A 112,456-nucleotide genomic window follows, 5' to 3' on the forward strand; every position below is an offset into this window, starting at 1 on the left:
CCCCGCCCCGTCCCCTTCCCCCCCCCCCCCCCCCCCCCTCCGCCCCCCCCCCCCCCCCCCCCCCCCCCCCCCCCCCCGCCGGCGTCATGCGAGCCGGGCGGTGAGGTCGGCGAGCAGCTCGGCCTCGGACGGGGTCGGATAGAAGTGGCCGCCCGGGAACCGGCGGTGCTCGAAGCCGCCGGGGACGGTCAGTTCGGACCACGCGCGGACACCGTCCGGCGGGCAGTCGGGGTCGCTCTCCCCCGCGTACGCGGTGATGGGCGCGCGCAGGGGTTTCGGCTGCCGTGGGCGGTACGTCTCGATGAGCCGGTAGTCGGCGCGCAGCGCCGGGAGGGTCAGCTCGCGCAGCTCCGGGTCGTCGTAGGCCTCCGCCCCGGGCCCGCCCAGCTGCCGGACGTCCGCGATCAGTGCCTCGTCGTCGCGGGTGTGCAGGTCGGTGGGCGCGGCGCGGTGCGGGGCGACGCGGCCGGAGACCAGCAGGCGGGTGGGCGTACGGCCGCGGCCGTCGAGCCGCAGGGCGACCTCGTAGGCCACCGCCGAGCCCATGCTGTGGCCGAACAGTGCCACCGGCCGGTCGAGGTACGGTTCCAGGGCGGTGTGGATCTCGTCCGCGAGGGTCGGCAGGTCGGGGGCGAAGGGCTCCAGGAGCCGGTTCTGCCGTCCCGGGTAGCGGACCGCCAGGAGCTCAACGTCGGCGGGCAGCAGTGCGGGCCAGCTGTCGAAGAAGTTGACGGTGCCGCCGGCGTGCGGGAAGCAGACCAGTCGGAGCCTCGGCTGCTGTGCGCGCCGATGCACACGGAACCAGGCGCCGGCCTCGCTCCGGGCTGGTGCCGGCCGGGTGACCGGGTGTCCCACGGCTACCACCGGCCGCGTGACGGTGTGGAGTTGAGCTTGGCGCTGAACGCCGCGAGGAAGGCCGGGAGCTTGTCCACCATGGACTTGGGGACCGGGGTGGTCTGGACGGTGTCCCGTGCCACGTCCTGGAAGACGAGCGTGTAGGCGCCGTTCTCCTCGACGAGTTCGGCGGCGTAGAGCAGTGTTTCCATCGAGGTTTCCATCGGGGGCTCCTAGGCTTGGGTGTCGTTGAGCCAGGCGTTCCACGCCTTGGTGGCCCGCTGCTCGTCGGCGTCCTCGGCGAACAGGTGGTGGCCCAGCCAGACCGGCCAGTTCCAGGTGCTGCCGTTGAAGAACCGGTACAGCGCGTCCGGGCCGCGCAGGCCGACGAAGTCGGGGCTGAGCCAGTCCACGACGACCGCCTCCGGGCCGCCGTCCGGACCGGGGACGTGGAGTTCGAGCTCGTCGCCGACGGCCGCGTCGTCGACGAGGCCGAGGCGTCGACGCAGGGCGTCGAAGTCGGCCGGGTCGGTGGTGGGTTCGGGGCGCTGGGCCTTGACGTAGACGGCGGGGCGGCCGCCGAAGTGCCGCAGGTACTCGGCGAGGCCGTGCTGGTAGAAGTGGACGTGCTTCTCGGCCGCGTCCGCCTTGGTGTCCCAGATCTCGTCCCAGACGCCCTCGTGCACCCAGTGGATTCCCATGCGCAGGTGGCTCGTTCCGCTGTCCGCCGGCTCGATCCGGTAGCTGAGCGTGTTGGAGAACTCGTCGCCCAGGGTCGCCCGGACGGCGAAGTGGCTCGGCGGCTCCCACGCCACGACGGTGCTGTCGGACCGGGTGACCTTTCCGCCGACGCGCGGCTCGACCTCCATGGGGTACAGCCAGCCCAGGTTGCCGGCGCCGGTGGCGACCGCGGCCCAGACCTGTTCGGGCGCCGCGGGTAGGTCCTGTTCCTTGCGAACCTCGAACTCTCGGGTCATGGTCGGTTCTCCTTCGTCGTCGTTCAGGTGTCAGTAGGTGAGCGGGAGGGCGCTCAGCCGCCGTTGCAAGGGGTTGGGGCGCCATTCGAGGGCCGCGCCGCCGGCTGCTTCGTCGGCCAGTCTCAGCTGCGGGAGCCGGCGGACCAGCGTGCCGACGGCCACCTCCACGATCTGACGCAGGTCCTGCCCGTCGTGGCCGAAGGTCACGTGCAGCACGTCCATCTCGTCGACGACCCGGCGCAACGCGGCCTCGACGAGCTCCGCGTCGACCGGTCCGTGGATCTCCAGGTAATCGCCGATGCGGTAGGCGTCGAGTGCCGTCCGCGCGTGCTGCTCGGCGAGCCAGATCTCGCGCTGTGCCGCGGTCAGGGGAAGGACGTCGCCGTCGAGACGGGACATGGGGGTACCTCCAGAAGTGTGGGCGCGGGCGCGCAGGGCACGCCGGGCCCCGCCGGCCGCGGTGACGTCACGCGGCCGGCGGGCGGGTGCTGCTGCGGTGCTCAGGCGGCGAGTTCGCCGGCCTGGAGCTGCCAGAGGGATGCGTAGAGTCCGTGCCGGGCGAGGAGTTCGTCGTGGGTGCCCTGCTCGGCCACGACGCCGCCCTTGTCCATGACGTAGATCCGGTCCGCGTGGCGGACGGTGGAGAGCCGGTGGGCGATCACGATCATGGTCCGATCGGTGGCGAACCTCCGGAGCGTCCGCTGGATGGCGGCCTCGGTCTCGTTGTCCACCGCGGAGGTGGCCTCGTCGAGGATCACGACGGGCGCGTCCTTCAGGATCGCCCGGGCCAGGGCGATCCGCTGCCGCTGGCCGCCCGAGAGTGCGGTGCCGCGTTCACCGATCACCGTGTCGTAGCCGTCCGGCAGCGTCGCGATGAAGGTGTGCGCCTCGGCCATCATGGCCGCGTCGACCACGGCCGCGTCCGGGGCCCCGAAGCTGCCGTAACGGATGTTGTCGGCGATGCTGCCGTCGAAGAGGAACGGGTCCTGGGCGACGAACCCGATCGCGTGGCGCAGGTCCCGGCGCGGCAGGTCGCGCACGTCGCGCCCGTCGAGCAGCACGCTGCCGGACTCCGCGTCCTGGAAGCGCATCAGCAGCTTGGCGACGGTCGTCTTGCCGGAGCCGGTGGCGCCGACGAGGGCGGTGACCCGGCCTGCGGGAATGGTCAGTGAGACGTCCTCCAGCACCGGCGGGCGGCCGGGGTAGGCGAAGGTCACGTCGTCGAGGACGATCTCGCCCCGCACCTTCGCGGTGTCGAGCGGTCCGTCGGTGCCTTCGGTCTCGACGGGCAGTGCCCGCAGGTGGTGGACCCGGTTGAAGGCGGCGAGCGTGCGCTGGTACTGGTCGACGATGCCGCCGAGCCGGTTCATCCGCAGCAGCACCATCTGGGGCAGCCCGATCAGCGGGCTGAACACCTCGAACGGCAGGCTGCCGTTGAGCACCGACCGACCGCCGATCAGCAGGGTGCCGGCCATCGAGCTGGTCGTGCAGACCCTGACGGTCTCGGCGTGGCGGATCGTGCTCCGGTCGGTCTGCTCGTTGCTCTCCTGGGCCTGCGCGCTCAACTGGTCGATGCGCTCGGCTTCGTAGTCCTCGGTGCAGAAGCTCTTGACGGTGGCGCCGGCCTCCAGCGTGTTCACCAGCTGGCTGTGCAGCCTGGCCCGGCGCTCACCGGAGACGGCGTAGTCGGCCGTGACCTTGTCCTGGTAACGGAGCGACAGCCAGGCGATGACCGGAATGGGCAGGAAGGCGATCCAGGCGATCTGCGGTGCCAGCAGGAGGAACAACGGCACCAGGATGGCCAGGCTGGCGCCCAGCTGCAGCACGTCGTTGGCCGAGGTGGCGAAGAAGGTGCCCAGCTGGCGGACGTCGTCGGTGAGCACCCCGGCGATCCGGGTGGTCCGCTCGCCTTCCAGGTGCTGCACGTGCTCGTACGTGCGGCCCCGCCAGTCGTGCTCGATGTCCTGGCCGAGCTGGCGCCACTGGAGGTTCGAGGAGTAGGAAAGGCCCGCGACGGCGGCGCAGGCGACGGTCACCAGCCCTGCCAGGCCCAAGAGTTGGGCGGACGCGGTGGTCAGGCCGAAGCGGATCAGCGGCGCGGCCTCGCCCTTGATGAGGACCAGTGCCGTCCAGCCGAGGAAGGTGCCGAGCGCCATCTCCGCGATCTGGCAGGCGACCGACAGGGCGGAGGCACGGTAGAGCCGTCGGCGGTGCGGTCCGACGATCTCCAGCAGGGGGTGCCGCTCGGCCGCGGTCCCGGGCAGGCCCTCGGTCGCGTCGGCCGATCTGTGCCAAGCCTTCCGAAGGACGGCTCCGGTCGCCGCCACCACGCCGCCCAGCGCGACCAGTTGCCTGCTGAGCGCCGACCCGCGGATCAGGGCGATCCCGGCCGCCACGCCGCCCCCGACAGCCAGCACAGGGCGTACGACGGCACCGCGGTCGGCGCGCGGAGCCGGTTCGGCGGCAGACCGGGCCGGCACGGGACGGGTGGCTCGGGCCGCACCCTCCACGACCAGGGCGACGGCCCTGCGGACGATCCGGTCGACGTCCGCGGCGCTCACGCGCGCATCGTGCCGGACGAGGACTCCGCCGGTGACCGGGTTGGCCTGCGCCTGGGTGATCCCGGGGATCCGCCGCAGGGCCGCGGCGAGGACTTCGGCCGCCCGGGGCCGCCCGAGAACAGGTTTGACGTTCCAGCGCTGACGGCCCGGAATGACCGATCGCAGACGCACTTCCAGATCCACGGAGTGATTCCCGGCTGCGGCACCCAGCAGAGAAGGCATGTGTACGATCACCTGTTGTGCGAGGTCGCGAAAACCGCCACGGGCGTGACGCATTCTGCGACGGAGTGGAATTCTGAAGGAGGAAGGAGATGCGGCCGACGGGCCTGCGGTCGACCGCCGCCCGGGCGCACATCCGAGCTCGGCCCGAATGTGCGCCCAGGGCGGGCCAGGGCCGCCGGACAGGCCGTCAGTTCACCTTGCCGGCGCCGGCGGTCGCACGGATCTTCGGGGACCTCGCCTCGCCCTCGGTCCGATCGGCGGATTCGCCGTTCCCGGCGACGGCACCCTGGCCGTCGCCTGAACGGACTCCGACGTCACCGGCGGCGACCTGCGCCGCCACCACGTCGGCGGCGACCTCGGCCGCGAGGTCGTGGATGTTCTCTCCGGCCTCGTGGGCCGCCTTCTTCACCTCAAGCACGATGCCGACGGAGGTCTTGACGACACCGAGCATCAGTGGCTTGAGGAGACGTTTGGCGAGTGGCGCGACGACGAGGCCGACCAGGAAGGGCGGTACTAGGGGCGGCATGATGCTCCATCCTCTCTACGTATACGCATGACAGGGGACCCGGGCACTGCAGACACCGAAGCAGCGCACAGCCGGGCGGACGAAGGAACCCACTTCCGGAATTCGACATCCAACCTACCGAGCCGAATTCGTCACAGTGGAGCCCATCGCCCGCTCTTCCGCCACCGTAGTCCAGCCATGTACATCGAGGCCAAACAGTTCCGGCGGGTTTCACTCATGCGAGTGCTCTTGAACGATCCGAGTGGCACGAAGCGCAGTACGCCTACTCACCAGGTGAGCATATTGTCCGACTTCAATGATTAATTGGAATTGCCGAGTTCTCGTCCCACCCGCCCGCGCAGGGCGGGGAACGGCAGCCCGCCTCCTCCCAGCACCGCTTCGTGGAAGGCCCGCACGTCGAAGCCGGCGGCCAAGCGAGCCTCGGCCTCGGCCCGCAGCCGGGTGAACTCCAGGTAGCCCGCCCGGTAGGAGAGCGCCTGCCCGGGCAGGTCGGTCGCGTAGCGCAGCAGGTCCGAGGTGATCTGGCCGTCCGCCTCGGTGGAGTTCGCGCGCATGTAGTCCCGGGCCTCCTCCAGGTCCATCGTCCCGAGATTGAGCCCGGTGTCGACGACGAGGCGCTGCGCGGTGAACCGCTCCTGGGCCAGCCGCCCGTAGGCGTCCCACGGATCGTCGTAGAGGCCCATCTCCCAGCCGAGGCCGGCGGCGTACTCGGCCCAGCCCTCGTTGAACGCACCGAACTCGGCCACCTCGCGGCGCAGTTGCGGCAGCGCGCGGTTCTCCGTCTGCCGGGCGAGGTGGAAGTGGTGCCCCGGCGCCAGCTCGTGGTGGATCAGGGACGCCGAGCCCAGGAGCGAGCGCCGATCCACGTCCGAACCGTTGTAGCGGTAGCGCCCGACCGGGACGTCCGGAGTCGGCTGCTCGTAGTACCCGAAGGTCATCCCCGCCTCCAGCGCCGGATCCAGCCGCGCCAGTCCGTACGGTGCGGCCGGGAGGACGGCGAACCAGCGCGGCAGCAGCGGGGCGAGCCGGTCGAGGTAGCCGCGGTAGCGGTCCTCGACCTCCTCGGGGGTCCGGGCGTACAGACGGGGCTCGGTGCGCAGCCGCTCGTGGAACTCGGCCTCGGGGCCCGGAAACCCGAGGGCCGTACGGACCTCCCGCATCCGCTCGGCGAGTTCCCGGCACTGCTCGCGGCCGAGCTCGTGGAGCCGCTCGGGCGGCGTGTCGCCCCCACTGTGAGTCCGGACGAACTCCCGGTACGCCTCCTCGCCGCCCTCGTACTGCGCCCAGCCGACGGCCCGCGGCGCCTCGCGCAGGTAGGCCGGGTCGTCGAGGACGGCGAGCAGGCCGTCGAAGGCCGGTGCCAGCTCGACCTCCACCAGCCGATGCGCCCCGTCGCGGAGCCGTCCGCGGTCGGCGCGGCCCAGTCCGCCGAGTCGGTCGTCGCCCACCTCCACCCGGCGCGCCACGGACGCCCGCAGGCCCACGACGGTGGCGCGCGCCCCGGCCAGGGCCGGGGCCGGCACCCGGAAACCGCGTCCAGCCTGCTCCGCCGCCTTGTCGGCGATCGAACCGACCACCCGGGCCAGCTCGTGCAGCAGCGACAAGTACCGCTCGACGTCCGGTCGTTCGGCGAAGCGGAATGGGCACAGGACCGCGTCGACGTACTGCGACAACGGGAAGAGCCGGTACGTCGTGGCCGCCGGCGTCAGCCAGTAGCAGCGGTGGGACCGCAGCTCCTGCTCGGCCAGCCCCGCGAGGAACGCGGCGGTGTCGGCGTCGAGTCCGGACGACGCCACACCGTCGAGTGCCCGGACCCGCCCGAGGACGCCCTCCGCGAACCGCGCCCGCTCCTCGGCCTCGGCGGGCGACGCCCCGGGGAGCGTCTCCACCGGGAGGCCCTGGCGCACTCTCAGCAGTGGATCCCGCTCCAGCAGGAATTCCCAGTACCGATCGGCCAGTCGACCGATCTCCTCACCCGACTCGTTCGTCCTCGTCCTCATGCGGCCAGTGTGGCGATGGCCCGGCCGCCCGGTAGCCCGGTCCGCGGAACCGCCGCCGTACTATCCCTCGAACGGGTGAGACGAACCCGGTCGCCCGGGGCCGCGCGAACGGCTCCCGGACGCCTCCACATGCGGCTTTTGCTGTTCGAACAGACTTGCCACACAAGTCAGTTGACTCGTCAGCGGGACGACTCGGTGGCACCATGGCGCCCATGCCCCGTCGCACCCTGCCGACCGCCCGTGCGCTCGCCGCCGCCGTCGCGGTCGCCGCGGTGGCCGGCTGCGGGGGCGCCGCCCGGTCCTCGACGAGCACTCCGCTCGTCGAGCACGGGACCGTCCGGATCGCCGCGGCCAGTGAGACGCCGAGCTTCGACCCGTACTCGACCTTCGGCGCCGCCCAGGCCGGCTACGCCTACGACTCGCTGGTCAACCTCGCCCCCGACGGCACCGTGGTCTCCGGCCTGGCCTCCTCCTGGCAGGCCACCACCACCACGGCCACCTTCACTCTGCGCCCCGGCATCACCTGCTCCGACGGCACCCCCCTCACCGCCTCGGCGGTGGCCCGGGCACTGACGTACGCGGGCGACCCGGTCAACCAGCTCGCCGGCGCCCAGACCGTCCTGCCCGGCGTCCCCTTCACCGTGACCGCCGACGACCCGACCGGCACCGTGTCGGCCGGCACCGCCGCGCCCTTCCCCTTCCTCACCCGCACCCTCGGCCTGCTGCCGATCGTCTGCCCCGCCGGCCTCGACCGGCCGCAGTCACTCGACCGGGCCACCCACGGCACCGGCCCGTACGTCCTGAGCCGCTACTCCCCCGGCGGCCCGTACGAGTTCACCGTCCGCGAGGGCTACACCTGGGGCCCGGCCGGCGCGACCACCGCGGAGCCCGGCCTGCCGGCCCGCCTCGTCATCTCGGTGGTGCCCCAGGCCTCCACCACCGCGAACCTGCTGCTCACCGGGGGCGTCGACATCGCGGACGTGAACGGGCCGGACCGCGCCCGGCTCACCGGCCACGGCCTGTCCACCACCGACGTGGCGACCGTCGTCGGGATGACCTTCTTCAACCAGCGCCCCGGCCGGCCGCTGGCCGACCCGGCACTGCGGCGGGCCCTGGTGTCCGCGCTCGACCGCCAGGGCCTCGCCAACGTCGCCGTCGGCGGCACCGGTCGTCCCGCCACCGACTTCGGCGCCGAGGGCGCCGTCTGCCACGCCGACCTCGCGGCCGCGAACCTGCCGACGCAGGACGCCGCCGGGGCCCTGCGCGCCGCCGGCTGGGCCCGTGGCCCGGACGGCCGGTTGACCAAGGACGGCACGCCGCTCCGGCTGCGCCTGATCACCAGCCCGGACCTCGGGCCGACGCTGCCGCCCGCCGCCGAGCTGATGGCCCGGACCTGGACGGCGCTCGGCGCGGACGTCAAGCTGGTCACCGAGAGCCTCCCCGCGCTCGTCAACGCCATGTACCAGACCGGTGACTTCGACGTCGTGGTCGGCACCTCACCGGGCTTCGCCCTGCCGGTCGGCTTCATCCCGTTCTTCTCCGGCCCCACACCCGCCCAGGGCCTCAACTTCGCGGGCGTCGCCAACCCCGAGTACGACGCCCTGGTCGCCGAGGCCCTCCGGCAGCCGGACACCGAAGGCTGCGGCACCTGGAACCGGGCCGCCGCCGCCCTCTTCCGCTCGGTCGACGCCCTGCCGATCGCGGACGGCCGCAGCACCGTGTACGGCCGGAGCACCACCTTCGCCACCACCTTCGGCGGCCGGCTCGTCCCCACCAGCATCCGCCTCCACCAGTGACCGGGGGCCCACCGTGTCCTTGCACCCTCTGCTGCGGAACCCCTGGACGGCGTTCCTCGGCCGCCGCACCGCCCGGCTGCTCCTCTCCCTCGGGGTCGTGCTCACCGCGTCGTTCGCGATGATCCGGCTCGTCCCCGGCGACCCGGTCCGCGCCGCGCTCGGCGTCGACGCCGCCCCCGCCCTGGTGGCCGCGCGCCGACACCAACTCGGGCTCGACACGCCGTTCCTGTCCCAGTACCGGGACTACCTGAGCGGCCTCGCGCACGGCGATCTCGGCACCTCGCTGGTCACCGGGACCCCGGTCGCCGAGCTGGTCCGCACCCGGCTGCCGGCCACCCTGGAGATCGCCGGCCTGGCCTTCCTCGTCACCCTCGCCGTCGCCCTGCCCTGCGGACTGCTCGCCGCCGTCCGCACCCGCGACGGCCGCCACCCGCGCAGCGAGCTGGCGTTCACGGCACTGACCTCCGGGCTGGCCGGCGTGCCGGACTTCGTCCTGGCCGCCGGGCTCACCGCACTCCTGGCCGTCGGCCTCCAGCTGTTCCCGGTGGCCGGCTCGGCAGGCGTCGAGTCCTTCGTCCTGCCGGTCCTCGCGCTCTCCCTCGCGCCCACGGCCGTCCTGGTGCGCATCGTCCGGGTGGAGGCGCTGAAGGTGCTGTCCGAGGACTACCTGCGCACCGCCCGGAGCAAACGGCTGTCCCCCGCCCGCCGCTACCTGCTGCACGCGGCGCCGAACATGGCGACCGCCACGCTGACCGTCGCCGGAAGCCTGCTGCCCGCCTTGATCGCCGGCACGGTGCTGGTCGAGAAGGTGTTCGCCTGGCCCGGCATCGGCTCGGCGCTGGCACAGTCGGTGGTCTCCCAGGACTACCCGGTGGTCCAGGCGATGGTGCTGATCCTGGGCACGACCGTGCTGCTCGCCGGCCTCCTGGTCGACGTGCTGCTGGCTCTGCTGGACCCGCGCTCGGCGATCAGGGAGAGCTGAAGATCCGATGTCCCTTCCCCTCAGGTACCCGCGCTCGCCCATGGCCTGGGCCGCGGCGGCCATGCTGGCGTCCCTGGTCGTGCTCGCACTGGCCGGCCCGCTCCTCTGGGGAGCGGCGGCCGACCTCCCCGACCCCTCGGCGGTGCTGCAAGGCCCGTCCGCAGCACACCCGTTCGGCACCGACAGCCTCGGACGGGACGTGCTCGCCCGCGTCCTGACGGCCACCCGGCCCTCCCTGTTGCTCGCGCTGGCCGCGGTCCTGCTCGGCGCGACCGGGGGCATCCTCCTCGGCGCGTCCACCGCCGTGGTCGGCCTCCGCACCCGCCGACTGCTCGCCGGGCTGATCACCGTCCTGCTCGCCTTCCCCGCAATCCTGGTCGCGATGTTCCTCGCGGTCGTGTTCGGCGCGGGCGCCGGCGGGGCGGTGCTCGCCCTGGCCGTCGCCGGTGTGCCCGGTTTCGCCCGGCTCGCCCAGACGCTCGCCGCCGCCGTCGCGGGCACCGACCACCTGGCCGCGGCCCGGGTCCTCGGCCTGCGCCGGCACCGGCTGCTGTGGCGGCACGTCCTGCCCAACATCGCCGAACCCCTGCTGCTGAGCACCACCACGGCCGCGGGCACGGCCCTCGTCGCGCTCGCCGGGCTGAGCTTCCTCGGCCTGGGCGTCCAACCGCCCGGCTACGACTGGGGGCAGCTGCTCAACCAGGGACTCGACCGCATCTACGCCGAGCCGCTGCCCGCCCTCGCACCCGGCCTGGCCGTCCTCTACGCGGCGGTGACGTTCCAGCTGCTCGGCGAGGTCCTGGCCGGAGGCGTCGCCCGGCGCAGCCCGGCACCCCGTACGCCCGCCGCGCCGACCGCCACGCCGACCGCCACGAGCGGGCCCGCCGCGGAGGGTCTCGTCCTCCAGGTCGAGGACCTCACCGTCGAACTCCCCACCCCGGACGGTGTGATCCGACCGGTGCGCGGCGTGAACCTGTCCCTGCGGCCCGGTGAGATCGTCGGACTCGTCGGCGAATCCGGCTCCGGAAAGTCGCTCACCGCGCTCGCCGTCGCCGACCTGCTCCCGGACCGGGCCCGGATCTCCCGGCGGACCCTCCGCCTGCTCGTCGCCGACCTCGCCGCCATGACGCCGAAGGAGCGCGAACACCACCTCGCGACCGGCCTGGCGATGATCTTCCAGAACCCGGCCTCGGCGCTCAACCCGTCGCTGCGCATCGCCACCCAGCTCACCGAGACCGTCCGCACCCATCGCGGCGCGAGCCGCGCCCAGGCGTTGGCGGAGGCCTCCGACGCCCTGCGCCGGGTCGCCCTCCCTCCGGCCGTGCTGCGGGCACGCCCCCACCAGCTCTCCGGCGGCCAGCGCCAGCGGGTGATGATCGCCGCCGCTCTGATGGTGCGGCCCGGCCTGATCATCGCCGACGAGCCGACCACCGCGCTCGACGTCACCGTGCAACGGCAGATCACCCGGCTGCTGTCCGAGATCCGGCGGGACACCTCCGCCGCCGTCCTGTTCATCAGCCACGACGTCGCGCTGGTGGGCGAGTTCTGCGACCGCGTGCTGGTGATGTACGCGGGGTCCATCGTCGAGACCCTGCCCGCCGACCGACTCTCGACCGGCACCCGGCACCCCTACACCCGGGCCCTGATCGAGTCGGTACCGGACCTCACCGCGGACCGCGACCGGCCCCTGCCGACGGTGGAGGGCACACTGCCCGAGCCGCTCGCGCCCGCCCCGGGCTGCCCGTTCGAGCCCCGCTGCCCACGCCGCCGGGAGCACTGCGCCGAGGAGGCGCCGCCGCTGGAGGACCTCGACGCAGTCCACCGGGTGGCCTGCTGGCACCCGGTGGCGGCGGAGGTGGTCGTGTCATGACCGCCCTTCAGCTCACCGACCTCACCGTCCGCCACCCCGGCCCGCGCGGCCCCGTCGCCGCCGTGGACGGGGTCTCGCTGGAAATCCCGGCCGGCACCACGCTCGGGCTGGTGGGCGAGTCCGGCTCCGGGAAGTCGAGCCTGGCCCGCGCGATCGTCGGCCTCACACCCGTGCACGGGGGCCGGATCCTGCTCGACGGCCGGGAGGTGCGGGCCCGCACCGTCGGTGACCGGCGCCGGCTCGGCCGCCTGGTCCAGATCGTCCTCCAGGACCCGGACACCGCGCTGGATCCCCGGATGACCGTCCGCCAGACGCTGGGCGAAGCGGCAACCGCGTTCCACCGGCTCGACCGGCGGGCCCGTGCCGAGCGGGTCACCGCCCTGCTCGAACTCGTCGGCCTGAACGCCCGGTTCGCGGACCGCCTGCCTCGGCAACTGTCCGGCGGCCAGCGCCAGCGGGTCGCCGTCGCCCGTGCCCTGGCCGTCGAGCCCGGACTGCTGATCGCCGACGAGATCACCTCGGCGCTCGACGTCTCGGTGCAGGCCTCCGTCCTCAACACGATCCGCGGCCTCCAGCGGCGGCTCGGCCTGTCCATGCTCTTCATCGGCCACAACCTGCCCGCGGTCTGCTACGTCTCCGACGCGGTGGCGGTCATGCGGCACGGTCGGATCGTCGAGACCGCCCCCACCGAGGCCCTGCTGCGCGATCCACGGCACCCGTACACCCGGACGCTGCTCGCCTCCGTGCCCAGTCTGCGCACCTCCGTGCCCGGTCTGCGCACCTCCCTGCCCCGCCTGCGCACCTCCCTGCCGGATGAGAGGCCGTCATGACCACCAGCCGACCGGACGCGGTCGTCGTCGGAGCCGGGGTGATCGGCGCCGCCGTGGCCCTCGAACTCGCCCGCACCGGGCGGCAGGTGGTCGCCGTGGACAAGGCGGGCGCCGCCGGCCACGGCTCCACCAGCGCCTCCAGTGCGATCATCCGGTTCAACTACTCCACCTTCGACGGCGTGGCCACCGCCTGGGAGGCCCAGCACCTCTGGACGTCCTGGCCCGACCACCTGCGGCTCACCGGCCGCCGCCCGCTCGCGGCCTTCCACCGCAGCGGGGCCGTGCTGCTCGACTCCCCCGCCGTCGCACCGTCGGCGGTCACCGCCCTGTTCGACCGCGTGGGCGTCCCGTACGAACGGTGGGACGCCCCGACGCTGCGCCGGCGCCTCCCCGGGATCGACCCCGGGCGGTACTGGCCGCCGAAGCCGGTGGACGACGACGCCTTCTTCGACGCACCGACCGGCGAGCTCGGCGCCCTCTTCACCCCGGACGCAGGGTTCGTCGACGACCCGCAGCTCGCCGCCCAGAACCTCGCCGACGCGGCGGGTGAGCTGGGCGCGAGCTTCCTGTTCCACCACACCGTGGTGGCCGTCGACCGGCACGCGGACCGGGTGGCGGGAATCCGGCTGGCCGACGGAACGCGAATCGCCACGCCGGTCGTGGTCAACGCCGCCGGCCCGTGGTCGGGAGGCCTCAACCGGCTGTCCGGCGTCGGCAGCGACTTCACGATCAGCGTGCGCCCGCTGCGCGAGGAGGTCCACCAGGTCGTTGCGCCGAGCGGCCACACCACCGGTCCCGGACTCGGCCCCGTCGTCGCCGACCTCGACCTCGGCACCTACCTGCGAGCGGCCTCCGGCGGCCACCTCCTGGTCGGCGGCACCGAGCCGCCCTGCGACCTGCCGGAGTGGATCGACGACCCGGACGAAGCCGACCCCCGCCCCACCGCCCACCGCTTCCGGACCCAGGTCACCCGGGCAGCCCGCCGCTTCCCGGAGATCGGCGTCCCGAACCGGCCCCTCGGGGTCGCGGGCGTGTACGACGTCGCCGACGACTGGACCCCGATCTACGACCGCACCGCCCTCGGCGGCTACTACGTCGCCATGGGCACCAGCGGCAACCAGTTCAAGAACGCCCCGCTGGTGGGCCGCTTCCTCGCCACCCTCGTCGACCTGGTCGAAGCCGGCCACGACCACGACGAGGACCCGGTCCGCTACCGCTGCGAGCACACCGGCAACGTCGTGGACCTGGGCGCCTTCTCCCGCCGGCGCCCGGCCCGGGCCGGCTCCGCCCGCACGGTCATGGGCTGAACGTGCGCAGCTCCCGCACCAGATCCGCGACCACCCCGACCACGAACCCGGGCGCCTCGGTCGGGAAGGCATGGCCGGTGCCCGCCGGCGTGTACACCAGCCGCGACGCCGTCGACGCCGCCAGGTACCGGGTCCTCGTCCGAAGGTAGAACCGGGCGATCCGCTCGGCCTCGGCCGTGTCCCGGGCGGCGGCCAGCACCGTCTCGCCGCCCGTGAGGTCGCGGGGTATCACCAGCACCAGCGGCAGGTCGCCGAGGTCCCCGTCATAGACCACGGTCTCCCAGCCCACCCCCGCCAGGCCGGCAGGCGAGAGCTCCGCGAAGATCGACGCGGCCGCGCAGTACTGGCCGGTCCGGCCGCCGCGGCCCCGGTGAGCGCCGAAGAGATGCCGCACCGCCGTCCGCAGGAACGCCCCGCGCATGCCCGCGACCAGCCGGTTGGGCGGCGCGAACGCGATGACCTCCAGGGGCGTCGGATCCAGCAGCACGAGTCCGGCCACCAGGTCCGGCCGCCGCCTGGCGGCATTCGCGACCAGCAGCCCGCCGAAGGAATGGCCGACGAACACGTACGGAGCCCGCTCCCCCGCCGCCGCCAGCGCAGCCACGAGTTCCTCCGCCTCGGCCGCCGTCGTCCTCGGGAAGGGCCCGACATCACTCCAGCCCGAGCCGAACCGGTCGACCAGCACCGAGCGGGTCCGCGCCGCCGTCATCACGTGCAGGTGCCGGAAGTCCTCGCCGGGGGCGTGTCCCCCCGGCAGCCAGACGACCGTCGGGCCGTCCCCGGCGTCCCCCGCCGCGAGGACGTGCATCCGGTGGCCTCCCACGTCGACCAGCTTCCCCGGCACCGGCCGCGCCCGCGCCCCGTGGGCCACCAGCACCAGGTGCCGCACCGCTCCGGCTGCCAACACGGCACCGACAGTCACAGTCGCCCACCCGAGTGCCACCGTCCAGGCGCTCTCCAGCGCCACGAGGCCGACACCCACCGCCGTCACCAGCAGCGCAACCGGCAGTCCCAGCCAGTCCCGGCTCAGCAGAGCGAGCCAGGCGTTCGCGACCCGTCCGTCCCCGCGCATCGGCCCTCCGCGGCAGCAACATCCAAAACCGGTGCCCGCACTCCTTTCCTACCCCCATGCTCGTACCCGCACCCGACATCCGCTCGCGAACACAGCGCACGGCCGAGGACCCCGGCCAACGACGGACTCCCGGCCAGGCCGCCGCGCGGCGCGAGGACCTTGCCCGCCCCCGGCCTGCGATGGGTGCTGAACACCGGTCCTCGCGTACGGCCCATGCGCCGGCCGGGCAGATGTCGCCGCATCAGTGATTCGAGGCCGGAAGCACGCGCAGGGCGCGGCCGCATCCGTCCGGCTGGATGGAGACAGGGCCGCCCCCAGGAGTCGGTCGCGGAATGCGGAAGCGCTGTTCACTGGCGCGCCCCGCGGGCGCTGCGCATCGCCAGACCTGAACCTGGTGCACGCCCACCTGGACACCATGGCCGACCGCTTCCGCGTCAACGCCACACAGCTCGCCGGCGCCGACAGCCCGTTCCCGTCCGAGACCACCGAGTGCACAGCTGAGACCCTGCAACACCTCGGTGCCGAGCTGGCACGGAAGAGGTGACGGGTATGTCGAGGACACCCTGGCGATGGCGGCTCGGGTCCCCGTCAGACCAGCCGCACGAAAGCATTGACCTCCCGCCGCCTGCGCCCGCGGCCGCCTACCCCCTGGTGGGCGATGCGGCCTCGGAGGTTCCCCTGCCTCGGCCACGACGCAGCCGACATTGGGCAGTTCGTGAAATCAGGCCCTCAGCTTCGCAGCTGGCGGGCTGACCAACGGCCCGTGCCGCATCGTGCGGCGCCGCTTCGAGCGCAGCCGCGGCCTCGCCGACGAAGTGTGGTTGCAGTCGGCGGTCCTCCACGGCCACGAGTTCACCGCGGAGCGTCCGATCTCCCAGGCGATGCAGGCGTTCCTCCAGCACCGTAAGGTCGGCCCAGCCCGGTGGGGAGGCAATGCGGGCTGAGAGCTCAGCCATCGGGGACTCGGCGAGGTGCAGCACCAGGACCGGCCAGTAAACATCCTCCCTTGCTGTCTCGGCCTGGAGCTTGGCACGAAGGTCGGCCTGCCCACCAAGTTCGGCCTCGCGCATCACCGCGCGGGTGACTGGATCGACGCCACGGTGGCCGAGCGGAGGGGGAGCCGCAGGGCGGCAGCGTCCGCGAAGGCGGGATCACGCTCATGTGGAGGCAAGCTGCAGAGCGGGTCCAGTCCCTCGCCCGGATCATCCGACTGGCTACTGTGCGAACAGCTGCTTGCCATGCCGGTCAGACCTGACCTCCCATCAGCTCAGGTCAGCAAAAGTCAGCATCAGTCCAGGGTGATCGACTGGGCGTGGTGGAACACGTTCTTCTCGTCCCAGCTCTTCTTCACCCTCTGCAGTCGGCTGTAGTTCTGCTTGTAGTACAGCCGCTGATAGGCCGGGTTCGCCTGGCCGGCCACGCCGAGGTCGGTGTCGGGGTAGTTCACGTAGGCACCGTCGGTATCGGTGTCGATCTCGGGGATGCCTCCGGTGGCCTTGTACACCGCCCGGTAGAGACCGCGCAGGTAGTCGAGGTGAGCGGCGTCCTGGGCGGGGTCGGTCCAGTACGTCTGGTACTGGAGCTTCATGATCGAGTCACGCTGGGGGATGGCATCCTCGGTGGGCTTGCGCTCATTGATCCTGCAACCGTAGGAATCGACCTGGACCAGCGTCTGCGTGAGGTCGACGCCCTGGACGTCCTTGGTCAGCCACTCCCAGAAGCTCTCGACCTGCGCGGGGGTGAACGCCCGGCGGTGGTAGGCCGACTTGTACTTGCCCCGCTGGTTGTCCCCCGAGGGGTTGAGCGTCATGGTGGCCTGGAACCACGGCATTTGGCGGCGCTTGTCCGGATACGGAAGGAACAGCCCGCCGACGCTGTTGGTCTGGACGGTCGCCTTGGTTTTCATCCCGTCCTCCATCGCGGTCAGGAATTGCTCCAGCGGCGCGGGATCGTCCTCGTCCCACTGGCTGAGCAGGACGACGTTCCCGTTCGTCCGGTGGGTGAGTTTGAGGATGGCGAACAATCCCCGGTAGACCGACTCGCCCCTTCCGCTGTGCTCGGCGAAGAAGGCGCCGAAGTTGTCCACCAGCCGATGGAAGTCGGCCGGCCGCTTGACCAGCTCGTCCCATGGCCAGGCGACGCTGCTCAACCAGACCCTCGGCGGTGGCTTCGGGAGCTCATGGTGGAAGTGGTAACGCAGCACCACACCGAAGTTCCCCCCGCCACCGCCGGTGTGCGCCCAGAAGAGGTCCCGCTCCGCCGAGTCCTTCGGGTCGTTGCGGTGGGCTCTGGTCACCTCCACCTTGCCGCCGCGGACGGTGACGATGTCGACCTGCACCAGGTGATCGACGGTCAGCCCGTGCCGCCGGGAGAGCAGCCCGTACCCGCCGCCGCAGATATGCCCACCGGCCCCGACCGAGTAGCACGAGCCGGCCGGCAGCGTGACGCCGTACTTGCGGAAGAGTGTGGTGTAGACGTCCCAGTTGGTGGCGCCGCCCTCCACGCAGTACGTGGACGCGCCGTACTTGTCCGTCGCCGCACGGACACCGCGCAGGGTGCTGAGGTCGAGGATGACGCCGTTGTCGTTGTCGACGAAGCCCTCGTAACAGTGCCCGCCGCCCCGGATCGTCGGCCGCACCCCCTTGTCGACCGCCGTCTTCAGCGCCGCCACGGCGTCGGCCTCGTTGCCCACCAGCCGAACATAGGCCGGTGTGCTGCTCCACCGCTGGTTGAAGCCCTGACTGAGCGTCTGGTACCGGGGGTCGTCCGGGAGCACCGACTGCCCCTCGGGCAGCTCGGCGGGCTCGGCGGCCGCCGGGCCGGCGCCGGCCGCCAGGCCGAGGGAAGCCGCGGACACCCCGGCGGCGGCCATTCCGGCGGTACCCAGAAGTCCACGTCGGGAGAATTCTTGACGCATGACAGGACCCACTTTCTCGACTCTGAGAAGCTGGCAGCCGCACGCTAGCACATACGTTTGCCTCCGTGAATCCCTATACGAATTAATGTGACTGTACGTCCTTTTCGTGGGATCCCTGGGAGCCTGTGATCCAACCGCAGTGTCAGTGGCGTCGGTTAATGTCCCGTCACCTGCTCGGAATCCCCCGGGCGAGGTCGAACACCAGGAGCGGGAGAGCGCCGTGCGAAACCAGAAGACCGGCTCGCAGGCCGCCCACCGAAGCCACCGGCCGCCGCCGGTCACACCCCGGCTCGCGCTACTCCGCGATCGGCTTGGAGAGGTCGTCCTCGGCGAGCACCTGGTAGACGGCGTTCAGGGTGGGCGGGCCGACCAGGTCCTTGATCCGCTCGAAGCGGCGCTCCTCCACCGGGGCGAGTCGCTCCATCCACTCCTGGATGGACTCGGGCCCGTGATCGCCCTCGATGATCGCGATGGTGACGATCTTCTGCGGGTCCTCCACATCGGCGGCGGTGATCACCCTGGTCCGCGGGTCGCCCGGGACGACCTCGTCCGGGATCCAGCTCTTGCGGAACTCCCCGTAGTCGACCCCGTCGTTGAGCCTGCGCACCATGACACTGACGAGCTGCATGACGTCCTCCCCGAAACATTGTCTTGCAGTGCAAGAACCTGATGTCCGCTATTGTTTTCTTACATCGCAAGACATGTCAAGCCGCAGCATGGAGGAGCAGTCGATGGCGAGCGGACGCGGGCGCCCGAGGACGGGCCTGACCAGGGAGAAGGTCATCGACGCGGCCCTGGCCTTCGTCGACGGGCACGGGCTCGCCGCCCTCTCCAACCGCAAGCTCGGCGCGGCGCTCGGCGTCGAGGGCATGACGCTCTACTACTACGTGCCCAGCAAGGCGGCCCTGCTCGACGGCATGGTGGAGCGCCTGCTGGAGCTGTCCGCCGGCGACCTCTTCACCGACCCCGCCGGCCGGCCGTGGACGACGGTGGTGGGCGACTTCGCCGTCGCCCTGCGCCGGATCCTGCTCGACCACCCGGCGATGCCCACCGTCCTGGCCACCCGCCCGGCCGCCACCCCGGCAGCACTGCACCTGCTGGAACGCGGCATCGGCGCGCTGCGCGCCGACGGAGTTCCGCTCGCGGACGCCCTGGACGTCCTCAACACCGTGGTGTCGTTCACGCTCGGCCACACCCTCGCCGAGGTCGGCGAGACCCCCCACCACGAGGGGACGGAGCCCGACCCGGAGCAGTTCCGGTCACTGGACCCGGCGGTGTTCCCGCAGTTGGCCGAAGCCTTCGGCACCGGCGCCGGCCTGGACTCCGAGCAGCGCTTCCACCGCACGCTGCGCATCCTGCTCGCGGGGTTCGCCGCCGAGATCGAGAAAGGCACGGGGGTCGAGAATGGCACCGGACCTGCGGGAGACACCGGGACCGACGATGGCGCGAAGCCGCGAGGCTAGTTGCCGAGGCCCTTCCGTCCACACCTTCGCCGACGCCGTTCCTTGCCCCGGGGGAGCTCGCGGTCGGCATCGGATGCGCGCAGTACGCGGTCGGCGGGGCCGGCTCCGCGCGCGGGGGAAGTGCGGGGTGCGGCGGCCGAAGGCTGTGGGACGTCCTTGGTTCGAGCTCACCTCGTTGATCTGTGCGTCGGAACGGGGCCAGGGGTCAGAGCCCGGTCGGGACTGCCCGGTCGAGGAGGCCTCCGACCCGGTCCGCGACGATCCCGGGCTGCTCGGCCTGGATGAAGTGACCCGAGCCGACCTCTTCGAACTGACCGTCCGGCAGCGACTCGGCCCAACGCCGCTGGTGCTCGGCCATGACGGCGTGGTGCTCTTCCCGGCCCCGCGCGGGGCGGGTTGCCGAGAGCAGGACCGTCGGACACGCCGGAAGGGCGGGCGGCTCGGCGCGGAACCGGGGGATGGCCTCGGCCACGGCCCTGAACTCCTTCCTCGTCTGCGCGATGCCGGCCGGAACGAAGTCCTCGGCGAGCATGGCCGCGTAGGTGTCCGCCGGGAAGACACGGCGGACGTTCCCGCTCGCCAGTCGGGCCAGCGGGCGGAACCGGACCAGCGCCTGCGTCACACCCAGCGCACGGTCGACCTTGGCGGCCGTCCGGTCGAAGGTGTCGTAGACGGGCGCGGTCTCCGGGGTCGGGTCGAGCAGCAGCAGCCCCCGCAGCCTCGGCCCCAGACTCTCCGCGGCCCGGCGCGCGACCAGCCCGCCCATGCTGTGCGCGACAAGTACCGGCCGGGCGGGACCCGGCAGCACCGCATCGACCAGCGCGACCAGGTCGGCCGCCATGTCGTCGATCCCCAACTGCTCCGTGGTCCGGCCGCTGCGCCCGAACCCGGCGCGGTCGTAGGCCACCAGCCGCGCCCGGTCGGCCAGCAACGGCAGCACCGCGTCCCAGCACGTCCGCCCCATCCCCTGGCCGGCCTCGAACACGACCCAATCGGTGCCCCGGCCCGACTCCTCCAGGTGGACGGACCGCCCGTTCAGGGCCACCGCCCGCCCCGTCCCCTGCCTCATGCTCGCCCCCGGAGAACGCAACGATTTCATTTTCGATAACGGTATCACTTGTGAAATAGTGACGGCGTGGATACCGCCGATCTGCTTCTCCATCCGGTCCGCCTACGCGTGGTGCACGCCCTGGCCGGCGGGCGCGAGCTCACCACGGGCGAGCTGTGCACCCGGATGCCCGAGGTGTCGCGGGTGACCGTCTACCGGCACGTCGCCCTGCTGGCAGAGGCCGACTTCCTCGAAGTGGCCGGGGAACACCGCGTGCGCGGCGCCGTCGAGCGTCGGTACCGGCTGCGCCGGAACCGCCCTTCGATCGACGGTGACGCCGCCGCGGCCATGTCCCTGGACGACCACCGCCGCGGCTTCGCGGCCGCCATGGTCACCCTGATCGCCGAGTTCAACGCCTACCTCGACCGCGACGGCGCGAACCCGACCGCCGACTACGTCTCCTACCGCCAGGGCACGTTCTGGCTCAGCCCCGAGGAACTCGGCGAGCTGATGGGGGAATTGGTCGCGGTTCTGCGGCCTCGCCTCGGCAATCAACCGGGGGCGGGCCGCAGGCCGTACCTCCTCAGCCCCGTCCTCTTCCCCACCGACTCGTCTCCCGAGGCCCCCACGGAGCCCCCCTCCGAGCAGCCACCGTCGCCCTGACGGCAGATCATCGAGGCAACGCGGGGCGCCGTGCGGAGTCGGTTGGGTCGGCGATGAGCGGCGGACCGCAGCGGGATCGAGGGTGAGACCGTGCTGCCGTCGCCGATCCATCGCATGACCTCGGGGTCGGCATCCACCGCGGTCAGGGCCGGCACGCCCTCCTCGCGCCGGCGGCGCAGGACCAGGGCAAGGGGTCTCAAGCGCGACCGTCCGAACAGGGCGGCTCGGATGCCGGCTCCCCACCGGCCCCGCGCGGCGCGATCGACCGCCGACCCGGCCGCGCCGCCGGGTCAGCCGGCCGCGCGCTCCGGCCCGCGCAGGGCTGCCGCGACCAGGCCTTGGATCTCGTCCGCCCGCACCGCCCCGCCGCTGACCAGCCGGTCGAAGACCAGGCCGTCCACGCAGGCCAGCAGTGTGAGGGTGCGTTCCTCCGGGTCGGCCACGCCCTGGGCGGCGATGAATGTGCGGACGGCCGCGCGGCCCGCGTTCTCGCGCGGGACGAGGATCTCGCGCAGTTCGGGATCGCGCACGCTCTCCACCGCGCAGGCGTAACGCGCGAGCGAGCGCCGCCGCCCTTCGCCCGTCAGCCTGCGCTCCGCCAGTAGGGCGATGCCCTCGGCCAGCTCGGCGGCCGAGCGCGGCACCGGGACCTGCTCGCCCATCACCTGGAGCTCACTCTGGTCCAGCTCGACCAGGCGCCGGACCAGTGCGGTGAGCAGCGCCTGTCGCGTCCGCAGGTACGCCGACGTCGTGCCGACCGGCAGCCCGGCCGCCGCGTCCACCGCTCGATGGGTCAGCCCGCGCACGCCCGCGTCGGCGAGGACGCCGATCGCCGCGTCCGCCAGCAGGGTGCGCCGGTCGGCCCCGCGCGCTGCCGGACCGCGCCCGGCCGCCCCGGGCGTTGCCGCCCCGCTCGCTGTGCGCCCACCTGGCCGATACCCGTCCTGCCCACGCTCGTCCGACTGTTCCTGCTTGCCCGCCTCAGCTTCCCGCATCCCCCCTTTCTACACCCGTAGTAAGTGCGAGTACTCTCCCTCTACAGATGTAGAAGGTCAGCGCGAACGACAGGGAAGGACCGGGCATGAGCAGCAACAGCGCGGTGGTGGTCGGGGGCGGCATCGGCGGACTTGCGGCCGCGATCGGGCTCCGGCTGGCGGGGTGGGACGTCACGGTGGTCGAGCGGGCAGCGGTGCCGGACGACGCGGGCGCCGGGATCTCGCTGGCCGCCAACGGCCTGCGGGCTCTCACCGCTCTCGGCGTCGGCGAGGCGGTGGAGGCCGCCTCGCGCCGCCAGTACACCGGTGGCACCCGCACTCCGAGCGGCCGCCGGCTGGCCCTGATGGACGGCATGGCACTGGAGCGCGAGCTGGGCGCGCCGATCATCGGCATCCCGCGCGCGGCGCTGCACCGGATCCTCCGGGAGGCGCTGCCGGCCGAGTCGCTGGTGATCGGCGCGGAGGTGACGGCGGTCGAGGCGGCGAAGTCGGCAGGGACGGCGACGGGCACCACCCTGCCCTCGCGGGTCCGGGTCGAGTACGGCGACACCGCGCTCGACGCCGACCTGGTGGTCGCGGCCGACGGGATCGGCAGCCGACTGCGCCGCCGGCTCTTCCCCGGCCACCCCGGCCCGGTCTACAGCGGTTCGACGGTGCTGCGGGCGATCACCGAGCGGCCCGTCGAGGGGGCGGCCAACGGATCGATCGCCGACTTCGAGCTGACCTGGGGCCACGGCGCGGAGTTCGGCCACATCGCCTTCCCGGACGGCCGGGCCGAGTGGCACGCGGTGCTCAACGCCCCGGCCGGGGTGCGCTACCCGGACCCTTTGGCCGAGGTCCGCCGTCGCTTCGCCGGCTGGCACGACCCAATCCCCGCACTGCTGGCCGCGACCCGCCCGGAGGCCGTCCTGCATCATGACGTCAACGAACTGGTCGCGCCGCTTCCCTCGTACACGGCGGGCCGGGTCGCGCTGCTCGGCGACGCGGCCCACGCCATGACCCCCCATCTGGGCCAGGGGGCCTGCCAGGCCCTGGAGGACGCGGTGACCCTGGCCGCCGCGATCGGCTCGGAGCCCGGCGTCGAGGCGGCTCTCGCCCGGTACGACGCCGAGCGGCGCCCGCGGAGCCAGACGGTCGCCCGCGACGCGCGGCGAGCCGGCCGGATGGGACAACAGCTCGCCCACCCGCTGGCCGTCGCCGCCCGCAACACGGCGATCCGCCTGACCCCGCCCGGTGCGGTGATCCGCACCGTGCTCCGCCACGCCGACTGGACCCCGCCGCAGATCACCGCCGCAACCGCCCGGACCTGACCGGCCTCGCTCCGCACCCCGCGGCAGGCCCGACTCCAGGGCCCGTCGCGGGGCCGCCACAGGGCAGCCACGGGCCCGCGACCACGTCCGGCACACTCGACCGCGGGCGTCCGCCACCCCCACCACGCCCCCACCGCGGCGTTCGCCACCCGAAGAGAGCACCTTCCGGTGTGGCGTGGGTCACGGCCCGCAAAAACTGCTGATGGTCCGTCAAACTGACTGACAGTTCGTCACAATCGACTCACAGCAGCTCAGTTATTGGCTGACTTATAGTCAGATTCGGCCAGTTGAACGCTAGTTGAGTGGAGTGTCGGGCAGTACGCCGTTCATCACCCGGGGCTACCATCGGTCGGGTTGTCCGCTCCGGCCCCGGAGTGGGGTCACCCGATCAGGCGTGTGCTCCCACCGCCCCCAAGGGTCGAGCGCCGGTCGGGACAGGGGCGAGGACGAGGAGCGCACGGGCTGCCATGACTGCTGAACCGAGCCACACCGAGCACACCCGGCACGCCCTACAGGCCCCCGCCCCCGGCGAGACGGCCGCCCCCGAGCAGGCCCCACAAACCCCGCAGCGCCCGCAAGCCCCGCAGGACCCGCAGACCTCGCAGGCCCAGGCCCTCTTCCCCGGGCGCCCGGCCCCCGCCCCGCGCACCCTGGTCGATCTCCTGGACGCCACCGTCCGCGCCCACCCCAACGAACCGGCCCTGGACGACGGCCGGACCGTGCTCGGCTACCGGGCACTCGCCGCCGAGGTCGAGCAGCTGCGCCGCCGGCTGGCCGCCGCCGGGATCGGCACGGGCGACCGGGTCGGCATCCGCGTCCCCTCCGGCACCAACGACCTCTACGTCTCGATCCTCGCCGTGCTCGCCGCCGGAGCCGCCTACGTCCCGGTGGACGCCGAGGACCCCGACGAGCGCGCGCAGCTGGTCTTCGAGGAGGCCGCCGTCGCCGCCGTGCTCGGCGCGGAGCGCGCCCTGACCCTCACCGGCGCGCCGCGGGAGGCCGCCGCCCCGGTCCGTCCGACCCCCGCCGACGACGCGTGGATCATCTTCACCTCGGGCTCCACCGGCCGCCCCAAGGGCGTCGCCGTCACTCACCGCAACGCCGCCGCCTTCGTCGACGCCGAGGCCGCGCTCTTCCTCCAGGACGAGCCGATCGGCCCGGGCGACCGCGTGATGGCCGGCCTCTCCGTCGCCTTCGACGCCTCCTGCGAGGAGATGTGGCTGGCCTGGCGCTACGGTGCCTGCCTGGTGCCCGTCCCGCGCTCGCAGGTCCGCAGCGGCGCCGACCTCGGGCCGTGGCTGGCCGAGCAGGAGATCACCGTGGTCTCCACCGTTCCCACGCTGGCCGCGCTCTGGCCGGCCGAGGCGCTGAACGAGGTCCGGCTGCTGATCTTCGGCGGCGAGGCCTGCCCGCCCGAACTGGTGCAGCGGCTGGTCACCGAGGGCCGCGAGGTCTGGAACACCTACGGGCCCACCGAGGCGACCGTGGTGGCCTGCGCGGCGCTGCTGACCGGGGACGGCCCGGTCCGGATCGGCCTGCCACTGGACGGCTGGGACCTCGCCGTGGTGGACGAGGCCGGCGAGCCGGTCGCCCCGGGCGGCACCGGACAGCTGGTGATCGGCGGCGTCGGCCTGGCCCGCTACCTGGACCCGGCCAAGGACGCCGAGAAGTACGCACCGCTGCCCTCCCTCGGCTGGGAGCGCGCCTACCGCAGCGGCGACCTCGTCCAGGCCGACCCGGCCGGCCTGCTCTTCCTCGGCCGCGCCGACGAGCAGATCAAGCTCGGCGGCCGCCGGATCGAACTCGGCGAGGTCGACGCCGCCCTGCAGGCCCTCCCGGGCGTGGCCGGGGCGGCCGCCGCCGTCCGCACCGCACGCGGCGGCAACCAGCTGCTGGTCGGCTACCTGGTGACCAAGGACGGCTGGGACCGCGAGCAGGCCGTCGAGCGGCTCCGCGCCGAGCTGCCCGCCGCCCTGGTGCCGCTGCTCGCACCGGTCGACTCGCTGCCCACCCGCACCTCCGGCAAGGTCGACCGCAACGCGCTGCCCTGGCCGCTGCCCGACCTGGAGACGGCCGGGCCCACCGAACAGCTCTACGGCACCGAGGCCTGGCTCGCCGAACAGTGGACCGAGATCCTCGGCGTGCCGGTGAGCGGCCCCCGCGAGGACTTCTTCGCCATCGGCGGCGGCAGCCTGGCCGCCGCCCGGCTCACCACCCTGCTGCGCACCCGCTACCCCAGCGCCGCCGTGCTGGACATCTACCAGCAGCCGACGCTGCGCAAGCTCGCCCGTCACCTGGAACGCGGTGCGTCCGACGGGGGCGAGGCCCGCACGGTCGCGCTGGTGCCGACCCGGGCCATGCTGCTTCAGCTGCTCCTGTTGATCCCGCTCTTCACCGTGGTCGGGGTGCGCTGGACGGTCGCGCTGCTGGCACTCGGCAACGCGCTCACCTGGCTCGGCGACTACCCGTGGGCGCCGACCGCCTCCTGGTGGGCGGTCGGCGTGGGCGCGCTGGCGCTCTACACCCCGGCGGGCCGGCTGGCCGTCGCGGCGGGCGGCGCCCGGCTGCTCCTGCGCGGCCTGCGCCCGGGCCGCTACCCGCGTGGCGGCTCCACGCATCTGCGGCTCTGGACGGCCGAGCGGCTCGCCGAGGTGACCGGCGCGACGGCGCTCTCCGGGGCGTGGCTGGTCCGCTACGCGCGGGCGCTCGGCGCCAAGGTCGGCCCGGAGGTGGACCTGCACTCGCTGCCGCCGATCACCGGGATGCTCAGGCTCGGCCGGGGCTGCGCGGTGGAGGCCGAGGTCGACCTCTGCGGCTACTGGCTGGACGGTGACCGGCTGGAGGTCGGCCAGGTCAAGGTCGGCCCGGGCGCCGTGGTCGGGACGCGCTCCACGCTGCTGCCCGGCGCCAAGGTCGGCAAGGGGGCTCAGGTGGTGGCCGGCTCCAGCGTCACCGGCCAGGTGCCGACCGGCCAGCGCTGGGGCGGCGCGCCCGCCGTCAAGCTGGGCCGCGCCGAACGCGCCTGGCCCAAGGAGCGGCCGGTGCGCCAGGCCCGCTGGGCCGCGCTGTACGGGGCCAGCGGCACGGCGCTCAGCCTGCTCCCGGTCCTGCCGGCGCTCGCCGGGCTGGCGGTGCTCGCCCGCTTCGTCCACCCCGGCACGGGCCTCGGCACCGCGCTCGGCGGCGCCCTGGTCGGCCTGCTGCCGGCCACCCTCGCCTACGGGCTGGTGTACGCGGCGCAGCTCGTCGCGACCGTGCGGCTGCTCAGCATCGGACTGGCGCCGGGGGTGTACCCGCTGCACGGGCGGGTCGGCTGGCAGGCGTGGACGGTCACCCAGCTGATGGACCAGGCGCGCGAGATTCTCTTCCCGCTGTACGCGGGTCTGGTGACGCCGCTCTGGCTGCGGGCGCTCGGGATGAAGGTCGGCCGCGGCGCCGAGGTGTCGACGGTGCTGGCACTGCCCAGCCTGACCACGGTCGGGGACGGCGCGTTCCTGGCGGACGACACCCTGATCGCCCCGTACGAGCTGGGCGGCGGCTGGGTGCGGCTCGGCGAGGCGAAGGTCGGCGAGCGGGCGTTCCTCGGCAACTCGGGGATGACCGCACCGGGCCGGTCGGTCCCCAAGCGGGGGCTGGTGGGCGTGCTGTCCGCGACTCCGGCGAAGGCCAAGAAGGGCAGCTCGTACCTGGGTATGCCGCCCATGCGGCTGCCGCGTTCGGCCGACCAGGCGGACCAGAGCCTGACCTACGAGCCGCCGGCCCGGCTGCTCTGGGCCCGCGGGCTGGTCGAAGTGGCCCGGCTGCTGCCGGTGCTGGCCTCCGGGGCGCTCGGCGCGCTGACGCTGGCGGCGCTCTCCTGGCTGGCGGCCGGCCGGTCGCCGGTGGCGGCGGCGCTGCTGTCCGGCGTGGTGCTGCTGACGGCGGGCGGGGCGGCCTGCCTGGTCGCGGTGGCGGCGAAGTGGCTGCTGGTCGGGCGGTTCCGGGCGGTGGAGCACCCGCTGTGGAGCGGTTTCGTCTGGCGCAACGAGCTGGCCGACACCTTCGTCGAGGTGCTCGCGGTGCCGTGGCTGGTGGGCGCGGTGCCGGGCACCCCGGTGCTGAACCTCTGGCTGCGGGCGCTCGGGGCGGACGTCGGGCGGGGCGTCTGGTGCGAGAGCTACTGGCTGCCGGAGGCGGACCTGGTCACCCTCGGGGACGGGGTGACCATCAACCGGGGCTGTGTGGTGCAGACCCACCTCTTCCATGACCGGATCATGCGGATGGATACTGTCATCCTCCGCGAGGGCGCCACCCTGGGCCCGGGCGGCATCGTGCTGCCCGGCAGTACGGTGGGCGCGCGCAGCACGCTGGGCCCGGCCTCGCTGGTGATGCGCGCCGAGTCCGTGCCCGCGGACACGCGGTGGCTGGGCAACCCGATCGAGGCGTGGCAGACCACCTCGTGACCGGCCCCGTCCCGCCCGTACCCACGGCACCGACATCACCCACATCCCGCACGGACGCGTCCCCGTCCCCCAGCTCGCAGGGAGCGCACGACCCGGTGAAATCCCGCCCGGTGAACCACCAGCACGCCCCGGCGGCCCCCACCGCCGCGCCCGACCCGTACTTCCCGAACAGCGGGGACCCGCGGTACAAGGTCCACCGCTACGAACTCGCGCTGGACTACCGGCCCGCTCCCAACCGGCTCGGCGGCACCGCCCGGCTGAGCGCCGTCGCCAGACTGGCACTGACGGAGTTCGCGCTGGACCTCGCCGAGTTCCGGATCGGCCGGGTGCTGGTGGACGGCAAGGCCGCCCGCTACACCCACCGGGCCGGCAAGCTGCGGGTGCGCCCGGCCAAGGCGCTCGCGGCGGGGGCCGCGTTCACCGTCGAGGTGCACTACACCGGGAACCCCCGACCGGTGCGCAGCCCGTGGGGCGGCCTCGGCTGGGAGGAACTCACCGACGGCGCCCTGGTCGCCAGCCAGCCGATCGGCGCGCCCTCCTGGTACCCGTGCAACGACCGGCCGGCCGACAAGGCGACGTACCAGATAGCGGTCACGACACCGTCCCCGTACACGGTGGTGGTCGGCGGCCGGCTGCTCACCCGTACCACCCGGGCGTCCAGCACGACGTGGGTGTACGAGCAGTCCGCGCCGACCTCGACGTACCTGGTCACCGTCTCGATCGGCCACTACCTGCCGGTGGCGCTCGCCGAGCGCCCGGCTGTCCGGCAGACCGGCTACGTGCCGGAGCGGGTGGCGGCCGAGTTCGCCACCGACTTCGGCCGGCAGCCGCAGATGATGGCGTACTTCGAGGACGTCTTCGGCCCGTACCCGTTCGGCGAGTACGCGGTCGTGGTGACCGACGAGGAGTTGGACGTCCCGGTGGAGGCGCAGGGCGTCGCCACCTTCGGCACCAACCACCTCGGCGGCGGCTGGGAGCGCGAGCGGCTGATCGCCCACGAGCTGGCCCACCAGTGGTTCGGCAACAGCGTGTCGATCGCCGACTGGAGCCACATCTGGCTCAACGAGGGCCTGGCCAAGTACGCGGAGTGGCTCTGGTCCGAGCACACCGGCGGCCCGGCCGCCGCCACCCACGCCGCGGCCGCGCACACCCTGCTGGCCGGCCTGCCACAGGACCTCCGGCTCGGTGACCCGGGCCGGAAGCTGATGTTCGACGACCGGCTGTACCAGCGCGGCGGCCTCACCGTCCACGCCCTCCGGGTCGCTCTGGGTGACGCCCTCTTCTTCCAGATGCTCAAGGACTGGGCCACCATCAACCGCCATGGCGTCGTCACCACCGCCGACTTCACGGCGCACGCCCGCCGGTACGCGCAGGGACGACCGCTGGAGGGCCTGTTCGACGCCTGGCTGCAGCGGGGGGCGCTACCCCCGGCATCCGCCTGACCGGCCGGTTCCTCTCGTCGGGGCCTGTTCGGCGGAGACCGCTCACCCGCTACCATTCGCCGCATCAGAAACGTACATCCGTACGATGGTGCGGGCCGGTCGGCGGGGCGGAGCCCTTCCGCCGGCACGCGGAACCGACGACGAAGGGGGCAGCAGGGATGCCGGAAGGCGGGAACGGCGGCTCGGGCGGGATCAGCGTCAACACGGGGGACCTGCGCAAGTCCGCAGGGCACTGCCGTGAGATATCGCTGGCCGTCCAGGGCGGATCGAAGCATCCGGAGGCACCCAGCCAGCAGGCGGGCGCCCAGTTGCAGCACCAGAACTTCGAACTCGGCGTGGCACTTCAGGCGGCGGTCTCGCGCTGGTCCAGGCAGACCGTCTCGGTCGTCCAGGCGGTCGACCTCACCGGCCGCAACCTCGACGAGAGCGCCGCCGGTCACAGTGCGACCGAGAACGGGATCGCGCAGCAGATGCAGGGCATGGGATCGCAGTTCCACTGACCGCCCACGACGGGCGGGATCGCAACACAGCACGGGGATGAGCATGCTGACATACGAACAAGTGCTGGCCGCACCTCTCAGCGACCTGAAGGAGGCGGCCGACCAGTGGTCGAAGGCCGCCCGGGCGATGGGGGAACAGCAGGGCAAGTACCGCGACCAGGTGATCGTTCCGACCCACGCCAGCTGGAGCGGCGCCGACGCGGACGCGGCGCAGACCTTCATGGCGAAGGTGTCGAAGGAGCTGTACGACGCCATGACCGAGGCGGACGCCATCCACGGCGTCCTGCTGGACGCCCACACGGCCATCTCCGCCGCCCGCAAGGAACTGCTCCGGCTGGCCGAGCAGGAGGCGCCGCGGCTGAATCTGGTGGTCGGCGCGGGCGGGAAGGCGATGCCCGCCCAGTGCCTGGCCGAGCCGGATCCGGAGCAGGACGCCCGGGACAAGAAGAACATCGAGGAGCTGGAGCGGGCCATCGTCAACGCCCGCGCGGCCGCGCACGAGGCGGACCGCGCGGCGGCCTGGGCGCTGGGGCGCAACACCGGCACCAGTGACCGGGAGTTCAACCCGGGCGGGTACAACACGCTCGACAAGGCCGAGGCAGGGCTGGGCGAGGCCCACTTCACCGATGCCTCGAACTTCATCTTCGACGAGATGAAGACCAACATCGACTCCGCGCAGGTCGCCGAAATCCGGCGGAACATGGAGCAGAGCGAGAGCCCCTGGGCGATCGTCAACCCGATTCCGGGCTCGGTCGCCGGGCCTCGTGCGGTGGGGCTGGCGATCTGGTACGAGCAGGTCAAGACCGGTGGTCCGTGGGATCACAAGCCGATCCTGGAGAAGCGTTACGACCTCCAGTCGTCGAACGACTTCTACTTCAAGGTCCCCGACCGGGACGTCGAGGTCTCGTACGACATCTACTCCAACATCCACTACGGGTACGTCGGGAGGTCGGCCGGGATCAGCCGGCTGGAGCTCGTCGAGGCCGCCAACGCCGGTACCGGCGGCACCGGCACCAACGACCCGGGTGACGACATGTCGATGAAGATCGGCATGGACCTGTACGAGAAGTACGGCCCGAACATGACGAAGGAGCAGATGGACGCGGCGGTGCTGCAGCTGATCGACGAGATGGAGGCCAAGCGGCGGGCCGGTGACACGAGCGTCACCCAGGTCCGCCCGGCCCGGTAGCGGGCCGGCTTCCTGCCCGGCGCCCGACCCACCGGCTGACACCCCGCCCGGCCCGGTCCTCGTCCGCGAGGCCCCGCCGCACGGGGTGTCGGCTGGTGAGGCCGACCGCGACGGCGGCGAACCGCCGGTCGTTCACCACCGAAGTCGCTCAGCCCGCCGGGGGTATCGCCTCGGCGGCTGTGCGGCAGGCGTGGAGCAGGTGCTCGTCGTCGTGGATGACGTGGCTGCTGCCGAAGCCGGCGTTGTGGCGGCGGATGGCGGCCAGTTCGGTGCGGACGAGTGGCAGGGCGGGGGCGGCGGCCGGGCCCATGGCGGTGAAGCAGCCGGCGATGGTGGCGCGGGTGTGCGGGTTCTCCGTCCAGGCGGCGGTGAGGACGGGGAGGACGGCTCCGGCGTCGGCGGTGGTGTGCCAGAGGGCGGTGGCGCCCTCGCCCCGGACCCAGACCTCGCCGTCGGCGAGCATGGCCCGCAGGGCCGGGGCTGCCTCGGCGGCGGCCGGGCCGATCGGGGCGAGGGCCCTGGCTGCGGCGCGGCGTACCCACGGGCTCGGGTCGCCGGCCTTGGTGAGCAGCAGCGGCAGGACGGCGCCGGCGTCACCGGTGGCGGCCCAGAGGGCAGCGGCGGCGGGCAGGGCGTGCGGCGAGTCGGGGTCGGCGAGCAGCGTGCGCAGTGCGGGGGCGGCCTCGGCGGCGGCCGGGCCGAGCCGGGTCAGGGCGCGCAGGGCGGAATCGGTCAGCGGGCCGGCGGGGGCGGCGCGCAGCAGGCGCAGGACGGCGGGGACGGCGTCGGCGCCGCCGGCCGCGCCGAGGGCGGTGAGCAGTGGGTCGACCTGGTCGACGTGCGGTGCGCGCTCCAGTGGCAGCGCTGCGAGACGCTCACGCAGTGGGCCGGCGAGCGGCGCGGCGGCGGGGCCGAGTTCGGCGATCAGGAAGCCGAGGTTGTAGGGGAGGGCCGGCCGGTCGAGGGCGGCGGCCAGCGCCGGGAGAGCGCGCGGGTCGCCGAGCCGGGTGAGGGTCTGGACCAGGTGGTGCGGGTCCGGCAGGTCGTCGGAGCGGGTTTCGGACCAGGGGTCCTCGACCGTGGCGAGGCAGTCGGCGACGGCGTCGGCCGCGGGGGCGGCGAGGCGGAAGAGGCCCGGCAGGACGGCGGCGGCGGCCTTGCCGAGGGCCTGGTCCGGGTCGGCGAGCCGGCGGCCGAGCAGGGCGGCCAGCTCGCCGAAGGGGCCGCGTACCTCGCGGAACAGCAGGCTGCTCTGCCAGATGCCGCCACGCCGCAGCGCCGGGTCGGCGGCGGTCAGTTGCTCGGTGCAGAGCGCCACCCGGTCGGTGAGGCGGTCGCCGAGGGCGCGGTGGAGGATCCGCAGGGCGGCGCCGGCCGAGTGGCCGGCCTGGCCGACGGGGATGTGGCGGAGCAGTCGGGCGGTGGCCGCGACGGTGTCGGCGGGCAGGGGGCCGGGGGCGCGGGCGGCGAGCCGGGCGGAGGCGGTGAGGCGCAGGGCTGCGGGCTGCTCCTGGTCGCCTGCGAGAGTGGTGAGCCAGGCGGTGGCGGGCGTGGCGAGGTCGGGGAAGCGTTCGGCCAGGGTGGCGGCGGCGGTGGCGAGGGCGGTCCGGGCTTCGGTGTCGGGTTCGTGTGGAAGCCGCCCGCGCAGCAGGGCGAGGGTGGCGGGACCGTCGGCGTGCAGGAGGGCGAGTGCGGCGGCCACGGCGGAGCGCACGTCCGGATCGGGGTCGGTGAGCAGGGGCGTGAAAACGTCGGCGCGCGCGGCCACGGCGGCCCGGCCCTGGGCGAGGGTGACCCGCCAGGGGGACTCGTCCGCGCTCTCCTCCTCCTCCTCGGACAGGTAGTGGTGGACGGACTCGCCGATGCTGGTGAGCAGTTCGACCACCGGCCCGCGGTCCGGCCGGGCCTGGTCGGCGATCAACTCGAAGAGGAAGGGGACGCAGGCGAGGGTGGAGTCGTAGACGTCCCGCTGGTGGTGGACGGCGCCGTGCAGGTCGTCGAGGGCCGCCTCGCGTTCGCCGGGGAGGTCGGAGGCGAGGCCGAGCAGCATCCCGGGCACGTCGTCGGCCGGGCCGTAGGCGTGACGGAGGGCCGCCCAGTCGATGTCGTGCACGGTGTCGAACATGCCCGTCCTCCCGGTGGTTCTGTGCGCGGCCCACTCTGCACCACCCCACTGACAGGCCGGCCCGGGCCCCTCGTCGTGAGAGGCCAGGGCCGGCCGGTCGGTCGGGCCGGACGGGGTGTCAGCCGGTGAAGCCGGCCGTGAGGGAGGTGAACTGCCAGTCGTTCTGGGCGATGCCCGAGTAGGTCTCCTGCAGGCCGCCGCCCGCGCAGCCGCGGTCACGGTTGACGGACCAGAAGGCCAGGCGGGCGATGTGGTGGCTGTTGGCCCAGTCTCGGATCGCGGTCCAGTTCTGGACGGTGGTGGTCTCGCCGGTGTCGCTGAGGCCGTTCATGCCGGAGATGCCGAGGTGGGCGTAGGCGGTGGCGGCGTCCCAGCCGTAGGTGGACTCCAGCTTCTCCTTCAGGCCTTCGGCGGCGCTGACGGTGGCGGCGTACATGTCGGTGGAGGCGTTGCCGAAGTCGAACGGCATGATGGTGAAGACGTCGATGTCCGCGCCGAGCGCCTTCGCCTGCTCGATCAGCCGGCTGCCGTAGTAGGTCGGGCCGGTGGTGGCGGTGCCGAAGGTCAGGATGGTGCGCAGGCCGGGGTTGTTCTGCTTGACGATCTTGAGCGCGCCGAGGATGCGGTCCTGGACGGCGGTGTTCTCGAACTCGTCGGTGTTCTCGATGTCGACGTCGATCGCTTTCAGGCCGTAGGCGTCGATGACCTTCTGGTAGGCGGCGGCGAGGTCGGCGGTGGTGGCACAGTTGGGGCCGAGCTTGTTGCCGCTCCAGCCGCCGATGGACGGGACGATGTCGCCGCCGGCCGCACGGACGGCGTTGACGGTGGCCTGGTCGACGCCGTTCAGCAACGGCCGCTCGCCGTCCCAGGCGGGGTTGCAGCCGTTCTGGGCGAGGACGAAGGCCAGGGTGAACCACTTGACGCCGGTGGCGTTCATGACGGTGGTGGCGGCGGGCGGGTTGCCCCAGCCGTTGTAGAGGTAGGGCGCGGCCTGCTTGAAGCCGCTCGGGGTGCCGCCGCCGGTGTCGGTGGTGACGGCGAGGGCGCCGGAGGCGGCGGAGGTGTTGCCGGCCGCGTCACGGGCCTTGACGGTGAAGGTGTACGCGGTGGCGGCGGTGAGGCCGCCGACGGTGGCGGAGGTCCCGGTGGCGGTCGCGACCTTGGTGGCGCCCTGGTAGACGTCGTAGCCGGTGACACCGGTGTTGTCGGTGGCGGCGTCCCAGGCGAGGCTGACGCCGGTGGCCGACTTGCCGGTGGTGCGCAGGTTGCCGGGGACGGTCGGCGCCTGGGTGTCGGCGGGGGTGCCGCCACCGCCGGGGCCGTCCAGGCTGAGGTCGTCGGCGTAGTAGGTGCCCTGCCCGTACCAGCCGTTGAGGTAGATCTCGGCGCTGGTCTGGGTGGCGCCGGTGGTGAAGGAGACGCTCAGTCTGGTGTAGTCGGCGGCCGAGGTCCAGGCGGAGCCGCCGCCGGTGACGCCGAGGTAGACGTAGCTGCCGCGGACCCAGCCGGAGAGCGTGTAGGCGGTGTTGGGCTGGACGGCGACGGTCTGGGTGCATTTGGCGTTGTCGCTCGCGCCGGCCGCGCCGGCCAGAGCCCTGGTCCCGCCGTGCACGGGGCCGGCGACGACGGAGCCGAGCCCGCCGGAGCAGGACCAGCCGGCCAGGGTGCCGGTCTCGAAGCCGGGGTTGGTGAGCTGGTTCGCCGCGTGCGCGACGGTCGGCGCGGTGAACGCGGCGGCCGCCGCGAGCAGGGCGGCCGCGCCTGCGGCGGGAATTCTGGTGCGCTTGTGCACCGGTGACCTCCAGTGGGGGTGTGGGGGTGGAGGTGCGGGGAGGAGCACAAAATGGACTGGACCAATTCATGATGTCAAGTGCCGTCCGCCGGGCGGACGGTGAACGGACGGCGGCCGGATGGTCCACCCGCGCGGGAGATCCTCGGGCAGCACCCGGCGACATTGCGGGACAGCACGGGAAAATGGGGTGGAGCGGGAGCAGGCCGCCGGACTAGGTTGAGGGCGCCCGCCGTCCGCGCCGCCGCCGACACCCCGGTGGCGGCCGGCGCCACGCGCGCGCCCGACCCGTTCAGCCGTTTTCACCGGATGATGCAGAGGATCAGATGACCGACCAGTACGACGAGTTGTTCCCCACCACCCGCCGCGCCCTGCTGCACCGGGTCGCGGTGGCCCAGGCCGAGGGGCGTACGCCCTCGCTGATCGCGGCGGTGGTTCGGGACGGCCGGCTGGTCTGGAGCGGCGCCCGCAGCATGATCGACGACCACGCCCCCACCACCGACGTGCAGTACCGGATCGGCTCGCTCACCAAGACCTTCATCGCCGTCCTGGTGCTCCGGCTGCGCGACGAGGGCCTGCTCGACCTCGCCGACCCGGTCGGGCGCCACCTGCCCGGCACCCCTGCCGACAGTGCGACCGTCGGCCAGCTGCTGGCGCACTCCGCCGGCCTCGCCTCCGAGACGCCCGCCCCGTGGTGGGAGCGGACCGACGGCGCGCTGCGCCCCGCCCTCGGCGACATCCTGGACAGCGAACGCCCGCAGAAGCACCCCGCCGGGCGGCGCTTCCACTACTCCAACCCCGGCTACGCCCTGCTCGGCGCGCTGGTCGAGCAGCTGCGCGGCGAGCCCTGGGGCGAGGTGCTGCGCCGCGAGATCCTCGAACCGCTCGGCATGGACCGCACCACCCTGCTCCCCCAGCACCCGCACGCCGGCGGCTTCGCCGTCCACCCCTGGGCGGACGTCATGCTGCCGGAGCCGCTCACCGACACCGGTCTGATGGGCCCGGCCGGCCAGCTCTGGTCGACCGTCGCCGACCTCGCCCGCTGGGCCGCCTTCCTGGCCGGCGGCAACGACAAGGTACTGTCCGCCGACACCCTCGCCGAGATGCGCCGGCCCGCCACCGGCCCGGACAGCGCCGACTGGTCCGGCGGCTACGGGCTGGGCCTCCAACTGATGCGCCACGACGGCCGGGTGCTCTACGGGCACACCGGCTCGATGCCGGGCTTCACCACCGGGCTCTGGGTCAGCGAGGCGGACGGCCTGGCGGCGGTCGCGCTCTCCAACGCCACCAGCGGCGCCAACACCCCGCTGGTCGCGGCGGAGCTCATCGCACTCACCGCCGAGCACGAGCCCCGGCTGCCCGAGCCCTGGCGCCCGCTGCCCTCCGTCGACGAGGAGCTGCTCGCGCTCACCGGCCCCTGGTACTGGGGCGCCGCCGCGCACTCCGTACGGCTCAGGGCCGACCGCGTGCTGGAGCTGGCCTCGCTGGCCGGCGGCTCGCGCAGCTCCCGGTTCCGCGCCGAGGCCGACGGCACCTGGACGGGCCTGGACAACTACTACGCGGGCGAGACGCTGCGGGTGGTGCGGGCCGCCGACGGGTCGGTCAGCCACCTGGACCTCGGCTCCTTCGTCCTCACCCGCGAGCCGTACGGCCCGGCCGGTGCCGTGCCGGGCGGGGTCGACCCGCAGGGGTGGCAGGCCGTCTGAGGCACCGCTGCCCGGAGCACCGGGGCCGGGGCCGGCGCGGCCCCGGCCCGCGGTTTCCACCCCGTGGAGCGGAGCATACGGCGACGCCCGAGCGCCCGGCAGGTGGCCGAAAGGCGCCGGGTGCCCCCATTCAACAGGTGCACATCTGCGCTCCGCCGAACAGCAACGTGGACGCCAGCCGGCTTGGAAAAACATACGGATACCGGCCCGCAGGCCCGACGACCGCGCGGGCCGGGCCGGCGCCACGGCGATCCGTGGCCGCCGTCGTCCGTGCTGCCCTGGAGGGTCTGCCATGACCACCGTCCCCACATACGCTCCGCCCGCAGTCACCCCCGGCCACCCCACCGGCCACACCCCTGTCGTGCCCGCCCCGCGTCAGGCCCGGCCGACCGGTGCCCGGCCGACCGCCGTCCAGCCCACCCCCGACGAGGCCCCCGCCGCCTACACCGTCGCGCTGGCCCGCGACGAGGACGACGTGCGCGCCGCCCAGCGGCTGCGCCACCAGGTGTTCGCCGCCGAACTCGGCGCCGTGCTGCACAGCCCGGTGGCCGGTCTGGACGTCGACCCGTTCGACGAGTACTGCGACCACCTGCTGGTGCGCGAGGGCGAGGACGGCCCGGTGGTCGGCACCTACCGGCTGCTGCGTCCCGAGGCCGCGCGGCGGGCAGGGCGCCTCTACTCCGACGGCGAGTTCGACCTCTCCGGCCTCGCCCCGCTCCGCGACGGACTGGTGGAGCTGGGCCGCTCCTGCATCGACCCCGGCCACCGGGGCAACGGCGCCGTGATCAACCTGATGTGGGGCGGCATCGCCCGCTACCTCGCCGAGACCGGCAACACCTGGGTCGGCGGCTGCTGCTCGATCCCGCTGGACGACGGCGGCGCCACCGCGGCCCGGGTCTGGGACACCGTCAGCGCCAAGCACCTGGCGCCCGAGCAGTACCGGGTCGCCCCGCACCGGCCGTGGGACGCGACCGGCCTGCCGCGCGCCGAGCGGGCCGCCCTGCCGCCGCTGCTCCGCGGCTACCTGCGGCTGGGCGCCTGGGTCTGCGGCGCACCCGCGCACGACCCGGACTTCGCCACCGCCGACCTGTACGTGCTGCTGTCACTGGAGCGCACCGACCCGCGCTACCTGCGGCACTTCCTCTCCGGGCTGCCGGGACTCACCGGCCCGGCCCCTTCCGGCGCCGCAGCCGGTGCCCCGGTCGCAACCACCGCCACCACCACCGACACGGCCGAATGAGCGTCTGGCTGCCCACGGCCCCCTGCACGCCCGCGACCTGCCTGACCGAACCGGCCCCGGTGGTGGCGCTCCCCCGGCGGGCACTGCGGCTGGCCGCCTTCCTGCCGGTGCTGGTCGCGGGCATCGCGCTCATCCCACCGGTGCGCACCCTCCCCGCGGGGGTGCGTGACCGGCTGGTCCGCCTCTGGGCGCGCATCCTGCTCGGCGCGCTCGGAGTGACCGTCCGGCTCTCGCCGCCCCCGGCCGCCGAGGGCGGGGTGCTGGTGGTGGCCAACCACGTCTCCTGGCTGGACATCCCGCTGATCGCGGCCGGCCGCCCGAGCCGGTCCGTCGCCAAGGCCGAGGTGGCGCAGTGGCCCGTCCTCGGACCGCTGGTCGCCTCGGGTGGCACCGTCCTCCTGGAACGGGACCGGCTGCGTGCCCTGCCGGCCGCGGTCGACGCGGTCGCCGGGGCACTCCGGGCAGGCCGGCCGGTGGTCGTCTTCCCGGAGGGATCGACCTGGTGCGGGCGGGAGAGCGGCCGGTTCCGCCCGGCCTTCTTCGAGGCCGCGGTGCGGTCCGGCACCCCCGTCCAGCCGGTGACGATCCGCTACCGGCTGGCGGACGGACGGCCGACCAGCGTGCCCGCCTTCGTCGGGGAGGACGACCTGGTCACCTCGCTCGCGCGGGTGGTCGCGGTGCGGGGGCTGGTGGCGGAGGTGACGTTTCTGCCACCGATCCCGGCCCCCTTGGCCCCGATCGGGCCGCGCGGGCCGGAACGGTGGCGGGCCCGGCAGGACTTGGCCCGGGCCGCCCAGGCCGCAGTAGAGGCGGCCGTGCGGTGACCACCCACCAGGCGGTGACCACCCACCGGGGGGTGGTCACCGGGGAGGCCCACCGAGACCGACAGTGAGGCTGCGGCGCATCACCGCGAGCCTGTCGACCGCACCCGGCCGCGCCGCTCACGCCGGCCGGGTGCCGGCCAGCGGCGCCGCCTTCGCCCGGCCGTCCGCCTGCACCGCCCGCCCGCCCGCCGACCCCTCCGCCTGCCCGCTCGTCGGTGCCGGCCCGGACCTGCCGCCCCGCCGGAGCAGGACGGCGACCAGGACGGCGGTGGCCGCCAGCCCGGCCGAGCCGCAGCGCACCGCGAGGTGCACGCCGTCGACGAACGCGCCGTCCATCGCTGCCCGGACCGGTCCCGGCAGCGCCGCCCCGGAGCCGCCGTGCCCGCCGCCCGCGCCGGCCAGGGCGTCGGTGGCCCGCCCGACCGTGCCCGGCGCCACGCCGAGGCGTTCCAGCGAGCTGGTGAGAGTACCGGTCATGCGGTGGGTCAGGACGGCGCCGAGGGCGGCGACGCCGATCACACCGCCGAGCTCGCGCAGGGTGTTGACGGTCGCCGAGGCCATCCCGGTCCGGACGGGGTCGACCCGCTGGAGGACGGCGATGGAGACGGGTGTGAACGTCAGCCCCATCCCGAGGCCCATGGTGAACAGCGTCCACACGTACTCCGGGTAACGCGCCTGCTCGCCGTGGAGGGAGAGTCCGCCGAGGCCCACGGCGCAGAGCAACAGGCCCAGTACCAGTGGCAGCCCGGGGCCGTGACGGCTGGTCAGCCGACCCGCGACCGGGGCGCCGGCGACGATCATCGCCGCCATCGGCAGGCCCGCGTACCCGGCGTCGGTCGGGGCCCACTTCAGCACGCCCTGCATCAGCAGTGGCAGGAAGAACATCACGCCGAACATCCCGAAGCTCACCATGAACCCGCTGAGCAGGGCCCCGCCGAGGACGCCGTCGCGGAACAGCCCGAGGTCCAGCATGGGTTCGGCCAGGCGGCGTTCGAGCAGGACGAAGGCCGCCAGCAGCAGGGCGGCCGCCACCGCGCAGCCGAGCACCCGGCTGTCGGTCCAGCCCCGGGACGGGCCCGCGATCAGCGCGTAGACGAGCGCGCCGAGGCCGGCCGTGGAGAGCGCCAGGCCCCCGAGGTCGATGCGCCGCTCCCGCGGGGCGATGGCCGGCAGCACCCGGCTCGCCAGGACCAGCCCCGCCACCCCGATCGGCACGTTGATCCAGAAGACGCTGGCCCAGCCCAGGTGGTCGACCATCGGCCCGCCGATCACCGGCCCGACCGAGAGGCCGAGTGCGGAGACGGCCGACCAGAGGCCGATCGCCCGGGCCCGCTCGCGCTCGTCGGTGAAGACGTGCCGCAGGATCGCCAGGCTGCCCGGGGTGAGCAGGGCCGCGCCGACGCCTTGGAGCATCCGGGCCGCGACCAGCGTGCCCGTCGTCCCGGCGAGCGCGGCGACCGCCGACCCGGCCGTGAACAGCGCGAGCCCGAGCCGGAACACCCGGGTGCGGCCGTAGCGGTCGCCGAGCGCGCCGCCGGTGAGCAGCAGCGCGGCGTAGACCAGGCTGTACCCCTCGACCACCCACTGCAGCCCGCTGATCCCGGCGTCCAGATCGTGCCCGATCCGGGGCAGCGCGATGTTGACGATGACGTTGTCCAACATGGACATGAACATGGTGACGCATAGTGTCGCCAGTGCGAGCCGCTTGTGCAGGGCGCTCGACTCCCCCATGTGTACCCCTCCATCCTCCAGGCCCCTAACACTGTTAGGGGCAAGCCGGCACGGACAGACTGCCCCTAACAGTGTTAGATTGCAAGCGGGATTTCCGCGGCCGCGGGAGTCCGGCGAGACGCGGAGGCCGTGACGCGGCAGGCCCCGCGACGTCACGGGAGGCGAGCGGAGACCCATGCCGGCGGACGACGACAGCGACACCCAGCCCGCGCTGACCAAGGGCGCCCTCGCCGCGGCGGCACTGCGGGTACTGGAGCGGGACGGCCTGGCCGGCCTGTCCATGCGCAAGGTCGCGGCCGAGGTCGGCGTGAAGGCGGCCTCGCTGTACTGGCACGTCCGCAACAAGGACGAGCTGCTCGACCTCCTCAACGACGCGATCATGGCCGACGCCGTCGCGCCACCGCGCGAGGGCGACTGGCGCAGCCAGTTCCTGGAGTACGGCCGTCGCTACCGCCGCCTGCTGCTGGACAAGCGCGACGCCGCCAAGGTGGTCGCCGGGCGCCTCACCCCCGGCCCGCATCTACTGAGGCTCATGGAGGAGCAGCTGGACCGGCTGCGCGAGGCCGGCTTCTCCGACGCCGACGCCGCCATGACCACCTATCTGCTCGGCGCCTACGTCCAGGGCTTCGTCCTCCAGGAGCAGTCCCCGATCTCCGCCGACGAGACCAGGGGCGTGGCTCGCGGCGAGATCGTCGCGGCCGCCGGCGACCGGTTCCGCGCGCTGCCACCCGAGGAGTTCCCCAACCTCGTCGCCCTCGCCGGCGACCTCACCGAGCCGGTGATGGACACCCGGTTCGACTTCGGCCTGGAACGCATCATCGACGGGCTCGCCGCGCTGCTGCCGCCGGAGAAACGCTGACCCCACCGCCCACTTGACGGTCCGTCGGTCAGCGGAGCCCCGGCGAGAGCCTGCCCGCCCCGGCCCGTCACCACCGGGACCGATGGCATCGACGGGCGCCGCAGCGGCCGGGTAGCCTCGCCACTTCCCGTCCGTCCGCCCAGGAGGTACCCCGCCATGCCCGCGTTCTATCCGATCAGCGAGCCGTACGCGCAGGGACTGCTGGACGTCGGTGACGGCCAGCAGATCCACTGGGAGGCCTCGGGCAACCCGCAGGGCAAGCCCGCGCTGACGGTGCACGGCGGCCCCGGATCCGGGCTGCGCGCGGGCAACCGGAAGTACTTCGATCCGGAGCGGTACCACCTGGTCCACTTCTCCCAGCGCGGCTGCGGGCAGAGCCGGCCGCACGCCGCCGACCCGGCCACCGGCCTGGAGCACAACACCACCGCCCACCTGATCGCCGACATGGAGAGGCTGCGCGAACACCTCGGCATCGAGCGGTGGCTGCTCTACGGCGGGTCGTGGGGTTCCACCCTGATCCTCGCCTACGCGCAGGCCCACCCCGAGCGGGTCTCCGAGATCGTGATCTGCGGGGTCACCATGACCCGCCCCGAGGAGACCGACTGGCTGTACCGCGGTGTCGCCCGGCTGGTCCCCGGCCCCTGGGAGGCGTTCCGGGACGCGCTGCCGCCCGCCGACCGGGACGGCGACCTCGTGGCGGCGTACAGCCGGCTGCTGAACAGCCCGGACGAGAGCGTCCGACGCAAGGCCGCACACGACTGGGCCACCTGGGAGGATGCGGTGATCGCGCACGAGGTGCTCGGCGCGCCGAACGCCTACACCGACCGGCCGGACGACGCGCTGATGGCCTTCACCCGCATCACCGCGCACTACTTCTCCCACGGCGCCTTCCTGGAGGCCGGCCAACTCCTGCGCGACGCCGGGCGGCTGGCGGGCATCCCGGGAGTGCTGATCCACGGTGCGCTGGACCTCGGCTCGCCGCTGGAGAGCGCCTGGACACTGGCCAAGGCCTGGCCGGACGCGGAGCTGACGGTCGTCCAGGACTCCGGGCACACCGGCAGCCCGGCCATGCGCGAGGCGATCTTCGCGGCCATCGAGCGGTTCGCCGGGCCGGATCCTGAGCGCAAGCCCCGACACGAGTAGTGACGAGTCATCAACGGTCCGCACCCGGGGGGTGACAGCCCGGGTGCGGACCCCGACACTGGAGGGAGAACCTCCACTTCCATGGGTCGGCCGGTGCCGGCCGGTACCGGCCGCGGAGAGGGCAGGCCGGCCATGAACACGCCGTCCGCCAGGCTTCCGATCATCTACGTCCGGGGTTACGCCGGGGGCACCTCGGGGATCGAGAAGGCCGTCACGGATCCGTTCTACGGATTCAACGAAGGCTCGACGCACATTCGCGTCGGGCGCGAAGACTCCCCCGTCTTCTACCAGTTCGAGAGTCCCTTACTGCGGCTGCACCTCGACGAGGGATACCACATCTTCGTCGAAGGCGGTCAGGAGACGTATCTGGAGACCCACGACCACATCCCGCCGGACAGCATCTGGATCCACCGCTTCTACGACCTCTCCTCCGGCACCTGGGGCGCCAAGCCCAAGCAGTTCGACCTGGAGTCCGCCGCCGCCGACCTGCTGGCCCTGATCGAGAAGCTGCAGGCCAAGACGGGCGCGCCACGCGTCCACCTGGTCGCCCACTCGATGGGCGGGCTGATCTGCCGCTGCCTGCTGCAGAAGACCATCCCGGACCTGCGCCCGGGCCGCCGGGCCGCCGACTACGTGGCCAAGCTCTTCACCTACGGCACACCGCACGGCGGGATCACCTTCGACGTCGGCTTCGGCGCCCCGGAGGCGCTGCGCGACGCCCTCAACATCAACGGCGCGGACATCTTCGGCCCGGACCGGATGTACCGGTACCTGACGCCGGCGGCCCGGCTCGACCCGGACGGGCCGCCCGACGGCTGGCGGGCCGTCGACATGCCGGACGACGACGGCACCGGCCCGGCGGAGGACGCCGCCGGTGCGTTCCCGCTGGAGCGGGTGTTCTGCCTGGTGGGCACCGACCCGGCCGACTACGACGTGGCCCACGGGATCTCGGCGGCGACGGTCGGGCCGCGCAGCGACGGGCTGGTACAGATCGCCAACGCCCTGGTCACCGGCGCCCAGCACGCCTTCGTGCACCGCAGCCACAGCGGGCGCTACGGCCTGGTCAACTCCGAGGAGGGCTACCAGAACCTGCGCCGCTTCCTCTTCGGTGACCTCCAGGTCCGTGCCGACCTGGTCGGGATGGAGCTGCCGACCGACGACCCCGACGTGACGTGGCAGGCCGAGGTCGCCCTCTCGGTACGCGGGCTGCCGGTGACGATGCACGAGCGGGTCGCGCCGCACTGGTGCCCGATCCAGCTCTCCGACCCGGCCGGAAACGGTGACGGCAGTGACGGCGGCCGTGGTGGTGGCGGCAGTGGTGACGGGGACGGCCATGGCAGCGGGGGCACGGGGAACGGGGCCGTCCGGCTGGCGACCGCCTTCCTCTCCAGCGCGCTGTCGCGACCCGATGCGACCGGACCGCTGCGCTACGCGCTCGACCTGCGGGTGTTCTCCCTGCGCGAGCACCACGGGTTCTTCGGATTCGGCGACCACCTCGAACGGACCGCCGACTTCGCCGACAGCCTGATCGTCGACGTGGACGCCTCCGGGCCGCGCCCGGCCGCCTGGGCGCACTGGAACTCCCGGATCACCGGAGCGATCAAGGATCTCCAGCCCGGCGACGACCCGCTCCCCGACGACGACCCGGCCGCCGACTCCTGGGTCGGCCACGTCCAACTCCCGACGACAGCCGCCCCGCTCCTCGGCCCGCACGCCGCCGTGCGCCTCTCGGTGAGCCCCTGGAACTAGACAGCCTGCCCGGCGGTCAGGGGTGCGGCCGCCTCCCCCGCCCGGTCCCGTCGGCCCGCCCGTCGGCTTGCGCGGTCCCGTCGGCTCATTCGGCCCCGTCGGCTTGCGCGGTCCCGTCGACTCGTGCGGTCCCGTCGGCTCATTCGGCCCCGTCGGCTTGCGCGGTCCCGTCGGCTCGTGCGGTCCCGTCGGCTCATTCGGCCCCGTCGGCTTACGCGGTCCCGTCGGCTCGTGCGGGTGCCTCCGACGCCAGCAGCACCCGGCGCAGCAGGTCGGAGAGGAGGCGCCGCTCCTCGGGTGCCAGGACTCCGAGCAGCCGGTGCTCCTCGCGGCCGACCACGTCCAGCGCCTCCTGCCAGGCCTCCCGGCCGGCCTCGGTCAGCTCGACGTCGACGCGGCGGCGATCCTCGGTGGAGGGGGTGCGGATGACGAACCCCCGGCGTTCCAGGGCTTCGAGACGGCCGGTCACCGAGGCCGGGGCGAGGTTGAGGTCGGCCCGCAGCTCGGACGGGACGGCGCGGCCGCCGCGGCCGGCCAGCTCGTGGAGCGTGTCGAACTCGTGCTTCTGCAGGCCGTAGTCGGCGACGCCCTGTTCGCGCACCCGGCGCAGGTGGCGGGTGAGCTTGTTCATCCGGGTGACGGCGCCCTCGATGTCCGGGTCGAGGTGCGGCAGGACCGACTGCCAGCGCTCGACATGGCCGTCGGTCCAGTCGCGTGGCTCGTCGAACCGTCGTTCGGGGTGCTCCATGGGTCGAGTCTAGGCGGCGCCGATCGGCAGCTGATATTTCGTTGCCGAAATTTTGGTACCAAAATATAGTCCCGCCGTGACTCATCCACTCGGACTCCGCGACTTCCGGCTGCTCTTCGTCGGCCGGACCATTTCCACCCTCGGCGACGCCGTCGTCCCGGCCGCACTGGCCATCGCGATCACCCGGGCCACCGGCTCCTCCGGCGCGCTGGCGCTCGTACTCGGCTGTGCGATGGTGCCCCGACTACTCCTGCTCCCGCTGGGCGGGGTGGTCGGGGACCGGTTCAACCCCCGGGTGGTGGCGCTGCTGACCGACCTCGTCCGGGCCGCCGCGCAACTGTCCGTCGGCGTCGAACTGATCGGCGCCGAACCGCGACTGCTCCACATCGCCGTGGCCGAGGCGATCGGCGGCACGGCCTCGGCCTTCGCCATGCCGACCGTCTCCCCGCTGGTCGCCGCCACCGTCGAGGGGCCGCTGCGAATGCGGGCCAACGCCCTCCTGGCGTCCGTCACCAACGTCGCCCGCCTCGGCGGACCCGCGCTGGCGGGTCTGCTGGTGTACACGGCGGGCGCGGGCTGGGCGTTCGTTCTGGACGGCGCCTCCTTCGCGGTCAGCGCCGCCCTGCTGGCGCGGATCACCGTCCGGCACACCCCCGGCGAGCGCCGCCCGTTCCTCGCCGACCTGACCGAAGGCTGGACCGAACTCCGTTCGCGGACCTGGTACTGGACCAGCCTCATCGCCCACGGCGCCTGGAACGGCGCCAGCACCGTCCTGCTCACCCTCGGCCCGCTGATCGCCGCCCGCGAGCTGGGCGGGGACGGCGTCTGGATCGCGATGACCCAGGCCGGGGCGATCGGCATGCTTGCCGGGTCGCTGGTCGCCGGCCGGGTACGCCCGGGCCGCCCGGTCCTGGTCGCCAACCTCGGCCTCGCCCTCTACGCGCTGCCGCTACTCGCCCTTGCCACCACCGCCCCGGCTCCGCTCACCGTCGCCGCCTACGCGGTGGCGATGGCCGGGCTCGGCTTCCTCAACCCGGTCTGGCAGACGGTGGTGCAGCAGGAGTTCCCCGACCAGGTGCTGGCCCGGGTCACCTCCTACGACTGGCTGCTCTCGCTGGCCGCCGCACCGCTCGGTTACACGCTCGCGCCACTGGCCGCTGACGCCTGGGGCAGCACCGGGCCGCTGCTGGTCACGGCCGCCCTGGTCGCACTCGCCTGCGCGGGCACGGCGGCGGTGCCGGGCGTACGGAGGATCGGACGGACGGCCCCCGACGGACCCACCGGGCCTAGCGGGCACGCCGGTTCGGACGAACCGGGCGAGCGCACCGAGGCCGCCGAGGCCCGCGCCTGACCGGGTTCCAGCGGTCCTACTGGTCATACCGGGCACCTACGATACAAACATGATCGCCTATGCCCCAGCGGCCCTCTTCTTCGTCCTGTGCGGGATCGGGGTCTTGCGCGACCGTCGTCAGTTCAGCAACGCCGTCCTGCTCGGCATCGCCGTCTCCTTCCTCGCCCTCGCGCTGCTCGCCGAACTGCGCAAGGCGCCCACGCTGGTGGCCGAACTGGCGGCGGCCGCGATCATCCTGCTACCGGCGATCGGCACCCTCGCGCTGATCGGCTTTCTGATAGCCAACGGCGTCACCATGATCCGCAAGGAGGGCCGCCGGCCCGCCAACCTGCTCTCCCTGCTCGCGGGCCTCGGCATCCTCACGGTGCTCGTCCTGCTCATCGCGGCGGTGCTCACCCACTCCTACCGGCTCGGCATCCTCGCCGGAACCGCCGTGCTGGTGGTCGGGTACGTCGCCTTCCTGTTCGTCTGCTTCGTCGGCTACGCCTTCCTGTACGGCCGTCACCGGCCGCGCCGGGACGTGGACTTCGTCGTGGTGCTCGGCTCCGGCCTGATCGGCGGAGACCGGGTGCCGCCGCTGCTGGCCAGCCGGCTCAACCGGGGCCGCGACGTCTTCGAGAAGCAGGCCGCGCGCGGCAACCCGCCGGTACTGATCACCTCCGGCGGCCAGGGGCCGGACGAGAAGCTCCCGGAGTCCCATGCGATGGCCGACTACCTCGTCGGGCGCGGCTTCCCCGCGGAGCGGATCGAACGCGAGGACCGCTCCCGCACCACCGAGGAGAACCTGTTGTTCAGCAAGGCGATCATGGAACAGGCCAAGCCCGACTACCGCTGTGTGATCGTCACCAACAACTTCCACGCCTTCCGGGCCGCGCTGATGGCCCGCAAGACGGGCGTCAACGGGCAGGTGTTCGGCTCGCCGACGGCGGCGTACTACTGGCCGAGCGCGACCATCCGCGAGTTCGCCGCGGTGTTCCTCTCGCACAAGCTGATCAACTTCGGCATCTGCGGCGTGCTCGCGCTCTGCGGGCTGCTCGCCGCGCTCTGACGCCGACTGCCCCGCCGGCTCACCTCCCTCCGCGACTGCGACTGCGACTGCGACCATGGCCGGGCCGTGGCCGTGGCCAAGAGGGCGACCGGGACGGCCACCGCCACGGCCGCGCCATGGCGGTACCGGACATGACGGGCCGCCCGAGGCCAGGGGACCGTCACATACCTCGCGGCGGCCGGACGCGCCACGCTGCACGGCGTCCCACCCGAACTCCTCCCCCACCTCGGAGTCCCCCATGGCTGTGCTGCCCACCACCGTTACGTCCACCCCGTCCGCGGCTTCCACGGGCGCTCCGCCGCGGCGCGGCGGGCGGTTCGCGCGCTCCGCCGCCGCCGCGGTGCTGGCGGCGGGCGCGCTCGCGGCCGCCACCGTGCCCGCGACTGCGGGCCCTGCCGTCACCGCGGGCACCATGGCCGCCGCAGCCTCGGGGGTCACAGGGGGCACCGCGGCCGAGGCCGCTCCGGGCGGGACGTATCAGCAGGTCACTGGCTTCGGCACCAACCCGGGCAACCTGGCGATGTTCGCGTACGTCCCCACGGGTCTGCCGGCCGGTGCGCCGCTGGTGGTCGCGCTGCACGGCTGTGTGCAGACCGCCAACGACTACTACCGCAACTCCGGCTGGACCAAGTTCGCCGACCTCTACGGCTTCGCCGTGGTGTTCCCGCAGACCGGCTCCGCCAACAACAGCCTCTCCTGCTTCAGCTGGTTCGACGCGAGCAAGGACAGCCGGGGCACGGGCGAGGCCGAGTCGGTGGTCGAGATGGTCTCCAAGGCCGAGTCGCTGTACGGCTCGGACAGCCGCCGGGTGTTCGTCACCGGCCTCTCGGCGGGTGGCGGAATGGCAGCCGACCTGCTGGCCGACTATCCCGACGTGTTCGCCGGGGGCGCGATCGACTCCGGCCTGCCCGCCCACTGCGCCACCACCCAGAGCGGCGCCTCCGGCTGCCAGAACAACGACCAGCGGCTCACTCCCGCCCAGTGGGGCGACAAAGTCCGCCGGGCGTACCCGGGTCACACCGGGCCGTGGCCGCGGGTGGCGGTCTGGCAGGGTAGCGCCGACACCACCGTGAAACCGGTCAACGCGACCGAACTGCGGGACCAGTGGACGGATGTGTGGGGCATCGGCCAGAGCGCGTCCGCCACCCGGAGCCTGCCTGGCGGTACCACTCAGTCCGTCTACAACGACGCCGGCGGCCGGCCCGCCGTGGCGCTCTTCTCGGTCGCGGGGATGGGCCACGGACTCGCGGTCAGCCCGGGCTCCGGCGCCGACCAGTGCGGAGCCACCGGCAGCTACTTCCTCAACACGATCTGCTCCAGCTACTACACCGCGCAGTTCTGGGGCCTGGACGGCGGTGGCGGCCCCACCGACCCCTCGCTGCCCGCGCCCACCGAACTGACCGCGACCGCCACCGGCCCGGACACCGTCTCGCTCGCCTGGCAGGCCGTCACCGGCGCCGCCTCGTACGCGGTGTACCGGGACGGCGTCCGGGTGGCCGGCCCGGCCGGCGCGTCGTCCACCGACACCGGGCTGAGCGCCGGGACGACGTACACCTACACCGTGGCGGCCGTCGACACGGCGGGCGCCGAAGGTGCCCGCTCGGCGGCAGTGACGGCGACCACGGGCAGCCACGCGCCGCAGTGCTTCACGGACAACAACTACAACCAGGTGAAGGCGGGACGGGCGACGCAGAGCGGCGGCCTCACCTACGCGCTCGGCTCCGGGCAGGGCATGGGGCTCTGGAACACCTTCACCAGCCACACCCTGAAGCAGACCGGCCCCGGCTGGTTCGTCCTCGCCGACGGCCAGTGCTGACGCACCGGCAGAAGGCGTCACGGCCGGTCGGCTCGGCCGGCCGCCACGTGCCGCACAGCTGAGGCGCCTCATCCGCTCGCCTCCCCGGGGCGCAGGCCGGCGAAGAGGTCGGCCTCGGGGAGCGCCGTGCGCACCAGGCTGCGCGCGAGGTGGTAGTCCTCCGTCGGCCAGACCTCGCGCTCGATGTCGCGCGAGTGTGCCATGAAGCCGGCACCGGGCTCGATCTGGGTGGCGTGCGCGAGCAGCGCTGCGTCCCGGACGGCGAACTGCTCGGCGCACGCGATCCGCGTGGTGGTGGCGAGCGCGGGCGGGGCGTCCGGCCAGTCGGCGAGCAGCTCGCCCATGGCCGAGTCGACGCCGTGCGCCGTCATGGCGTCGTGCAGGGTCTGGAACCAGGCCCGGGAGAGCGCCAGGTGGTAGTAGAGCTTGGCCGGCTGCCAGGGCTCGCCCGCCTCCGGGTACCGGTCCGGGTCGGCGGCCGCCTCGAAGGCCTCGACAGTGACTTGATGAGTCATCACATGGTCGGGGTGCGGGTAGCCGCCGGTCTCGTCGTAGGTGATGACGATGTGCGGGCGGAACTCGCGGATCAGGGCGACCAGTGGTGCCGCGGCCGTCCCGACCGGCTGGAGGGCGAAGCAGCCCTCGGGCAGCGGCTCCTCGGGGCCCGGCATACCGGAGTCGGTGAAGCCGAGGAAGCGCTGGTCGACCCCGAGGATCTCGCGGGCGGCCGCCATCTCCTCACGCCGGATCCGGGCGAGGTCGGCCCGGACCTCGGGGCGGTCGAGCGCGGGGTTGAGGACGGATCCGCGTTCGCCGCCGGTACAGGTCGCCACCATGACCTCCACGCCGTCGGCGGCGTACCGGGCGAGGGTGGCGGCGCCCTTGCTCGACTCGTCGTCGGGGTGGGCGTGCACGGTGAGCAGGCGGAGTCCGGGGTGCTTGGTGAACATGCGTAGTCCTTCTCTCGAATCTCGACGGTCTGGTGTTTCGGCGATCGGTGTTTCGACGGTCCGGCGTTTCCACAGTCGGTGTTTCGGCGTTTCGGCGATCGGTTGATCAGCGGTGGCCGGTCAGTGCCGCTTGCGGCCGGCCGGATAGAGCAGGGCGGGTGCGATCGCAAGGGCCGAGAGGCCGAACACCCACCAGAAGGTGGAGCCGAAGGCCGCGGCCGGGTGCGCCGGGTGCTCGGCCATTGACTGCTGGAGGACGAGCGTGAGGACAGCGGTGCCGAGCGCGCCGCCCACCCGGTTCAGCACGTTGACCGCGCCGGCGGCCGCCGGGACCTGGGCCCGCTCCACGCTGCCGTACACCGCTGCCATCCCGGGGATGACGATGATGCCCATGCCGGCGCCCCGCAGGGCCAGCGAGGCGGCCAGCAGGCCGTCGGCGGGGCCGGAGCCGGCGCCGAGCCGGGTGAAGGCGAGCGTGCCGATCAGCGAGCAGGCTATGCCGAGCAGGATCAGCGGGCGCGGGGCCACCCGGTCGGCGATCCGGCCGGCCAGCAGCGAGGTGACGGCCGTGCCGAGCGCCTGCGGCGCCAGCAGCATCCCCGCCTCGACGGCTCCGCGCTGCTCGACCTGCTGGTAGTAGAGCGGCACCAGGAACATCGAGCTGTAGAGCGCGGCGCCTTGGAGGAAGGAGTTGGCGGTGGCCACCGAGAAGCCGCGCCGGGCGAACAGCCGCAGGTCGATCAGCGGCGGCCGGCCCTCACCCGGGGTGCGCAGTGCGTGCACGCCGTACCCCAGCAGCAGTGCGGACCCGATCCCGATGGCCTCCGCGCTCGCCGTACCCCCGGCGTCGCCGATGGTGGCGAGCCCGTAGACCAGTGCCGTCAGGCCCGGCGAGAGCAGGGCGAGCCCGAGGGCGTCCAGCCGGGGTCGCGGCTCCGGCCGCTGCCCGTCGGCCGGGATCAGGCGGGCGGCGAGCAGCAGGGTGGCCAGGCCCACCGGGACGTTGAGCAGGAACATCCACCGCCAGTCCAGTTGCTCCAGGACGAGGCCGCCGAGGACCGGCCCGAGGACCGGGGCCAGGCTGATCGGGAACATCAGCGTGCCCATGACCCGGCCGATCCGGGACGGGCCGGCCGCCTGTACCATGATCGTCTGCCCGAGCGGCTGGATCATGCCGCCACCGATCCCCTGCAGCGCCCGGAAGACGATCAGGCTGCCCGTCGACCAGGCCAGCCCGCAGAGGGCGGAGCCGGCGACGAAGAGCGCGACCGAGACCAGCCACGTCCGGCGGGCGCCGAACCGCCCGGCGGCCCAGCCGGAGAGCGGCATGGCGAGCGATATGGCCAGCAGGTAGCCGGTGGACACCCACTGGACGGCCGCCATGGAGCTGTGCAGGTCGCGGGCGACGGCGTCGATCCCGACGCTGACGATCGTGGTGTCGAGCAGGGCCAGCACGGGGCCCAGCGCGAGGACCGCCCCCATCCTCAGCAGGCCGGGCGGCAGCGGCTCGCGCCCGCTCCCCCTTAGCCCGGCGCGTGCCGAGCCCGATGTGCGTGACGTACCCGAACCTGCGACCGATGCGGCCATGGCCCCTCCCCGGAGTCGTCCGTGCGGCGACCACTCCGGCCGCCGGAAAAGAACTTAGGTCCGACCCATCGACTAGGTCAAGCCTAATTTCTGTATCCAACCCAGCCAACCTGCGCTAGGGTCACGTCCATGACCGACGGCACCCCCAATCTGCGCGAACTCAACAAGCGGCGCACCCGCGAGGCGATCTCGCACGCCGCGACCCGGCTGTTCATCGAACGGGGCTTCGACCGGACGACGATCGCCGAGGTCGCGGCCGCCGCCGGCGTCGCCAAAATGACCGTCACCAACCACTTCCCGCGCAAGGAGGACCTGGTCCTCGACCTGCACGAGGAGATCGTCGCCGGGCTCGCCCGGACGGTCACCCGGCGCACGCCCGGCGAGTCCGCGCTGGCCGCGCTGCGCCGGGAGTGCCTGGCCGCGATCGACCGGCACGATCCCGCGCTCGGGTTCTCCGGCCCCGCCTTCGCCCGCACCATCACCGAGAGCCCCGCGCTGGTCGCCCGCCTGCGCGAGATTCACGAGCAGAGCGAGGACGCCCTCGGTACCGCCCTCGCCGAGGCCACCGGTGCCCCGCCCGCCGACCTCACCGCCCGGCTCGCGGCCGGCCTGCTCGCCGCGGTCCACCGGACGCTGTTCGCCGAGGTGTTCCGCCGCGTCCTGGCCGGCGAGGAGTACGAGCCGATAGCCGACGCCATCCGCCCGGCCGCCGGCCGCGCCTTCGACCAACTGGAGAGCGCCCTCGGCGGATACGCGGTCCGGCCGACGGCGTGATCGCCACCCGTCTCGCTGAAACCGGCCTCACCGCGACCGGCTCACCGCGACCGGCCTGAGCAGCGACGACAGGCGACGACACAGCGCGACACTTGACGAAAGGTTGACCTGCTCACGGCAGAAAGTTGGGGAGCGCCAACCCTATGGTCGGCGCATGCCCTCACAGCCCCTCAGGCGGACCGCCCTGCCGGTCCTGCCCTACCGCAAACCCACGCCCGGCCGGGACTACTGGGTGATCAACGACGTCCTGCCCGATCCCGACGCGGTCCGCGAGCGCGTGCTGGCCCGCGGGGACTGGACCGAGGGCTACCCCTACCGGCCCGAGGCCTGGCCCGGGCTGCGCACCATGCCCGGGCTGGAGCCGGACGAGCTGGCCCGGGTCGAGGCACTGGTTCGCAAGGCGACCGGCGCCTCCCGGCTCTGGGTGCAGAGCACACCCGGCGGCGGGACGCTCAACCACAACTGCGTCCAGGTCGTCGGCGCCGGGGAGTCGACCTCCCGCCCGCACACCGACTCCCGGGCGCTCTGCCGCTACGCCGCCGTGCTCTACCTCAGCCCCGGCGCCCCGAAGGAGGCCGGGACCAGCTTCTACCGCCAGCAGTTCCCGGGCGGCCGGCTCGGCGGCAACGTGGTCAGCGCGCCGCACAACAACCTGGTGGAGGCACTCGGCACCCGGCACGTCCCCGGCGACGCGTTCACCGAGGACGTCCGCGTCCCCAACCGCTACAACCAGCTGCTGCTCTACCACGCCAACCTGATCCACAGCGCCACCACGTACTACGGCACCCAACTGGAGGAGCGACGGATGACGGCGGTGTTCTTCTGGATGGCCTGACCACGGTGACGGACGACCCGACCACGGTGACGGACGACCAGACCGCAGTGACGCACGACCGGACTGCGGCCGGACGGGCCGGCCCGGGCCGTTCACGGGGCGGCCGCCAGCAGCTCACGCGGCGCGCCGTGGGCCAGGCCGACCCTGGTCAGCGCAGCGGCGAGGCGATCCAGGTCCGTGAGCGGGACCAGCTCCGCGAGGCCCGCCGGGGAGTCCGGGAGGCCCAGCTCGGCGGCCACCGCACGGGCGCGCCCGTCGAAGAAGGGCTGTAGCTCCGGCCAGACGGCCTGGGCCTCGCGGCAGAAGATCCCGGCCCCGACCGGCCCGATCCGCGGGAAGTCCTGGAGCAGCGCCACAACCCGCCCGGGTTCGCCGCCCGCCTCGGTCCGCAGCCGCCGGAGATCGCCGTGCCAACGGTCGAGCAGGAGGTCGGCGCCCCGGCCGAGGGCGGTCGCGGTGCTCTCGTCGTACCGGACGTAGTGGGCGCGCCCGAGGGCGCCCACCACGGTCTGCCGGCTCGCCTCGGTCATCGCGCGCGGTGTCCGCAGGCCCGCCGCGAAGAGTTCCCGGGCGGCGGCCACGGCGGTGGCGGCGCCGATCCGGACGGAGCAGAGGACGGTGAGGACGAGCAGTTGGTAAAGCGGCGCCGGGGTGTCGCGCAGCGCGATGCCCGCCTCCTCGGCGTAGGTGCGGCCGTACCGCTCCAGCAGGGCGGCGACGGTGCGGTCCTGCTTCATGGCATGCCTCCCTCCCCGGGCACCTGCCCGGGTTGGCGCCGCCCATGCATGGGGACGTTGCCTCCATGGAATCCGAACCACCCACGCAGCCGGCGACCGAGGCGGTACGCCCCGAGTGGGCCGCGATCGACCGGATGGCGACCCTCGATCTCCTCCGGCTGATGAACGCCGAGGACCGCACCGTCGCCGAGGCGGTGACCGGCCGGCTGCCGTCCGTCGCGGCCGTGGTCGACGCGGTCGTCGCCCGCATGGGCCGGGGCGGCCGGCTGGTCTACGCCGGCGCGGGCACGGCCGGGCGGCTCGGGGTACTGGACGCGAGCGAGTGCCCGCCGACTTTCGGCACCGCGACCGGCCAGATGGTCGGCCTGATCGCGGGCGGGCCACCGGCCCTGGTGAGCGCCGTCGAGGGCGCGGAGGACCGCGCCGACCTCGCCGTCGCCGACCTGGCGGCACTGGCGCTGACGCCGGCCGACAGCGTGGTGGGCATCTCCGCCTCGGGCCGGACGCCGTACACGGTGGCGGCCGTCCAACGGGCCCGCGCGGCCGGGGCACTGACCGTGGGGCTGGCCTGCGTCCGGGGCTCCGCCCTGGTGGCGGCGGCCGAGCTCGGCATCGAGGTCGAGGTCGGGCCCGAGGTGGTGGCGGGCTCGACCCGGCTCAAGGCGGGCACGGCGCAGAAGCTGGTCCTGAACCTGCTCTCCACCGCCGTCATGGTCCGGCTCGGCAAGACGTACGGAAATCTGATGGTCGACGTCCGCGCGGGCAACGAGAAGCTCCGAGACCGGGCGCACCGGATCGTCGCCCAGGCCACCGGCGCCGACGAGGCCACCGTCCGGGCGGCGCTGGCCTCGACCGGCGGCCGGGCGAAGGACGCCATCCTGGTCGTCCTCGCCGGGGTGGACGCGCCGACCGCCGACCGGCTGCTCGCCGCCTCGGGCGGACGGCTGCGCGAGGCGCTGGAATCCCTGCCGCCCAGGGCCCGGCCGAGCCACTGACACCGACGCCGAGCCGGGCTGGCCGACGGCGACCGCCGCCGACAGGACCGACGTGCGCGGGAGCCGACGGGCCCGGGCCTCGCGCGACCGCCGGGAGCCCCGGGAGCCCCGGGTCAGCCGAAAGCGACGGCCGCGCGCCCGACCAGCTCGCCGAAGCGCGGCAGGTCCAGCTCGACAGCCGCCCGGTGCTCCGCCTCCGTCAGGGCGGTCATGGCGTCCTCGACGAACACGAGCTCGTAGCCGTGGTCGGCGGCCGCCCGGGCGGTCGACTCGACGCCGAGGTTGGTCGCGATGCCGCCGAACACCAGGGTGTCCACGCCGCGCGCCTGGAGCAGCTCGTGCAACCCGGTGCCGTGGAACCCGCCGATGGTGCGCTTGACCACGACGGCGTCGGCCACCGCCGCGACCTCGGCGGCCAGCTCGCTGCCGGGCGGCTGCTCGGCGACGTTCGGGCGCTCGACGCGGACGGCCACGACGGGGGCGCCGGCCGCCCGGAACGCGGCCGCGAGGTCCAGCGAGACGGCGAGCACGTCGGTGCCGGGGCGCGGGGCCAGCGGGGCGGCGATGATCCGCTCCATCAGGTCGACCAGGATCAGGGCGGTCCGGGCGGGGTCAAGGGTTCGCATGGCCGATCACGCTAGCCGATCAGCGGAACCGGCCGGGCCCCCGCCGGGCAGCTCCTCGCCGGCTCGACCATCACCGGGCTACTCCTCGCCCGGCTGACCCTCACCGCCCGCCTGCTCCGCGGCGATCGCGCCGCGGAACCCCTCGATCAGGACGCGCAGCCCGTAGTCGAAGTCGGCGTCGTGGTCGGTCATCCGCAGGGTGTCGGCGGCCTCGCGCAGCAGCGGAAGGTCGCGCAACGCCTCGTCCGGGAAGGCCGGTTGGTCCCGTTCGCCGGTGTCCTGGCGCCACGCCTGCTCCTCGGTGACCCAGCCCATGATGTAGCGGTCGACCGTGAGCAGCAGCCGCAGGGCGGTGCGCGGGCGCAGCCCAGCCCGGCAGAGGGCACTCAACTGGGCCTCCACCGCAGGGAGTTCGTCCGCAGTGGGCAGGGTGCCGGCGTGCACGCGGGCACCGTCGCGGTAGGCGAGCAGCGCGCGCCGCTTGGCCCGTGCGTCCTCGGCGAGCCAGTGCGGCCAGTCTTCCGGCACCGGTTCGCGGCCGGGCGGCAGAGCCTCGGCCAGCATGGCCTCCGCCATCAGGTCGAGCAGCTCCCGCTTGTTCTTGAAGTGCCAGTACAACGCCGGTGACTGGACGCCGAGTTCGCGCGCGAGACGGCGCGTGGTGAGCCCGTCGATGCCGACCTCGTTGAGCAGACGCAGGGCGGTCCGGACCACCTCGTCGCGTTGCAGTGCCATGCCGCCCCGGCCTCCCGTCCGCCTGTGCCACCAGTGCCGCCAATGCCGTGTCCGCCGCGCCTGCCGTGCCCGCAGTTAGTCGCTTGGCACCCCACCTTATCGCTGCTAAGTTCCACGCTCGGAATTTATCACTGATAAGGACGAAGGGACCGATGCCGCGATGGACACGCGGACGAACACCCGGAAGGACCGCCCCCACCGCACCCACCGCCCACGCCACCACCGCTTGCGCCGCCTGCCGTCCCGACTGCTGCCGAACACCGCCCCCTGGCGGTCCTCCCGCGACTTCCGGCTGACCTGGACCTCCGGCACCGTCACCATGCTGGGCTCGGTCTTCACGATGACCGCGATCCCGCTGCAGATCGCCGACCTGACGGGCTCGCCGCTGGCCGTCGGCGCGGTCGGCGCGGTGGAGCTGGCCCCGGCGATCGTGCTGGGCCTCTACGGCGGGGTGCTCGCCGACCGGGCCGACCGGCGGACCGTCGCCCTGACCACAGAGCTCGCGCTGGCCGTGCTGAGCGCATTGCTGCTGGTCAACGCGGTGATCGGCGCACCGATGCTCTGGCCGCTCTACGCCGCGGCCGGCTGCGCGGCGGCGCTGCAGGGGCTCCAGCAGCCCTCACTGGAGGCGATGATCCCGCGCCTGGTGCCGCACGACCAGCTGGTCGCGGCGGGCACACTGCTCTCCCTGCGGTGGAGCATCGCCGGGCTGGCCGCCCCGGCGGCCGCCGGTGTAGTGATCGCCACGGCGGGCGTGCCGTCCGCCTACCTGATCGACCTGGCCACCTTCCTGGTCTCGATCGCCCTCCTCGCCCGGGTCCGCCCCGTCCCGTCGGAGCGGGACGCCGGGGCGCCGCAGCTGCGCGAGTTCGCCGAGGGCATGCGGTACGCCGCGCGGCGGCCGGACCTGGTGGGCACCTACCTGATCGATCTGGCGGCCACGGTGTTCGCCCTGCCCACGGCACTGTTCCCTTTCCTCGCCCGGGAGTTGGAGGCGCTCTGGGCGCTCGGGCTGCTCTACTCGGCCTCCGCGGCGGGCGGTCTGCTGGCCGCCGTTGCCAGCGGGTGGACCGAGCGGGTGCACCGGCATGGCCGCTTCGTCCTGGCCTCCGGCGCGCTGGTCGCCGCGGCGATGGTCACGGCGGCCGCCTGCGGGGGTGTCTGGGCTGTGCTGCTCTGCCTGGCCGTCGCGGGCGCCGCCAACTGGGTCGGCGACACCTTCCGTACCGCGATCTGGAACCAGTCGATCCCGGACGAACTCCGGGGCCGCGCAGCTGGCTTGGAGATGCTGATCGGCTCCGCCGGCCCCGCCCTCGGCGATTTCCGGGCCGGCGGGCTCGCCGCCCGCTACGGCATCCGCGCCGCCCTCCGTGCCGGCGGACTGGCCTGCCTCGCCTCCACCGGCGTGCTGGCCGCCGCATTGCCCGCGCTCTGGCGCTACGACCGACGCACCGACCAGCACGTGGCGGCGGCCCGCGCCGCCCACGACGACCCCGCCCTGAAAAACCCCGCCCTGAAAGACCCCGCCCTGAGAGACCCCGCCCGGAAAGCCCCGGCCCCGAACGGCTCCGCTCCGGACGGCGGGCCGGCGGGGCCACTGAGCTGATCATCAACGCCCCCTCCGGAACGCCGAGTTCCGAACTTCACCCGTCACCATCCGTAGACCGACCGAGTGCGGTGCGGCTACTGTCGAAGTGTTCGACGACGATCGTCCTCACGGGGGTGCGGACCGGGACGGTCGGCCGGATCGCCCAGGTCCGCCGCGGTGTGGAAGCGAAGGGGAACCGGTGCCTGACGTCAAGGGTGTGTTGCTGCCCGCCTACGTGGTGGCCGACGAGTCAGGGTCGATGGCGGTCTGCGAACGGGAGCTCGCCGACGGTCTGGTCTCCCTCCACGAGTCGCTCCGGGCCGCACCGATGCTCGCGGACAAGGTGCGGCTGGCGATCGTGGGGTTCGCGGACGACGTGGCGGAGCGGCTGGCGCTGACCGACGTCCGCAACGAGGTACACCTGCCCCGGTTCGTCATCAGGGGCGTGACCAACTACGGAGCCGCCTTCCACGACCTGCTCCGGCGAATCCCCGACGACGTGGCCCGGCTGAAGCGGGAGGGGTACCTGGTGCACCGACCGGTGGTCTTCTTCCTGAGTGACGGCGCTCCCACCGACGGCGAGGCGTGGCGTAGTCCGCATCAGCGGCTCACCGACAAGGCCGTCACGAAGGCGGCGCCGAACATCATCGCCTTCGGTGTGGGCCATGCCGAGGCCAGGACGATGGTGGAGGTCGCCACCCGTCCGGACTTCGCCTTCGTCTCCATCCCCGGGGCCGACGTCGGACGGTCCATCACGGTGTTCTTCGAGATGCTGACGGAGAGCCTCATCGAATCGGGAAACTCCTTGGTGAGCAGGCCCGAGCTGATCGTCAAACAGCCCGATCCCAGTCTCATGCGCGTGGCGATCGACATGGTGTGACCGTGGAACAGCCGGTCACCCCTGGGCGGGACACCTGGCCGGGCGGCCCCGCCCGGGCGCCCATTCCGCCGCCTCCGCCGTACGCACCCAGCGCCCCCACCGCACCCGTCGCCCACCACGGGTTCGGGAGCGGGCCCGCCCCGGACCGGTGGTCGCCGATCGTCGTCGACCGCGCGGGCCCGGTCTTCGAGCCCACGCCGCCGGTGGGGCGGTACTTCCGCCCGGACACCGAATCCGACGGCTGGTCGACGGACTACGCCCGGCTGCGGCTGGCGTCCGTGCGCGGCAACGCCCATCGCTACTATCGCAGGCCCCGCCAGGACTCCGCCGCCGCGACCGTCCACGCCGCTTCGGAGACGATCGTGTTCGCGGTCGCCGACGGCGTGTCGGCCGCGGAGCTCCCCGAGCTCGGCTCCGCGTTGGCCTGCGAGGCCGCGATCCGGGCCGTCGTCGAGCAACTGGACGCCGGACGAACCGAGTTCGACTGGGCCGCCGTGGTGCAGCGGGCGGCCGCGGCTCTGACGCAGCAGGCCGCGGCGCTCCTGAACGGCCCCGGTCCCGGCATCGATCCCCGGCTTGGCGCCGATCCCCGCCCCGGTCCGGCATCCAGCCCCGAGCCGGCATCCAGCCCCGGTCCGGTACCCCGCCCCGAGCCGGCGCCCGATCCCACCGCCGCGCCCGATCCGGTGAAGGTGGAGCGGCTGCTCGCCACCACGCTGGTCGTCGGAACGGCACGACCGGTCGCCGGCGGGCTGGAGGTCCGGCTGTCCCGGGCCGGTGACTCCGGGGCATGGGTCCTCGACCTCGGCCGGGCCGCGTACCGTCCGCTGTTCGCACCGAAGTACGACCCGGAAGCGGAGATCGTCTCGAACGCGGTGGTCCCGCTCCCCCGCTGTCCCGACCCGGCGGAGCTCGCCGGGTGCCTGCTCGTCGCCGGACAGGTACTGCTCGTCGGCACCGACGGCTTCGGCGATCCGCTGGGCGACGGGGACGGCCAGGTGGGTGCCCTGTTCGCCCGGGAGCTGGCCGTGCCGCCCTCGGCCGCCTGGCTGGCACACGTCCTGGACTTCTCCCGTCAGACCTTCGACGACGACCGGACGCTGATCGCGATCTGGCCGGCCGACGGAGCGGAGCGGCTGCCATGACGACCCCCGTCCCGGCCGTCGGCCTCAGCGCCCTCACCCTGGGCGAGAGCCTGGGCAAGGGCGGCCAGGGCACCGTTCGCGCAGTGCGGGGACGGACGGTCGACGGATGTGCGGCCGTCTACAAGGAGTACCTGCCGGAGGTGCTGCCCTCGCTGGACGTCGCGGCCCTGCGGTCGATGGTGGACCTGCCGCACGGACTGGCCAGCCCCGACGCCCGCTGGCTGCTCCAACGAATGGCCTGGCCCGCGGCCCTGGTGACGCAGCCCGGGAGTGTCACGGGCTTCCTGATGCGGAAGGTCCCCGGCGAGTTCGAGTTCGACTACCAGGGGCTCAGCCCGAGCGGTTCGGGCCGCAAGCTGGCGAACTTCGAGTTCCTGCTCAACCGCGACGACTACGTGGCCGGGATCGGTCTGCGGATCAGCCCGCGCCATCGGCTGGAGCTGCTCGCGGACCTCGCCGAAACGCTGGACCGGCTGCACGGGCTCGGCATCGCGGTCGGCGACCTCTCTCCCCGGAACGTGCTCTTCACCAGCGGGCCGGGGGCGTCCTCCTTCCTCATCGACTGCGACGCGATGCGGCTCCACGGCCGGAGCGCGCTGCCCCAGGCCGAGACCCCCGGCTGGCAGCTCCCCCCGGGCGAGGAGAAGGCGACCCGGCACAGTGACGCCTACAAGTTCGGCCTGCTGGCCATCCGGCTGATCGCGCGGGAGCAGGGCGCGACGGACCCGCAGGTGCTGGCGCCCGTCGATCGTGAACTGGCCGAACTGGCGCGCAGAAGCGGGCTGAGCGCGCCACCCGGCCGTCCGGCGCCCGGCGAGTGGATCCCCGCGTTGCGGCGCGCCGCCGCGCGTGCCTCGACCAGGCCCGCCAAGGCATCGCAACCGATCCCACCGCCACCGAGCGGGACGACGGCCCCGGTCGTGCCGGTCGCGCCGGTCCTGCCGGTGCCGACGAGCCCGCGCCGCCCACCGGCGTTCTCGGGCTCCGCAGGCGGTACGTCCAGCGGATTTTCGGGCGTGGCCTCGGGCGGGGCGTCCGGCGGAACGACGAAGCCCCGCACGGGAATCGGCAAGGTCGTCGCGATCGCCGCCGGGCTCATCCTGCTGTTCGCGTGGTTCGGCTCCCACCAGTCCGGCAGCCTTATGTCGGACCCGGCGCCCGTGTATACGGGGCTGACCGGCGGACCCGTCCCCCCTCCGCTGCCGGCCCCGAAGCCTCCGGCCCCACCACCACCCCTGCCGGAACCACCGCCCGTCCCCGCACCACCGCCCGTCCCCGCACCACCGCCCGTCCCACCACCGGCCCCGGAGCCACCCGCGCCACCACCACCTCCTCCTCCACCACCACCGCCTCCGCCGCCCGATCCGGTTGAGACCGCCCGCGCCGGCGACTGCTTCGACAACACCGGCACCGAGCGCCAGTTCAAGCTGGAGTCAGCGTCCTGCGGTGACGGCGTCTTCAAGGTGGTCAAGGTCCTCCAGGGAACGACGAACGACAGCGGCTGCGCCGACGCCGTCAACGGCACGGTGAGCGTCTCGTACCCGCGGATCAACCGCGTCCTCTGCCTGAGCTACCAGAACCTGAGCAACACCGCCTACTACGCCAAGGCCGGGGAGTGCGTCTACGGTGGCCCCGTCAACTCCACCTGGAGCGTGCAGCCCTGCCGGCCGGGCAACTTCACCGTGCTGGCCCGCCACCAGGGGGAGAGCAGCAGCAGCTGGTGCAGCTCGACGGAGGGCTATCAGGCGAGCGAGTACTTCCCCGTCCCCCGGTGGCCCGGCCAGAGCAGGCGGCTCTGCCTCGCGATGAACTATCCCGACGCGATGGGGCGGGCCGTGGTGAACCAGTGCATGACCAAGACCATGTCGGGTGGTCAGGCGACCTTCACCGCCGCCTCCTGCGGCCAGGCCAACGTCGTGGTGACCCGCCGTACTCCCACTTACCACGACGTCGCCTTCTGCGGCACGGACGGCTCGACCTGGTGGCAGCCCCGCGAGTATCCGAACCTCGGGTACACGGTCTGCTTCCGGGCCCGCTGAGGAGCCGGCCGAGGAGCCGGCCGAGGAAGAGCCGTGGTCACCCCGCCGGGCCGGGCGCGTCCGTCATCGCCGCGAGGGCGGCGGCGGCCGCCCGGGTCCTGGGGTGGTCGTCGCCGAAGATCCGGCGGGCGAGCGCCAGGACCGTGCGACCCGCCGGCACCGCCCGTTCCACGTCCCCCAGCCGGTGGTAGGCGGCGGCGAGCACCTCGCAGTGCAGGAGGTACCGGGGGTCGTCCTCGCCGAAGGTCCACCGTGCGACGAGGAAGAGTCCGTCCAGCGCCTCGTGGACGGAGGCGTGCGCGGCGGCCATGCCCACCGCGCGCGCCAGCGTCATGTCGGCGTCGAAGCCCTGGATGGCCGGGTGCTCCTCGCCGAGGACCCGGTAGCCCGCGGCCAGCGCCTCCGTGAGCAGCGGTTCCGCCGTCTCGACGTCACCGGCCTGGAGATACGCGCAGCCCAGGCTGCTGTGGAGGCCGAGCGTCTCCGGGTGGTCCTCGCCGAGGACGCGCCGGGCGTCGGCCAGCACCCGGGTGTACAGGGGGACGGCCCGTCCGAGGTCACCGATCTCGGCGCGGGCGTCGGCGAGCAGACGGACCACCGGTACCGCGCTGGGGTGGTCCGGGCCGAGGAGGCGCCGGGCGTCCGCAGCGGTCTGCTCGGCCAGCGGGAGGGCCCGCAGGGTGTCGTGCGACGCGAGGTGGGCGGCCGCGAGGTTGTGACGGGACGACAGGGTGTCCGGGTGGTCCTCGCCCAGGACCCGGCGGCGGTCGTCGAGGTTCTGTTCCAGCAGGGCGAGCGACCGCCCGAGGTCGCCCGCCTCACCCACCGCGCAGGCGAGGTTGTTGCGCGTGGCCAGCGTGGTCGGGTGGTCCTCGCCCAGTACGCGGAGGCAGGTGTCCAGGGTCTGTTCGAGCAGGGCGGACGCCCGCCGGACGTCGCCGACCAGTCCGCAGGCGACGGCCAGGTTGTTCCGGTTGTGCAGGGTGTTGGGATGGTCCGGGCCGAGGGCCACCAGCAGGCCGGCGAGGTTCTGCTCCATGAGCGCGATCGCCCGCGGCACGTCACCGGAGTCGGAGTAGGCGGCGGCGAGAGCCTCGCTGCAGACCATCGTGTTGGGGTGGTCCCGGCCGAGGACCCGCTGGTAGTCGGCGAGGTTGCGCTCCAGCAGCGCGACGGCCCGCCCGACCTCGCCCGTGTTCTTCAGCCAGGTGAGCGCGAGGTTGGTCCGTGCCCGCAGGGTCGCCACGTGGTCCTCGCCGAGGACGCGGCGCATGGCCTCGATGGTCTGCTCGAACAGGGGCACGGCCCGGCCCGCGTCGCCGGCCGCGCGCAGCACGTCGGCGAGGTTGTGGGCGCAGATGAGGGTGCTGGGGTCGTCCGGTCCGGCCAGCCGCCGGAAGCCGTCACTGGCCCGGCGCAGGTGGGCGATGCCCGTCCCGAGGTCGCCGCGGAGGCGGGCGAAGATCCCGGCCTGGTTGAGGAGGGCGGCGGTCTGCAGGCTGTCGGTGTCCGCCGCGGTGCGTTCGGCCAGGGCGTCGACGTGGCCGATCAGGCGCTGCCAGCCCGCCCAGGTACGCACCTCCGTCGGCGTGCCGGGCATCGCCCCGACCAGCAGGGCGGTGGCCTGGGTACGGGCCCTCGCGACCGCCTCCGGGGCGCGGTGCGGATCCTCGGGGTCGGGCGTGCGGGCGACCGCCTGGACCAGCCGGTGGACCGTCAGAGCGGGTTCGGACTCGCCGCCGGCGAGGTCGCCGGGCTTGCGCGTGATCAGGCTGTAGGCCGCCAGGCGCCCGAGCGCGTGCGTCAGCTCCCGCTCGTCCGCCAGCCCGTCGAGCAGTCCGCGGCCGATCGCGTCCGGCGCGAACCAGGCCATTACCCGCAGGACCTCCGCGGCCAGCGGGGTGTCGGCGAGACGGTCCAGCGTGATGCGCCAGACCCGGGCGATCGTGCGCCCCGGGTCGGTGCCCTCGTCGCCCCGGGCGTAGGCCGCGGCCGGACGCTCGGCGATCAGGCGGACGTACGCGCGAGCGTCCGAGCCGGTCTGGGCCAGGTAGGCGCCCGCCTGGACGACGGCCAGCGGCAGGAAGCCCAGGGCGGCGCACACCTCCCGTCCGCCGTCCGGGCCGCCCGGGCCCGCCTTCGCGCTCGCGCCGAGCAGCCGGAGCGCGTCCTCGGGGGCCAGTGACCCGAGGGGCTGCTCGCCGGCCCCGATCCGGTGCCAGCCGACCGTGCTGCGGCTGGTGACCAGGATCCCGCCGTCGCCGCGGACCGCCGCCAGCAGCGGGGCGACGTCCTCGGCGTCCGCCACGTTGTCGAGCACCACCAGCCAGCCGCGGTGCCCGGACAGCCAGGCGAGGGCACGCTCGACCAGGGCCTCGGACGGCAGGACGGCCAGGGAGGGTTCGAGCGCGAGGGCGAACCGGCACAACCCGGCCGAGACCCCCGCGGGGTCGTCCGCCGTGATCCACACGATCTGGCTGTACCGGTGCGCGGACGTGAGCGCGTGGTGCGCCGCCAGCGCGCTCTTGCCCACCCCGCCGAGCCCGTGCACCACGTGCACCGCGACCCCGGGCCCGGCGGCCAGGGCCCGCTCGATCCCGGCCAGCTCCTCGGCGCGCCCGACGAACAGCGGCACCGGCCCGGGCATCCCCACCGGCCCCGCCGTCGGCGGGACTTCGGCCACCGCGCGCAGCGGCGGGAACCGCACGACGGTGATCGGCGAGTGGTCCCCCGTCGTGATCTGCCCGTAGTTCGGCCCGCCGACCGCCACCGACCTCGCGCCGGCGGCGACCACGCGGGAGCCGGGCCCCAACCCCGCCTCGCTCATCGCGGATCCGCTCCGGACAGCCCATCCCCCTCGGGCACGACGACTCCCTCCACCCCGGTGGCCCACGGCCGTTCGCTCAGCAGCGTAACCGCGTACGCAGCGTCGGGGGCCTGCCGCGCGGTCCCGGACTCGCGCGACACCACCCGGGCCGGCCGCCGTGCATCGCGCCGGCCGGCTGCGGGTCGCGCCGGCTGCGGGTGGCGCCGGGTGCCGCCCGGGGTCAGCCGCCGAGTTCCGTCCGGTGCACGAGGGCGACGGCCCGGCCGTCCGGCAGGACCAGCGCAGCCTCGTGGCCGGGGCCGACCGCCTCCCGAGCGGACGAGAGGGGCTGGCCGACGCCGACGGTCGGCAGGGGCGAGGCCAGCAGGCCGCCGGCCAGGCCCAGCGGGGTGTCCGGCTTGGCGCGGCCGTCGGCGAGCGCGCTCTCGACGGCCGCCGCGGAGACGGAGCCCACCACCTCCGTGGCGCTGACCCCGTACGGGCGTGCCGGGCGGGGCAGGGCGGTCGCCGCCGCCCTGCGGGTGGCGCGCGGCCTCGCCCGCGGTGCACCGTGCGGCGCCCGCCGACTGGGTGGAGCCTGGCGGGGCCGAGGAGTTCCCACCCGGTGGACCGGTCCGACGCAGGGCGGGACCGCCAGGCCGGGTGGGTCGCTCACGCCTCCTGGGCGTCGAGCCAGCTCAGCAGGACGGTCCGCTCGGCCGGTGTGCCCGGCGCGGTGGCGGGGTCCTTGGCCCACTGGCGGATCCGCTCGACGGTCTCGCGGTCGAGGTCCAGGTAGAGGCGCCAGTGCGCCCGCGGATGGCAGTTCGGGTCACGCGGCTCGTGGCAGTGCTCACAGTGGGTGAAGAAGGCGTCCACCAGGCGGTACACGATCTCGTCGGACATGGACGGGGTACTTCCTCACTCTCCGGCTGCGGCACCGCCGGCCTGCCCGGGCCGGCAGCGGTGTGCTCCTTCCAGCGTGCCCAGCCGGGCCCCCAAGACAAGCGGTGCGAAAGGCCCGTGCGGCCGGGACCAACGTCCCGACGGTGAGGTCGCACAACCGCCGGCCGTGCGGACCGACAGAACCGCTGCTCCCCCGCAAGGGAATCCGAAGGGAATCCGAAAAGGGAAGAGGCCCGGTACCCGTGGGGGTGGGTACCGGGCCGTTCGAGGGAGTGCGGGTCAGCCGCGGCCGGAGGACTTCTGGGTGCGGCGCGAGACCGAGTCGAGCACCACGGCGGCGAGCAGGACGGCACCGGTGATCATGTACTGGATCGCCTGTGCGGCGTGGACCATGTCCAGGCCGGTGGTGATCGACTGGATGACCAGGATGCCGAGCAGCGCCGACCAGGTCTTGCCGCGACCGCCGAAGAGGCTGGTGCCGCCGATGACGGCCGCCGCGATCGCGCTCATCAGGACGTTCCCGCTGCCGAGCGTCTTGTCGGCGGAGCCCTGCTGGGAGGCGATGAACAGGCCGCCGAGGCCGGCCAGCCCGGCGGAGATCATGAACACCGAGATGCGGACCCGGGCCACGTTGATGCCCGCCCGGCGGGCGGCCTCGATGCCACCGCCGACGGCGAAGATCTGCCGGCCGTAGGAGGTGCGGCGCAGCACGAAGTCGGTCAGCACGACCACGCCCAGCAGGATGACCAGCGGCAGCGGCAGGCCGCGGTCCTGGTTGAGCATGTAGGCGCCGGCCAGGGCGAGCACGGCGAGGGCGCCGGTGCGCAGTCCGATCTCGCTGGTGCTGCGCCCGGGCAGGCCGGCGGCGGTGCGGCGGCGGGCGTCCAGCAGTTGCCCGGCGAGGAAGATGCCGATGGCGAGGATCGCGAGCAGCCAGGCGTAGACGATGTCGCCGTCGCCGATGAAGTAGGTGTCGAGGTTGGCGACGACGCCGTCGTTGATGTTGTTGACGGTGCCGAGCTTGCCCAGCACGTAGTCCTGCAGGCCGCTCCAGGCGAGCATGCCGGCCAGGGTGACGACGAAGGCGGGCACGCCGATCTTGGCGAAGAAGAAGCCGTGCAGGGCGCCCATGGCCACCGCGGTGGCGAGGGCCAGCAGGATCGCCAGGCCCTCGTTGAGGCCTTCCCGTACCGCCAGGACGGAGGTGACGGCGGCGCAGACGCCGGCGATGGAGCCGAGCGAGAGGTCGATCTCGCCGAGCAGCAGGACGAACACCACGCCGACCGCGATCAGGCCGGGCCCGGCGATCCACTTGGTGATGTTGGTCAGGTTGTCGGCCTGCAGGAAGTGGCCGGTGACGCTCTGGAAGATGACGGCGATCAGGACCAGGCCGATGACGACCGGCAGCGAGCCGAGATCACCGCTCTTGATCTTGCGGCGGAACTCCTCCAGGTAGCCGGCGACGCCGCCCTGGCGGACCAGCAGCCGGGGGTCGGTCGCCGGTGTGGCGGGGGTTCCCGCGGCCGGGGTGGGGGTGGTCTGGCTGGTGCTCACTTCGCTTCCTCCGCGATGCGTGCCTGGCGCCGGGTGACGGCGTTGTCGGTGGCGCCGGTGATGGCGGAGATGATCTCCTCGTGCGAGGTCCCGGCCACCGGGAAGACCCCGTTGTTGCGGCCCAGGCGCAGGACGGCGACGGTGTCGGCGACCGCCTTGACGTCCGCCATGTTGTGGCTGATCAGGATGACGCCGAGGCCGCGTTCGCGCAGCCGCTCGACCAGGTCGAGGACCTGCGCGGTCTGCTCGACGCCGAGGGCGGCGGTCGGCTCGTCCAGGATGACGATCTTGGGGTCGCCGACCAGGGCCCGGGCGATGGCGACGACCTGGCGCTGGCCGCCGGAGAGCGCGGCGATCGGGATCCGCACACTGGGGATCCGGATCGAGAGGGTGTCCAGCAGCTCCTTGGCGCGCCGTTCCATGGCGACCTCGTCCAGCGTGCCGTAGCGGCGCAGTTCACGGCCGAGGAAGAGGTTGGCGACGACGTCGAGGTTGTCGCAGAGCGCGAGGTCCTGGTAGACGGTGGCGACGCCGAGCGCCTGGGCGTCCTGGGGGCGGCCGATGCGCACGGCGCGGCCCTCCCAGCTGATCTCGCCCTCGTCGATCGGGTGGACGCCGGCGATCGTCTTGACCAGCGTGGACTTGCCGGCGCCGTTGTCGCCGACCAGCGCGACGACTTCGCCGGCGTGGACGTCGAGGTCGACGTCGGTGAGTGCCTGGACGGCGCCGAAGCGCTTGGAGACCTCGCGCAGCGCCAGTACGGGTGCGCCTGTCACGTGAACCATCTCCTGCGGGGTAGTGCGTGGGGTGGGGTGGGGTTCGCGCAGGTCGGAGGGCCGGCGCTCCCCGGGTGGGACGGGGAGCGCCGTGGCCACTGCGCCTGGCGGGCGCGTTACTTGATGCCGGCGGCGGTGCAGGCGGCGGCGAAGTCGGCGGTGCAGATGTCCGCGGCCTTGTAGAGGCCGTCGGCGATGACGGTGTCGTTGATGTTCGCCTTGGTGACGACCTTGGGCTCCAGCAGCTTGGCCGGGATGCCCTTGTCGGTGTCGCTGTCCACGCTGGCGGACGCGACGGCCTTGACGTCCTTGCCCTGCAGCAGGTTGACGGCGAGTTCGGCGGCGCTGTCGGCGAGCGGCTTGTACGCCTTGTAGATGGTGTATGCCTGGTCGCCCGCGACGATCCGCTGGACCGCGTCGAGGCCAGCGTCCTGGCCGCCGACCGGCACGCTGATGCCGGCGGACTTCAGCTGGGTGACGATGGCGCCGGCCATGCCGTCGTTGGCGGAGTAGACGGCCTGGAAGCCGTCCTTGCCGAACTGGGTGATGGCGGCGCCGATCTTCTGGCCGGCCACGGTGGGCTTCCACTCACCGGACTGCTCGTAGACGACCTTCTTGACCTTGCCGTCGAGGGCCTTGTGCGCACCCTCCTTGAACTTGGCGGCGTTCGGGTCGGCCTCGTCACCGTTGATCATGACGATGTTGGAGTCGGCGGCCTTGGCGCCGAGCGCGTCCAGCAGGGCCTGGCCCTGGAGTTCGCCGACCTTCTCGTTGTCGAACGAGACGTAGGCCGAGACCGGGCCGGTGGCCAGGCGGTCGTAGGCGACGACCTTGACGCCCTTGTCGGCGGCCTCCTTCACCCAGGACTGGGTGGACTTGGCGTCGAAGGCGTCCAGGATGATCACCTTCACACCCTGGGTGATCAGGGTGTCGAACTGCTGCTTCTGCTTGGCCGCGCTGCCCTCGGCGTTGCTGTACTCGACCTTGCAGTCCGGGCAGAGGGACTTGACCTTGGCCTCGATGAAGGGCCGGTCGAAGGACTCGTAGCGCGTGGAGGAGGCGTTCTCCGGAAGCAGCAGGCCGATGGACTTGGTGTCACCGGAGCTCGCACTGTCCTTCTTGTCGCCGCCGGCCTTGCCGCAGGCGGCCATGGACAGGGCCATCGAGACCGCAGCGGTGCCGATGACGAGGCGGCGCGTCATTGCGTTCATGTGGGGGGGTGCCTCCCTGACGGTGCCGCAACGCTGCGGCGGGGTGGGAGGAGTTAATCCGCCACCGCGGCATGACGTCAATAAGTAAATCCAAGGCGGGGCCAGTCGAGGGCTTTTCGTTATCTTCATGAACACCTACCCGCGATTGAAACTTGGAGGAACCTCCGAGTACCAATCTGGCAGGGCATGACAGAACGGACGAATCGGCACCCCCGACCGCCGTGACCTGGTACGGACCTGAGAGGGTCGGAGCAGGCCCGGAGTATCACGACTCCTTTGCACGCTCTCCACATTCTCTTGACAAGGACAGGCCAAGACGGATCTTGCGTTCAAGAGTTTGAGCAGAGAGTGGGAAACATCTGCCCCATCCGCCTCAGTCGGCGGCGGACTCACCCGCGACGCGGGCGCGGTAGCGGCCCGGTGTGGTGCCGAAGAGGCGACTGAACGCGTGCGAGAGGGCGTACGGCGTGCTGTAGCCGACCCGGCGGGCGATCGCGTCCAGCGGATCGTCGGTCTGCCGGAGCAGGGTGGCGGCACGGGTCATCCGCCACCAGGCGAGGTAGGCCATCGGCGGTCGGCCGACCAGCGCGGTGAAGCGCCGGGCGAGCGTGGCGCGCGAGACACCGGCCTCGGCGGCGAGGTCGTCGGTGCTCCAGGCCCGGGCCGGGTCCTCGTGCACGGCCCGCAGCGCGGCGGCCACCACCGGGTCGCCCAGCGCCGCGGGCCAGCGCCCGCCGGCCACGGGCCCGGCCCCCTGCGACGCCGACGGGTCGGCTCCGGGCTCCCGCGTCAGCCAGGCCCGCACCATGTACACCAGCAGCAGGTCGATCAGGCTGGGCACGGCCAGCGCCGCGCCGGCCCGGTCGGCGGCCAGCTCGCCGCCCAACAGGTCCACGGCAGAGCGCAGTTGGGGGTGGCTGCCGACCCGGTTCGGCAGGTGGACGACGTCCGGCAGCTCCCGCATCAGCGGGTGCGTGCGACTGTGGTCCAGCCGGTACTTGCCACAGAGCAACTCCGCGACGGGAGCACCCTGTTCGGCGGTACCGGCAGGCGGGACGGCGGGCGGGACCGGGCGGCCCGGGCCGAGCAGACGGTCGATGGACACCGCCCGCGCGGCCTCCGCCGGCTCCAACGGCGCACTCGCGATCACATGGCCCGTCCCGTGCGGCAGCAGCACCGCGTCCCCCGAGCCGAGGCTCACCGGCGCGCCGCCGTCCGGCAGCAGCCAGCAGCCGCCCTCCAGCACGACGTGAAACCCGGCCCCGTCGTAGCCGGGGATCCTCGTGCACCACCGGCCCGCCACCCGCAGCCGGTTGGAGGACGGCTCTCCGATCCGCACGGCGGCAATCGCGTCACTGACCACGTCCATGGGGCCCATGGTAGTCCGGGCGGCACAGTCATGAGCCGCAGCGATGAGCCGACCCCGTATTCAAGTGAGTATTTCAAGCATTGAGCGGCTCACCCACTGCTCCCTAGGCTCGGATCAGCGGAGGCGAGAACGCCGCCGCAGGACCTCGCGGGGAGAGACACCATGGAGCGGATCGTGCTCGGCGACGCCGAGATCATCAGGGTGGTCGAGTGGCAGGGGCCGTTCGCACCGGCGCCTGCCATCGTGCCCGAAGTGGCCGTGGCCACCTGGAAGGAGAACGAGCACTGGCTGGCACCCGACCACTGGGAGCCGTCCACCGACAGCTACGTCGGAACGCTGCAGACCTGGGTCATCCGCCACGGGGGCCGGACCGTCCTGGTGGACACGGGCGTGGGCAACGGACGCGAGCGCCCGAACTCGCCGCAGTTCCACCAGCGGCAGGGCGACTTCCCCGGCCGGCTCACGGCCGCGGGCGTACGGCCGGAGGAGGTCGACGTGGTGGTCAACACCCACCTGCACGCCGACCACGTCGGCTGGAACACCGTCGACCAGGACGGCACGTGGGTGCCCGCCTTCCCCAACGCCGTCTACCTCATGCCGGCCGCCGACCACGCCGGCCTCGCCGCCGTCACCGATCCGCAGGACGACCGGCACCTGATGTTCGCCGACAGCATCCTGCCGGTCCAGCAGGCCGGCCAGGCGGTGCTGTGGGAGGGCACCCACCGGATCGACGACGCGCTCACCCTGGAGGCAGCCCCCGGCCACACCCCCGGCTCGTCGGTGCTGCGGCTCGCTTCGCGCGGCGAACGGGCGGTGTTCGTCGGCGACTTGCTGCACAGCCCGGTGCAGTTCCTGCACCCCTCCTGCAACAGCTGCTTCTGCGAGGACCAGGAGCAGGCCGCCGCCAGTCGGCTGCGTGTCCTCGGACGGGCCGCGGACAACCGGGAGTTGGTGATCCCGGCACACCTCGGCGGCTCGGGGGGCGCCGAAGTGCGGCGCGCAGGTTCGGGGTTCACCGTCTCCCGCTGGGCGGCCTGACAGACACCGGTCGGCCCGCACCCCCGTGCCGGGCCGACCGGAGACGGGGCCGGCCCGGCACGGGGGTCCGGGCCGGCCCCGGCTACCGCCGGATCGCGTCGACCACCCGGGAGAGGTCCTGCTCGGCGACGTCCGGGTGGGCGAGCAGGACGTCCCGGACGGCGGTGAGGACGGGGCCGCCGCCGGCCAGGGCGAGGTCCTTGGCCGCCAGCCGGACCGGAAAGTCGGAGTCCACGCTGCGGGCACGCGCCACCGCGCCGCCCAGCGGCCCCCGGGAGAGCGCGCCGAGGGCGAGCTCCTCCGGCAGGCCCAGCGAGTCGGCCAGCGCGAGCGCCTCGCCGACCACCGCGACCGCCCCGACCATGGCGCTGATCACGACGAGCTTGAGGGCGGCGCCCGCACCGGGGCCCCCGCAGCGCACCACCGTGCCGAAGGTGTCGAGCACCGGCTGCGCGCGGTCGAGGTCCTCGGTCCGGCCGCCCGCCAGCACGGTCAGCCCGCCGGAGGCCGCCGGGCCGACGCTGCCCAGCACGGGCGCGTCCACCAGGGCCACCCCGTCGGGCAGTCGGCCGCGCAGAGCGGCCGTGGCATCCGGGCCGATGGACGACATGTCGATCCAGAGCGTGCCGGGCGCCAGCTCCGCGGCGAACCGCCCGGCCACCGACTCGACCGCCGCGGGGTCGGCCAGCATGGTGATGACGAGCCCGGCGCCCTGGACGGCCCCGGCGGGCGTCGCCGCCGCGTCGAGCCCCTCGGCCTTGACGGGGCTGCGGTTCCACACCGTCAACGGGTGCCCTGCGGCAGCGAGTCGACGGGCCATCGGCAGGCCCATCCGGCCGAGTCCGAGAAATGCGATCTTTTCCATGGCCTCCACGCTAGGGAGGACGGAGACAGGCGACAAGCGAATGTCTCGCATGGTAGTCATGCGGAATGGACATGGCCTGGCTCGAAGTCTTCCGCACCGCCGCCCGCCTGGGCTCGTTCACCGCCGCCGGCGAGCGGCTCGGGTTCACCCAGTCGGCGATATCCCGTCAGATCTCCACACTGGAAGCCGAGTTCGGCGTCGTCCTGTTCGACCGACTGGCGCGCGGCGTCCGGCTCACCGAGCACGGACGCACGCTGCTGCCGCACGCGGAGGCGCTGCTCGACCGCCTCGACGGCACCCGGCGCGAACTGGCCGCCCTGACCGGGCTGAACCTCGGCCGACTGCGGGTCGGCGCCTTCGACAGCGCCAACGCCGCCCTGGTGCCGGGAGCGCTGGCGGCCTTCCGGGCCGCCCACCCCCAGGTCTCGATCTCGCTCACCGAGGGGCTCTCGGCCGCCCTGCTCGACCGGCTGCGGGAGGGTGACACCGACCTCGCGGTGGTCGTCGGCCCTCCCGAACAGCCTTACGACGCCGAGGCGTTCGACCTCCGTCCGCTGGTCGAGGACCTGGTCCTGGTGGCGCTCCCCCGCGACCACCCGCTGGCCGGCCGCAGCCGCCTGCGGCTCGCCGAACTGGCCGAGGAACACTGGATCGCCGGCAGCCGCAACGTCGAGTCCACCCTGCTCGCCGCCGGCCTGCGCAGCGGCTTCCGGCCCCGCGTCGAGTACGTGGTGGCGGGCTGGACGGCCAAGTTGGGCCTGGTCGCCGCCGGGCTGGGGCCCACCCTCATCCCGTCGCTGGCCGCCCGCGCCGCACGGCCCGACGTCGCCCTGGTCGCCCTGCACCCCGAGGACACGCCCGTCCGCCTGGTGCAGACCGCCACCCGCCGCGGCCAGTTGGTGCCACCGGCCACCGCCGCATTCCTCGACGTCCTGCGGGCGGCGGCGGGAGCGGCGGGAGCGGCGGGAGCGGCGGCCCAGCCGTGACGCCGGGCCCGCGACCACGCCCACACTCACCGCCCACCGCCAGAGCAGGAGTCCGGCGCTACGCCCGCTGGACCCGCACCCCGCCGAGCAGGCCCCAGGCGTCCACCCGGACGGTCGGGCCGCCGGGCTCGGTCGGCCCGTCGTCGCTCACCCCGCCCAGGCGCACACCGCCCACCACCACGCGCACGTTCGGCCGGACGGTGAGGCGCACACCGCCTATCAGGCTCAGCTTGGTGATCCGCAGCTCGGCGCCGTCCGGGAGGTCCACGTCGGTCAGGTCGATGTCGGCGCCGCCGATCAGCGAGGCGGTCACCGTCCGCTCGTGGAAGCTCTCTCCGGCCAACCGGTGGCCTCCGATGATGCTCACGTGGAGGTCGGTCCGGTCGTTGCCCTGCTCGATGTTCTTCGTCATGCCCCATACCGTAGAGCCCCTGCCGCCACGCCCGGCAGTGTGTCAGGGCCCGCCTTACCGGTGACGGTTGTCATCCCCCCCGCCGCGGCGAGGTCACTCGGGCCGGACGGCGATCAGGCAGGTGTCGTCCTCGGTGTCGGCCGGGCTGAACTCCAGCAGCCGGTCGAGGTACTGCTCCAGGTCGTCGCCGGGGGCGCCGGCGGCGTGGATCAGCTCGTCCACCGAGTCCTCGACCGGGCGGTCGCGCCGCTCCACCAGACCATCGGTGTAGAGCAGCAGGACGTCGCCGGGCTCCAGCCGCCCGGTGCGTTCCTCGTACTCCGCCCCCTCCAGCGCCCCCAGCAGGACGCCGTGCGGCAGCGGCAGCACCTCCGCCCCGGCCGCGCCGAGCCGGATCGGCGGCAGGTGGCCGGCCCTGGCCCAGCGCAGTGCGCCGGTGACCGGGTCGAAGAGCACACAGACGGCGGTGGCGGTGACCTCGCCGGGTTCGCGCAGGGCGACGGTGTTGGCCCAGCCGAGCAGCCGGCCGGGGCCGGCGCCGGTGACGGCGAGGCCGCGCAGTGCGTGCCGGAGCGCGACCATGCCGGTGGCCGCGCCGACGCCGTGGCCGGCCACGTCGCCGACGGCGAGCAGCACCCTCCGGTCGGGCAGCAGCAGGACGTCGTACCAGTCGCCGCCGACCCGGTCGTGCTGGGCCGCCGGACGGTAGCGGACGGCGGCGCGCAGCCCGGTGGTGCCGAGCGGCGGCGGCTCGGGCGGCAGGATCGCCTGCTGGAGCCGGAGGGCGAGCTGTTCGCGCTCGGCGGCCTCCTGTTCGGTGTCGGCGAGCCGCTCCCGCGTGGCGCCGAGCGCGACCTCGGTCCAGTGCTGGGAGGAGACGTCGTGGTAGGCGCCGCGGACCGCGGTCAGCCGGCCCGCGTCGTCGAGAACGGGTTCGGCGACGATCCGGGTGTAGCGCTGGGAGCCGTCGGGCCGGACCATCCGGAAGACCGCGAAGGAGGTGCGGTGGCGCCGCTGGACGGTGTCCAGCAGTCGGCGGACGACGGGCGCGTCGTCCGGGTGGGCGTGGTCGGCGAGCCGGGAAAGCGGGACGGGCGGGGCCTCGGGCGCCAGCCCGTAGAGTTCGGCGAGGCCGTCGTTCCAGAGGATCCGGCCGGTCGCGGTCGACTCCTCGAACCCGCAGACCCGGGCGAGCCGTTGGGCCTGGCGCAGCAGTCCGGCCTGCTCGCCCTCGCCGTTCCGTTCGGCGGTGAGCTGCCAGCTGACCAGCAGCCGTCCGCCCAACGGGGCGACGGCGAGCCGGACGGTGGCGGGCAGCGGGGCTTCGCCGCGGCGGAAGACCAGGTGCAGGCGCTCGCCGGGCCGGGGCTCACCGGTGGTGTGGGCGTCGGCGAGCCGGTCGTAGAGGCCGGCGGCGCAGGCATCCGGGTAGGTCTCCAGCAGGGAGGCGCCCTCCAGTGCGGCCCGGGGCCGGCCGAGCGGGTCGCGGAACCGCGCGTTGGTCCGGGCGATCCGGAAGTCGGCCAACCGGCCGTCGCGGAGCAGCGGTTGCAGCAGCAACGCGGGGGTGAGCAGGCCGTCGAGCAGCGCGTCGGCCGGGTCGGACGCGGCCGGGCCGGGCGGGTCGGTGCCGTCGAGCAGGGTGGCACAGAGGTCGGCGAGGGCGTACAGCTGGCGGCGCAGGCTCTGGGTGAGGGCGGGGGCGGGCCCGGGCCAGAGCAGTTCGAGGGCGCCTCGGCACCGGCCGCCGTCGAGCAGCGGAAGGACGGCGCGGCCGGCCGCGGGCCCGCCGACCGAGCCGGCCGAGGGGCCCTGACCGGTGGGCCAGAGCTCGCGCCCGGTGTGCACGACGTGCTGGGCGGGGGTGTCCACACCGGGCGGCACGCGGCTCCAGGCCTGCGCCTCGGCGGCGGTCAGGCCGGCGTGCGCGGCCAGGGCGAGCGCTCCGCCGGGCAGGCGCTGCCAGAGCACGACGGCACGGGCGCCGAGCGGTCGGGCGGTCTGGTCGAGCACGGCCTCGGCCGCCCGTTGCAGGTCGGGGACGGCGGCCAGGGCGGGGGTGACGTGTACGGAGGCGGGCACCGCGGATTCGGCGGCCTCGTCGGACTCGCCGGGTGGTCGGCCGAACTCGCCGGGTGGTTCACCGGAGTCACCGAGCTCGCCGGAGTCACCGAGCTCGCCGGAGTGGCCCGGCCTCGCCGGCTCGGGCGATCCCGCGAGGTCGGCGGCGAGCACGGCGACGGGCTGCCCGGCCTCGCGGGCCAGCCGGGCGAGGCGGGTGGCGGCCTCGGCGGGCGTGCACCGCAGCCGTTCGGCGAGGATCCCGGTGGCGACGTCCACCGCGGCCCGGTCCCGTTCCCCGGCGCGCGCCCGGTCGGCGTCCTGCCGGAGCCGGCGGACGGTGGCGGCGAGCTCCTGCGCGACGGCCCCGGCACCACTCTCCCCGGCGCCGCGCCCGGCGGTCATGACACGTCCAGCCAGTGCCGCATCCGGTCGAGCAGGCGGTCGGTGTCGACGGGTTTGGTGATGTGGTCGTCAGCACCGGCGGCCAGGCTCTTCGCCCGGTCGCCGGGCATCGCCTTCGCGGTGACGGCGATCACCGGGATCCGGGCGTGCCGCCGGTCGGCCCGGATCTCGCCGATCGCGGCGTAGCCGTCGAGCCCGGGCATCATCACGTCCATCAGGACCACGTCGGTCTCGGGGTGGGCGCGGAGCTGGTCGAGCCCGGCCCGGCCGTCGGCGGCGTACAGGACGGTCACACCGCGCTGTTCCAGGGCGGCGGTGAGCGCGAACACGTTGCGTACGTCGTCGTCCACGATCAGGGCGGTACGCCCGGCGAGCGGTTCGCCGGCGGCCTGTGCGCGGTCCGGCGGCGCGGCGGGCCGCCCGCCCAGGCAGGCGATGATCCGTTCGCGCAGCTCGTCCAGGCCGGTGACGGTCTCGATCCCGCCGGGGCCCGGCCCGGCCGGCCCGTCGCCCCGGTAGCCGAGGACGGGCGCCTCGCCGACCCGCCCGTCCAGAGCGGTGACGGCCGCCCGGAGGAGGTCGGCGGGCAGCGCCAGGTCGAGGACGACGCACTGGTACGGGCCTTGGTCGAGCGCGGCCCACAGTCCGGCCTGGTCACCCGCGGTGCGGACCCGGGCCGGGGGTGTCCGGTCGCCGAGCGCGGCCGCCGCGTTCCCGGCGAGCACGGTGAGCAGCCCGGGCGGTCCGGCCTCGACCACCAGCACGCTCGGCTCGGCCGGGGCCGGCGGCGGGACGGCTGCGAGGTCCGGTTCCCGCTCCCCGGTACCGAGCGGCAGGTAGAGGCTGAAGCAGCTGCCCGCGCCGGGGCTGGACCGGACGGTGATGGTGCCGCCGAGCAGCCGGGCCAGCTCGCGGCTGATCGACAGCCCGAGGCCGGTGCCGCCGTAGCGGCGGCTGGTGGTGCCGTCGGCCTGCTGGAAGGCGCCGAAGACGGTGTCCAGGTGGGCGGGGTCGATGCCGATGCCGGTGTCCTCGACCTGGAACGCCACCGCCGCACCGGTCCGGCCGAGTTCGTCCGGGAGGCCGGCGCCGGAGACGCGCTCGATCCTCAGCTCGACCCGCCCGCTGTCGGTGAACTTGAGCGCATTGGACAGCAGGTTGCGCAGCACCTGGCGCAACCTGGCCTGGTCGGTGACCAGTTCGGCGGGCAGGGCCGGGTCGACGGTGACCCCGAAGGCCAGCTCCTTCTGGTCGGCCAGCGGCTTGAACGCGGACTCGACGTACTCCAACAGCTCGCGCACGGCGAAGGGTTCGGGGCTGAGCTCCATCTTCCCGGCCTCGACCTTGGAGAGGTCGAGGATGTCGTTGATGAGCTGGAGCAGGTCGGAGCCGGCCGAATGGATGACGCCCGCGTACTCGACCTGCTTGGGCGTCAGGTTGCCGGAGGGGTTCTGAGCGAGCAACTGGGCGAGGATCAGCAGGCTGTTGAGCGGGGTGCGCAGCTCGTGGCTCATGTTGGCCAGGAACTCGGACTTGTACATCGAGGTGAGGCTGAGCTGGCGGGCCCGCTCCTCCAGCTCCTGCCGGGCCTGTTCGATCTCCAGGTTCTTGGCCTCGATGTCGCGGTTGCGCTCGGCCAACAGGGCTGCCTTCTCCTCCAGTTCGGCGTTGGAGCGCCGCAGCTCCTGCTGGCCATCCTGCAACTCCTCGGACCGGGCCTGGAGTTCGGCGGTGAGCCGCTGGGACTCGCCGAGCAGTTCGTCGGTACGCGCGTTGGCCAGCAGGGTGCCGATGTTGACGCCGCAGGACTCGGCGAACTGGTCCAGGAAGTCCCGGTGGATCTGGCTGAACGGGTGGACGGAGGCGAACTCCAGCACGCCGATAAGCCATTCCTCCAGGGCGATCGGCAGGATCACCAGTGCGCGGGCGTCCGCCCGGCCGGCCCCGGAGGCGAGGGTGGCGTAGCCGGGCGGCAGGTCGTCGACGGTGACGGTGCGGCGGCTGCGGGCGGCCTGGCCGACCAGGGACTCGCCGAGCCGCAGCCGTTGCGGCCCCTCGCCGTCCGGACGGCCGTAGCAGCTGACCAGGACGAGCTCGGTGCCGGAGGGGGTCTCCTCGGCGAGGTAGAACGCACCGAACTGGGCACCGACCAGCGGCGTCAGCTCGTCGGTGATCATGTCGGCGACGGCCCGGATCTCCCGCCGGCCCTGGACGGCGCCGGAGAACCGGGCGAGGTTGGTCTTCAGCCAGTCCTGTTCCTGGTTGGCGCGGGTGGTCTCGCGCAGCGAGCCGACCATCGCATTGATGTTGTCCTTGAGGTCGGCGACCTCGCCGGAGGCGTCGACGGTGATCGACCGGGTGAGGTCCCCGGCGGCGACGGCGCTGGTCACCTCGGCGATCGCGCGGACCTGCCGGGTGAGGTTGCCGGCCAGCCCGTTGACGTTCTCGGTGAGCCGCTTCCAGGTGCCGGAGACGCCCTCGACCTCGGCCTGGCCGCCCAGCCGGCCCTCGCTGCCGACCTCCCGGGCCACCCGGGTCACCTCGGCGGCGAACGAGGAGAGCTGGTCGACCATGGTGTTGATGGTGGTCTTCAGCTCCAGGATCTCGCCGCGCGCGTCCACGTCGATCTTGAGCGTGAGATCGCCCTGGGCGACGGCGGTGGTCACCTGGGCGATGTTGCGGACCTGGTTGGTGAGGTTGTTCGCCATCGAGTTGACGTTCTCGGTGAGGTCCTTCCAGGTGCCGGCGACGTTCGGGACGAGCGCCTGGCCGCCGAGGATGCCCTCGGTGCCGACCTCGCGGGCGACCCGGGTCACCTCGTCGGCGAACGCCGACAGGGTGTCCACCATGGTGTTGATCGCGTCGGCGAGCGCGGCCACCTCGCCCTCGGCCTCGACGGTGATCCGGCGCGAGAGGTCGCCGCGTGCGACCGCCGTCGCCACCTCGGACATCGAGCGGACCTGCCCGGTGAGGTTGGAGGCCATCACATTGACGTTGTCGGTGAGGTCCTTCCAGGTGCCCGAGACGCCCCGGACGGTGGCCTGCCCGCCGAGGTTGCCGGCCGTGCCGACCTCGCGCGCGACCCGGGTGACCTCGTCCGCGAAGGCGGAGAGCTGGTCGACCATCGTGTTGATGGTCTCCTTCAGCTCCAGGATCTCGCCGCGCGCGTCCACCCGGATCTTCTGGGTGAGGTCGCCGCCGGCGACCGCGGTGGCGACCTGGGCGATCGCCCGGACCTGGCTGGTGAGGTTGCCGGCCATGAAGTTCACCGAGTCGGTGAGGTCCCGCCAGGTGCCGGCCACCCCGGGCACCTGCGCCTGCCCGCCGAGCCGCCCGTCGGTGCCCACCTCCCGGGCCACCCGGGTCCCCTCGTCCGCGAAGGCGGAGAGCTGGTCGACCATCGTGTTGACGGTGTTCTTGAGCTCCAGGATCTCGCCGCGCGCGTCCACCTCGATCTTCTGGGTGAGGTCGCCGCGGGCCACCGCCGTGGTGACCTGGGCGATGTTCCGCACCTGCCAGGTCAGGTTCCCCGCCATCGCGTTGACGGAGTCGGTGAGGTCCTGCCACGTGCCGGCCACCCCGGGCACCTGCGCCTGCCCGCCGAGCCGCCCGTCGGTACCCACCTCCCGGGCCACCCGGGTCACCTCGGAGGTCACCCGGGAGAGCTGCTCGGCCATGCCGTTGAAGACGGTGGCGATCTCGCCGAGCAAGCCGGGCTGGTCGGCCGCGAGCCGGGTGCCGAAGTCTCCGTCGCGCACCGCCGTCAGGCCGGCCAGCAGCCGGCGCAGGCCAGGCTCGGCCGGCTCCGCGGGCGGGCCTGCGGGCGTGGCCGACGAGTCCACCGGGAGGTCGTCCACTGGTCCCAGCCTCCGGGTCGGGCGCACGACGGGGCGCTCCGTCCGGGCTGCCCCGAGCTGTGGGGGCGGCGGCGCCGCCCCGTTCCACTCTGCCACCGCAGGGACGGCGGCGACACGTGGGCCGGGGGTCCGTACACCGCGGCCCGGGCCGCTACGGCGGTGTGTCGTCCCGGATCCGGAAGGCGTCGGTGGCGCCGGTGAGTTCGAGCATCCGCAGCACCAGCGGCCGGGGGCGGGCCAGTTCGATCCGGCTGCCGTCGGCCTCGGCGCGGGCCCGGGCGCGCAGCATCACGTTCAGGCCGGTCGAGTCGCAGAACTCCAGGCCGCCGCAGTCGATCACGACGACGGTGCCGGGGCTCTCCAGCGCGCGGTCGAGGGCGGCGCGCACGGGCTCGGCGGTGTCGAGATCGAGCTCGCCGCGGAGGGTGAGCACCGTTCCGCCGGCCCACGGGCGCGCCTCGACGGTGAGCCCGCCCGGTTCGGCCGCCGGGTCGGCGTTGTTCGGCGTGCGACGCTTCATGGGATCGGCTCCTCCCGCCCGCGTCTGCCGGGTCCTTCCACGATAGGCCCGTTCGGCGCGGTCCGGGGGCGCCTGCGGGGTCCGGCTCCTTCCGCACCCGCCCGGGGCGGTGCCCTCCGTTCCGGCATGGTTCAGTGCCCGCCGCCCGGGTAGACGCCGCACAGGAGGAGAGGGCCGGACCGGCCCGCGTGGCCGGGGAGCCCGAAGGCCCGGAACCGAGGAGGAGAGCGCCATGCCCCGAGGATCGAGCCCCAAGCGGGAGCGCCAGTACGAGCACATCAAGGAGAGCGCGCGCGAACGCGGCGAGAGCGAGAAGCGGGCCGAGGAGATCGCCGCCCGGACGGTGAACAAGGAACGGGCCCGCCACGGCGAGTCCCGGACCGCGAGCCGTTCCTCCACCCACGACATCTCCTCCGGCCGGCGGGGCGGCCTGCGCTCGCACCAGGGCGCCCAGGGCCCCACCTACGACCAGCTGTACAACGAGGCCAGGCAGCGCAACATCAAGGGGCGTTCGACGATGAACAAGCGGGAGCTGGAGCACGCGCTCGGGCGCTGAGCGATGCACGACGCTGAGCGATGCACGACGCAGCCCGCCGTGTGGACCATGTGGAAGGAGGCGGCCGCGATGACCGTACCGACGCCCCCTGATCCGGACACCGAACCGTTCCCCCACCCGTACCCCGGTCAGCCGAAGCCGGGCCGGGAGCCCGATCCCGCGCCCCCGCCGATCCCGCCGTCCCCGGACCCGCTGCCCGGTCCGGACCCGGCGCCGTTGCCGGAGCCCCCACCCGAGGCCGTCCGGCGGTCGGGCGCGGGCCGCAGCCGTGGGAGCGCCGGGCCGGCGTCGCCGAGCCCGACCCGCAGGCGCCTGCCGTCCCGGTGCGGGCGCCTGCCCGGGCCCGGCCGGGGTACACGCCCGGCCGGTGGAGTCCTCTCCCGGCTGCCCGAGCGGCTGCCAGAGCGGCCGGGCCGGGCCTGGCGTCCGAACCGGCACCGACGTCCGAACCGGCACTGGCGGACGGGCCGGGCCGACCGGGGCGCGGGAGGCGATTGCCGTGACCACCCCGGAGACCGGCGGCCCCGGCGCCTCCCCCGACCCGCCGCGGACGGGCCGGCACGAGTCGCCGGAGGAGCGGGCCGACCGCCGTTGGAGCGAGATGCTCCAGGAGGTGCGGGTGGCGCAGACCGGCTCGCAGATCCTCTTCGGCTTCCTGCTGAGCGTCGTCTTCATGCCCCGCTTCGCCGAACTCGGCGACTTCGACCGCAGGCTCTACGTGGTGACGGTGGTGCTGGGCGCCCTGGCCACGGGTGCGCTGACCGCGCCCGTCTCGTACCACCGGGTGCTGGCCGGCCGGCGGCTCAAGCCCCAGCTGGTGGACGGCGCGGCCCGGCTCGTCGGGGCCGGGCTGGTGCTGCTGGCCCTCACCGTCGGCTCGGCCCTGCTGCTCCTGCTGCGGGTCGCCACCGGTTCGGGGACGACCGCCGCGGGGATCACCGCGGGCGTCATGCTCTGGGTCGCCGCCTGCTGGCTGGTCGTGCCCGTCCACGCGCTGCGCCGCCACCACGGGCACGAGCGCGACCGGAGTCGCGACCGGCCCTGAGCCCACGACCGGCCCTGAGCACCACGGCCCTGAGCCCCCAACCGGCTCTGTGCCCGGCGCGCCGTCAGCCCCACCACTGCTCGGGGACGGCGTCCGCCTCGTCCGGCCGGCCGGCCACCGGTGGGGCCGGTTCGGGGCCGGCCGTGACCAGCAGCCCGTCGCTCCCGGCCGCGGCCACCTGGTAGCCGGATTCGCGCAGCACCACGGCGACGGCCCCGCTCACCGCCGCCCGGATGCCCTGCGCGGGCGGCGGTCCGGCCGCGTCCTCGTGCCCGCCTGCCGCTCCCGCCACGCCTGCCGCGTCGGCCGGTCCGGCCGGCTCCGCCCGCTCGGGGGCGTGGGTCCAGCCGACCACCACGCCCTGCGGCCGGTGGCCGATCCGCAGGCCCGACGGTCCCGGCCCGGTGTCGAACCCGGCGCGGGCCAGGGTCGCGGTCACGTCCTCGAAGAGTTCCCGGTGATCCACCATTGGCGCAGCGTAGGCCCGTGGGCGTGCCCTCCCGGCGCACGGCGCGCGCCGAAACGGTTCAGCGCCCCGCCAACAGCACCCGAGCGCACCACACCCGCTCCCACCGGCGGCCGATCGCCGCGCACACCCCCCGGACGGCCCGACACGAGCGGCCGTACGGGCCGATGGACGTGCACAGGCGGCCCCCTGCCGACAGCATGACAGAGTAAGCGCTCCATCACTTTGAGCAACGTGGCCAGTGGATCGGCGGATCCGCGCGCCGGCGAACCCGGCGGCCCCGTATCGAGAGGTCCCATGATCACATCAATCCGCCGGCCGGCAGCTCCGCAGGCGGGCTCCCCGGTCGGCACCCAGCGGACGCCGGGGAGCCGGTCGTGAGCACCCACCAGCAGTCGCGCCCGGGACCGGTCACCAGCACGCGTGCGGCGCCCGCGAACAAGGCCGAGGCCCTCGCCGACTGGACCGACGGCCGGCTCGGCATCTACGCCCTGTCCCGGGCCAACATCCGCAAGATCTTCCCGGACCACTGGTCCTTCATGCTCGGCGAGATCTGCCTGTACACCTTCATCATCATCATCCTGACCGGCGTCTGGCTGACCCTCTTCTTCGTCCCCTCCATGGGCGAGGTGGTCTACGAGGGCTCGTACATCCCTCTCAGGGGCGTGCCGATGTCCGAGGCGTACAGATCGACGATCGACATCAGCTTCGACGTCCGCGGCGGTCTGCTGATCCGGCAGATCCACCACTGGGCGGCGATCGTGTTCGTCGCCGCCATGCTGGTGCACATGATGCGCGTCTTCTTCACCGGCGCGTTCCGCAAGCCCCGCGAGATCAACTGGATCTTCGGGGCGCTGCTGCTCTTCCTCGGCATGTTCGACGGCTTCATGGGCTACTCGCTCCCCGACGACCTGCTCTCCGGCACCGGCATCCGGTTCATGGAGGGCGCGGTGCTGGCCGTCCCGCTGGTCGGCACGTACCTCCAGATGTTCCTGTTCGGCGGCGAGTTCCCGGGGACGGCGATCGTGCCCCGGCTGTTCACCGTGCACGTTCTGCTGATCCCGGGGATCATGCTGGGGTTGCTGGTGGCCCACCTGATCCTGGTCTTCTACCACAAGCACACCCAGTTCGCGGGCCCCGGCCGGACCGAGAAGAACGTCGTCGGCATGCCGCTGATGCCGGTCTACATGGCCAAGGCGGGCGGGTTCTTCTTCCTGGTGTTCGGCGTCGTCTCCGCGATGTCGGCGATCGCCACGGTCAACCCGATCTGGGCATACGGCCCGTACCGGCCGGACCAGGTCTCGACGGACGCCCAGCCGGACTGGTACATGGGCTTCTCCGAGGGCCTGATCCGGATCATGCCGGGTTGGGAGATCGACATCTGGGGCCACACGCTCAACCTCGGCGTATTCATCCCCTTGATGATCTTCCCGCTGGTGCTGGTGGGGCTCTGGGGCTACCCGTTCGTGGAGGCCTGGCTCACCGGCGACCGGCGCGAACACCACATGGCGGACCGCCCGCGCAACGCACCGGTCCGGACGGCCGTCGGCGCGGCCTGGGTCAGCCTCTACCTGGTACTCCTGGCCGGCGGTGGCAACGACCTGCTCGCCACCCACTTCGAACTGTCGATCAACGCCATCACCTACGCGGTCCGGATCGCCTTCTTCCTGGCACCGGTGGTGGTCTTCGTGATCACCAAGAGGTGGTGCCTGGGCCTTCAGCGGCGTGACAAGGAGAAGGTGCTGCACGGCCGGGAGACCGGTGTCATCCAGCGGCTCCAGCACGGCGAGTTCATCGAGGTGCACGCGCCGCTGCCGCAGGACCGGATGTACACGCTCACGGCACACGAGCAGCCGCAACCCGTCGTGCTGCCGCCAGCGGTGGACGAGAACGGGGTGGCACGAAAGGCCGGCCTGTTCTCGCGCCTGCGGGCCCAGCTCTCGCGCGGCTTCTTCGGCGAGGGCAGCCAGATCCCCAAGCCCACCGCCGAGGAGCACGAGGAGATCACCAGCGGCCACGGTCACCACTGATCCACCGGCACCCGTACGACAGGGCCCGCCACGCCGTCTCGCGCGTGGCGGGCCCTGTGCCGGTGGCGGGCCCTGTGGCCGTGTGCGGACCGGCCCGGCCTATCCTCGTCCCTCCGGTGCGCCCAGCCGCGCAGGGCCCGGTGCGCCCAGCCGCGCAGGGCCCGGTGCGCCCAGCCGCGCAGGGCCCGGTGCGCCCAGCCGCGCAGGGCCCGGTGCGCTCAGCCGCGCAGGGCGGCGGGGACCACCGCGCAGAGCGCGGCCGCGAACGTCACCGAGAGGCAGAGGGCGGCCCAGCGGGCACAGATCCGACGGCACTCGCTGCGGTAGCGGGCCGCCAGTTGCCGGCAGCGCTCCACGGCCCGGTCGACCACGTCCTCGGCGTAGCGCAACCGGTCGGCCGTGTAGGCCTGTTCGAGGCTCTCCCGCTCGCCTGGCGAGAGCCAGGGGAACCGGTCGGCGAAGGCCCGGGCGTCGCGCTCGGCCGCCGACACCTCGGCCTCCCAGGCGAGATAGCCCTCCAGCCGGGCGATCTCCAGCTTGGCATCCACCCGGCCGATCCTGGCTTCCGCCCGGCCGCTTCCGGTGTCCGCCCGGCCGTCCGCCTTGTCGCCCGCGCGGGCGCGCGCCGCCCCGGCGCCCTTGCCCGGCCGAGCGCCCCGTGCTCTCGGCGGGCGCTGTCTGCCACCCATGACCGCTCCTTGTCCAGCACCCGGGCACCGCGGCGAGCAGCACTGCGGCAGCGGCGCGCACCTGTCGAGATCGGCCGGCCGGACCCACAAGGGCTCCGCGGCGCAACCACGCAACTACTACCAGTGACCGGGTGCGGAGTGCGGGCCGACTCGCCGGGGCGCAGCCGCCGACACGGCTCCGACCTGCGAAGACGAGGCGCCGACCGGCATCGACGGGTGTGCGAGCTGGCGGCCAGGCGCACTGCGCCGGTAGGGGGCGCCCACGGCGCGGCGAGCGCCCCGCCAGACCGGTGACACCCGGAAAAGCCATCGGCACGCTCCGCACACACGCCTGTACGATCGGCGATCAAGGCGGCGCCCTGCCCGGCCGCCAGCCCGGCCCGCCCCGGTCCGTCCGGGGCTCGAACCAGGAGGTCTGCCATGCCCGACGCCGGTCGGTTCAGCGATGTCGGCGAGCAGGGCTCGCGGGCGGTCATGGAGGCGGCCGCGGTGCTGGAGCGCGAGCTGGCCGCCGGGTTGACGGACGCCAAGACGGCCGGCGACCGGCTCACCGGCGAACACCGCGTCGACCCGGACGAGTTCGGCCGGCTGGTGCAGCGGGTGTCGGAGAACACCCACCAGCTGATCGATGCCGTCAGCGACCGGCTGCTCGGCAACACCACCGGCGAGACGGCCGAGCACACCCAGCGGCTCGCCGCCAACGCACACGACGTCCTCGACCTGCTGCTCAACCTGAGCACCTTCGCCCCGGCCTTCGCCAACCGGTCGATGCAGGACACCTTCGGCCCGCAGCAGGGCCCGGCCCAGCGCCCCGACGGGGCCGAAGGCCACCAGGGGTGACGGCCGAGGCGCCGCCCCTCCCCGGCGGGGAGCAGCTGGTCGAGCGGGTGCTGGCCCGGTACCGGGCGCGGACGGTGGCGGCGCTGCTGCGCCACATCCCCGAGCAGAGCCCGCCGTACCTGTACGAGCTGGCCGCCGACTACCCGGCCCGGCCGTGCAAGGGGCTGCGGGCCGCGCTCTGCCTGGCGACCTGCGCCGCGTTCGGCGGCCGCCCGGAGCGCGCACTCAATCCGGCGGTGACGGTCGAGCTGTTCCACAACGGGTTCCTGATCCACGACGACATCCAGGACGGCAGCGAGCTGCGCCGCGGCGAGCCCACGCTCTCCGCCGCCTACGGTGTCGAGGTCGCGCTGAACGTCGGCAACGCGACCAACCTGCTCGGGCTGCAGCGGCTGATGGCCAACCGGCGGGAGCTGGGCGGCGAGCTGGCCTGGCGGCTGTTCGAGGAGACCGAGCTGATGTGCCGCCAGTCACTGGAGGGCCAGGCGCTGGAGATCGCCTGGATCCGCGACAACGCCTGCGCGCTGGTGCCCGCCGACTACTACCGGATGTGCCTCAAGAAGACGTCCTGGTACACCTTCCTCTACCCGTGCCGCAGCGGCCTGCTGGTCGCCGAGGGCGCCGGCACCGACGCCACCCGGCTGGACCGGTTCGGCTGGTACCTGGGCGCCGCCTACCAGATCCAGGACGACGTGCTCAACCTGGTCGGCACGCTGGCCGACTACGGCAAGGAGATCGCCGGGGACCTCTGGGAGGGAAAGCGCACCCTGCTACTGATCCACCTGCTGGATCGCTGCACCCCGGCCGAACGCGCCCGCACCGAGCGCTACCTGCACGGCACCCGGGCCCAGCGCGGCCACGGCGCGGCGGAGGACGTCCGCTGGCTGCTCGACCGGATGGCCGCGTACGACTGCGTGGAGAGCGCCCGGGAGGCCGCCGCCGGGCTGGTCGCCGCCGCGGAGCGGGAGATCGCGGAGGTGCTGGCGGCCGCTCCCCCGCCGGACGGGCCGTCAGGGGAGGCCGCCGAGGCCCGGGAGTTCCTGCTCGCCCTGCCCGGCTTCGTGGTGGCCCGGGGCCGCTGAGCCCCGGCCGTACCCTTGGTGTTCACCCGGCGTGTCTAAGATCCACAACTGCGGACCGGGAACCGGTCGGGAAGGGGCCGGCGTCACCGGGGATGACGTCATTGGGGCAGAGCATGGGGGTGGCCGATGTCCGTACGATCCGGGCTGCGCGGGCTGGAGCGGCTGGCCCGAGCACTGCCCGCCGGGGTGGACCTGTACCAGTTGCGGCCGGACGGCCACGTCCTGATCGCCGACCGGGACGGCGCCCGGGAGCTGGGGCCCGGCAGTGCGCACGGCGCGGCCGGCGAGGAGCTGCTGCGGTTCATCGACGAGGGCCAGTTCGCGCACTACCTGGTCGGTGACGCCAAGACCTCGCCCGAGCGGCCGTCCAACGCCACCTACAAGCTCGGCATCGTCGCCCCGCACAGCGCGTTCACCCCGCACGCGCACGGCGGCGAGCACCTGGTGCTGAGCCTGGGCCACGCCTCGTGCGGGCTGTACGACGCCGAGCTCCGCCGGGTCGTGGACGTGCCGCTGACGCCCGGGCTGCTGATCCGCATACCCGAGCTGATGCCGCACTCCTTCGCCAACCGGGGCGCCGGGCCGCTCAACATCCTGGCCGCCAACACCGGGTTCGGCATCGACCACGAGGACTACGCGATCACCGCGGCCGAGGCCGAGCGCCGCGAGGACACCCAACTGGCCTGCGCCCTAAGGGAAGTGGAACGGAACCAGCGCGCGGGTACGGTCAGCCCGAGAGAGCGGCTGGCCGCCCGGCTGCGTCGCTTCGCCGCGACGCTGGAGACACCGCGATGATCTGCCCGCACTGCGACAAGAACCTGCTGCAACGGCAGCGCTCCGGCCACAAGTGCACGTACTGCGGCAAGCAGTTCGCCCTGGATCCGAAGGTGGAGGGCCCCGGGCTGCACGACGTCCGGATCCTCCGGCTGGCCGGGCGGCTCGGCGGGGACGGCAAACTGCGGTGCACCGTCGACCAGTTGCGCTGGGCCACCGAGCGGCGGGGCCGCCCGGCGCCGGCCTTCCGGGGCTCCAAGAGCAGCGCGGGGTGCCTGGGCTTCCTCGGACTCGTCGCGCTGGTCGCCGCCCTGGCGGTGCACGGCACCCTGATACCGCTGCTGGTACTCGCCGCGCTCACGCTGATCGGCTTCGCGGTGTGCCAAAGGATGCTCTCGCACGTGCCGGCGCCGCCGCAGCCGGTGACCCCGCGCTGGACCGCCGGCGGCTTCCGCGACACCGTGGTGACGCGGTGGAAGGTCGTCTACGGCACCCTGCCCGGCGCGCTGGTCGACGACGAGCACGTCCCGCGCAAGCGACCGGCCCGCCCGGCGTTCGTGCTGCTCTGCCCGGACCGCACCGTCACCGCCTTCCTGTACGCCAACGGCTACTCGCACCGCCGCCGCGCGCTGATCGTGGAGAAACTGAGCGCCGTCCCGGACGGCCTGCCCGTCGTCGTCCTGCACGACGCCTCCCCGCAGGGCTGCCTGCTGGTGGCCGACGCGCGCACCAAGCAGCCCGGCCGCCGGGTGCTGGACGCCGGGCTGCCGGCCCGCGCGGTGCTGGCCGCGGAGTACAAGTGGGTCGTCCTGCGCGACCCGTTCCGCGCCCCGGAGGTGCAGGTGCGGCTGGAGCGGTCGGTGCCCGGGCTGACCACGGCCGAGCGGGAGTGGTTCGCCGAGGGCTGGTGGAGTCCGCTGGCCGCGCTGGCGCCGAAGCGGCTGATGGCGGTCGCCGAACGGGCCGCCGAGCGCGTCCTGGAGCAGCCGGCCCGCGTCCCGCTCCAGAAGGTGCAGCCGCAGGCGGAGGAGCCCGCCGAGACCCGCCGGCGAGCGCTCGCCGTCGGCTTCCTGACCTGGCCCGAGCCCACCGACGAGCCCACCGAGGAGCGCACCGCATGACCGTTCCGCCGCCGCCCGGGCCCCTGCGCCGCAGGCCGCTGCGCCTGCTGCTGGACGGCGCGCTCATCGCCGCCGCCGACCGGGCCGGGGCCCCCGGCGGGCTGCGGTACACCGAGCGCCAGCTGTACTACGAGCTCTGCCGCGTCCTCCAGCCGCTGCACGCCGGGCCGCGCCGGATCCCTTACACGCTGGCGCCGCCGGTCCGGTACGCCCGGTTCGGCGAGGCGCTCGCGGCGCGGCGCGGTGAGCTGCCGGGGCTGCTGCCCGCCCTGGCCCCGACTCCGGCACCGATGGCGTCAGGGACGCGGACCGCCCCCGAGAGCGACCTGTACGACTACGGGCTGCCGCGGCTGCTGGTCTGCCAGAGCCGGGAGATCACCGCGATGCTGATCGCCAACGACCTGCACCTGGAGGCGGCCTGCCCGGTCGTCGCCGCCGCCGAACTGCCCCTCGACCCCCGGCTGGTGGCCGCCCTTCGGCGGGCCGGCGACGCCGTGGTGCAGGTGCTGCACGACGCCAGCCCGGCCGGGCTCGCCTGCTACGAACGAACCCGTGCGGAACTGCTCCGTGCCGGTGACGAGGGCGACGGCGCCGGCCCGCTGCGGGTCCGCTCGATGGGCCTCGTCCCCCGGCACGCCGCCACCCTGCACCTGACCTCGGGACGCGGCCCGCACCCGTACCGGGGCCCGCTGCCGGCCGGGCTGCGGCCCGAGGAGCGCGCCTGGCTCGGCACCGGCCGGACCATCGAACTCGCCGCCGTCAACCCGGGCCGGCTGCTGCACACCGTGATCCGCCAACTCCGCGGCAACGCCGGCGGGCCCCGCCGGGCCCCGCTGCACCGGCGGGTCCGCACCGCGCGCGCCGCCGGATTCCTGACCTGGCCCACACCTTGAGCCGCTCCCCGATACCCGAGGACTCCCCACGATGACGCAGCCACGCCAGATCGGCTACCGCGACGAACTGCTGGCGGACGGCACCGTGCACCGCCGCTACGAGGACGGCCGCGACGAGTGGCGCCGGCGTGGCGCCGACGGCCTCGTGCACTGGAACGACAGCACCGGCCAGTCCGGCACCGACGAACGCCTCGGCAAGGACCTGGTCAAGCGCGGCCGCTCCGACGGCACCGTCCGCTACGGCCGTGACATCGGCTACGGCCGCACCGTCTGGGCCCGCGGCGAGCTCGTCACCATCAACCGGACCGCCTTCCGCGGCCGGCTCGGCGTGGTGCTCGGCGCTCTCGGGGTGGCCGGGGCCACGGCCGTCGCGGTCTCCCAGTTCCCGCCGCTGGAGCTGGGCGAGGACGAGGAGGAGCAGCTGCGCCAGCAGGCCCGCGCCCAGGCCGCCAACTCCTCCGGCGGCGGCGACGGCGGCGGCGGCTCGTCGGCTGGCGACGACGGTGCGGACCACGCGGACTACGACGGCGACTGGGATGACTCCGGGGACGACGGCTGGGACGGCGACGACTTCGGCTGAGGCCGCCGCACCCCCGGACCGTGGAACCCCCCAGCGAAAGGCACCCCTCCGTTCATGGCTCGCTGCTGCGCCTGCACCGGCACCGACACCGACCGGGCCCGCACCCACCTCGCCACGCTCACCGGCACCGCCCCGGGCGCCGGCCGCGGCGCCCAGTGCGCCCTGATCCCCGGTGAACCCGGCTTCGCCACCGGCCCGTTCACCATCGACGGCCCGCTCTCCGTCGACGGCCCGCTCTCCGTCGACGGCCCGTTCTCCGCCGACGGGCTGACCGCCGTCGGCGAGGTGACCCTGCACAACCGCGCCGAGCTGCTCGCCGCCCTCGCCGCCGCCGGCCACCCCGCACCCGCCGACCGCCCCGACGGCGAGCTGCTGCTCCGGCTCTGGCACGCACTCGGCGCCGACGGCGTCCGGCAGGCCGACGGGCTCTTCGTCCTGGCCGTCGTGGACGGCGCCGACCTCGTCCTGATCCGCGACCACGCCGGCGCCCGCACGATCTTCTACGCCCGCGCCGACGACTGCTGGGCCGCGTCCACCTCCCTGCGCACCCTGCGGCACTGGCCGGCACTCGGCACCGGCCTCAACCTGGCCGCCGTCCGCTCCTTCCTCACCTTCGCCTACCTACCCGGCGAGGAGACCCTGCTGCGCGGCGTCCACGAGGCGCTGCCCGGGCGGATCCTGCGCCTGCGGGCCGACGGCACCGTCCACCAGGAGCAGTACTGGGAGCCCGCCGAACTGCTCCCCGCCGAGGCCGGCGACCTGCCGCCCGCACAGTACGCGCAGCAGCTGCGCCTCCTGCTGGAGCAGGCCACCGCGCGCCGGCTGCCGGCCGGCGAGTCCGTCGCGGTGCTGCTCTCCGGCGGTGTCGACAGTTCACTGGTCACCGCGCTCGCCGCCCGGCTGCACGACCGCCCCGTGCACACCTACTCGATCAGCTTCGGTGACGAACTCCCCAACGAGCTCGGCTACTCCGGCCTGGTCGCCGACCACTGCCGGACCAGCCACCGGGTACTGACCGTCTCCGGTGCCGAGGTCGCCGCCCGGCTGGCCGACACCGTCGCCCTGCTCGACAGCCCGGTCGGCGACCCGCTCACCGTCCCCAACCTGATGCTCGCCGAGGCCGTCGCCGGCGACGGCCTCACCGTCTCGCTCAACGGCGAGGGCGGCGACCCGGTCTTCGGCGGCCCCAAGAACCTGCCGATGCTGGTCCACGAGATGCACCGGGACGACCCGGCCCCCGAGGTCCGCGCCGAGGCCTACCTGCGCTCGTACCGCAAGTGCTACGAGGACCTCCCCCGGCTGCTCACCCCGGCCGCGCTGCGCGCCTTGGAGTCCGAGCCGCAGCCGCGCCGGTTCGTCGCGCCCTACCTGCAGGCCGGGCCGATGCGCTCGCTGCTCAACCAGCTGCTCCACTGCAACCTGCGGACCAAGGGCGCGCACCACATCCTCACCAAGGTCGAGCGGCTCACCGCCTCGCAGGGCGTCCAGGGCCGCTCCCCGCTCTTCGACCGGCATGTCGTCGACCACGCCTTCGCCACCCCGCCGCGGCTCAAACTGCACGGCACGGTGGAGAAGTGGGTGCTCAAGGAGGCCGTCCGCGACCTGCTGCCCGCCACCGTCACCGACCGCCCCAAGAGCGGTATGCGGGTACCCGTCCAGCAGTGGCTGCGCGGCCCGCTGCGCGACCTCTCCGGCGAACTGCTGCTCGGCCGCACCGCCCGCGAGCGCGGCCTCGTACGCACCGACACCATCCGCACCTGGATGCGCCGCGAGGGCACCCTGCTGCCGCGCCAGGGCGGCAAGCTCTGGCTCGTCCTCACCCTCGAACTCTGGCTTCGAGCCTACGACTTGTAAGCCCATGAACCCCTGGAAGGCTCCCCGTATGGACCTGATCGACCCCCGGACCGGAACCGTCCGCGGCACCCTGGACCCGGCCCGCGCCGAACGCGTCGCCGAAGCCGTCGCCGCCGCCCGGCTCGCCGCCGTGCCCTGGCGCGCGCTCACCCCGCGCGAGCGCGAGCGCCGCCTCGACGCGCTCGCCGACCTGGTCGAGCGGCACCACGCCGAGTACACCGCGCTGGAGCAGGCCGGCACCGGCAAGCCGCAGGCGGAGGCGGCCGGCGAGATCCGGCAGGCCGCCGACCTGTTCCGGTTCTACGCGGGCGCCGCCCGCACCGGCACCGCGCCCGCCGCCGGGCGCTACCTGCCCGGCCACGAGAGCTGGGTCCGCTGGGAGCCGCTCGGCGTGGTCGGCGCGATCGTGCCGTGGAACTACCCGTTGCTGATGGCCGCCTGGCGCTGCGCCCCGGCCCTCGCCGCCGGAAACACCGTGATCGTCAAGCCCGCCGAGACCACCCCCGACTCGGTCACCCTGCTCGCCGCCCACGCGGCCCAGGCCCTCGGCGGCGGCGTCCTCACCGCGCTCCCCGGCGACCGCGACACCGGCCGGCTGCTGGTCGCGAGCGGCGTCGACATGATCGCCTTCACCGGCAGCGCCGCCGCCGGAGCCGACATCGCCGCCCGCGCCGGGCACCGCCGCGCCAGCCTCGAACTCGGCGGCAACAGCCCGGTACTGGTCCTGCCCGACGCTCCCGACCACACCTGGGCCACCCTCGCCGAGACCTGCACCTACAACGCCGGCCAGAGCTGCGCGGCGCCCGCCCGGGTCATCACCCTCGACGAGAACCACGAACAGGTCATCGCCGCGCTCACCGCCGCCCTCGCCGAACGCCGGGCCGGCCGCGACTTCGGCCCGCTCAACAACCCCGACCAGGCCGCCCGCTACGACCGCATCGTCGCCGCCTCGGCCGCCAAGCGCTCCATCGCCGCCCCCGGCCGCACCGACGGCCTCTGGCGCCCCGCGCACCTCCTCGCCGACCTGCCCGACGACGACCCGGCCGTCCAGGAGGAGGTCTTCGGTCCGCTGCTCACCGTCCAGCACGCCGCCACCGTCGAGGACGCACTCGCCCTGGCCAACGGCGTCCCGCAGGCCCTCGCCGCCAGCGTCTGGACCAACGACCTCACCGCCGCGATCGACCTCACCGCCCGCCTGAACGCCGGCGAGACCTGGCTCAACTGCCACCTCGCCCAGAGCGCCGAACTCCCCCACGGCGGCCGAGGCACCTCCGGCCACGGCACCGACCTCTCCGTCCTCGCCCTCCAGGAGTACCAACGCCCGAAGACGGTGACGGTCCGGCTGGATGCCCCCAGGTGACCGGACCGGGTGACAACAAGGGTGCTCCGTGCACGAATCGACGGTGTCAGTCGACTGCCGAGCGCGCGACGCCATCGGCACGCGCCCGCTCCGTCGATGGCAGACCGGTTCGGATACCGCCCTCGCGGAAGCCCGCATCCACCAGACCGAGGCGCTGCTGCGACAACTGGCACACCGCGCCCCGCTGTACGGGCACCGTGACGTGGCCGCACGCGGCCGCCTCGCCTCATGGCGCCAGCGCAAGAGCGCGCACATCGCCGCCCTGCAGGCACAGCTCGACCAGATCGAAGCCACCCGGAGCCTCTCACCGGCCCAGCAGCAGTCGGCGCACAAGACCCACGTCCTGCTGGAGTCCGCCGATCCCGTTCCGGGGGTTCCGACGGACTGACGGCGTCATTGCCCCAGGCGGCAACCAGGACTCTGGGTAATTCACGCACCCGGAACTGAGTATCCGTCCGCTGACCTTCGCCGGACCGGGCTGCGAGGATCGGTGCATGACCAAGACCGCCTCCCGGCGCCACGAGAACTGGTGGCGCGCGCCGATGATCTCCACCCTGGTGACGGGGCTCTGCCTGCCGGTCGTCCAGGGCCTGCGCGGGCTCTCGGAGATGGCCACCGACCCGTGCGACGGGCCCGGCTCCTGCCCTGCCACCTACAGCCAACTGGCCTTCGCCGACCAGCTGTTGCCGGCCGCACTGGCGCTGCTCGTGGTGCAGTGGCCAGTGGCGTACTTCGCGTGGCGGGCGCGGGTGTGGGCCGCGCTGGCGCCGGGCGCGGCCCTGGGGGTGGCCGTGCTCACGCTCCTCGGCATCCGCCCGGGGACGTGAGGTCAGGCGAACGAAGAGGGGCGGCCGAGGGCGACCAGGCGGTGGTCCTTGGTACCGACGTAGATCCGGCCCTTGTCGGTGGCCGGCACGGAGAACTTGCTGACCGTGCCGAGCGGGAAGGACCGGCGCAGCTTGAGCGTGCCGCCCACCGGGACGGGGTCGTAGGCGCGCAGTTCGCCGCCCTCGCCGTACTGGCCGGTGCCGGACCAGATCACCCAGACCAGGGCGGAGCCGGTGCGGGTGCCGTCGGAGGTGACGACGGGTGAGCCGGACATCTTGAGGAAGTCCTCGGCGCTGGTGCCGGCGCTGGTCAGCTGCGGGGTGCCGGAGGCGGTCACGGAGTACTTGAGGGCGCGGAGCTTGCCGTAGTTCTCGACGGTGTAGACGTAGCCGCCGTCGCCGCCCCAGACGGCGGGGTGGCCCCAGACGCCGCCGTGGGGGCCGGTGATCCCGACGGCCTTGTCGGTGCCGCCGGGGCCCTGGCCCATGCCGCCGAGGTCGTCGCGGTCGAGCAGGAAGATCCGGCCGTCCTTGCCGACCTGGACGAGCAGCCGGGGGTGGGCGGGGGTGCCGAAGACGTCGGCGGGGAGGGCGACCGGGCCGCCGGAGCCGAGGTCGGTGTCCTTCTTGTCGAGGGTGGCGTTGTTGGTGGGGCTGAAGAAGTCCTTCGGGGTGAAGGTGCCGTCGCCGTTGACGGCGAAGCGGATCACCGATTCGCCGAGGCCGCCGGGCGGCTTGTTGCCGGGGCCATGGGCGGGTGAGGCGCCGGCGCCCTGGCCGTTGGCGGTGCTGAGGGTGATCCGGCCGGGACCGTCGGAGACGAGACCGCTGCCGGCCATCCAGATGGAGGCCCGCTGGGTGTCGGAACCGGCCACCGTGGACCAGAGGGTGAGTTTGCGGGTGCTGGTGTCGAGGCCGGCCAGGGTGCCGATGTAGTCGCCGATGCCGCAGAGCGACCCGAAGCCGAAGTAGATGTGCCCGTCGAGGAGGAGCAGCCCCGGGCGCTGGAGCGAACGGTAGGCGTTGAACGGCTTTCCGGGGGCGTTGACCGGGTCGCCCTGGACGGTGACCGGCCAGCCGCTGCGCTCGGCGCCGCTCTGGGCGTCGACGGCGTGCACGTAGTGGTGCGGGTGCTTGTCGTCGGGCCCGTCGTTGACCTTGCTGGTGAGGTAGACGGTGCCGGTGGCCGGGTCGTACACCGGGGTGGAGGTGGTGCCGACGTTGGGGCCGGGGTCGGAGCAGCCGATGGCGGCGGACGGCCAGGCCGGGCCCATCTCGCGCTGCCAGGTGATCTTCCCGGTGTCGGCGTTGATCCCGTAGACGTGGTTGGTCTCGGTGGCGACGACCACGGTCGGGCCGATGACCAGCGGCTGGGCGAAGACCTGGCCGTCGAGCGGGGTGGAGAAGCGGACGCCGAAGTCGGACTTGGCGACGTCCTCGGGGCCGAGCCCGGGTTCGTCGCGGTCCCAGGCGGTGCGTTCGGTGGTGACGGAGACGGTGGTGACGTCGGCGCGGGCGGTGGCGGCCGGAGCCAGCAGGGTGAGGCCCGCAAGTACGGCGGCGGCCCTGGCGGACCGTCTGTTGGTTCGGTTCATGGCGCCCATGGTTCGGCGTCAGGTGCCGGGCCACCAGCGGAGGTGGTCCAGTCGGCCGTAGGCCGTTCGCCGCGTTCCGTCTTCCGGGCGGGGCGGGTTGATCTATGGTCGTCGCGGCGCGCGCCACCGGGCGGGCGACGGGAGAGGGCGGAGAAGCGGTGCGATTCGGAATCATCGGCACGGGCACGGTCGGTCAGACACTCGCGGACAAGCTGGTGGCGCTGGGCCACGAGGTGACGCTGGGCTCGCGGACCAAGGACAACGAGAAGGCGGTCGCCTGGGCCGCGAAGGCGGGCCCGCACGGGCACCACGGCACCTTCGCCGACGCGGCCGCGTTCGGTGAGGTGGTGCTGAACGCCACCGCGGGGACGGTCTCGCTGGAGGCCCTGCGGGCGGCGGGCGCCGAGCGGCTGGCCGGGAAGGTGCTGGTCGACATCTCCAACCCGCTGGTCTTCTCCGCCGAGGGCGCAGCCACGCTGGACCCGGTGAACACCGACAGTGTGGGCGAGCAGATCCAGCGGGAGTTCCCGGACGCCCGGGTCGTGAAGGCGCTGAACACGCTGTCCGCGCCGGTGATGGTCGACCCGGGCCGGGTGCCGGGCGAGCACAACCTGTTCGTGGCCGGGGACGACGCCGGTGCGAAGGCCGAAGTGGTGTCGCTGCTGGGTGAGTTCGGCTGGCCGGCCGGATCGGTCCTGGACCTCGGCGGGATCTCGTCCGCGCGGGGCATGGAGATGCTGATGCCGTTCTGGATCCAGCTGATGCGCACCTTCGGCACGACCGACTTCAACTACTCCTTCAAGCGCGCGGAGTAGCCGTCCCGACGGGACATCCCCGCCCCTTCCGGTGTGCGGAAGGGGCGGGGACGCGGCCTAACGGGACCCGGTACCGGCGGGCACCCGCGAGGCCGGCTCGTCCTCGACCGGTTCGCGGGCGCCACTTGGCCAGGACGGCCGTCATGTCGCCTGCGCTGGTGCCGAGTTGAACCAACCCGTTGGCCTGGCCGAGGTAGCGCTTGGGCACCAGCTGGGTGATCGCGGCCAGGTAGGCCGGGCGTTGGAACGCCGAGCAGACCGCGCCGGCGCAGGCCACCAGGTAGATGTGCCAGACCTCCAGCAGGTCGGCCCAGAGCAGTCCGCCGAGCGCGAGCATGCCGGCCGCGGCCACGGTGTCCGTGACGATCACGATCTTTCGGCGGTCGACCCGGTCGGCGAGCGCACCCGCGACCGGCAGCAGCAGGACGGCCGGCAGCACCGCGACCACCGAGATCATCGCGAAGTCGAAGGCGGAGCCGGTCTGCTGGTACACCCAGACGCCGCGGGCGAAGGTGGAGAGGCTGGTGCCGATCATCGAGACGAACTGCCCGATCGCCACCTTGGCGAAGGTGCCCAGCTCGGCCCGGGCCGCCGGACGCTTGGCCGTGACCTGACCGTCCGCCGTGCCGGCCGCGGACCCGGTCGCGGTGAACTCGGCGATCACCCGTGCGAGTTCATCCGGACGCCGCGCAGGTCGACGCCGGCCGCCTCCAGCCGGGAGCCGAGGGCGGTGGCGAGCGCGCCGCCGAGGCAGTGGCCGTAGAGCACCACCGGACCGTCGATCCGCTCGGTGATCTGCCCGGTCAGCCGGTCGGCCAGGCTTTCGAGTCCGACCTCGCCTTGACCCGCGGCCGCCACCCGCACCGCCGCGCGGCCCGGACCGCGGCACTCCCGCGAGGGGCCAGAATGGACGCCATGTCCCGACGCCACCCCGCGCCCCGCGCCGCCGCCCCCCGGCTACTGCCCTCCTCGCCCTGCCCGTGCGGCCTGCCCGCCGCCTACGGCGACTGCTGCGGCCGCTACCACCGCGGCCAGGCCGCCGCACCCACCGCCGAGGCGCTGATGCGCTCGCGCTTCAGCGCCTTCGCCGCCCACGACGAGGCCTACCTGCTCCGCAGCTGGCACCCCGACACCCGGCCCGCCACGGTCGACTTCGACCCGGCTCTGCGCTGGGTCCGCCTGGAGGTGCTCTCCACCACGGACGGCGGCCGGTTCCACGCGGAGGGAACGGTCGCCTTCCGCGCCCACTACACCGAGGGCCGGGAGGAGGGCGTCCTGACCGAGCACAGCCGCTTCGTCCGCCACGAGGGCGCCTGGGTCTACCTCGACGCCCTCACGGTCGGCTGACGGCAACCCGGCCGCTACAGGTAGTCGTCCAGGCGGGCCAGGGTGAAGCCCTGCGCGGTGACCTCGTTCACGACCTTGCGGAGCAGGTCCGGCATGCTGCCCTTCCACAGGTCGGTGCCCCGGAAGTGGGTGAGGATGATGTCGCCGGGGTGCAGCCGCTGGTCGTCGTACCGGTACTCGACGTGGTCCGGGAAGGCCTCTTCGTTCCAGAGCGGCACCGCCTCGATCCCGCAGGAGGCGGCGGCCCGCAGGGTGTCGTCGTTGTACTCGCCGTACGGGGGCCGGAACAGCCGGGGGCGGGTGCCGATCTGCTGCTCCAGCTGGTCCTGCTGGCGGCAGATCTCATCGCGCTGCGTGGCGTAGTCCAGCACCTTCAGGTTGCGGTGGTTGATGGTGTGGTTGTTGACCGCGTCGCCCTGGGCGGCGAGCCCGCGGAAGTAGCCGTAGTCCGAGCGGGCCAGGTAGTCGGCGACGAAGGTGCTGAGCGGGACCCCGAGTTCGTCCGCCATCCGGGAGAAGTCCGGGTCCTTCTCGGCCCCGTCGTCGACGGTCAGGAAGACGATCTTCTCGTCGGTCGGGACCCGGTACACCACCGGGGGCAGACCCTCCTGGAGCTTCACCCCCTGCACGGGCTTCAGCTCCGGCTTCACCGCCGGCCGCCGGGGCGCCCGCGGCGGCAGCTGCTCCAGCCCCCACCGGTGCGCGGTCTCCAGCCCGGCACGGACAGCCGCCTCCCGGCGGACCACCGCCTCGCTGCTGCTCTCCTCCTCGGCACGGGCCAGCCCCGGCAGCGCCAGCGGCACGGCCGGCGGCCTGGGCCCGCCGCGGTCGGCCGCCGACCCGGCCTCGGCCTGCTGGCCGGGTTGCCGGCCCTGCTCCTTGCCCTGGCGGCCGTCCTGCCGCCCGTCCGCCCCGGCCGGCGCGGCGCGCACACCGGCCCCCGAGGACGGCCCGCCGCGCCCGCCCGGGGCGGCACAGCCGGCGACCACGGCGGCCAGGCAGGCCGCCGCCAGGAGACCGGCCCCGGCCCGGCGGCCACTCCGGTGACTCCCCCTCAGCCCCCCATTAATACGATGATCTGATGGTGTGTCCATGGAGCACTGCTCCCCCGACACGCCCGCCCGCCAATCCCCCCATCACCCACTCGGCCTACCTCCCCAGCCCCCGGGCCCACGCCGCCAGCACCTCGAAGTCGGCCTCCACCAGTCCGCGCCCCGGGTGCACCCGGTGCAGCAGCGCCGGCCCCGGGTGGTGCGCGGCCACATACGGCCTCGGGGATCAATGGAACCGTGGTTAGCGGTGAGAACGATCATGGTCCGGTCGGTGCGAGGGCGCTGACGCGGTTCTCGTACTCGCGGCGGGCCTTGCGCTGGGCCTGGACCGCCGGAGCGCCCGGGCCGCCGTCGAGCAGTTGGCAGCGGGCGAGGAGTCGGTGGTGCACGGCGGGGACGGCGGTGACGCGCAGGGTGTAGCCCTGGCCGCGCCGCACGATGACCCCCTGGTCGAGCGCCGCACGCTCGGTGTCGTCCAGCTCGGCGGTGCGGAGGAAGTCGGCGACCTTGCCCGGCATGTCGAGGGTGACCGGCAGCTCCGGCGCCGGGGAGTCCTCCTCAATGGCGGCATGATCGGGGAGAAGGTCGACGACGGCCGTACGGATGGCGCCGCGGCTGACACCGTGGTCGCGGGCGAGGGCGGCGATGGAGCGGCCCTCCAAGTACGCCGTGCGGACGGTGCTGGTCGCCTCGGCCGGGACGGCGGGACGCCGGCCGCCCTTGCTGCCCTTGGCCTCGGCCGCCCGCAGCCCGTCGTAGGTGAGCTCGCACTGGAGGTCGCGCTGGAGTTCGCCGGCCGCGGCGAGGGTCTGCACCATGAACTTCACCGTGGACAGCAGTTCGCCGGTGCGCGGGTGGCGGGCGGTGAGGTCCATCGCGGAGAACGCCCCGTCGTGGATGCGCAGGGCGAGGCGGCCCTGGTGGAGGACGTCGAGCACGTCGAGGATGTGCCCGGTGCCGCGCACGAGGCGGAACATCTCGGAGATGTGGACGGTGTCGCCCGGCCGCGCGTATGTCAGCAGCTCGCCGAACTTCGGCCGCTGGAGGGGGTGGAGGCGGCTGGAGGTGCCCGGGTCCTCCTCGAAGACGACCGGGTCCTCGATCCCGGCCTCCTCCAGGACGAGGTCCTGCCGGGCGGTCGACTGCTGGTCGGTCGAGACCCGCTTGTAGACCAGGTTCGCCACTCGGGGCCCCTTCCGTACGGAGGATCGGACCCTATCTGTCGTCAAACCCTGTCAGCAATCACCATCGGATCCGATTGGATCGGCGCCGCCCCGATGCCCCGGAATGTCCGGGTTCATTGGACGCGCCGACGGCCTGTCGTCAAACGTGCCATCGTTTTCCGACATCCAAGCGGGCCGGGACCGCGGCCGACATGGGTCACCAGCGGGATGCTGGGCCGTTCGCACCGTACCGGAGGCCGTCGAGGAGCAGGTCGAGGAGGCGGCCGGCCCGTTCGCGCTGGTCGGGAGCGCTGGTGATCAGCCCGATGCCGGCCAGGCTGAAGCCGACATCAAAGGGGTCGATGTCCCGGCGCAGGAGACCGGCGTCGGCGCCGGCGCGCAGCAGGGTGCCGATCGCGGTGGCGAGCTTGTCGAGGGTTTCGGCGAAGGGGTCGGCGCCGGAGGCGACCGCGGCCCGCAGTGCGTCCGCCATGCCCTGCTTGGCCGCCAGGTAATCGATGAAGTCGTCCATCCACAGTCGCAGCGCCTCGTCCGGCGCGTGGTCGGCCAGCCGTTGTGCGGCGCTGTCGCAGACGCGGGCGAGCTCGTTGCGGTAGGCCGCCTCGATGAGTGCCTCGCGGGTGGGGAAGTGGCGGTAGAGCGTGGCCGAGCCGACGCCCGCGGCTTTGGCGATGGTGTCGATCGCGACGTCCGGGCCTTTCTCGGAGAAGGCGCGCACGGCCGCTTCGAGGATGCGTTCCCGATTGCGGCGGGCGTCGGCGCGCAACACGCTCGGCTTGGTGGTCAAGGCTGTTCCCTTCGTCGTGACCAGTCTAGCTGGACAACCGGGGAGTTCTCCGCTTACCGTAATAGCTAACCGGGGAACTCCCCAGTTATGGCGTCGACCGTGACGCCCCACGCGCAAGGAATAGCGATCATGACAGCTCAGCAGCCCATCGGCTCCGGCTTCGGGGCCCGCAGCACCACGGCCGACGTCCTGGCCGGCCTCGACCTCACCGGAAAGCTCGCAGTCGTGACCGGCGGTAGTTCCGGACTGGGGCTGGAGACCACACGCGCCCTGCGCGCCGCCGGCGCGAGCGTCGTCGCAGCCGTCCGCCGCCCGGAAGCGGCCGCGGAAGCCCTCAGCGCAGTGGACGGGGTCGAGGTGCGCCATCTCGACCTCGGCGACCAGGCCAGCGTGCACACCTTCGCGGACGAGTTCCTGGCAACCGGCCGCAGCATCGACATCCTCATCAACAACGCCGGCGTGATGGCCCTGCCCGAGACCCGCCTCGGACCCGGCTGGGAGGCGCAGTTCGCCACCAACCACCTGGGCCACTACACACTCACGAACGGGCTGTGGCCCGCCCTGGCAGCCGACGGCGGCGCACGCGTGGTCGCGCTCAGCTCTGCCGGACACCGCTACTCGCCGATCCGCTGGGACGACGTCATGTTCGCAAACGACTATGACAAGGCCGTCGCCTACGGACAGTCCAAAACCGCGATCGCGCTGTTCGCCGTCCACCTCGACGCGCTCGGCCGCGACCACCAGGTGCGGGCCTTCGCCGTCGCCCCCGGCGCCGTCATGACCCCGCTCCAGCGGCACATGACCCGTGAGGAGATGATCGCCTTCGGCTGGATCGACGACCAGGGCAACACCGCCCCCAGTTTCAAGACCCCGGAACAGGGTGCCGCCACCCAGGTCTGGGCGGCCGCCTCCCCGCAGCTGGACCACCAGGGCGGCGTCTACCTCGACGACTGCGACATCGCCCCGCTCTCCCAGAACGACGCACCCGGAGTCAGGCCCTACGCGGTCGACCCCGAACAGGCCGCACGCCTGTGGACCCTGTCCGCCCAGCTGACCGGCACCAACGCGTTCGCGAACCGGTGACACGACGGCATAGCGCACTCCCCTCCACGAAGCCAACACCTGACATCTCTGCAAGAAAGGTCACGAAATCATGACGCAGACCGATCTGGCCGCCGTCGCGAACGAAGCACAGGCATGGTTCGACAGCTACGTCGAGACGTTCATCGGACTCGCGGCAAACGGGAGCACCGATCCCGCGCCGCTCCTTGACTACTTCTCGGTGCCGATCAGCATGACCACGGGCACGGCCCACACCGCTCTCACCTCCGCCGAGGCACTCTCCCAGGGACTCGCACACGAGCTGCGCGCACTGCGCGACGCCGACTACGGGGGCAGCAAGGCCCTCGACCCGGTGGTACGCGCCCTCAACGAGCGGGCCGCGCAAATCGAGGTGACCTGGGCACGCCAGGACAGCCAGGGGCGGGAATTCCAGCGCCTGCGTGTGCTCTACCTGGCCGCCCGAACCGACGCGGGATGGCGGACAGTCGCCTCCGTGATCCTGGCCAGCTGACCAAACCGCGGCCCGGCGGACGGCCAGGGGCGCGCCCACTGAGGAGATCGCTCTGCCCTGGCCGTCTGCGCGGCGCAAAGTCAACGGCCGTCACGCGTGACGGCAGAACCTGCACCTGAGGGAGTCCCGATGAGTGAAGTGGACCTGAACCGCGTCTCGCGGCGCGGCCATGCGGCGAAGGCGCAGTTCTACCGATGGTTCCAGCTCTACGAACAACTGCACGCGCGGCCCTGGGCCACCGATCTGGTCGAGCGGCAGCTGCAGATCTTCGCCGACCGGTTCGAGATCGTCGCGGCCGACGGGCGCGTGATCACCACGCGTGACGACTACCGCGACGGCATCGCCGCGTACAGCCCCACCGAGCGCCATGCCCACCACGTCGACCGCATTACGGTCACGGAGCTGGACGACTACCGGCTGAGGCTGGAAGCCGACGCCACGTACCAGCGCCTGGACGCGTCCGGTGCGGTGAGCAGGGCGCGCGTCGCCTACAAGGGCGAGCTGATCGGCTCGGTGGACTTCGAGCCACTGTTCACCCGACTGGCGATCGCAGTGGCCGACCCGTCCGAGGACGGCGTGTTCGCCGACACCTACCCGGCCAACCGGGCCCTGTCCACCGTCCACCGCTTCCTGTATCTGGTCGAGGCGCCCGAACTGGGCGCCTACGTCTGGGACGAGATCCTGGGCCCCGAGGACGACCTCGACCTGGTGCTCGCCGCCACCAAGATCCACAGCCGGGACGACGTGGCCGCGTGGCTGCGGGACTCCGGCCGGCGTGTGGCCGCGGGCACGAGCAGACACGTGGTCGAGAACTTCCACGTCGTCTCCGCCACGGACAACCTGTACAGCATCGGCATGGACTTCGACTGGCACGGCAACACCCCAGCGGGAGACCCGGTGGCCGCCCGTCTGCGCTACGACTGGACCCTGCGGGACACCGGTGAGCGCCACTGCCGCATCGTACGGAGCCGCAACACCCCCCTGCCCGCCACATCTGTGCAGTGACCACGACAGCCGCTCCACTCGTCCACGGGGCACCCGTCTTCGCGCACTGGGAGAAGTGGTTGGCCTTCAGCCGCTCGGGGTGGGCACCGCCCAGGGGCCCGTCCTGGCAACCCTCGCCGGCCCCGCACTTCGGGCACCGGCCCGTACGGCGCGGATTGTCCGTACCGGCGGCCGCGGCCGGGGCGGCCGGCTCGGCGGCGGTCCCGCGGTCCATCTCCCGGCCGACGGACCACGGCGGGGTGTCGATGGCGGCGGTCCCTGGCGGCGATTGCCAGTACAGGGCCCCGCGTCCGTACAGGCCCCGGGCGGTGTCACAGTCCCGTTTGTAGTCAATCCAGCCGTGGACGCCGAGTTCGCGCAGCACGGTGAGGATGCGCCGCAGGTCGTCGAGGTCGCGGTAGTCGCGGGTGTAGACGCACGCGCGGGTGAAGTCCTTCAGGACCTTGGACTGGGTGCCGAGGTAGCCCTCGATCGTGGCGCCCCTGATCCGCTCCCATAGTTCCTGGTCGATGCCCTTGGGCATCCACTACGGCAACCCCACGGTGACCGCACACCGATTTCGTCACACGGTCGGCACCCAGCTCGCCGAGGGCGGAGCCCAGATCCAGACCATCATGGCGATCCTCGGACACCGCAACGCGCAGATGTCGGCCACCTACTCCCACATCAGCGACCCCGTACTCAAGGAACAGTACGAAAAGGTCATCGCCGCCGGAGGCCGCCTCGCAGGCCCGGCCGCCGAGGCACTGCTGGCCAACCAGCTTGACGAGCAAACCGTCCACTGGCTGAGGACCAACTTCTTCAAGACCGAGCTCGAACTCGGCCACTGCCTGCGCACCCCGGCCGAGGGGCCATGCGAGTGCGACCTCTACCTGCGCTGCTCGAAGTTCTTCACGACCAGCGAGTACGCACCACGACTGCGGGCCCGACTCGGCCGAGAGCGGCAACTCGTCCAGGACGCCACAGAACGCGGATGGCCGCGCGAGGTCGAGCGGCACACCGCCATCATCGCCCGGATCAAGGAACTCCTGGCCGAACTCGCCGAGCCCACCGAAGAACTCACCGACACCGAAACCTGCAGCTGAGCCGCGAAATGATTCACCGCTAATCCAGTCGACACTCACCCGGACGCACCCGAAGATGATCGAATGGATGACCTGCCCGCTCCGGCCGCGCTTGGCGCTACTATCCGACGCTACGTCTCCGTCGACCGCCGCCATCTCGAACTGCTCCACGGCAATATGCAGCGGCGGCGGGTGGAGCCGGTGGCGCGCACCGCTTTCCTTCGCGAGCTGATCGCGGACTCCGAGCGGGTCGACGACCAGGAGTTCGCCGCGCTCCTCGGACACGGCTCCGGCTGGCGCGAACGCCTCGTCGCCGCGTGGATGGCCGGCATCGGCGGGCGCACACGGCAACGCCAGCGAATCGGCGAGTTGCTGATCGAGAGTCGCCAGACCTACGCGGGTCAGGGCTACTGCTTCGCGCTGGCCTGCTTCGGCAGGCCGGCAGACGCTCAGATCCTCTGCGACTACCTCGACCAGTATCTGCGCCGGCCAGATCTCTATTACGACCAGCACTGGGCCATCGGGGCGCTGCTCGACATCGACACGCAGCTCGGCAGCGAGTATGCCGAACGCTTCACCGTCCCGGACGGGCTCTGGCAGCAGTGGACGCGCGACAAGTCCCCTGAGTACCTCGAAGCCCAGAGGAACAACGTCGCCGAGCTCCGCGCCCTTGTCGAGGAAGCACGTCAGGCCAACCCAGCGGGCACGGACCAGCGGACTGTCAGCCTGCCAGCTGGATGGGTCCCCATCCAGGAACACGACCGTGCCGTCTTCGAGGCCGAAGCCGTCACGGAGGTCTCAGCCGACCTTAAGCCGAGCCACCCGCTCGCGGGACGTCCGGTGATGGCGGTCGCGCACTGCAGCCAACGAGACCACGTGCTCTTCGAAGTCGCCGAGGAGCCGATCCGCTGGGTGCTGGTCGAGTTGAGTTGGTCGGGACAGCCGGAGCCCGGCATCCATCCCCATTGGGACTTCTTCGCCTCACCCGAGACCGCGGCAGCCGGACTCCGGGAACACATGCGATAGCTCGACGGTAGCGGGTGGTCCACAGCACCGCGGCGTTGAGGACCAGGCCGAGCGCGCCGAGCTGGTCCTCCTGCCCCGACCTGTACGCCTGCATGATCTGCCCGCGCTTGCCGTGGCAGATGTCGCGGGCGAGCTTGTGCCGGGACTCCTGGACGGTGAGCTGGCGGTTCATCTGCCGCCGGTAGGTGTCGTCCACCGGGTCGACCACCCGCAGCAGGTGCAGGGTCTTGGCGATCCGCCCGTACTCGGCGAAGGCGGTGCCCAGCGGGGTGGGGCGGCCCTCGCGGCCGAACATCCGCAGCAGGTCGTAGGCGCGCACCTGGCCGGTCACCAGGGAGCCGGCCACCCTGAGCATGTCCGGCCAGTGGACGGTCACCTTGGCGAGGTTGACCCGGTTGCGGGCCAGCGGCTCCAGCGGCCCGTAGTCGCCGGCGCTCACGCCGGGCAGCTCGGCCCGCCAGAACCGCTGGTCGGCCAGGTCACGGAAGCGGGGCGAGAAGTTGTAGCCGAGCATCGAGAACAGCCCGAACACCATGTCGGAGTAGGAGGCGTTGTCGGTGGCGACCATCTCCGGGCGGGCGCCGGCGTCCAGGTTCAGCAGGGTGTCCAGGATGTGCAGCGAGTCGCGCGGGGTGCCCGGCACCACCATCTGCCCGATCCCGGCAACCTGGTCATTGACGGCATTCAGCCATGTAATACCTCTTTTGAAGTGGTAGTACTTGGGCGACGGGCCGGCGCTGATCGTGCGCTTGGGCACGACGAACCGCAGCCCGTCCACCGACGCGAGCAGGCCCTCGCCCCAGTGCGCGACGATCGGCACCCGCCCCTGGGCCTCGATGAGCTTCGCGTTCGCGGCGGCGATGGTGTCGGCCCGCAGGTAGTGCTGGTCGACGTGCACCAGCCGGGCCCTCGTCAGCGCCTCGTCGTCGGCGTCGATGACCGGCGTGTAGCCGATGTTGCACGCCTCGGCGACCAGCAACGCCACCAGCGAGGTCTTCACCCGCTCCATCCGGGGCCGCCCGCCGTCCAGGTGGACGAAGGCGTCCAGGAACCCGGTCCAGGAGTCCACCTCGAACAACAGGTCCGGCAGGTCGACCCTGGGCAGCATCGCCCCGGTGGTCCGGCGCAGCCACCGCAGGGACTTCGACTCGCCCAGCGCGCCGAGCCGGTCCACGTTCAGCTTCAGCCGGCCGTTCGGCTGCACCTCGAAGCTCAGCTTCGCGTCCTGCCCGGCCTCCTCCAGCCGCTCGGCCATCAGCCGCCAAGCCGCGTGCAGGGCGCCGACCCGCTCGGCCAGGTGCTCGGTCACCGGCTGATCCAGACTCAGGCCGTGCAGCACATCGGCCTGCACCGCCTGCCACTGCGGCCCGTCCATCAGCCGGGCCCTCGGGTCGGACCAGCGCGCGGACGGGGAGGCGAACACGTCCCGGCGCCCGAGCGCGCGGTAGAGCTGCTCCAGCACGCACACCACCTAGGCGTCGCGGTCCACCGCCCCCTGCGGCAGCTCGGGGTTGGAGAACACGGCCTTCTTCCAGGCCGGCGGCACCAGCTTCTGGTCGATCTCACGCGGCAGCAGCGGCTTGGCCTTCACCTTGCGCCGCGACAGCGCCGGCAGCCACTTGACCGCCTCCAGCACCCGCCGCCCGCCCGAGGCCGCCCCCAGCGCGCTCGACTCCCCGAGAAGGGACAGGAACGGGCGCACCGTGTTGTAGCGGCCGGCCAGCGCGCGGCGCATCTCGGCTTCGCTCTCGTCGTCGTCCGGCGGCAGCAGCTCGTCCAGCAGCCTGGCTGCGGCCTCGACCTCGCAGCGCGGCCCCACCTCCGCCTCCAGGGCCCGGAACATCGCCGCCGCGTCCAGGTCGGCGCCCGCCTCGGCGACCAAGTCCAGCTGCCCGCTCCACAGCCGCCACGCCGCCCGCACGGTGCGCGACGCCTTCGCCAGCCTGGGCCGCGAGGCCAGCCAGTCCTTGTCCGTGGCCCGCTTCGCCGCGTTCAGCAGCTTGATCTGCATCAGCAGCGCGAACACGTCCAGCGCGTCGTCGATCGCGGACGCCTCCAGGTGCCGCACCACCGAGGTCAGCAGCGCGGTACGGCGCGGCTCCAGGGTGCGCTCCAGAATCGGCGCCTTCGACCCCAGCCCGACCCGCGCCAGCGTCGCCAGCCGGTTCGGCGGCACCTTGTCCACCCTCACCCGGCCCAGCCGGAACGCGGAGATCTCCTCCACCCGCTCCAGCGCCTTGGCCATGCTGGTGCCGGTGGTGCGCGTCGGCGGTCGGCGCAGCCGCTCCAGCTCCGAGAACCGCGCGCCCTCGGGCACCCGCAGCAGCGCCACCAGGTCCCCGGGCAGTGCACCGTCCGCCCGCCGGGCGGCGTTGGCCACCGTGGCGTGCGGCCGCCTCTCCGCGACCTTGCGCACCGCGGCGACCTGCTTGGCCAGTACCGAGACGCCCGGCAGCAGCACCCGGTGCCGGCGCAGCCACCCCACCGCCTGGTTGAACAGCGCCACCGGCCCCTCGGCGTGCGTCCACGCCCGCCCGTGCAGGAACGTGCGGAACTTCCGGCCCCACTCGTGGTCCTCGAACGGGTGGTAGCCGTAGGCGTCCCGGATCTCCCAGGCGTGCTCGTACGCGGTCTTCGCCCGCTCCGCGTACCGCTTCACCACCGACGGGTCCTCGATCCCCAGCTGCACGGCCAGGTGCTCGACCACCGACCACGGCACGTCCAGCGGATCGTCCACCAGGAACCGGCCCACGTATCGGACGGTGCACACCTGCACCGCGAAGCCGAGCTGGTGGTGGGGCGCACGCCGCAGCGCGATCAGGTCCCGGTCGACGTCGTCCAGGTAGAAGAACCGCTCCAGCTCCGGACGGGTCGGCTCCTCCACGAACCGTCCATACGCCTCGGCCTGATCATCAGTTAAGAACTCAACTTGGCACGAGCCCGGACGCTACCCGGGCAGGCGCCGGACCTGTGAGCCGTCACCCGAACCCCTGCGCGAAGACCTAAGCCCGTGGGAGAGGCCGCCGCCACCATGATCAATCTCAGCGCCAACCACGGCTCCATTGATCCCCGAGGCCGACATACGTCCGGTCCGCCTCCCCGATGTCGTCGTCCACCCACGCGAACGGGCGGCCGGCCGCCCAGCCGACGATCGGCCAGGTCTTCGCACTGGTGTCGTCCGGCCGCCAGAGCTCCGGCCCGGGCAGCGCGACGAACGGCAGCGGGGGAAGGCCGAGCGCCGACCCGATCCAGCGGTTGGCACAGTCCTGCCAGGTGGTCGCCCAGACCAGGTCGAACGGCAGGGCGCGCAACCGCTCCCCGTGCGCCTCGTCCAGCCACACCTCCACCGCCGTCCCGCCGTCCCATGCCGGCTCCGCCCGGTGCCGCCGATACCCCGCCGGGCGAGCCTCCGGGTGCGCGTAGTAGGGGCTGAGCGGGCCGTCGACATCCAGCAGGAGGACCGGGCGCGGGAGTTGGTTCACCGTCCGCACGGTACCCGGGCGCCGACGGCCTGGCCTCGGAAATACCTCGCGGCCGAGGTGGCCGGGCGTCGATAATCCGCGCATGACGATCAGCACGCCGCGTACCTCCGATCTCTGGGCCGTCTCCCGAGCCGATGTGGGCTCCGCCGAGGCGCAGGCGTTGCTGCGCGAGTACTACATCGATGTCGCCAACCGGTACTACCGGCTGCACCTGGGGCGGGAGGGCACGGACGAGGAGATCGAGTCCGGCCTGGCCGACTCGCCCAGTGACGACCTTGCCGAGCCCACCGGGCTGTTCCTGCTCGGCCGTTACGGCGGCGAGGCGCAGTCCTGTGCGGGGCTGCGGATCCGCGACGACGGCGCCGTCGAGCTGACCAGGGTGTTCGTCCGGCACGCCCTGCGCGGCACCGGTGGTGGCGGCCGTCTGCTGGCCGCCGTGGACGAGGCGGCCCGCTCGCTCGGTGCGGAGCGGATCGTGCTCGACACCCGGCTCGACCTGGTGGAGGCCCGCGCGCTCTATGCCCGCCACGGTTACCGCGAGATACCGGCCTACAGCAGCGGCCCGTACGCCCAGGTCTGGTACGGCAAGGACATCACGGCACCCGCCACCGGGCGCGACCGGGCCGAATGAGCGTCGCCCGGGGGCGGATGCGGGCCGACCGTCCTCGTCGCCCGCCGTCCGGTGCTCGCCTTGCCCGTGCACGGGCCGGCCCGGAGCGCTACGACGAGGCCACCGGAGTCAGTCGACCGGCCCGGGCACCGGCAGGGCGTCGGTGCCGAGGGCCGCACGCAGCTCGGCCGCGTCGGGCGGGGCGGCGCCCGGGCGGGAGACGGTCAGGGCGGCGGCGGTGACGGCCCAGGTGAGCGCCTCGTCCAGGCCGGCGCCGGCGTGGCGGGCGTGGAGGAGAGCGGCCATGAAGGAGTCACCGGCACCCACGGTGTCGGCCACCGTGACCGGACGCGCGGGTGCCTCGGCGCGCCGGCCGTCCGCGGTGAGCGCGAAGGCGCCCTCGGCGCCGCGGGTGACCGCCACGGTGGCGGGGCCGAGGGCGAGCCAGTGGCGAGCGACGGCCTCCGGGGCCTGCCCGGGGTAGAGCCAGGCGAGGTCCTCGTCGCTGGCCTTGACCAGGTCGCTGAGCGCGACGCAGCGCTCGACCCGGCGGACGGCCTGCCCGTGCCCGCCCATCAGCGCGGGCCGCACGTTGGGGTCGTAGCTGACCCCGGCCCGGCCGCGCCACCGCTCGGCCAGCGCGAGGACGGCCGTGGCGCCGGGCTCGGTGACGGCGGCGATCGACCCCAGGTGCAGATGGCCCGGCCGGTACGGGAGTTGGCGTGCGGCGCCGGCGGGCAGCGTCCAGCCGATGTCGAAGGTGTACTGCGCCCGGCCGTGCCCGTCGAGGCGCACCACGGCGGACGGCGTCCGGCCGCCCTCGGCCGGGTCGGCCAGCACGGTGACCCCGGCCGACTCCAGGTGTGCCCGGATCAGGCGGCCGTTGGGATCGGCGCCGAGCTGGGTGAGCAGCGTGGTCGGCCGGCCGAGCCGGGCCAGCCCGTAGGCGACGTTGGCGGGGCTGCCGCCGGGGTGGACCCGGTCCGGGGCGCCCTCGGTACGGACGATGTCGGCGACGCACTCGCCGACCACCAGGACGTGCGGGGCGGGGCTGGTCAAGGCTGCGACTCCTGCCGGTCCGGGCCACCGGCGCAGCGGCCGGCGCCGGGGGGCTTGAGGCTGACCAGCCTAAGCGGTGGGGTGCTGCCGGACGCGACCCTGCCCGGGTTTCCGGGCACCGGGCAGGGCGCGGGCAAGAAGGACGGCCGCCGGACCTGGCCAGGTTCTCCGACGGCCGTGGCCCCGTCCGTCAGGGGGCGGGGCACTTCGAACGCTATGACAGTCCGCAGCCGCTCGGCCACCGCAGTCGTCCGTCCGGGGGACGCCGCGTGTCGCGGGGGCCACCCGGCCTGCCCGACCCCCCACTACGACCGACTCGTGGTTCGGGAACAGCGTCTCGCCACGTACCTGGGCGGACCTCTGGCTCACGGCACGGCCACCACCGCGGACTTCATCCGCGCCGCCTCGGAGGTCTCCGGCCGGGACGTCACCGCCTTCCTGGCCGACTGGCTGCACGGCGAGCGCACCCCACCCATGCCGGGCCACCCGGACTGGACGGTCACCCCGGCCACCGCCACCGATCCGGCGGCCCGCGGTCTGACCGCCGTGCCACGCGGCTCCGGGACGCTCTGAGGACGGGCGAGCCAAGGGTGCCCACGCTGCGGCGGCGCCCGGGCCGTCCGGGCCCTGAGTTCTGAGTCCTGGGTCCTGAGCCGTCGGCTTTACGCCCGGCGCGCCGGTCCGGTGCGCTCGGGCGCCCTGCCGCGCGCCCTTGGACGGCGAGGACCCGCGGGCGCATCGTGATGCCACGGCCCGCCCGCCGCCCGGCCGAGTTCCGGCCGGCTCGCGGGCCGTCCACCGTTCCCGGGCGCAGCCCCCGGCCCGCGCCGGACACCCGGCCCCGCCGGCCGCCGAGCAGGCCTCAGGCAGGCCCCGGGCAGGCCCCGGCAACCTCCCAACAGCGTCCCGGAGAATGTCCCGAGAAAACCGCCGCCACCAGGCAACCCGGGCGGGCTCCCACCGCGTTCAGCTGCCGTGAGACGAACACGGACGACACCGAGGACGCGG

Annotated in this window: 94 protein-coding genes and 4 pseudogenes; 53 read left to right on the forward strand and 45 right to left on the reverse strand. The window is 73.5% G+C overall.

Features of this window, described 5'->3' with window-relative positions; translation table 11 throughout:
- Positions 1 to 84: 84 nt before the first annotated feature.
- From ACZ6NC_RS08560 to ACZ6NC_RS08590, 7 genes are all read right to left on the reverse strand, one after another.
- Positions 85 to 795, reverse strand: coding sequence for a thioesterase II family protein (locus ACZ6NC_RS08560; RefSeq protein ID WP_465730329.1), 711 nt, complete (start codon positions 793 to 795; stop codon positions 85 to 87).
- A gap of 62 nt (positions 796 to 857) precedes the next feature.
- Positions 858 to 1,058, reverse strand: a complete 201-nt coding sequence (locus ACZ6NC_RS08565) for a hypothetical protein (protein ID WP_465730331.1) — start codon at positions 1,056 to 1,058, stop codon at positions 858 to 860.
- A 9-nt stretch (positions 1,059 to 1,067) separates the two neighbouring features.
- The gene (locus ACZ6NC_RS08570; protein ID WP_465730333.1) at positions 1,068 to 1,811 is read right to left on the reverse strand and encodes an SRPBCC family protein; all 744 of its coding nucleotides are present in this window, start codon (positions 1,809 to 1,811) and stop codon (positions 1,068 to 1,070) included.
- A 30-nt stretch (positions 1,812 to 1,841) separates the two neighbouring features.
- The gene (locus ACZ6NC_RS08575; RefSeq protein ID WP_465730335.1) at positions 1,842 to 2,210 is read right to left on the reverse strand and encodes a condensation domain-containing protein; all 369 of its coding nucleotides are present in this window, start codon (positions 2,208 to 2,210) and stop codon (positions 1,842 to 1,844) included.
- A gap of 101 nt (positions 2,211 to 2,311) precedes the next feature.
- A complete protein-coding gene (locus ACZ6NC_RS08580) occupies positions 2,312 to 4,543 on the reverse strand; it encodes an ATP-binding cassette domain-containing protein (protein ID WP_465730337.1) in 2,232 nt (743 codons plus the stop codon).
- A 238-nt stretch (positions 4,544 to 4,781) separates the two neighbouring features.
- Complete coding sequence (locus tag ACZ6NC_RS08585; RefSeq protein ID WP_465730339.1) at positions 4,782 to 5,120, reverse strand: DUF5132 domain-containing protein; 339 nt, start codon at positions 5,118 to 5,120, stop codon at positions 4,782 to 4,784.
- 299 nt (positions 5,121 to 5,419) lie between these two features.
- Entirely contained in the window at positions 5,420 to 7,120 is a 1,701-nt protein-coding gene (locus tag ACZ6NC_RS08590; RefSeq protein ID WP_465730341.1) for a DUF885 domain-containing protein, read from the reverse strand.
- Between the two features lie 212 nt (positions 7,121 to 7,332).
- Between ACZ6NC_RS08590 and ACZ6NC_RS08595 the strand changes: the two genes are divergently transcribed.
- The 5 genes from ACZ6NC_RS08595 to ACZ6NC_RS08615 are packed head-to-tail and all read left to right on the forward strand — an operon-like array spanning position 7,333 to position 13,905.
- Positions 7,333 to 8,916 (forward strand): ABC transporter substrate-binding protein, encoded by a 1,584-nt coding sequence (locus ACZ6NC_RS08595; protein ID WP_465730343.1) that lies wholly within the window; start codon positions 7,333 to 7,335, stop codon positions 8,914 to 8,916.
- Positions 8,917 to 8,929: 13 nt separating this feature from the next.
- Positions 8,930 to 9,898 (forward strand): ABC transporter permease, encoded by a 969-nt coding sequence (locus ACZ6NC_RS08600; RefSeq protein WP_465730345.1) that lies wholly within the window; start codon positions 8,930 to 8,932, stop codon positions 9,896 to 9,898.
- A gap of 7 nt (positions 9,899 to 9,905) precedes the next feature.
- Positions 9,906 to 11,768 carry a dipeptide/oligopeptide/nickel ABC transporter permease/ATP-binding protein gene (locus ACZ6NC_RS08605; RefSeq protein WP_465730347.1) on the forward strand — a complete coding sequence of 621 codons (1,863 nt, stop codon included), beginning with the start codon at positions 9,906 to 9,908 and terminating at the stop codon, positions 11,766 to 11,768.
- Entirely contained in the window at positions 11,765 to 12,598 is an 834-nt protein-coding gene (locus ACZ6NC_RS08610) for an ABC transporter ATP-binding protein (RefSeq protein ID WP_465730349.1), read from the forward strand. Before ACZ6NC_RS08605 ends, ACZ6NC_RS08610 begins: the two co-directional genes overlap by 4 nt.
- The gene (locus tag ACZ6NC_RS08615) at positions 12,595 to 13,905 is read left to right on the forward strand and encodes an NAD(P)/FAD-dependent oxidoreductase (protein WP_465730351.1); all 1,311 of its coding nucleotides are present in this window, start codon (positions 12,595 to 12,597) and stop codon (positions 13,903 to 13,905) included. Before ACZ6NC_RS08610 ends, ACZ6NC_RS08615 begins: the two co-directional genes overlap by 4 nt.
- On the opposite strand, the gene ACZ6NC_RS08620 is transcribed toward ACZ6NC_RS08615, so the two are convergent.
- Positions 13,895 to 14,977: an alpha/beta fold hydrolase gene (locus tag ACZ6NC_RS08620; RefSeq protein WP_465730353.1), complete on the reverse strand. Its 1,083-nt coding sequence runs from the start codon at positions 14,975 to 14,977 to the stop codon at positions 13,895 to 13,897. The two genes, ACZ6NC_RS08615 and ACZ6NC_RS08620, sit on opposite strands and share 11 nt — an antisense overlap.
- Before the next feature lie 394 nt (positions 14,978 to 15,371).
- On the opposite strand from ACZ6NC_RS08620, the gene ACZ6NC_RS08625 reads away from it, so the two are divergent.
- Positions 15,372 to 15,521, forward strand: a complete 150-nt coding sequence (locus ACZ6NC_RS08625; RefSeq protein WP_465730355.1) for a hypothetical protein — start codon at positions 15,372 to 15,374, stop codon at positions 15,519 to 15,521.
- Positions 15,522 to 16,265: 744 nt separating this feature from the next.
- Here ACZ6NC_RS08625 and ACZ6NC_RS08630 read toward each other — a convergent pair.
- Both ACZ6NC_RS08630 and ACZ6NC_RS08635 read right to left on the reverse strand, forming a co-directional pair.
- Positions 16,266 to 17,834: an FAD-binding oxidoreductase gene (locus ACZ6NC_RS08630; RefSeq protein ID WP_465730357.1), complete on the reverse strand. Its 1,569-nt coding sequence runs from the start codon at positions 17,832 to 17,834 to the stop codon at positions 16,266 to 16,268.
- 355 nt (positions 17,835 to 18,189) lie between these two features.
- The gene (locus tag ACZ6NC_RS08635) at positions 18,190 to 18,522 is read right to left on the reverse strand and encodes a hypothetical protein (RefSeq protein ID WP_465730359.1); all 333 of its coding nucleotides are present in this window, start codon (positions 18,520 to 18,522) and stop codon (positions 18,190 to 18,192) included.
- 73 nt (positions 18,523 to 18,595) lie between these two features.
- Here ACZ6NC_RS08635 and ACZ6NC_RS08640 point away from each other — a divergent pair, with 73 nt between their 5' ends.
- Positions 18,596 to 19,357, forward strand: coding sequence for a TetR/AcrR family transcriptional regulator C-terminal domain-containing protein (locus tag ACZ6NC_RS08640; protein WP_465730361.1), 762 nt, complete (start codon positions 18,596 to 18,598; stop codon positions 19,355 to 19,357).
- A gap of 205 nt (positions 19,358 to 19,562) precedes the next feature.
- On the opposite strand, the gene ACZ6NC_RS08645 is transcribed toward ACZ6NC_RS08640, so the two are convergent.
- Positions 19,563 to 20,426 (reverse strand): alpha/beta fold hydrolase, encoded by an 864-nt coding sequence (locus tag ACZ6NC_RS08645; RefSeq protein WP_465730363.1) that lies wholly within the window; start codon positions 20,424 to 20,426, stop codon positions 19,563 to 19,565.
- Between the two features lie 66 nt (positions 20,427 to 20,492).
- Between ACZ6NC_RS08645 and ACZ6NC_RS08650 the strand changes: the two genes are divergently transcribed.
- Positions 20,493 to 21,068 carry a helix-turn-helix domain-containing protein gene (locus tag ACZ6NC_RS08650; protein WP_465730365.1) on the forward strand — a complete coding sequence of 192 codons (576 nt, stop codon included), beginning with the start codon at positions 20,493 to 20,495 and terminating at the stop codon, positions 21,066 to 21,068.
- 290 nt (positions 21,069 to 21,358) lie between these two features.
- Here ACZ6NC_RS08650 and ACZ6NC_RS08655 read toward each other — a convergent pair whose 3' ends face one another.
- Positions 21,359 to 22,063, reverse strand: coding sequence for a TetR/AcrR family transcriptional regulator (locus ACZ6NC_RS08655; RefSeq protein WP_465730367.1), 705 nt, complete (start codon positions 22,061 to 22,063; stop codon positions 21,359 to 21,361).
- Between the two features lie 86 nt (positions 22,064 to 22,149).
- On the opposite strand from ACZ6NC_RS08655, the gene ACZ6NC_RS08660 reads away from it, so the two are divergent.
- From ACZ6NC_RS08660 to ACZ6NC_RS08680, 5 genes are all read left to right on the forward strand, one after another.
- On the forward strand, positions 22,150 to 23,373 hold the full coding sequence (locus ACZ6NC_RS08660; RefSeq protein WP_465730369.1) for an FAD-dependent monooxygenase: 1,224 nt from the start codon (positions 22,150 to 22,152) through the stop codon (positions 23,371 to 23,373).
- Positions 23,374 to 23,840: 467 nt separating this feature from the next.
- Positions 23,841 to 27,815 (forward strand): Pls/PosA family non-ribosomal peptide synthetase, encoded by a 3,975-nt coding sequence (locus ACZ6NC_RS08665; protein ID WP_465730371.1) that lies wholly within the window; start codon positions 23,841 to 23,843, stop codon positions 27,813 to 27,815.
- A 110-nt stretch (positions 27,816 to 27,925) separates the two neighbouring features.
- Positions 27,926 to 29,257, forward strand: coding sequence for a M1 family metallopeptidase (locus tag ACZ6NC_RS08670; protein WP_465730373.1), 1,332 nt, complete (start codon positions 27,926 to 27,928; stop codon positions 29,255 to 29,257).
- Between the two features lie 158 nt (positions 29,258 to 29,415).
- On the forward strand, positions 29,416 to 29,757 hold the full coding sequence (locus ACZ6NC_RS08675; protein WP_465730375.1) for a hypothetical protein: 342 nt from the start codon (positions 29,416 to 29,418) through the stop codon (positions 29,755 to 29,757).
- Positions 29,758 to 29,794: 37 nt separating this feature from the next.
- Positions 29,795 to 30,946, forward strand: a complete 1,152-nt coding sequence (locus ACZ6NC_RS08680) for a polymorphic toxin type 44 domain-containing protein (protein WP_465730377.1) — start codon at positions 29,795 to 29,797, stop codon at positions 30,944 to 30,946.
- A gap of 148 nt (positions 30,947 to 31,094) precedes the next feature.
- Here ACZ6NC_RS08680 and ACZ6NC_RS08685 read toward each other — a convergent pair whose 3' ends face one another.
- Together ACZ6NC_RS08685 and ACZ6NC_RS08690 are read right to left on the reverse strand one after the other, a co-directional pair.
- Entirely contained in the window at positions 31,095 to 33,071 is a 1,977-nt protein-coding gene (locus tag ACZ6NC_RS08685) for a HEAT repeat domain-containing protein (protein ID WP_465730378.1), read from the reverse strand.
- 118 nt (positions 33,072 to 33,189) lie between these two features.
- Positions 33,190 to 34,863: a carbohydrate binding domain-containing protein gene (locus ACZ6NC_RS08690; RefSeq protein WP_465730380.1), complete on the reverse strand. Its 1,674-nt coding sequence runs from the start codon at positions 34,861 to 34,863 to the stop codon at positions 33,190 to 33,192.
- 323 nt (positions 34,864 to 35,186) lie between these two features.
- On the opposite strand from ACZ6NC_RS08690, the gene ACZ6NC_RS08695 reads away from it, so the two are divergent.
- The 3 genes from ACZ6NC_RS08695 to ACZ6NC_RS08705 all read left to right on the forward strand — a co-directional run bounded on the left by ACZ6NC_RS08695 (position 35,187) and on the right by ACZ6NC_RS08705 (position 38,630).
- Positions 35,187 to 36,566: a serine hydrolase domain-containing protein gene (locus tag ACZ6NC_RS08695; RefSeq protein WP_465730382.1), complete on the forward strand. Its 1,380-nt coding sequence runs from the start codon at positions 35,187 to 35,189 to the stop codon at positions 36,564 to 36,566.
- Between the two features lie 292 nt (positions 36,567 to 36,858).
- Positions 36,859 to 37,806: a GNAT family N-acetyltransferase gene (locus tag ACZ6NC_RS08700; protein WP_465730384.1), complete on the forward strand. Its 948-nt coding sequence runs from the start codon at positions 36,859 to 36,861 to the stop codon at positions 37,804 to 37,806.
- A complete protein-coding gene (locus ACZ6NC_RS08705) occupies positions 37,803 to 38,630 on the forward strand; it encodes a lysophospholipid acyltransferase family protein (protein WP_465730386.1) in 828 nt (275 codons plus the stop codon). The genes ACZ6NC_RS08700 and ACZ6NC_RS08705 overlap by 4 nt, the downstream gene beginning before the upstream one ends.
- A 117-nt stretch (positions 38,631 to 38,747) precedes the next feature.
- Here ACZ6NC_RS08705 and ACZ6NC_RS08710 read toward each other — a convergent pair whose 3' ends face one another.
- The gene (locus ACZ6NC_RS08710; protein ID WP_465730388.1) at positions 38,748 to 40,361 is read right to left on the reverse strand and encodes an MFS transporter; all 1,614 of its coding nucleotides are present in this window, start codon (positions 40,359 to 40,361) and stop codon (positions 38,748 to 38,750) included.
- Positions 40,362 to 40,536: 175 nt separating this feature from the next.
- On the opposite strand from ACZ6NC_RS08710, the gene ACZ6NC_RS08715 reads away from it, so the two are divergent.
- The 3 genes from ACZ6NC_RS08715 (at position 40,537) to ACZ6NC_RS08725 (ending at position 44,112) form a co-directional block, all read left to right on the forward strand.
- A complete protein-coding gene (locus ACZ6NC_RS08715; protein WP_465730391.1) occupies positions 40,537 to 41,220 on the forward strand; it encodes a TetR/AcrR family transcriptional regulator in 684 nt (227 codons plus the stop codon).
- A gap of 156 nt (positions 41,221 to 41,376) precedes the next feature.
- Complete coding sequence (pip, locus tag ACZ6NC_RS08720) at positions 41,377 to 42,363, forward strand: prolyl aminopeptidase (protein ID WP_465730393.1); 987 nt, start codon at positions 41,377 to 41,379, stop codon at positions 42,361 to 42,363.
- A 132-nt stretch (positions 42,364 to 42,495) separates the two neighbouring features.
- Positions 42,496 to 44,112, forward strand: a complete 1,617-nt coding sequence (locus ACZ6NC_RS08725; protein ID WP_465730395.1) for an esterase/lipase family protein — start codon at positions 42,496 to 42,498, stop codon at positions 44,110 to 44,112.
- 211 nt (positions 44,113 to 44,323) lie between these two features.
- Here the strand turns inward: ACZ6NC_RS08725 and ACZ6NC_RS08730 are convergent, their stop codons facing one another.
- Complete coding sequence (locus ACZ6NC_RS08730; RefSeq protein ID WP_465730397.1) at positions 44,324 to 44,860, reverse strand: MarR family winged helix-turn-helix transcriptional regulator; 537 nt, start codon at positions 44,858 to 44,860, stop codon at positions 44,324 to 44,326.
- A gap of 76 nt (positions 44,861 to 44,936) precedes the next feature.
- On the opposite strand from ACZ6NC_RS08730, the gene ACZ6NC_RS08735 reads away from it, so the two are divergent.
- The 3 genes from ACZ6NC_RS08735 to ACZ6NC_RS08745 all read left to right on the forward strand — a co-directional run bounded on the left by ACZ6NC_RS08735 (position 44,937) and on the right by ACZ6NC_RS08745 (position 49,075).
- The gene (locus ACZ6NC_RS08735; protein ID WP_465730399.1) at positions 44,937 to 46,211 is read left to right on the forward strand and encodes an MFS transporter; all 1,275 of its coding nucleotides are present in this window, start codon (positions 44,937 to 44,939) and stop codon (positions 46,209 to 46,211) included.
- 49 nt (positions 46,212 to 46,260) lie between these two features.
- Positions 46,261 to 47,259, forward strand: coding sequence for a YdcF family protein (locus tag ACZ6NC_RS08740; protein WP_465730401.1), 999 nt, complete (start codon positions 46,261 to 46,263; stop codon positions 47,257 to 47,259).
- 412 nt (positions 47,260 to 47,671) lie between these two features.
- On the forward strand, positions 47,672 to 49,075 hold the full coding sequence (locus tag ACZ6NC_RS08745) for an extracellular catalytic domain type 1 short-chain-length polyhydroxyalkanoate depolymerase (protein ID WP_465730639.1): 1,404 nt from the start codon (positions 47,672 to 47,674) through the stop codon (positions 49,073 to 49,075).
- Between the two features lie 68 nt (positions 49,076 to 49,143).
- Here the strand turns inward: ACZ6NC_RS08745 and mca are convergent, their stop codons facing one another.
- Both mca and ACZ6NC_RS08755 read right to left on the reverse strand, forming a co-directional pair.
- Positions 49,144 to 50,025 (reverse strand): mycothiol conjugate amidase Mca, encoded by an 882-nt coding sequence (gene mca, locus ACZ6NC_RS08750; RefSeq protein ID WP_465730403.1) that lies wholly within the window; start codon positions 50,023 to 50,025, stop codon positions 49,144 to 49,146.
- A 120-nt stretch (positions 50,026 to 50,145) separates the two neighbouring features.
- Entirely contained in the window at positions 50,146 to 51,507 is a 1,362-nt protein-coding gene (locus ACZ6NC_RS08755; protein ID WP_465730405.1) for a DHA2 family efflux MFS transporter permease subunit, read from the reverse strand.
- A 234-nt stretch (positions 51,508 to 51,741) separates the two neighbouring features.
- Here ACZ6NC_RS08755 and ACZ6NC_RS08760 point away from each other — a divergent pair, with 234 nt between their 5' ends.
- Positions 51,742 to 52,386 (forward strand): TetR/AcrR family transcriptional regulator, encoded by a 645-nt coding sequence (locus ACZ6NC_RS08760; protein ID WP_465730407.1) that lies wholly within the window; start codon positions 51,742 to 51,744, stop codon positions 52,384 to 52,386.
- 154 nt (positions 52,387 to 52,540) lie between these two features.
- Positions 52,541 to 53,221: a DUF6445 family protein gene (locus tag ACZ6NC_RS08765; RefSeq protein WP_465730409.1), complete on the forward strand. Its 681-nt coding sequence runs from the start codon at positions 52,541 to 52,543 to the stop codon at positions 53,219 to 53,221.
- Positions 53,222 to 53,313: 92 nt separating this feature from the next.
- Here the strand turns inward: ACZ6NC_RS08765 and ACZ6NC_RS08770 are convergent, their stop codons facing one another.
- A complete protein-coding gene (locus ACZ6NC_RS08770) occupies positions 53,314 to 53,958 on the reverse strand; it encodes an endonuclease (protein WP_465730411.1) in 645 nt (214 codons plus the stop codon).
- A 65-nt stretch (positions 53,959 to 54,023) separates the two neighbouring features.
- On the opposite strand from ACZ6NC_RS08770, the gene murQ reads away from it, so the two are divergent.
- Positions 54,024 to 54,953 carry an N-acetylmuramic acid 6-phosphate etherase gene (gene murQ, locus ACZ6NC_RS08775; RefSeq protein WP_465730413.1) on the forward strand — a complete coding sequence of 310 codons (930 nt, stop codon included), beginning with the start codon at positions 54,024 to 54,026 and terminating at the stop codon, positions 54,951 to 54,953.
- Between the two features lie 113 nt (positions 54,954 to 55,066).
- Here the strand turns inward: murQ and ACZ6NC_RS08780 are convergent, their stop codons facing one another.
- Both ACZ6NC_RS08780 and ACZ6NC_RS08785 read right to left on the reverse strand, forming a co-directional pair.
- A complete protein-coding gene (locus tag ACZ6NC_RS08780) occupies positions 55,067 to 55,579 on the reverse strand; it encodes an isochorismatase family protein (RefSeq protein WP_465730415.1) in 513 nt (170 codons plus the stop codon).
- A gap of 78 nt (positions 55,580 to 55,657) precedes the next feature.
- The gene (locus tag ACZ6NC_RS08785) at positions 55,658 to 56,314 is read right to left on the reverse strand and encodes a TetR/AcrR family transcriptional regulator C-terminal domain-containing protein (RefSeq protein WP_465730417.1); all 657 of its coding nucleotides are present in this window, start codon (positions 56,312 to 56,314) and stop codon (positions 55,658 to 55,660) included.
- 160 nt (positions 56,315 to 56,474) lie between these two features.
- Between ACZ6NC_RS08785 and ACZ6NC_RS08790 the strand changes: the two genes are divergently transcribed.
- The 4 genes from ACZ6NC_RS08790 to ACZ6NC_RS08805 all read left to right on the forward strand — a co-directional run bounded on the left by ACZ6NC_RS08790 (position 56,475) and on the right by ACZ6NC_RS08805 (position 61,966).
- Entirely contained in the window at positions 56,475 to 57,920 is a 1,446-nt protein-coding gene (locus tag ACZ6NC_RS08790; protein WP_465730419.1) for an MFS transporter, read from the forward strand.
- A gap of 181 nt (positions 57,921 to 58,101) precedes the next feature.
- Positions 58,102 to 58,782: a vWA domain-containing protein gene (locus ACZ6NC_RS08795; RefSeq protein WP_465730421.1), complete on the forward strand. Its 681-nt coding sequence runs from the start codon at positions 58,102 to 58,104 to the stop codon at positions 58,780 to 58,782.
- A 2-nt stretch (positions 58,783 to 58,784) separates the two neighbouring features.
- Entirely contained in the window at positions 58,785 to 59,927 is a 1,143-nt protein-coding gene (locus ACZ6NC_RS08800) for a protein phosphatase 2C domain-containing protein (RefSeq protein WP_465730423.1), read from the forward strand.
- Positions 59,924 to 61,966 carry an LppU/SCO3897 family protein gene (locus ACZ6NC_RS08805; RefSeq protein WP_465730425.1) on the forward strand — a complete coding sequence of 681 codons (2,043 nt, stop codon included), beginning with the start codon at positions 59,924 to 59,926 and terminating at the stop codon, positions 61,964 to 61,966. Before ACZ6NC_RS08800 ends, ACZ6NC_RS08805 begins: the two co-directional genes overlap by 4 nt.
- A 37-nt stretch (positions 61,967 to 62,003) precedes the next feature.
- On the opposite strand, the gene ACZ6NC_RS08810 is transcribed toward ACZ6NC_RS08805, so the two are convergent.
- From ACZ6NC_RS08810 to ACZ6NC_RS08840, 7 genes are all read right to left on the reverse strand, one after another.
- A complete protein-coding gene (locus tag ACZ6NC_RS08810) occupies positions 62,004 to 64,793 on the reverse strand; it encodes a tetratricopeptide repeat protein (protein WP_465730427.1) in 2,790 nt (929 codons plus the stop codon).
- A gap of 220 nt (positions 64,794 to 65,013) precedes the next feature.
- Positions 65,014 to 65,247 (reverse strand): hypothetical protein, encoded by a 234-nt coding sequence (locus tag ACZ6NC_RS08815; RefSeq protein WP_465730429.1) that lies wholly within the window; start codon positions 65,245 to 65,247, stop codon positions 65,014 to 65,016.
- A gap of 197 nt (positions 65,248 to 65,444) precedes the next feature.
- Entirely contained in the window at positions 65,445 to 65,678 is a 234-nt protein-coding gene (locus ACZ6NC_RS08820; RefSeq protein WP_465730431.1) for a hypothetical protein, read from the reverse strand.
- Positions 65,679 to 65,957: 279 nt separating this feature from the next.
- Positions 65,958 to 67,232 carry a sugar ABC transporter permease gene (locus ACZ6NC_RS08825; protein ID WP_465730433.1) on the reverse strand — a complete coding sequence of 425 codons (1,275 nt, stop codon included), beginning with the start codon at positions 67,230 to 67,232 and terminating at the stop codon, positions 65,958 to 65,960.
- On the reverse strand, positions 67,229 to 68,017 hold the full coding sequence (locus ACZ6NC_RS08830) for an ATP-binding cassette domain-containing protein (protein WP_465730435.1): 789 nt from the start codon (positions 68,015 to 68,017) through the stop codon (positions 67,229 to 67,231). Before ACZ6NC_RS08830 ends, ACZ6NC_RS08825 begins: the two co-directional genes overlap by 4 nt.
- 107 nt (positions 68,018 to 68,124) lie before the next feature.
- Positions 68,125 to 69,219 carry a sugar ABC transporter substrate-binding protein gene (locus ACZ6NC_RS08835; RefSeq protein WP_465730437.1) on the reverse strand — a complete coding sequence of 365 codons (1,095 nt, stop codon included), beginning with the start codon at positions 69,217 to 69,219 and terminating at the stop codon, positions 68,125 to 68,127.
- A 373-nt stretch (positions 69,220 to 69,592) separates the two neighbouring features.
- A complete protein-coding gene (locus ACZ6NC_RS08840) occupies positions 69,593 to 70,588 on the reverse strand; it encodes an AraC family transcriptional regulator (RefSeq protein ID WP_465730439.1) in 996 nt (331 codons plus the stop codon).
- Positions 70,589 to 70,750: 162 nt separating this feature from the next.
- On the opposite strand from ACZ6NC_RS08840, the gene ACZ6NC_RS08845 reads away from it, so the two are divergent.
- Complete coding sequence (locus ACZ6NC_RS08845; protein ID WP_465730441.1) at positions 70,751 to 71,626, forward strand: MBL fold metallo-hydrolase; 876 nt, start codon at positions 70,751 to 70,753, stop codon at positions 71,624 to 71,626.
- Between the two features lie 82 nt (positions 71,627 to 71,708).
- Here the strand turns inward: ACZ6NC_RS08845 and ACZ6NC_RS08850 are convergent, their stop codons facing one another.
- Positions 71,709 to 72,491, reverse strand: a complete 783-nt coding sequence (locus tag ACZ6NC_RS08850) for an NAD(P)-dependent oxidoreductase (RefSeq protein ID WP_465730443.1) — start codon at positions 72,489 to 72,491, stop codon at positions 71,709 to 71,711.
- Positions 72,492 to 72,562: 71 nt separating this feature from the next.
- Between ACZ6NC_RS08850 and ACZ6NC_RS08855 the strand changes: the two genes are divergently transcribed.
- Positions 72,563 to 73,477 (forward strand): LysR family transcriptional regulator, encoded by a 915-nt coding sequence (locus tag ACZ6NC_RS08855; protein ID WP_465730445.1) that lies wholly within the window; start codon positions 72,563 to 72,565, stop codon positions 73,475 to 73,477.
- A gap of 58 nt (positions 73,478 to 73,535) precedes the next feature.
- On the opposite strand, the gene ACZ6NC_RS08860 is transcribed toward ACZ6NC_RS08855, so the two are convergent.
- From ACZ6NC_RS08860 to ACZ6NC_RS08875, 4 genes are all read right to left on the reverse strand, one after another.
- Entirely contained in the window at positions 73,536 to 73,889 is a 354-nt protein-coding gene (locus ACZ6NC_RS08860) for a hypothetical protein (RefSeq protein ID WP_465730447.1), read from the reverse strand.
- 93 nt (positions 73,890 to 73,982) lie between these two features.
- The gene (locus tag ACZ6NC_RS08865; protein WP_465730449.1) at positions 73,983 to 76,355 is read right to left on the reverse strand and encodes a SpoIIE family protein phosphatase; all 2,373 of its coding nucleotides are present in this window, start codon (positions 76,353 to 76,355) and stop codon (positions 73,983 to 73,985) included.
- Positions 76,352 to 80,212, reverse strand: a complete 3,861-nt coding sequence (locus ACZ6NC_RS08870) for a HAMP domain-containing protein (protein ID WP_465730451.1) — start codon at positions 80,210 to 80,212, stop codon at positions 76,352 to 76,354. The genes ACZ6NC_RS08865 and ACZ6NC_RS08870 overlap by 4 nt, the downstream gene beginning before the upstream one ends.
- Positions 80,213 to 80,363: 151 nt before the next feature.
- On the reverse strand, positions 80,364 to 80,732 hold the full coding sequence (locus ACZ6NC_RS08875; protein WP_465730453.1) for an STAS domain-containing protein: 369 nt from the start codon (positions 80,730 to 80,732) through the stop codon (positions 80,364 to 80,366).
- Positions 80,733 to 80,964: 232 nt separating this feature from the next.
- Here ACZ6NC_RS08875 and ACZ6NC_RS08880 point away from each other — a divergent pair, with 232 nt between their 5' ends.
- Positions 80,965 to 81,288 (forward strand): plasmid stabilization protein, encoded by a 324-nt coding sequence (locus ACZ6NC_RS08880; RefSeq protein ID WP_465730455.1) that lies wholly within the window; start codon positions 80,965 to 80,967, stop codon positions 81,286 to 81,288.
- Positions 81,289 to 81,787: 499 nt separating this feature from the next.
- Entirely contained in the window at positions 81,788 to 82,333 is a 546-nt protein-coding gene (locus ACZ6NC_RS08885; RefSeq protein ID WP_465730457.1) for a DUF6328 family protein, read from the forward strand.
- 64 nt (positions 82,334 to 82,397) lie between these two features.
- Here ACZ6NC_RS08885 and ACZ6NC_RS08890 read toward each other — a convergent pair whose 3' ends face one another.
- Positions 82,398 to 82,802, reverse strand: coding sequence for a hypothetical protein (locus ACZ6NC_RS08890; RefSeq protein WP_465730459.1), 405 nt, complete (start codon positions 82,800 to 82,802; stop codon positions 82,398 to 82,400).
- Between the two features lie 374 nt (positions 82,803 to 83,176).
- Here ACZ6NC_RS08890 and qcrB point away from each other — a divergent pair, with 374 nt between their 5' ends.
- Positions 83,177 to 84,829 (forward strand): cytochrome bc1 complex cytochrome b subunit, encoded by a 1,653-nt coding sequence (gene qcrB / locus ACZ6NC_RS08895; protein ID WP_465730461.1) that lies wholly within the window; start codon positions 83,177 to 83,179, stop codon positions 84,827 to 84,829.
- Positions 84,830 to 85,047: 218 nt separating this feature from the next.
- Here the strand turns inward: qcrB and ACZ6NC_RS08900 are convergent, their stop codons facing one another.
- Positions 85,048 to 85,518 carry a hypothetical protein gene (locus ACZ6NC_RS08900; protein WP_465730463.1) on the reverse strand — a complete coding sequence of 157 codons (471 nt, stop codon included), beginning with the start codon at positions 85,516 to 85,518 and terminating at the stop codon, positions 85,048 to 85,050.
- A 420-nt stretch (positions 85,519 to 85,938) separates the two neighbouring features.
- On the opposite strand from ACZ6NC_RS08900, the gene ACZ6NC_RS08905 reads away from it, so the two are divergent.
- From ACZ6NC_RS08905 to ACZ6NC_RS08950, 10 genes are all read left to right on the forward strand, one after another.
- Positions 85,939 to 86,358, forward strand: a complete 420-nt coding sequence (locus ACZ6NC_RS08905; protein ID WP_465730465.1) for a hypothetical protein — start codon at positions 85,939 to 85,941, stop codon at positions 86,356 to 86,358.
- Positions 86,355 to 87,440: a polyprenyl synthetase family protein gene (locus ACZ6NC_RS08910; RefSeq protein ID WP_465730467.1), complete on the forward strand. Its 1,086-nt coding sequence runs from the start codon at positions 86,355 to 86,357 to the stop codon at positions 87,438 to 87,440. Before ACZ6NC_RS08905 ends, ACZ6NC_RS08910 begins: the two co-directional genes overlap by 4 nt.
- A 126-nt stretch (positions 87,441 to 87,566) precedes the next feature.
- Positions 87,567 to 88,235, forward strand: coding sequence for a cupin domain-containing protein (locus tag ACZ6NC_RS08915; protein ID WP_465730469.1), 669 nt, complete (start codon positions 87,567 to 87,569; stop codon positions 88,233 to 88,235).
- Positions 88,232 to 89,335 carry a hypothetical protein gene (locus tag ACZ6NC_RS08920; protein ID WP_465730471.1) on the forward strand — a complete coding sequence of 368 codons (1,104 nt, stop codon included), beginning with the start codon at positions 88,232 to 88,234 and terminating at the stop codon, positions 89,333 to 89,335. The genes ACZ6NC_RS08915 and ACZ6NC_RS08920 overlap by 4 nt, the downstream gene beginning before the upstream one ends.
- The gene (locus tag ACZ6NC_RS08925) at positions 89,332 to 90,228 is read left to right on the forward strand and encodes a hypothetical protein (RefSeq protein ID WP_465730473.1); all 897 of its coding nucleotides are present in this window, start codon (positions 89,332 to 89,334) and stop codon (positions 90,226 to 90,228) included. The genes ACZ6NC_RS08920 and ACZ6NC_RS08925 overlap by 4 nt, the downstream gene beginning before the upstream one ends.
- Positions 90,229 to 90,259: 31 nt before the next feature.
- The gene (locus ACZ6NC_RS08930; protein ID WP_465730475.1) at positions 90,260 to 90,808 is read left to right on the forward strand and encodes a hypothetical protein; all 549 of its coding nucleotides are present in this window, start codon (positions 90,260 to 90,262) and stop codon (positions 90,806 to 90,808) included.
- A gap of 54 nt (positions 90,809 to 90,862) precedes the next feature.
- On the forward strand, positions 90,863 to 92,662 hold the full coding sequence (locus tag ACZ6NC_RS08935; RefSeq protein ID WP_465730477.1) for an asparagine synthetase B family protein: 1,800 nt from the start codon (positions 90,863 to 90,865) through the stop codon (positions 92,660 to 92,662).
- 28 nt (positions 92,663 to 92,690) lie between these two features.
- Positions 92,691 to 94,022, forward strand: coding sequence for an aldehyde dehydrogenase family protein (locus ACZ6NC_RS08940; RefSeq protein WP_465730479.1), 1,332 nt, complete (start codon positions 92,691 to 92,693; stop codon positions 94,020 to 94,022).
- A 43-nt stretch (positions 94,023 to 94,065) separates the two neighbouring features.
- Complete coding sequence (locus tag ACZ6NC_RS08945; protein ID WP_465730481.1) at positions 94,066 to 94,410, forward strand: hypothetical protein; 345 nt, start codon at positions 94,066 to 94,068, stop codon at positions 94,408 to 94,410.
- Between the two features lie 106 nt (positions 94,411 to 94,516).
- Complete coding sequence (locus ACZ6NC_RS08950) at positions 94,517 to 94,849, forward strand: hypothetical protein (RefSeq protein ID WP_465730483.1); 333 nt, start codon at positions 94,517 to 94,519, stop codon at positions 94,847 to 94,849.
- 2 nt (positions 94,850 to 94,851) lie between these two features.
- On the opposite strand, the gene ACZ6NC_RS08955 is transcribed toward ACZ6NC_RS08950, so the two are convergent.
- The gene (locus ACZ6NC_RS08955) at positions 94,852 to 96,444 is read right to left on the reverse strand and encodes an outer membrane protein assembly factor BamB family protein (protein ID WP_465730485.1); all 1,593 of its coding nucleotides are present in this window, start codon (positions 96,442 to 96,444) and stop codon (positions 94,852 to 94,854) included.
- Positions 96,445 to 96,602: 158 nt separating this feature from the next.
- Here ACZ6NC_RS08955 and ACZ6NC_RS08960 point away from each other — a divergent pair, with 158 nt between their 5' ends.
- Positions 96,603 to 97,259 carry an NADPH-dependent F420 reductase gene (locus ACZ6NC_RS08960; RefSeq protein ID WP_465730487.1) on the forward strand — a complete coding sequence of 219 codons (657 nt, stop codon included), beginning with the start codon at positions 96,603 to 96,605 and terminating at the stop codon, positions 97,257 to 97,259.
- Here the strand turns inward: ACZ6NC_RS08960 and ACZ6NC_RS08965 are convergent.
- Complete coding sequence (locus tag ACZ6NC_RS08965; protein ID WP_465730489.1) at positions 97,243 to 97,923, reverse strand: MFS transporter; 681 nt, start codon at positions 97,921 to 97,923, stop codon at positions 97,243 to 97,245. The genes ACZ6NC_RS08960 and ACZ6NC_RS08965 overlap by 17 nt on opposite strands.
- The gene (locus ACZ6NC_RS08970; protein ID WP_465730491.1) at positions 97,920 to 98,117 is read right to left on the reverse strand and encodes a thioesterase domain-containing protein; all 198 of its coding nucleotides are present in this window, start codon (positions 98,115 to 98,117) and stop codon (positions 97,920 to 97,922) included. Before ACZ6NC_RS08970 ends, ACZ6NC_RS08965 begins: the two co-directional genes overlap by 4 nt.
- Before the next feature lie 57 nt (positions 98,118 to 98,174).
- On the opposite strand from ACZ6NC_RS08970, the gene ACZ6NC_RS08975 reads away from it, so the two are divergent.
- The gene (locus ACZ6NC_RS08975; protein ID WP_465730493.1) at positions 98,175 to 98,606 is read left to right on the forward strand and encodes a YchJ family protein; all 432 of its coding nucleotides are present in this window, start codon (positions 98,175 to 98,177) and stop codon (positions 98,604 to 98,606) included.
- A 14-nt stretch (positions 98,607 to 98,620) separates the two neighbouring features.
- Here the strand turns inward: ACZ6NC_RS08975 and ACZ6NC_RS08980 are convergent, their stop codons facing one another.
- From ACZ6NC_RS08980 to ACZ6NC_RS08990, 3 genes are all read right to left on the reverse strand, one after another.
- Entirely contained in the window at positions 98,621 to 99,595 is a 975-nt protein-coding gene (locus ACZ6NC_RS08980; RefSeq protein ID WP_465730495.1) for a polysaccharide deacetylase family protein, read from the reverse strand.
- A 320-nt stretch (positions 99,596 to 99,915) separates the two neighbouring features.
- The gene (locus ACZ6NC_RS08985; RefSeq protein WP_465730497.1) at positions 99,916 to 100,842 is read right to left on the reverse strand and encodes a recombinase family protein; all 927 of its coding nucleotides are present in this window, start codon (positions 100,840 to 100,842) and stop codon (positions 99,916 to 99,918) included.
- Positions 100,843 to 101,038: 196 nt separating this feature from the next.
- The gene (locus tag ACZ6NC_RS08990) at positions 101,039 to 101,629 is read right to left on the reverse strand and encodes a TetR/AcrR family transcriptional regulator (protein ID WP_465730499.1); all 591 of its coding nucleotides are present in this window, start codon (positions 101,627 to 101,629) and stop codon (positions 101,039 to 101,041) included.
- Positions 101,630 to 101,755: 126 nt separating this feature from the next.
- Between ACZ6NC_RS08990 and ACZ6NC_RS08995 the strand changes: the two genes are divergently transcribed.
- The 3 genes from ACZ6NC_RS08995 (at position 101,756) to ACZ6NC_RS09005 (ending at position 104,207) form a co-directional block, all read left to right on the forward strand.
- Complete coding sequence (locus ACZ6NC_RS08995) at positions 101,756 to 102,712, forward strand: SDR family NAD(P)-dependent oxidoreductase (RefSeq protein WP_465730641.1); 957 nt, start codon at positions 101,756 to 101,758, stop codon at positions 102,710 to 102,712.
- Positions 102,713 to 102,782: 70 nt separating this feature from the next.
- Complete coding sequence (locus ACZ6NC_RS09000; RefSeq protein WP_465730501.1) at positions 102,783 to 103,202, forward strand: DUF6841 family protein; 420 nt, start codon at positions 102,783 to 102,785, stop codon at positions 103,200 to 103,202.
- Between the two features lie 129 nt (positions 103,203 to 103,331).
- On the forward strand, positions 103,332 to 104,207 hold the full coding sequence (locus tag ACZ6NC_RS09005) for a hypothetical protein (protein ID WP_465730503.1): 876 nt from the start codon (positions 103,332 to 103,334) through the stop codon (positions 104,205 to 104,207).
- 352 nt (positions 104,208 to 104,559) lie between these two features.
- Here the strand turns inward: ACZ6NC_RS09005 and ACZ6NC_RS09010 are convergent.
- A pseudogene (locus ACZ6NC_RS09010) lies at positions 104,560 to 104,730 on the reverse strand (putative phosphothreonine lyase domain-containing protein); the annotation flags it as partial.
- Here ACZ6NC_RS09010 and ACZ6NC_RS09015 point away from each other — a divergent pair.
- Both ACZ6NC_RS09015 and ACZ6NC_RS09020 read left to right on the forward strand, forming a co-directional pair.
- On the forward strand, positions 104,717 to 105,292 hold the full coding sequence (locus ACZ6NC_RS09015) for a tyrosine-type recombinase/integrase (protein WP_465730505.1): 576 nt from the start codon (positions 104,717 to 104,719) through the stop codon (positions 105,290 to 105,292). The pseudogene ACZ6NC_RS09010 and the gene ACZ6NC_RS09015 sit on opposite strands and share 14 nt — an antisense overlap.
- A 63-nt stretch (positions 105,293 to 105,355) precedes the next feature.
- Positions 105,356 to 105,943, forward strand: a pseudogene (locus ACZ6NC_RS09020) (DUF6000 family protein); the annotation flags it as partial.
- Between the two features lie 136 nt (positions 105,944 to 106,079).
- On the opposite strand, the pseudogene ACZ6NC_RS09025 reads toward ACZ6NC_RS09020, so the two are convergent.
- Positions 106,080 to 109,232, reverse strand: a pseudogene (locus ACZ6NC_RS09025) (Tn3 family transposase); the annotation flags it as partial.
- A 106-nt stretch (positions 109,233 to 109,338) separates the two neighbouring features.
- Positions 109,339 to 109,779, reverse strand: a complete 441-nt coding sequence (locus tag ACZ6NC_RS09030) for a hypothetical protein (protein ID WP_465730507.1) — start codon at positions 109,777 to 109,779, stop codon at positions 109,339 to 109,341.
- Positions 109,780 to 109,861: 82 nt separating this feature from the next.
- Here ACZ6NC_RS09030 and ACZ6NC_RS09035 point away from each other — a divergent pair, with 82 nt between their 5' ends.
- On the forward strand, positions 109,862 to 110,410 hold the full coding sequence (locus ACZ6NC_RS09035) for a GNAT family N-acetyltransferase (protein ID WP_465730509.1): 549 nt from the start codon (positions 109,862 to 109,864) through the stop codon (positions 110,408 to 110,410).
- Between the two features lie 108 nt (positions 110,411 to 110,518).
- Here the strand turns inward: ACZ6NC_RS09035 and ACZ6NC_RS09040 are convergent, their stop codons facing one another.
- Positions 110,519 to 111,448 carry a carbohydrate kinase family protein gene (locus ACZ6NC_RS09040; protein ID WP_465730511.1) on the reverse strand — a complete coding sequence of 310 codons (930 nt, stop codon included), beginning with the start codon at positions 111,446 to 111,448 and terminating at the stop codon, positions 110,519 to 110,521.
- 369 nt (positions 111,449 to 111,817) lie between these two features.
- Between ACZ6NC_RS09040 and ACZ6NC_RS09045 the strand changes: the two are divergent.
- Positions 111,818 to 112,021: pseudogene (locus ACZ6NC_RS09045) on the forward strand (M1 family peptidase); the annotation flags it as partial.
- Positions 112,022 to 112,456: the final 435 nt, after the last annotated feature.

It is taken from the genome of Kitasatospora sp. NPDC041988, assembly GCF_055588525.1.

What these genes read in the sequence shown, in the direction of transcription:
- ACZ6NC_RS08565 (WP_465730331.1), bottom strand. Translation starts at nt 1,058, where the DNA reads ATGGAAACCTCGATGGAAACACTGCTCTACGCCGCCGAACTCGTCGAG.
- ACZ6NC_RS08570 (WP_465730333.1), bottom strand. Translation starts at nt 1,811, where the DNA reads ATGACCCGAGAGTTCGAGGTTCGCAAGGAACAGGACCTACCCGCGGCG.
- ACZ6NC_RS08575 (WP_465730335.1), bottom strand. Translation starts at nt 2,210, where the DNA reads ATGTCCCGTCTCGACGGCGACGTCCTTCCCCTGACCGCGGCACAGCGC.
- ACZ6NC_RS08585 (WP_465730339.1), bottom strand. Translation starts at nt 5,120, where the DNA reads ATGCCGCCCCTAGTACCGCCCTTCCTGGTCGGCCTCGTCGTCGCGCCA.
- ACZ6NC_RS08590 (WP_465730341.1), bottom strand. Translation starts at nt 7,120, where the DNA reads ATGAGGACGAGGACGAACGAGTCGGGTGAGGAGATCGGTCGACTGGCC.
- ACZ6NC_RS08595 (WP_465730343.1), top strand. Translation starts at nt 7,333, where the DNA reads ATGCCCCGTCGCACCCTGCCGACCGCCCGTGCGCTCGCCGCCGCCGTC.
- ACZ6NC_RS08605 (WP_465730347.1), top strand. Translation starts at nt 9,906, where the DNA reads ATGTCCCTTCCCCTCAGGTACCCGCGCTCGCCCATGGCCTGGGCCGCG.
- ACZ6NC_RS08610 (WP_465730349.1), top strand. Translation starts at nt 11,765, where the DNA reads ATGACCGCCCTTCAGCTCACCGACCTCACCGTCCGCCACCCCGGCCCG.
- ACZ6NC_RS08615 (WP_465730351.1), top strand. Translation starts at nt 12,595, where the DNA reads ATGACCACCAGCCGACCGGACGCGGTCGTCGTCGGAGCCGGGGTGATC.
- ACZ6NC_RS08620 (WP_465730353.1), bottom strand. Translation starts at nt 14,977, where the DNA reads ATGCGCGGGGACGGACGGGTCGCGAACGCCTGGCTCGCTCTGCTGAGC.
- ACZ6NC_RS08635 (WP_465730359.1), bottom strand. Translation starts at nt 18,522, where the DNA reads ATGCAGCTCGTCAGTGTCATGGTGCGCAGGCTCAACGACGGGGTCGAC.
- ACZ6NC_RS08640 (WP_465730361.1), top strand. Translation starts at nt 18,596, where the DNA reads ATGTCAAGCCGCAGCATGGAGGAGCAGTCGATGGCGAGCGGACGCGGG.
- ACZ6NC_RS08645 (WP_465730363.1), bottom strand. Translation starts at nt 20,426, where the DNA reads ATGAGGCAGGGGACGGGGCGGGCGGTGGCCCTGAACGGGCGGTCCGTC.
- ACZ6NC_RS08655 (WP_465730367.1), bottom strand. Translation starts at nt 22,063, where the DNA reads ATGCGGGAAGCTGAGGCGGGCAAGCAGGAACAGTCGGACGAGCGTGGG.
- ACZ6NC_RS08660 (WP_465730369.1), top strand. Translation starts at nt 22,150, where the DNA reads ATGAGCAGCAACAGCGCGGTGGTGGTCGGGGGCGGCATCGGCGGACTT.
- ACZ6NC_RS08665 (WP_465730371.1), top strand. Translation starts at nt 23,841, where the DNA reads ATGACTGCTGAACCGAGCCACACCGAGCACACCCGGCACGCCCTACAG.
- ACZ6NC_RS08675 (WP_465730375.1), top strand. Translation starts at nt 29,416, where the DNA reads ATGCCGGAAGGCGGGAACGGCGGCTCGGGCGGGATCAGCGTCAACACG.
- ACZ6NC_RS08680 (WP_465730377.1), top strand. Translation starts at nt 29,795, where the DNA reads ATGAGCATGCTGACATACGAACAAGTGCTGGCCGCACCTCTCAGCGAC.
- ACZ6NC_RS08685 (WP_465730378.1), bottom strand. Translation starts at nt 33,071, where the DNA reads ATGTTCGACACCGTGCACGACATCGACTGGGCGGCCCTCCGTCACGCC.
- ACZ6NC_RS08695 (WP_465730382.1), top strand. Translation starts at nt 35,187, where the DNA reads ATGACCGACCAGTACGACGAGTTGTTCCCCACCACCCGCCGCGCCCTG.
- ACZ6NC_RS08700 (WP_465730384.1), top strand. Translation starts at nt 36,859, where the DNA reads ATGACCACCGTCCCCACATACGCTCCGCCCGCAGTCACCCCCGGCCAC.
- ACZ6NC_RS08705 (WP_465730386.1), top strand. Translation starts at nt 37,803, where the DNA reads ATGAGCGTCTGGCTGCCCACGGCCCCCTGCACGCCCGCGACCTGCCTG.
- ACZ6NC_RS08710 (WP_465730388.1), bottom strand. Translation starts at nt 40,361, where the DNA reads ATGGGGGAGTCGAGCGCCCTGCACAAGCGGCTCGCACTGGCGACACTA.
- ACZ6NC_RS08715 (WP_465730391.1), top strand. Translation starts at nt 40,537, where the DNA reads ATGCCGGCGGACGACGACAGCGACACCCAGCCCGCGCTGACCAAGGGC.
- pip (WP_465730393.1), top strand. Translation starts at nt 41,377, where the DNA reads ATGCCCGCGTTCTATCCGATCAGCGAGCCGTACGCGCAGGGACTGCTG.
- ACZ6NC_RS08725 (WP_465730395.1), top strand. Translation starts at nt 42,496, where the DNA reads ATGAACACGCCGTCCGCCAGGCTTCCGATCATCTACGTCCGGGGTTAC.
- ACZ6NC_RS08730 (WP_465730397.1), bottom strand. Translation starts at nt 44,860, where the DNA reads ATGGAGCACCCCGAACGACGGTTCGACGAGCCACGCGACTGGACCGAC.
- ACZ6NC_RS08740 (WP_465730401.1), top strand. Translation starts at nt 46,261, where the DNA reads ATGATCGCCTATGCCCCAGCGGCCCTCTTCTTCGTCCTGTGCGGGATC.
- ACZ6NC_RS08745 (WP_465730639.1), top strand. Translation starts at nt 47,672, where the DNA reads ATGGCCGCCGCAGCCTCGGGGGTCACAGGGGGCACCGCGGCCGAGGCC.
- mca (WP_465730403.1), bottom strand. Translation starts at nt 50,025, where the DNA reads ATGTTCACCAAGCACCCCGGACTCCGCCTGCTCACCGTGCACGCCCAC.
- ACZ6NC_RS08755 (WP_465730405.1), bottom strand. Translation starts at nt 51,507, where the DNA reads ATGGGGGCGGTCCTCGCGCTGGGCCCCGTGCTGGCCCTGCTCGACACC.
- ACZ6NC_RS08760 (WP_465730407.1), top strand. Translation starts at nt 51,742, where the DNA reads ATGACCGACGGCACCCCCAATCTGCGCGAACTCAACAAGCGGCGCACC.
- ACZ6NC_RS08765 (WP_465730409.1), top strand. Translation starts at nt 52,541, where the DNA reads ATGCCCTCACAGCCCCTCAGGCGGACCGCCCTGCCGGTCCTGCCCTAC.
- ACZ6NC_RS08770 (WP_465730411.1), bottom strand. Translation starts at nt 53,958, where the DNA reads ATGAAGCAGGACCGCACCGTCGCCGCCCTGCTGGAGCGGTACGGCCGC.
- murQ (WP_465730413.1), top strand. Translation starts at nt 54,024, where the DNA reads ATGGAATCCGAACCACCCACGCAGCCGGCGACCGAGGCGGTACGCCCC.
- ACZ6NC_RS08780 (WP_465730415.1), bottom strand. Translation starts at nt 55,579, where the DNA reads ATGCGAACCCTTGACCCCGCCCGGACCGCCCTGATCCTGGTCGACCTG.
- ACZ6NC_RS08785 (WP_465730417.1), bottom strand. Translation starts at nt 56,314, where the DNA reads ATGGCACTGCAACGCGACGAGGTGGTCCGGACCGCCCTGCGTCTGCTC.
- ACZ6NC_RS08790 (WP_465730419.1), top strand. Translation starts at nt 56,475, where the DNA reads ATGGACACGCGGACGAACACCCGGAAGGACCGCCCCCACCGCACCCAC.
- ACZ6NC_RS08805 (WP_465730425.1), top strand. Translation starts at nt 59,924, where the DNA reads ATGACGACCCCCGTCCCGGCCGTCGGCCTCAGCGCCCTCACCCTGGGC.
- ACZ6NC_RS08810 (WP_465730427.1), bottom strand. Translation starts at nt 64,793, where the DNA reads ATGAGCGAGGCGGGGTTGGGGCCCGGCTCCCGCGTGGTCGCCGCCGGC.
- ACZ6NC_RS08820 (WP_465730431.1), bottom strand. Translation starts at nt 65,678, where the DNA reads ATGTCCGACGAGATCGTGTACCGCCTGGTGGACGCCTTCTTCACCCAC.
- ACZ6NC_RS08830 (WP_465730435.1), bottom strand. Translation starts at nt 68,017, where the DNA reads ATGGTTCACGTGACAGGCGCACCCGTACTGGCGCTGCGCGAGGTCTCC.
- ACZ6NC_RS08835 (WP_465730437.1), bottom strand. Translation starts at nt 69,219, where the DNA reads ATGAACGCAATGACGCGCCGCCTCGTCATCGGCACCGCTGCGGTCTCG.
- ACZ6NC_RS08840 (WP_465730439.1), bottom strand. Translation starts at nt 70,588, where the DNA reads ATGGACGTGGTCAGTGACGCGATTGCCGCCGTGCGGATCGGAGAGCCG.
- ACZ6NC_RS08845 (WP_465730441.1), top strand. Translation starts at nt 70,751, where the DNA reads ATGGAGCGGATCGTGCTCGGCGACGCCGAGATCATCAGGGTGGTCGAG.
- ACZ6NC_RS08850 (WP_465730443.1), bottom strand. Translation starts at nt 72,491, where the DNA reads ATGGAAAAGATCGCATTTCTCGGACTCGGCCGGATGGGCCTGCCGATG.
- ACZ6NC_RS08855 (WP_465730445.1), top strand. Translation starts at nt 72,563, where the DNA reads ATGGCCTGGCTCGAAGTCTTCCGCACCGCCGCCCGCCTGGGCTCGTTC.
- ACZ6NC_RS08860 (WP_465730447.1), bottom strand. Translation starts at nt 73,889, where the DNA reads ATGACGAAGAACATCGAGCAGGGCAACGACCGGACCGACCTCCACGTG.
- ACZ6NC_RS08865 (WP_465730449.1), bottom strand. Translation starts at nt 76,355, where the DNA reads ATGACCGCCGGGCGCGGCGCCGGGGAGAGTGGTGCCGGGGCCGTCGCG.
- ACZ6NC_RS08875 (WP_465730453.1), bottom strand. Translation starts at nt 80,732, where the DNA reads ATGAAGCGTCGCACGCCGAACAACGCCGACCCGGCGGCCGAACCGGGC.
- ACZ6NC_RS08880 (WP_465730455.1), top strand. Translation starts at nt 80,965, where the DNA reads ATGCCCCGAGGATCGAGCCCCAAGCGGGAGCGCCAGTACGAGCACATC.
- ACZ6NC_RS08890 (WP_465730459.1), bottom strand. Translation starts at nt 82,802, where the DNA reads ATGGTGGATCACCGGGAACTCTTCGAGGACGTGACCGCGACCCTGGCC.
- ACZ6NC_RS08900 (WP_465730463.1), bottom strand. Translation starts at nt 85,518, where the DNA reads ATGGGTGGCAGACAGCGCCCGCCGAGAGCACGGGGCGCTCGGCCGGGC.
- ACZ6NC_RS08905 (WP_465730465.1), top strand. Translation starts at nt 85,939, where the DNA reads ATGCCCGACGCCGGTCGGTTCAGCGATGTCGGCGAGCAGGGCTCGCGG.
- ACZ6NC_RS08915 (WP_465730469.1), top strand. Translation starts at nt 87,567, where the DNA reads ATGTCCGTACGATCCGGGCTGCGCGGGCTGGAGCGGCTGGCCCGAGCA.
- ACZ6NC_RS08920 (WP_465730471.1), top strand. Translation starts at nt 88,232, where the DNA reads ATGATCTGCCCGCACTGCGACAAGAACCTGCTGCAACGGCAGCGCTCC.
- ACZ6NC_RS08925 (WP_465730473.1), top strand. Translation starts at nt 89,332, where the DNA reads ATGACCGTTCCGCCGCCGCCCGGGCCCCTGCGCCGCAGGCCGCTGCGC.
- ACZ6NC_RS08930 (WP_465730475.1), top strand. Translation starts at nt 90,260, where the DNA reads ATGACGCAGCCACGCCAGATCGGCTACCGCGACGAACTGCTGGCGGAC.
- ACZ6NC_RS08935 (WP_465730477.1), top strand. Translation starts at nt 90,863, where the DNA reads ATGGCTCGCTGCTGCGCCTGCACCGGCACCGACACCGACCGGGCCCGC.
- ACZ6NC_RS08940 (WP_465730479.1), top strand. Translation starts at nt 92,691, where the DNA reads ATGGACCTGATCGACCCCCGGACCGGAACCGTCCGCGGCACCCTGGAC.
- ACZ6NC_RS08950 (WP_465730483.1), top strand. Translation starts at nt 94,517, where the DNA reads ATGACCAAGACCGCCTCCCGGCGCCACGAGAACTGGTGGCGCGCGCCG.
- ACZ6NC_RS08955 (WP_465730485.1), bottom strand. Translation starts at nt 96,444, where the DNA reads ATGAACCGAACCAACAGACGGTCCGCCAGGGCCGCCGCCGTACTTGCG.
- ACZ6NC_RS08975 (WP_465730493.1), top strand. Translation starts at nt 98,175, where the DNA reads ATGTCCCGACGCCACCCCGCGCCCCGCGCCGCCGCCCCCCGGCTACTG.
- ACZ6NC_RS09000 (WP_465730501.1), top strand. Translation starts at nt 102,783, where the DNA reads ATGACGCAGACCGATCTGGCCGCCGTCGCGAACGAAGCACAGGCATGG.
- ACZ6NC_RS09005 (WP_465730503.1), top strand. Translation starts at nt 103,332, where the DNA reads ATGAGTGAAGTGGACCTGAACCGCGTCTCGCGGCGCGGCCATGCGGCG.
- ACZ6NC_RS09015 (WP_465730505.1), top strand. Translation starts at nt 104,717, where the DNA reads ATGCCCTTGGGCATCCACTACGGCAACCCCACGGTGACCGCACACCGA.
- ACZ6NC_RS09035 (WP_465730509.1), top strand. Translation starts at nt 109,862, where the DNA reads ATGACGATCAGCACGCCGCGTACCTCCGATCTCTGGGCCGTCTCCCGA.